This window comes from Novipirellula herctigrandis (assembly GCA_007859835.1).
Classification (GTDB): Bacteria; Planctomycetota; Planctomycetia; order Pirellulales; family Pirellulaceae; genus Novipirellula_A; species Novipirellula_A herctigrandis.
This window is the reverse complement of record SJPJ01000001.1, coordinates 8,218,000-8,333,342: the sequence shown is the minus strand read 5'-3', so window position 1 is coordinate 8,333,342 and position 115,343 is coordinate 8,218,000. Positions and strand designations below refer to the sequence as shown.

At 53.4% G+C, this 115,343-nt stretch carries 77 protein-coding genes, 1 tRNA gene and 1 pseudogene (2 of these 79 only partly in view); 45 read left to right on the top strand and 34 right to left on the bottom strand.

Annotated features, from left to right (window positions below; translation table 11 throughout):
• The 4 genes from CA13_RS30120 to CA13_RS30105 form a co-directional block, all read left to right on the top strand.
• Window positions 1–1,426, top strand: the 3' portion of a protein-coding gene (locus CA13_RS30120) for an arylsulfatase (RefSeq protein ID WP_419195021.1). It extends 263 nt beyond the left edge of the window; the window shows 1,426 of its 1,689 coding nt (coding positions 264–1,689); its start codon lies off the left edge, out of view; it ends in the stop codon at window positions 1,424–1,426.
• Window positions 1,427–1,432: 6 nt separating this feature from the next.
• Entirely contained in the window at window positions 1,433–2,836 is a 1,404-nt protein-coding gene (locus CA13_RS30115; RefSeq protein WP_146402969.1) for a sulfatase-like hydrolase/transferase, read from the top strand.
• 304 nt (window positions 2,837–3,140) lie between these two features.
• A complete protein-coding gene (locus tag CA13_RS30110) occupies window positions 3,141–3,569 on the top strand; it encodes a hypothetical protein (RefSeq protein ID WP_146402967.1) in 429 nt (142 codons plus the stop codon).
• On the top strand, window positions 3,566–6,964 hold the full coding sequence (locus tag CA13_RS30105) for an SUMF1/EgtB/PvdO family nonheme iron enzyme (protein ID WP_146402965.1): 3,399 nt from the start codon (window positions 3,566–3,568) through the stop codon (window positions 6,962–6,964). The genes CA13_RS30110 and CA13_RS30105 overlap by 4 nt, the downstream gene beginning before the upstream one ends.
• Here the strand turns inward: CA13_RS30105 and CA13_RS30100 are convergent.
• Window positions 6,961–7,377: a hypothetical protein gene (locus CA13_RS30100; RefSeq protein ID WP_146402963.1), complete on the bottom strand. Its 417-nt coding sequence runs from the start codon at window positions 7,375–7,377 to the stop codon at window positions 6,961–6,963. The genes CA13_RS30105 and CA13_RS30100 overlap by 4 nt on opposite strands.
• A gap of 120 nt (window positions 7,378–7,497) precedes the next feature.
• On the opposite strand from CA13_RS30100, the gene CA13_RS30095 reads away from it, so the two are divergent.
• The 5 genes from CA13_RS30095 (at window position 7,498) to CA13_RS30075 (ending at window position 18,014) form a co-directional block, all read left to right on the top strand.
• Entirely contained in the window at window positions 7,498–9,483 is a 1,986-nt protein-coding gene (locus CA13_RS30095; protein ID WP_146402961.1) for a sulfatase, read from the top strand.
• Window positions 9,484–9,763: 280 nt separating this feature from the next.
• The gene (locus CA13_RS30090; protein ID WP_146402959.1) at window positions 9,764–11,686 is read left to right on the top strand and encodes a hypothetical protein; all 1,923 of its coding nucleotides are present in this window, start codon (window positions 9,764–9,766) and stop codon (window positions 11,684–11,686) included.
• Window positions 11,687–12,152: 466 nt separating this feature from the next.
• Entirely contained in the window at window positions 12,153–13,508 is a 1,356-nt protein-coding gene (locus tag CA13_RS30085) for an FAD-dependent oxidoreductase (RefSeq protein WP_146402957.1), read from the top strand.
• Window positions 13,505–14,878, top strand: a complete 1,374-nt coding sequence (locus CA13_RS30080) for a 4Fe-4S dicluster domain-containing protein (RefSeq protein ID WP_146402955.1) — start codon at window positions 13,505–13,507, stop codon at window positions 14,876–14,878. Before CA13_RS30085 ends, CA13_RS30080 begins: the two co-directional genes overlap by 4 nt.
• A gap of 7 nt (window positions 14,879–14,885) precedes the next feature.
• Window positions 14,886–18,014: a LamG-like jellyroll fold domain-containing protein gene (locus CA13_RS30075; protein WP_146402953.1), complete on the top strand. Its 3,129-nt coding sequence runs from the start codon at window positions 14,886–14,888 to the stop codon at window positions 18,012–18,014.
• Window positions 18,015–18,421: 407 nt separating this feature from the next.
• On the opposite strand, the gene CA13_RS30070 is transcribed toward CA13_RS30075, so the two are convergent.
• A complete protein-coding gene (locus tag CA13_RS30070; protein ID WP_146402952.1) occupies window positions 18,422–19,855 on the bottom strand; it encodes a glycoside hydrolase family protein in 1,434 nt (477 codons plus the stop codon).
• A 502-nt stretch (window positions 19,856–20,357) separates the two neighbouring features.
• On the opposite strand from CA13_RS30070, the gene CA13_RS30065 reads away from it, so the two are divergent.
• The 3 genes from CA13_RS30065 to CA13_RS30055 all read left to right on the top strand — a co-directional run bounded on the left by CA13_RS30065 (window position 20,358) and on the right by CA13_RS30055 (window position 23,395).
• Window positions 20,358–21,935 (top strand): TolB family protein, encoded by a 1,578-nt coding sequence (locus CA13_RS30065; protein WP_419195020.1) that lies wholly within the window; start codon window positions 20,358–20,360, stop codon window positions 21,933–21,935.
• A gap of 145 nt (window positions 21,936–22,080) precedes the next feature.
• Complete coding sequence (locus tag CA13_RS30060) at window positions 22,081–22,299, top strand: RND transporter (protein ID WP_146402950.1); 219 nt, start codon at window positions 22,081–22,083, stop codon at window positions 22,297–22,299.
• Between the two features lie 148 nt (window positions 22,300–22,447).
• The gene (locus CA13_RS30055) at window positions 22,448–23,395 is read left to right on the top strand and encodes an endonuclease/exonuclease/phosphatase family protein (protein WP_146402948.1); all 948 of its coding nucleotides are present in this window, start codon (window positions 22,448–22,450) and stop codon (window positions 23,393–23,395) included.
• Between the two features lie 120 nt (window positions 23,396–23,515).
• On the opposite strand, the gene CA13_RS30050 is transcribed toward CA13_RS30055, so the two are convergent.
• The gene (locus tag CA13_RS30050; protein ID WP_419195019.1) at window positions 23,516–27,028 is read right to left on the bottom strand and encodes a hypothetical protein; all 3,513 of its coding nucleotides are present in this window, start codon (window positions 27,026–27,028) and stop codon (window positions 23,516–23,518) included.
• A 63-nt stretch (window positions 27,029–27,091) separates the two neighbouring features.
• Window positions 27,092–28,879, bottom strand: coding sequence for an MFS transporter (locus CA13_RS30045; RefSeq protein ID WP_419195018.1), 1,788 nt, complete (start codon window positions 28,877–28,879; stop codon window positions 27,092–27,094).
• A 258-nt stretch (window positions 28,880–29,137) separates the two neighbouring features.
• Here CA13_RS30045 and CA13_RS30040 point away from each other — a divergent pair, with 258 nt between their 5' ends.
• The 4 genes from CA13_RS30040 (at window position 29,138) to CA13_RS30025 (ending at window position 35,076) form a co-directional block, all read left to right on the top strand.
• Complete coding sequence (locus tag CA13_RS30040) at window positions 29,138–30,139, top strand: LacI family DNA-binding transcriptional regulator (protein ID WP_146402945.1); 1,002 nt, start codon at window positions 29,138–29,140, stop codon at window positions 30,137–30,139.
• A gap of 245 nt (window positions 30,140–30,384) precedes the next feature.
• Complete coding sequence (locus CA13_RS30035) at window positions 30,385–31,596, top strand: DUF1559 family PulG-like putative transporter (RefSeq protein WP_419195175.1); 1,212 nt, start codon at window positions 30,385–30,387, stop codon at window positions 31,594–31,596.
• Between the two features lie 112 nt (window positions 31,597–31,708).
• Window positions 31,709–31,900 carry a hypothetical protein gene (locus tag CA13_RS30030; protein ID WP_146402941.1) on the top strand — a complete coding sequence of 64 codons (192 nt, stop codon included), beginning with the start codon at window positions 31,709–31,711 and terminating at the stop codon, window positions 31,898–31,900.
• A 170-nt stretch (window positions 31,901–32,070) separates the two neighbouring features.
• On the top strand, window positions 32,071–35,076 hold the full coding sequence (locus CA13_RS30025; RefSeq protein ID WP_146402939.1) for a CRTAC1 family protein: 3,006 nt from the start codon (window positions 32,071–32,073) through the stop codon (window positions 35,074–35,076).
• 59 nt (window positions 35,077–35,135) lie between these two features.
• On the opposite strand, the gene CA13_RS30020 is transcribed toward CA13_RS30025, so the two are convergent.
• The 3 genes from CA13_RS30020 to CA13_RS30010 all read right to left on the bottom strand — a co-directional run bounded on the left by CA13_RS30020 (window position 35,136) and on the right by CA13_RS30010 (window position 40,222).
• A complete protein-coding gene (locus CA13_RS30020; protein ID WP_146402937.1) occupies window positions 35,136–38,297 on the bottom strand; it encodes an FG-GAP-like repeat-containing protein in 3,162 nt (1,053 codons plus the stop codon).
• Between the two features lie 68 nt (window positions 38,298–38,365).
• A complete protein-coding gene (locus CA13_RS30015) occupies window positions 38,366–38,878 on the bottom strand; it encodes a beta-glucanase precursor (protein ID WP_146402935.1) in 513 nt (170 codons plus the stop codon).
• A 252-nt stretch (window positions 38,879–39,130) separates the two neighbouring features.
• Window positions 39,131–40,222 carry a LacI family DNA-binding transcriptional regulator gene (locus CA13_RS30010; protein WP_146402933.1) on the bottom strand — a complete coding sequence of 364 codons (1,092 nt, stop codon included), beginning with the start codon at window positions 40,220–40,222 and terminating at the stop codon, window positions 39,131–39,133.
• A 101-nt stretch (window positions 40,223–40,323) separates the two neighbouring features.
• On the opposite strand from CA13_RS30010, the gene CA13_RS30005 reads away from it, so the two are divergent.
• Both CA13_RS30005 and CA13_RS30000 read left to right on the top strand, forming a co-directional pair.
• Window positions 40,324–41,646 (top strand): glycoside hydrolase family 2 TIM barrel-domain containing protein, encoded by a 1,323-nt coding sequence (locus CA13_RS30005; protein WP_419195017.1) that lies wholly within the window; start codon window positions 40,324–40,326, stop codon window positions 41,644–41,646.
• Window positions 41,647–41,681: 35 nt separating this feature from the next.
• Window positions 41,682–44,717: an FG-GAP-like repeat-containing protein gene (locus CA13_RS30000; RefSeq protein ID WP_419195016.1), complete on the top strand. Its 3,036-nt coding sequence runs from the start codon at window positions 41,682–41,684 to the stop codon at window positions 44,715–44,717.
• Between the two features lie 169 nt (window positions 44,718–44,886).
• Here the strand turns inward: CA13_RS30000 and CA13_RS29995 are convergent, their stop codons facing one another.
• A complete protein-coding gene (locus CA13_RS29995; protein WP_146402929.1) occupies window positions 44,887–45,180 on the bottom strand; it encodes an acylphosphatase in 294 nt (97 codons plus the stop codon).
• 24 nt (window positions 45,181–45,204) lie between these two features.
• Window positions 45,205–45,798 (bottom strand): peroxiredoxin, encoded by a 594-nt coding sequence (locus CA13_RS29990; protein ID WP_146402927.1) that lies wholly within the window; start codon window positions 45,796–45,798, stop codon window positions 45,205–45,207.
• A gap of 288 nt (window positions 45,799–46,086) precedes the next feature.
• Between CA13_RS29990 and rbsK the strand changes: the two genes are divergently transcribed.
• Genes rbsK through CA13_RS29970 form a run of 4 tightly spaced genes read left to right on the top strand, consistent with a single transcriptional unit; the run spans window position 46,087 to window position 50,513 of the window.
• A complete protein-coding gene (gene rbsK / locus CA13_RS29985; protein ID WP_146402925.1) occupies window positions 46,087–46,995 on the top strand; it encodes a ribokinase in 909 nt (302 codons plus the stop codon).
• 37 nt (window positions 46,996–47,032) lie between these two features.
• Window positions 47,033–48,013 (top strand): sugar ABC transporter substrate-binding protein, encoded by a 981-nt coding sequence (locus tag CA13_RS29980; protein ID WP_146402923.1) that lies wholly within the window; start codon window positions 47,033–47,035, stop codon window positions 48,011–48,013.
• Complete coding sequence (locus tag CA13_RS29975) at window positions 48,010–49,548, top strand: sugar ABC transporter ATP-binding protein (RefSeq protein ID WP_419195015.1); 1,539 nt, start codon at window positions 48,010–48,012, stop codon at window positions 49,546–49,548. The genes CA13_RS29980 and CA13_RS29975 overlap by 4 nt, the downstream gene beginning before the upstream one ends.
• Window positions 49,545–50,513, top strand: a complete 969-nt coding sequence (locus CA13_RS29970; RefSeq protein WP_146402921.1) for an ABC transporter permease — start codon at window positions 49,545–49,547, stop codon at window positions 50,511–50,513. Before CA13_RS29975 ends, CA13_RS29970 begins: the two co-directional genes overlap by 4 nt.
• On the opposite strand, the gene CA13_RS29965 is transcribed toward CA13_RS29970, so the two are convergent.
• Complete coding sequence (locus CA13_RS29965; RefSeq protein ID WP_146402919.1) at window positions 50,496–51,305, bottom strand: tetratricopeptide repeat protein; 810 nt, start codon at window positions 51,303–51,305, stop codon at window positions 50,496–50,498. The genes CA13_RS29970 and CA13_RS29965 overlap by 18 nt on opposite strands.
• A 42-nt stretch (window positions 51,306–51,347) precedes the next feature.
• Here CA13_RS29965 and CA13_RS29960 point away from each other — a divergent pair, with 42 nt between their 5' ends.
• Entirely contained in the window at window positions 51,348–51,593 is a 246-nt protein-coding gene (locus CA13_RS29960; RefSeq protein ID WP_146402917.1) for a hypothetical protein, read from the top strand.
• Window positions 51,594–51,784: 191 nt separating this feature from the next.
• Window positions 51,785–53,254: an arylsulfatase gene (locus tag CA13_RS29955; RefSeq protein ID WP_146402915.1), complete on the top strand. Its 1,470-nt coding sequence runs from the start codon at window positions 51,785–51,787 to the stop codon at window positions 53,252–53,254.
• Between the two features lie 220 nt (window positions 53,255–53,474).
• On the opposite strand, the gene CA13_RS29950 is transcribed toward CA13_RS29955, so the two are convergent.
• Together CA13_RS29950 and radC are read right to left on the bottom strand one after the other, a co-directional pair.
• Window positions 53,475–54,014, bottom strand: a complete 540-nt coding sequence (locus CA13_RS29950; protein ID WP_419195014.1) for a hypothetical protein — start codon at window positions 54,012–54,014, stop codon at window positions 53,475–53,477.
• Between the two features lie 19 nt (window positions 54,015–54,033).
• Window positions 54,034–54,975, bottom strand: a complete 942-nt coding sequence (gene radC, locus CA13_RS29945) for a RadC family protein (protein WP_146403977.1) — start codon at window positions 54,973–54,975, stop codon at window positions 54,034–54,036.
• Between the two features lie 214 nt (window positions 54,976–55,189).
• On the opposite strand from radC, the gene CA13_RS29940 reads away from it, so the two are divergent.
• From CA13_RS29940 to CA13_RS29910, 7 genes are all read left to right on the top strand, one after another.
• The gene (locus tag CA13_RS29940) at window positions 55,190–56,098 is read left to right on the top strand and encodes a polysaccharide deacetylase family protein (RefSeq protein WP_419195013.1); all 909 of its coding nucleotides are present in this window, start codon (window positions 55,190–55,192) and stop codon (window positions 56,096–56,098) included.
• 49 nt (window positions 56,099–56,147) lie between these two features.
• Complete coding sequence (locus tag CA13_RS29935) at window positions 56,148–57,401, top strand: glycosyltransferase family 4 protein (protein ID WP_146402912.1); 1,254 nt, start codon at window positions 56,148–56,150, stop codon at window positions 57,399–57,401.
• Between the two features lie 10 nt (window positions 57,402–57,411).
• Complete coding sequence (locus tag CA13_RS29930) at window positions 57,412–58,020, top strand: lysophospholipid acyltransferase family protein (RefSeq protein WP_146402910.1); 609 nt, start codon at window positions 57,412–57,414, stop codon at window positions 58,018–58,020.
• A gap of 149 nt (window positions 58,021–58,169) precedes the next feature.
• Window positions 58,170–58,718, top strand: coding sequence for a rhomboid family intramembrane serine protease (locus CA13_RS29925; protein WP_419195012.1), 549 nt, complete (start codon window positions 58,170–58,172; stop codon window positions 58,716–58,718).
• Between the two features lie 137 nt (window positions 58,719–58,855).
• Window positions 58,856–62,200 (top strand): translocation/assembly module TamB domain-containing protein, encoded by a 3,345-nt coding sequence (locus tag CA13_RS29920; protein ID WP_146402908.1) that lies wholly within the window; start codon window positions 58,856–58,858, stop codon window positions 62,198–62,200.
• 201 nt (window positions 62,201–62,401) lie between these two features.
• The gene (locus CA13_RS29915; protein ID WP_419195011.1) at window positions 62,402–63,346 is read left to right on the top strand and encodes a serine/threonine-protein kinase; all 945 of its coding nucleotides are present in this window, start codon (window positions 62,402–62,404) and stop codon (window positions 63,344–63,346) included.
• 131 nt (window positions 63,347–63,477) lie between these two features.
• Window positions 63,478–64,242, top strand: a complete 765-nt coding sequence (locus CA13_RS29910; RefSeq protein ID WP_419195010.1) for a PP2C family protein-serine/threonine phosphatase — start codon at window positions 63,478–63,480, stop codon at window positions 64,240–64,242.
• A gap of 88 nt (window positions 64,243–64,330) precedes the next feature.
• Here the strand turns inward: CA13_RS29910 and CA13_RS29905 are convergent, their stop codons facing one another.
• Window positions 64,331–65,506: a hypothetical protein gene (locus CA13_RS29905; RefSeq protein WP_146402904.1), complete on the bottom strand. Its 1,176-nt coding sequence runs from the start codon at window positions 65,504–65,506 to the stop codon at window positions 64,331–64,333.
• A 357-nt stretch (window positions 65,507–65,863) separates the two neighbouring features.
• On the opposite strand from CA13_RS29905, the gene CA13_RS29900 reads away from it, so the two are divergent.
• From CA13_RS29900 to CA13_RS29890, 3 genes are all read left to right on the top strand, one after another.
• Window positions 65,864–67,723, top strand: coding sequence for a sigma 54-interacting transcriptional regulator (locus CA13_RS29900; RefSeq protein ID WP_146402902.1), 1,860 nt, complete (start codon window positions 65,864–65,866; stop codon window positions 67,721–67,723).
• Window positions 67,724–67,879: 156 nt separating this feature from the next.
• Window positions 67,880–68,236, top strand: coding sequence for a hypothetical protein (locus CA13_RS29895; protein WP_146402900.1), 357 nt, complete (start codon window positions 67,880–67,882; stop codon window positions 68,234–68,236).
• 66 nt (window positions 68,237–68,302) lie between these two features.
• Window positions 68,303–68,376 (top strand) — tRNA-Pro (locus CA13_RS29890).
• Window positions 68,377–68,695: 319 nt separating this feature from the next.
• Here CA13_RS29890 and CA13_RS29885 read toward each other — a convergent pair.
• The 16 genes from CA13_RS29885 to CA13_RS29810 all read right to left on the bottom strand — a co-directional run bounded on the left by CA13_RS29885 (window position 68,696) and on the right by CA13_RS29810 (window position 92,963).
• Window positions 68,696–70,183: a sulfatase family protein gene (locus CA13_RS29885; RefSeq protein WP_146402898.1), complete on the bottom strand. Its 1,488-nt coding sequence runs from the start codon at window positions 70,181–70,183 to the stop codon at window positions 68,696–68,698.
• The gene (locus CA13_RS29880; RefSeq protein ID WP_146402896.1) at window positions 70,180–71,715 is read right to left on the bottom strand and encodes an arylsulfatase; all 1,536 of its coding nucleotides are present in this window, start codon (window positions 71,713–71,715) and stop codon (window positions 70,180–70,182) included. Before CA13_RS29880 ends, CA13_RS29885 begins: the two co-directional genes overlap by 4 nt.
• A gap of 49 nt (window positions 71,716–71,764) precedes the next feature.
• Entirely contained in the window at window positions 71,765–73,159 is a 1,395-nt protein-coding gene (locus CA13_RS29875; protein ID WP_419195009.1) for a hypothetical protein, read from the bottom strand.
• 61 nt (window positions 73,160–73,220) lie between these two features.
• Entirely contained in the window at window positions 73,221–74,543 is a 1,323-nt protein-coding gene (locus CA13_RS29870; RefSeq protein WP_146402895.1) for a sulfatase family protein, read from the bottom strand.
• Window positions 74,544–74,725: 182 nt separating this feature from the next.
• Window positions 74,726–75,760 carry a hypothetical protein gene (locus CA13_RS29865; protein ID WP_419195008.1) on the bottom strand — a complete coding sequence of 345 codons (1,035 nt, stop codon included), beginning with the start codon at window positions 75,758–75,760 and terminating at the stop codon, window positions 74,726–74,728.
• A gap of 170 nt (window positions 75,761–75,930) precedes the next feature.
• Window positions 75,931–78,396 (bottom strand): DUF1592 domain-containing protein, encoded by a 2,466-nt coding sequence (locus CA13_RS29860; RefSeq protein WP_146402891.1) that lies wholly within the window; start codon window positions 78,394–78,396, stop codon window positions 75,931–75,933.
• 41 nt (window positions 78,397–78,437) lie between these two features.
• Entirely contained in the window at window positions 78,438–78,800 is a 363-nt protein-coding gene (locus CA13_RS29855; RefSeq protein WP_146402889.1) for a four helix bundle protein, read from the bottom strand.
• A 51-nt stretch (window positions 78,801–78,851) separates the two neighbouring features.
• Window positions 78,852–80,102 (bottom strand): DUF1552 domain-containing protein, encoded by a 1,251-nt coding sequence (locus tag CA13_RS29850; RefSeq protein ID WP_419195007.1) that lies wholly within the window; start codon window positions 80,100–80,102, stop codon window positions 78,852–78,854.
• A 10-nt stretch (window positions 80,103–80,112) separates the two neighbouring features.
• The gene (locus tag CA13_RS29845) at window positions 80,113–81,510 is read right to left on the bottom strand and encodes a FecR domain-containing protein (RefSeq protein ID WP_146402885.1); all 1,398 of its coding nucleotides are present in this window, start codon (window positions 81,508–81,510) and stop codon (window positions 80,113–80,115) included.
• On the bottom strand, window positions 81,507–82,067 hold the full coding sequence (locus CA13_RS29840; RefSeq protein WP_146402883.1) for an RNA polymerase sigma factor: 561 nt from the start codon (window positions 82,065–82,067) through the stop codon (window positions 81,507–81,509). Before CA13_RS29840 ends, CA13_RS29845 begins: the two co-directional genes overlap by 4 nt.
• Window positions 82,068–83,085: 1,018 nt before the next feature.
• Entirely contained in the window at window positions 83,086–84,477 is a 1,392-nt protein-coding gene (locus tag CA13_RS29835) for a hypothetical protein (RefSeq protein ID WP_146402881.1), read from the bottom strand.
• 149 nt (window positions 84,478–84,626) lie between these two features.
• The gene (locus CA13_RS29830) at window positions 84,627–87,251 is read right to left on the bottom strand and encodes an FAD-dependent oxidoreductase (RefSeq protein WP_146402879.1); all 2,625 of its coding nucleotides are present in this window, start codon (window positions 87,249–87,251) and stop codon (window positions 84,627–84,629) included.
• Window positions 87,252–87,437: 186 nt separating this feature from the next.
• Window positions 87,438–89,129, bottom strand: a complete 1,692-nt coding sequence (locus CA13_RS29825; protein WP_419195006.1) for a sulfatase-like hydrolase/transferase — start codon at window positions 89,127–89,129, stop codon at window positions 87,438–87,440.
• 82 nt (window positions 89,130–89,211) lie between these two features.
• Complete coding sequence (locus tag CA13_RS29820; RefSeq protein ID WP_146402875.1) at window positions 89,212–90,798, bottom strand: sulfatase family protein; 1,587 nt, start codon at window positions 90,796–90,798, stop codon at window positions 89,212–89,214.
• Window positions 90,799–90,868: 70 nt separating this feature from the next.
• Window positions 90,869–92,074: a sialate O-acetylesterase gene (locus tag CA13_RS29815; RefSeq protein WP_146402873.1), complete on the bottom strand. Its 1,206-nt coding sequence runs from the start codon at window positions 92,072–92,074 to the stop codon at window positions 90,869–90,871.
• Window positions 92,075–92,258: 184 nt separating this feature from the next.
• Window positions 92,259–92,963 carry a GntR family transcriptional regulator gene (locus CA13_RS29810; RefSeq protein ID WP_419195005.1) on the bottom strand — a complete coding sequence of 235 codons (705 nt, stop codon included), beginning with the start codon at window positions 92,961–92,963 and terminating at the stop codon, window positions 92,259–92,261.
• 1,043 nt (window positions 92,964–94,006) lie between these two features.
• Here CA13_RS29810 and CA13_RS35870 point away from each other — a divergent pair.
• Both CA13_RS35870 and CA13_RS29800 read left to right on the top strand, forming a co-directional pair.
• On the top strand, window positions 94,007–94,321 hold the full coding sequence (locus CA13_RS35870; protein WP_419195004.1) for a TMEM14 family protein: 315 nt from the start codon (window positions 94,007–94,009) through the stop codon (window positions 94,319–94,321).
• Window positions 94,322–94,818: 497 nt separating this feature from the next.
• Entirely contained in the window at window positions 94,819–95,103 is a 285-nt protein-coding gene (locus tag CA13_RS29800) for a hypothetical protein (protein ID WP_146402867.1), read from the top strand.
• 3 nt (window positions 95,104–95,106) lie between these two features.
• Here CA13_RS29800 and CA13_RS29795 read toward each other — a convergent pair whose 3' ends face one another.
• Both CA13_RS29795 and CA13_RS29790 read right to left on the bottom strand, forming a co-directional pair.
• Complete coding sequence (locus CA13_RS29795; RefSeq protein WP_146402865.1) at window positions 95,107–98,661, bottom strand: hypothetical protein; 3,555 nt, start codon at window positions 98,659–98,661, stop codon at window positions 95,107–95,109.
• Window positions 98,654–100,504: a hypothetical protein gene (locus tag CA13_RS29790; protein WP_146402863.1), complete on the bottom strand. Its 1,851-nt coding sequence runs from the start codon at window positions 100,502–100,504 to the stop codon at window positions 98,654–98,656. Before CA13_RS29790 ends, CA13_RS29795 begins: the two co-directional genes overlap by 8 nt.
• Before the next feature lie 1,371 nt (window positions 100,505–101,875).
• On the opposite strand from CA13_RS29790, the gene CA13_RS29785 reads away from it, so the two are divergent.
• From CA13_RS29785 to CA13_RS29755, 8 genes and pseudogenes are all read left to right on the top strand, one after another.
• Window positions 101,876–102,943 carry a carbon-nitrogen hydrolase family protein gene (locus tag CA13_RS29785; protein WP_146402861.1) on the top strand — a complete coding sequence of 356 codons (1,068 nt, stop codon included), beginning with the start codon at window positions 101,876–101,878 and terminating at the stop codon, window positions 102,941–102,943.
• Between the two features lie 18 nt (window positions 102,944–102,961).
• Window positions 102,962–103,366 carry a hypothetical protein gene (locus CA13_RS29780; RefSeq protein ID WP_146402859.1) on the top strand — a complete coding sequence of 135 codons (405 nt, stop codon included), beginning with the start codon at window positions 102,962–102,964 and terminating at the stop codon, window positions 103,364–103,366.
• Between the two features lie 68 nt (window positions 103,367–103,434).
• Window positions 103,435–104,148, top strand: a complete 714-nt coding sequence (locus tag CA13_RS29775; protein WP_146402857.1) for a hypothetical protein — start codon at window positions 103,435–103,437, stop codon at window positions 104,146–104,148.
• Between the two features lie 72 nt (window positions 104,149–104,220).
• The gene (locus CA13_RS29770) at window positions 104,221–105,672 is read left to right on the top strand and encodes an IS1380 family transposase (RefSeq protein WP_146395205.1); all 1,452 of its coding nucleotides are present in this window, start codon (window positions 104,221–104,223) and stop codon (window positions 105,670–105,672) included.
• A gap of 162 nt (window positions 105,673–105,834) precedes the next feature.
• The gene (locus CA13_RS29765) at window positions 105,835–107,658 is read left to right on the top strand and encodes an alpha/beta hydrolase family protein (protein ID WP_146402855.1); all 1,824 of its coding nucleotides are present in this window, start codon (window positions 105,835–105,837) and stop codon (window positions 107,656–107,658) included.
• Between the two features lie 141 nt (window positions 107,659–107,799).
• Window positions 107,800–108,126, top strand: a complete 327-nt coding sequence (locus CA13_RS29760) for an ArsR/SmtB family transcription factor (protein WP_146402853.1) — start codon at window positions 107,800–107,802, stop codon at window positions 108,124–108,126.
• A 68-nt stretch (window positions 108,127–108,194) separates the two neighbouring features.
• Window positions 108,195–108,458: a hypothetical protein gene (locus CA13_RS36210; RefSeq protein ID WP_473087504.1), complete on the top strand. Its 264-nt coding sequence runs from the start codon at window positions 108,195–108,197 to the stop codon at window positions 108,456–108,458.
• A pseudogene (locus CA13_RS29755) lies at window positions 108,386–108,877 on the top strand (arsenic resistance protein); the annotation flags it as partial. The gene CA13_RS36210 and the pseudogene CA13_RS29755, both read left to right, overlap by 73 nt.
• Window positions 108,878–109,731: 854 nt before the next feature.
• Here the strand turns inward: CA13_RS29755 and CA13_RS29750 are convergent.
• The 3 genes from CA13_RS29750 to CA13_RS29735 all read right to left on the bottom strand — a co-directional run bounded on the left by CA13_RS29750 (window position 109,732) and on the right by CA13_RS29735 (window position 113,964).
• Window positions 109,732–111,291 carry a nuclear transport factor 2 family protein gene (locus tag CA13_RS29750; protein ID WP_146402851.1) on the bottom strand — a complete coding sequence of 520 codons (1,560 nt, stop codon included), beginning with the start codon at window positions 111,289–111,291 and terminating at the stop codon, window positions 109,732–109,734.
• Window positions 111,292–112,354: 1,063 nt separating this feature from the next.
• The gene (locus CA13_RS29740) at window positions 112,355–112,993 is read right to left on the bottom strand and encodes a hypothetical protein (protein WP_146402847.1); all 639 of its coding nucleotides are present in this window, start codon (window positions 112,991–112,993) and stop codon (window positions 112,355–112,357) included.
• A gap of 197 nt (window positions 112,994–113,190) precedes the next feature.
• Complete coding sequence (locus CA13_RS29735) at window positions 113,191–113,964, bottom strand: alpha/beta hydrolase (protein ID WP_146402845.1); 774 nt, start codon at window positions 113,962–113,964, stop codon at window positions 113,191–113,193.
• A 588-nt stretch (window positions 113,965–114,552) separates the two neighbouring features.
• Here CA13_RS29735 and CA13_RS29725 point away from each other — a divergent pair.
• A protein-coding gene (locus CA13_RS29725) for a serpin family protein (protein ID WP_146402843.1) crosses the window boundary here: on the top strand, window positions 114,553–115,343 show its 5' portion. 532 nt of this gene lie beyond the right edge of the window; only the first 791 of its 1,323 coding nucleotides appear in the window; it begins with the start codon at window positions 114,553–114,555; the stop codon falls past the right edge of the window.

Genomic DNA, 115,343 nt, shown 5'->3' with positions numbered 1-115,343 from the left:
TCCACACCAAGTTGGCGTCGGCCATATGGTCGTCAAGGCCAAGCCGTATGGCGAACGATGGGAAGGCAAGCGTGGCGCCCCTTATGTACAAACCACGAAGGACCGCGAAGGCATTCCTTATCCGTACCAAGGCTGGCTGGATACGTCGATTCCCACGCTACCGGAGATACTGAAGGCGGCAGGCTACGGCACTTACATGACGGGCAAGTGGCATCTTGCTAACGAGAAACAGGAAACCTGGCCAACCCAACGAGGCTTTGATCGTTTTTTTGGTCACCTCGCAGGTGGTTCCGATTTCTGGAAACCCAACGGATTGTTTAGGGACAACGATCCGGTGGAAGCCGAAGGCGAGCGATTCTATTTGACCGACACAGTATCGGAAGAGGCTATCGAATTGCTTGCTGAACATGACCAGCAGAACGATGAGCAACCTTTTTTCCTCTACCTGGCCTACAACGCACCACATTTCCCGATTCAGTGCATGCCGGAAGAATTCAATAAATACCGTGGCCGGTTTAAAAAGGGATGGGACAAACTGAGAGAAGAAAAGCTAGTCCGACAAAAAGCGATGGGGCTAGTTCCCGAAAATACGAAGCTGTCTCCTCGTCCCCAACCGATCCCTGATTGGGAATCACTCAAGTCAAAAAAACAGGACGAGATGGACGCCATCATGGCGACTTACTGTGGGATGATTGACCGAGTGGACCAGTACATCGGGAAACTGGTAGAGCATCTGCGATCGACCGGGGAAATGCAAAACACGGTCATCTTCTTTCTTTCAGACAACGGAGCGGAAGCAGAAAGCGGACCGTTCGGGCAATTTGAGTTCAAAAAACTCGGCAAGTACGGTGGTGGCGGAACCAAGTACGGCAGGGGATGGGCCACGCTCTCCAATTCACCCTGCCGCGACTACAAGCACTTCACTCACCAGGGCGGCGTGCAGACTCCGCTGATTGTGCACTGGCCTGCAGGTATCCCTGGAAATCGGAATGGTCAGATCCTAAACCAAAACGGTTATTTGCCTGACCTCGTGGAGACCTGTCTTGATTTGGGCGGAGGACAGCGTCCAAAGATGCTCAAGGGTAAGGCGGTTCCCACGGCCGACGGCGTCAGCCTAGTTGCAGCCATGAAGGGAAGCGATGCTCCGCTGCACAGCACACCAGTCATGATCGAGCACGAGGGAAAATGCGTTGCTCGTTTGGGAAGTTGGAAGCTTGTTAAACATTACAACCAACCGTGGGAACTCTATGACATCGATCATGATTTCAGCGAATTAAACGACCTGGTCGCAGACTACCCCGAAAAAGCGGCGGAGCTTGAAAAGGCCTACAATGAGTGGGCGGAGCGTTGCGGCGTCGTTGATTGGGACCACGCCAAGGACTGGTCCGTCTACAGTAACAAGAAGCCGAAATCGAATACCAAGTAGGTTGTTATGAAATTGTTTTTAACACTTCTATGCGCGACGTTTTCTCTTCAGGCATGGGCCTCAAATCAGCCAAATATCGTGATCATGTTGGCCGATGATCTCGGCTGGAACGCGGTGAGCTACCATGGTGATTTTTGCGATACCCCCAATATTGATTCGATTGCAGCGGAAGGGCTTGAGCTTGATCGATTTTACGTGGCACCGATGTGTTCTCCGACACGTGCGGGTCTTTTGACGGGGCGTTACCCGATTCGCTTCGGCATGGCCCGTGCCGTCATCCCTCCGTATCGCGATTATGGATTACCGCCCAAGGAACGTACGCTGCCCGAAGCGTTGGGCGAAGTTGGATATAAACATCGCGGAATTTTTGGTAAATGGCATTTGGGCCACCATCGCCGGAAATGGCATCCGCTCCATCAAGGCTTCACGCATTTTGAAGGGCACTACAACGGAGCGATCGACTTTTTTGAGTTGACTCGCGAAGACGTGCGTGATTGGCACGTGAACTTCGAGCCTTCAGATAAACAGGGATACTCCACCGATATTATCGGTGATGCGGCTGCAGCCTTCATTCGTGAATCCGCAAAAGATCACTCGCCGTACTTCTGCTATATCCCGTGGAATGCACCCCATTCTCCGTTTCAAGCCAAGCAAGCAGACATCGCCCGCTATGCCAAAGGAAAGACAACAAGCGCGCAGCAAATCTACCAAGCCATGGTCTGGAGCATGGACCAAAATATCGGCAAGGTGCTCAAGGCAATTGAAGAGAGCGGCGAAGCCGATAACACCCAGGTCTGGTTTCTCAGCGATAATGGCGGCGTAAAAAAGTTTCAGCCTAACAACATGCCGCTCAGGGGCGACAAACTGACGACCTTCGAAGGGGGGACGCGCGTGGTCGCTTGTGTCCGATGGCCCGCAGCTTGGATGGGTGGACGCAAGATTGAAACACATATCGGTTACATCGATGTACTGCCAACCGTGCTCGCTTCTGCCGGAGTGGATCCCAAGGCAGGAGAAGTTGCGGATCGACCGTTGGATGGGATGAATGTGAGCGGCATTCTGGCAGGAACGACGAACAAATTGGAGACACGCGACTGGTATTCCTATCACGGTCAGGGGAGCGTCGAAGCCGAAACGATTTCCATCCATTCAGGCGAATGGAAGTTACAGATATCAGGTCCCGACATCCGTAGCGGGTTATCGAACAAGAACTCGATTAACCTTTTCCACCTTTGGGTGGATCCGTTAGAGCAGAACAACCTCGCCAACGAGTATCCAGAGAAGGTCGAGAAACTGTTTGCCAAGCTGGTAACCCACCGCAAACTACAACTGGAAGATGCGGTACCGCATTATGGGGCCGGCGCAAAGGGCTTTGTTCCTTGGGAAGACTGGAAGATTCCAACGGAATAAGACGACCTTCAACGCCATTTTTATCGGAGCGTAGCTTCGCGGCAAGCGTGTTTGTGGTGTGGCTTTTATCGCGGCCAATTCTAGCCATGCTCTTTCAATTCATTCGCTGGATAGGGGCGCCGCAAACTCTTTTTTATCCGATCAACGGTTAATCACGCTTCCGTTGCTAAAACGACTCGGCGTCTCTATTCCAACTCAACGGAGTCCAATAGAGAGGTTTCACCAGCATGACTGGATATTTTGTCGCAGCGTCGGTCGACGTTCGTTAGGCCTGCTAAGCTAGGAAGAACGCTTGGGGATTACGATGATAAAACACTTTCGCATTTTAACAATTGCGTTGTTCGTTTTACCTGCCATACGTTTGCTAACAGCCCAAGACTTACCCAATGGCAGCGAGGGAATCGACCAACGACGTGTCTTCTTGATGGTTAGCTTGCTTGATGTTGAAGCCAACTTGAACGCGGTTGACGAGGCGAATGCCAAAAGCAAAGGTCGTGCATGCGCTGCGACAATTCAGGCAATTCGTATTCAACCGCACAATCATCGAATGAACCAACGCCCCCAAAGTTCGACTATGTGTGCCGAGCGAATGAAGCCGCAAAGTTCCGAGCGTGATGGTCACCGCTTTCGAACCCAACTTTCCTACCAGCGGCCGATCGATTCTGCCAATGTTTGGGAGCCAACGTATCCCTACGCCGGTGCGCCAAAGCCAACCAATAAGAAAATGCAATGAGACAACGAAATTTTCCGCTACGGCACTACGCGATACTTCACTTGGTGGCAATTATGTTCGTCGCCGTCCCAAGTATCGGTTTGTCCGCCGACAAAAGCGACCATCATACAGAGTGCGATAAGCTACGACTCGCCATCCAGGATCTGGCGGACACGTTTGCAGAAACATACTCCGACGCGGATTCTTTTCTGAGCAGGCTGGCGAAGATTGAAAGCGAGTTACAAATTGGTGCTCCAAATGCTTCGAACGATCTGGAACGATTGCGTAGTGAAGCCTTGCTGGCCAATCCGCTGGTCACACAGTTGCCAGGTCTTATCGTGGTAAAACGAAAACCAAAAAACCTTAATCGTGAAGTTCTAACCGACCGCGATCAACAAATTGGTTTTTCAGCCGGCTCGGGGCGAGAGATCGCCATGCCCTCGAATCATGAATGCAATGCGTCGCTTGAGCGTGACGGGTACGACAACGAAATCTGTGTACTTTCCCCGCTGCATCCAAATGGGCGATTGAAGGCACTTCTTCGGCCTGACGACGGACGCTATGTGGGCGAGCTCGATCTTCACTTCGACGGCGACCGTTTTTTATTCACACAGTCTACACAAGAAAACTGGAAAATTTTCGAGATGCGTGTCGACGGCACAGGGATCCGCCAAGTTTCGACAATGCCCGACGATGTCGACGCCATGGACGCATGCTATCTTCCCGATGGTCGAATCATTTTCGGTTCGACAGCTTCCTATCAATCCGTTCCGTGTTGGCATGGACGTCAACGCGTCAACAACCTTTACATCATGGATCGTGACGGGGCAAACGTTCGGCAGCTTTGTTTCGACCAGGATCACAACTTCCATCCAGTCGTTCTGCCGAGTGGTCAAGTGATGTACCATCGCTGGGACTACACTGGCATTTGCCATATCTTCCTGCGGCAACTGATGACCATGAACACGGATGGCACGAAGCAGCGGGCCGCCTATGGCAGTAACTCATGGTATCCCAATTCCCTATTCTTCCCTCGTCCTATTCCCGGATCAGACAATCGGCTGTTGTGCATTCTTTCCGGATACCATGGCGTTCATCGCATGGGGCAACTGGTCATTGTCGACCCAAGCATCGGCTGGGAAGAAGACAGCGGCATCGTCCAGAGAATTTCCGGACGAAATGATCCTGTGGAGCCAAAGATTCGCGATGCGTTGGTCAATGGCGACTGGCCGATGTTCTTGCACCCCTTTCCACTGAGCGAAAAATACTTTCTCGTCAGTTGCTGGAAAGAAGCGAAAGGATCTTGGGGCATCTATCTTGCCGACGTGTTCGACAACCTTGTTCTGGTCCACGAAACGCCCGGCCATGCATTGCTCGAACCAACGCCGCTGGGGGCGCGGCCGGTTCCACCATCGATTCCGGACCAAATCGATCTTGCTAAAGACGATGCCACTGTCTTTATCCATGACGTTTATGCAGGCCCCGGCTTGACCGGCGTACCGCGTGGAACGATCAAAGAGCTGCGACTGGTTGCTTATCACTTCGGATATCGCGGATTGGCTGGTTCCGACAAGATCGGCTTGGGGGGCCCATGGGAGGCGATGCGGATTCTCGGCACCGTTCCGGTGGAGGAAGACGGTTCGGCAAATTTTCGCGTACCAGCCAATACGCCGATCTCGATTCAGACACTCGATGGGGAGGGCAAGGCGGTGCAATTGATGCGTAGTTGGTTTACAGCCATGCCGGGTGAACGGGTTTCTTGCGTTGGATGTCACGAAACGCCCAAAGAGGCTGTTGCAACGGGCTACGCCCGCGCGGCGATGAGAGCGCCGGACAACCTCAATCGATGGCACGGCCCGGCTCGCGGATTCGATTTTGAGCGAGAAGTGCAACCGGTGCTGGACCGCTACTGCGTGTCCTGTCACCACGAAACGAACGACGGTATCGCGGACTTCCGGTCCGAACAAGACGGCGGTCATGCCAAACCGACACCAATCGGCTACGCCCCGCGACTGCACTCCGACATGCTGGCGGCTACCGGCGGCAAGCTTCGCTACAGCCCCGCTTACGATACGCTGATCCACTACATACGCCGCGTGGGTGTCGAAGACGATGTTAGTTTGCTCACCCCCGGCGAATACCACGCTGACACAAGCCCATTGGTCCAGATGTTGATGAAAGGGCATCATGGCGTGTCGCTGGACGACGAAGCATGGGATCGAATCGTCACATGGATTGACCTAAACGGCCCTTGTCATGGAACCTGGGGCGACGTGTTTCCAATACCCGATCACGCTCATGAGCGCCGGCAAGAATTACGAGGATTGTATGGTGGACCTCGCGACGACCCTGAGGCAATCCACCCAACATCGATTGAGATGCCCGAGCCCGTCACCTCGAACGCACCCAACAAACCGACGCCCGTTTCACTAGACAATTGGCCGCTGACAAGGGCAGACGCCAATCGCAAACAAGAAACGCTCGGGCCCACTCGGGCCGTGTTTGACCTGGGCGCCGGTGTTACCATCACGTTCATCCGCGTTCCTGCGGGACAATTCGTCGTGGGCGATTCCGACGGCGAGACAGACGAGCATCCTCAGCAGGTCGCCACGATCGATCAACCGTTCTGGATTGGGCAATGCGAAGTGACCAACGCACAATTTCGCCGTTTCGACGCCTCGCACGACAGTCGGTACTACGTGAAACGTCGAGACAGAGCCGACGGCAAAGGGCTATCCCTGAATGAAGAGACGCAGCCTGCGGTGCATGTCTCATGGGAGCAAGCAGACGCGTTTTGCCAGTGGCTAGAAGAACGAACGGGAACGTCCATCTCCCTGCCTTCGGAAATCCAATGGGAGTATGCGTGTCGAGCAGGCACCGCCGAGTCGATGCACTACGGAACGGTGGACGATGATTTTTCAAAATGGGCCAATATGGCCGATCTCCGTTTCAGCACGGGCGTGATGAATAGCAAAGGACGCATGATGCCCGAAGGGGGTGTAACGCAGGTGACCGGTGGCGTTCCCCATCTGCTTCTTGAGGGCGCTAAACAAGCCGATACGAGATTCGATGACCGGCACCGCGTGACTGCCGAAGTCGGTTCCTTTCGGCCAAACGTGTGGGGCCTGCACGATATGCATGGCAATGCGTCCGAGTGGACACGGTCACGTTACAAACCTTATCCTTATCTCGACGATGGCGAACACGATAACCCAAATTCATCAGATGCTTTGGATCGACGCGTGGTTCGTGGCGGATCGTTCACGGATCCCCCCAAGCGTTCGCGCAGTTCGTACCGACAAGGCTATCACCCCTGGCACCGAGTTTTCAACGTTGGTTTTCGAGTCGTTTGCAACGACATCCGGCTTGATGCCAATGGGTTTGACGATGTGACCGTCGGTCGGTCAAGTGACTAGCCGTGGGACGGTCGATCTTTTTGTCTGAGGATCGATTGTGGCCGCTCGACGATTTTTCCGTATCGCACGACGACCACGCGGACTAACGTGGCGACCTTGGGCGAATCGTCGGTGATGTGGCTGTTGAAAGACTCCGGTACCACGCATGAAGTTTCGCGGAAATGAGCCGCCGACGTGCCGGGCGCAAAAGGCTTCGTTTCGAACCTCTGCCCATGTCCCCAACCATGCGGATCAATCGGACGCCCGAATTCCGATCGACGCAATTCTGGGGAATCGTCATGTTCGGCCGTAACCTTCATTTGCCAATCAAGATGGAACTTCCACAGTGAAACGCCATCTTGTTCGTAAATGATCTGGTAATTGCAGGCACGGCGTGCAATGGAACGGCAACCACGCGAAAGCGGCTTTCTCATTCGTTAGAATACCATTGTGGATATTACGTTGCGAGAATCCCGATCGATCAGCAATTTACTGGTATCATCGGTTCCTGCCGTAATCTAAACCGGTCCCCACCTCACCCGATTCACCTACCGATGACCAACATGTCTCAAATTCGTCGCCGTGCTATGCGTCCTGATTCCTTCGTTGCCTCGACCTTTCTCGCCTTGGCCCTTATCTCTTTATTCGGGGCCTCAGCACCCGCCGTGGCGGAATCGAAGCCTAACGTGGTTCTCATCTTGGCCGACGATCTTGGTTGGAGCGATACGTCGTTGTTCGGAACCACTAAGTTCTACCGGACACCGAACATCGAACGATTGGCGGAACGTGGGATGACCTTTACTCGCGCGTACTCGGCCAGCCCGCTTTGCTCGCCGACCCGCGCCAGTATTCTCACCGGTCTGAACCCAGCCCGCACCGGAATCACCACGCCCAACTGTCATCTGCCACAAGTAACGATGCAGGCGAAATCAACCGCGAGCGGTGCGCCCAGCCAAAAATCCACGATTCCCAGTTCCGTATCGCGACTCGACACCAGCTACTACACGTTGGCAGAGATGTTCAAGGATAACGGTTACGTGACCGGTCACTTCGGGAAATGGCATCTCGGCCCAGAACCTTACTCGCCGCTTGAGCATGGGTTCGATGTCGACCTTCCGCATCACGCGGGTCCAGGGCCGGCTGGTAGCTACGTAGCACCTTGGAAGTTCCGAGACTTTGATCACGATCCGGACGTCCCCGACCAACACATCGAAGATCGGATGGCCGAAGAAGCCGTTGCGTTCTTAGAGAAGCACAAGAGCGAGCCGTTCTTTCTTAACTATTGGATGTTCAGTGTTCACGCGCCCTTCGATGCCAAGCAATCATTGATTGAACAGTATCGCAACCAAGTGGATCCCTCTGATCCACAACGCAGTCCAACCTACGCCGCAATGATCGAAAGCATGGATGATGCAGTCGGAACATTGCTGGACAAGCTTGATGAAATGGGCGTTGCAAACAATACGATCATCGTCTTCGCCTCGGACAATGGCGGCAACATGTACAACGAAGTGGACGGCACGACAGCCACCAGCAACGCACCACTGCGAGGTGGAAAAGCGACCATGTACGAGGGCGGTGTTCGCGGTCCGGCGATCGTTGCGTTTCCTGGCCATGTGCAAGCCGGTTCGCGCAGCAACCAAATCATCCAAAGTTGCGACTTTTACCCAAGCCTTTTGAATTTGCTTCGTATCGAACCACAGCCAGCACAGCATTTTGATGGAATCAGCTTTGTGCCCGCACTGAAGGGACAGCCGTTGGATCGCGAGGCCATCTTCACTTACTTTCCACATAGCCCGGGTGTTCCCGATTGGTTGCCGCCCTCGGTCAGCGTTCATCGTGGCGATTGGAAACTAATTCGCATCTTTCACGGTGGCGAGAACGGCCAACACCGCTGGAAACTATTTAACGTCGGTGACGATCTTGGTGAGCAACAGAATCTCGCCAGCCGCTATCCCGAACGAGTGCAAAGTATGGATGCGATGATCGAGGCGTTTCTTGTTGATACGCAAGCCGTGCTGCCGTTGCCCAACCCCAACTTCGATCCTGCGAAGTATGATCCACAGGCCGAAGGCAAGGGGAGACTCAAAGGGAGTAGTAAACCTGCAGCGAAAAAGCCCGTTGCTTCGATGAAGCCTGTTGCCGGTTGGATACCCGCCGGCACATGTGAACTTGAGATCGAGAACGGTTCGATGCTGATTAACAGCACCGGTGGCGATCCGTATTTGAGCTACAAACTGCCGGAATCTGTCTCGACAGAACCGCTCATTTTGCGTTTCTCATTGACGTCCAACTCGTCTGGGCACGGCCAAGTGTTTTGGCAGGAACAGGATGTCGCCCCCGCTTTCTTCCGCGATCGAAGTGTCCGTTTTGATGTTCGACATGACCAGGAAAGTCATGACTATGTGGTTGAATTCTCACCAGCCAATCCTGTTGTAGCGGTTCGGATCGATCCGTCGAGAGGGCCCGGCAAGATGTGGCTGTCGAAGATCAAACTGACGGATGCCAACGGCATGCTTCTTCATCAGTGGGACTTTTAGACTAATTCTTGAATTGATGGAGGCCCGCATTAACCGGGGGGCGTACGTGAAGAACGAATACGCTCTAGAGAAGCAGAACGCATCCGATCCGCCAACAACCGAAGGGTTCCGCCAATCGCTGTCTCGCAAATGGCGCCAGTCTCAACAACGTAAGCGGCGAGAAAAGATTAGCGCAACATCACGGGACAAGCGAGTTGGGGCTCCTACATGCCAGTACCTCATCAGGAAAACGGCACTCGAATTCCTGACCAACCGTTTTCTAACAAAATCGAATTTCGCAATGACAAGACTTCTTCTATGCACTGCGGCTTTTTCTCTACTTATGGGCTCAACATTTGGTAGCGAGCACACGTCGCGCAACTTGAGCGAAGATGATTTGATTTCCATTCGCAATGGCTTTGATGATCGAGTCGCTGAGACATTTCAAACGCATACAGGACAGCCTTTACAAAGAGCGAAAATCAAGCCACCCCTTGGTCCTGGGCGTCCCCTGTTTTCAAGGGACTATTCCTGGTCGTTATTGACATACGCGGCCCGTTGCTTTTGGAATAACGAAAGTATCGCATCGGCAAATATTGCCCTGATCGAAAACGCCGACTTCTATCTCGGCCACCTTCCTGAACTTTGCGATCGCGACAATACGCATTGGCACTCTGAGATGCTTTTACGGTTGATTGAACAGTATGGAAAAAACGGCTCGAAACGCCCCGGCGTGCTCAGCACCGAATCTGAAAACAAGATTCTTGAGTCGCTCTGGCTTTACTGCAAACGCAAAGAACCCAACCCAGATGCCGCGCATATTTCGATTGCCGACCATGAAAACACGGAAACTTGGGCAGTGATGGAATCAGAGAACCACCATGTGCAAAGTTTCTGTACGTTGTGGCATTTTGCGAAACTGGCGAAGCATCGCCCCAGATTCAAAGACCGTCTGTACGATGATGGACGCAGTTCAGCAGAGCATTACGCATCATGGAACGAATACATCGATCTGTATCTGACCGAGCGGGCCAAAAAGGGGCTGTTCGTCGAAATGATGAGCCTCAGTTACAATACGGACCTTCTAAAAGGCATCTTCAATATTTGTGATTTCGCCGAGGATCAAACGCTGCAGTATAAAGCCACTATGTACCTTGATCTATACTTTTCCTATTGGGGACAGGAACAAATCAATGGCATCTCAGGCGGTGGCAAATCGCGCATCTACACCGATATCAATCCGGGTACATCTGGATATGGTTACTTCTTCTTTGGTGTTGGAGAAGATCCTGGCCTTAGAGGACAATTATTGACGGCAATGACAACCTCCTATCGGCCCTCTTTGGTCGTGGTCGATATTGTTTGCGATATCCAAGGCCGTGGCGTCTATGAAGTGAGCCAACGGCCACAAGGAATGGTTGATACATCCTTACTAAATCGCCCCGCCTACAACCTGCGAACCGACGGAGGCGGGATTCTTCGATATTCATTTTGTACGCCGAGTTTCATCTTGGGCACTGCAATGCTTCCTTCACGCCCCAATGACGACTGGGCAAAGATCAGCTCTCAGAACCGGTCGCATGGCGCTTTGCTTTCTGGAAAACCAATTTCATTTATTCTTCCTCAGTGTGAAAAGACGAACGGAAGAACGGCGTACAACACTCAATGGTCGGTCCAAAAAAAGGGGACCCTGATATGCCAAAAGCTCCGAAGCAGCGCCGGAGCAGGCAGATCAATGGTTTGGTTTTCAAAGAATGGACTCACAAAACCACTGCTGGAAAACGGATGGCTGTTTGCCGAGGCGAATAGCGCGTACGCCGCTGTACGCGTGGTCGATGGTGGTTTCACTTGGGAGACAAAAAAGAACGCGAATCTTGGCAAGTGGCTGATTTGCGAGAATGACTATTCGCCGATCATTCTTGAAGTCGCTGAGAAAGCAACGTTCGACTCGTTTGAAACATTCCGTGAGACAGTAGCCAACCAGGCGTGGGAGTTTCAAGACAATATCTTGCAATACACCGGGCTCGATGGCGACTCATTCACGTTCTTCGCCGACCATTCGAAGCCACCGGAAATCAATGGCGAGACAATCAATTACGCTCCCTCCGACGTGTTCGACAGTCCATTCCTTCAGTCACAATGGAATAGTGGCGTAGTGACCATCAAGAAAGGAGTTCGAGAACGAGTACTCGATTTCAACAAACCAACCGAAGCCGCTAAGTAGCGACCAAATAAGGGGGGACGTTCGGGAATTAAATCGCTGTTAGTGATCGTTCGGCGGCAGAGTTCGAATCGAGGCGAAAGCGTCCAAAACCAGCCTCGGTTGCACAACGAAAAAATCTCAAACTGAAAAACCATAGGGAAAACCATAGGGAAAACCAAGGATCAATCGACTTCTACCTCATGAGTTCAACCGAAATCTCCCGCCCTGGGGGGACGAAATGAGCCCAGCGGTACGAATCGTCCCACTGCTGCTAAATCGACTACAATAGCAGGGGAATGGTATGGGACGATCGGTAGTTGAGGATTAACCTATGCTTACCCGCCCCACCCTCCCTGCGCACGCCCCCCCACCCCGCATGATCCTCAACGGAAGTTGGTCAGGCATGCATATTCTCGATACGAATTCGTGCCTCCGAAGGCATACCTTCCTTAGAGATTCCTTCCTTTGTTTCTAGGAGCCCCCTGATATGACATCAAGATTATCGCGTCGTGAATGGATGCAACTCTATGGCGGTGCAACCATCGGTGGTTTGGCCGCGGGATCGGTGTCGGGAGTTGCACGTGCCGATTTGGCCTCTCGCAACGATGCACCTGCTGGTGTTCAGGCCGACGTTACCGGGGTTCAACCGTGTTCGCTAGTCAACGGTCAAGTGATCCAGCCACAGAAGGTCATTCCATCGATCCACAATACCGAGGTGTTGGTCGTGGGGGCGGGACCGGCCGGAACCTGCGCGGCAATCGCTGCGGCGCGGGGAGGTGCGAAGGTGACGATCGTTGAACGTTACAACCACTTTGGTGGCTTATCGACCGGCGGGTTAGTATTGGTGATTCTGGGCCATTGGGTCACGGGGAAGAAACAGGTTACCCAGGGCATCGGCGAAGAGATCATGCAGCGACTCGACAAGCTGGATCGTGGCATCGTCAATCGCCGCGATGGCGTCAACCCAACGGTGGATGCCGAAGCACTCAAGCACGTCACGGGCGAAATGGTATTGGAAGAAGGCATCGACGTTTTCCTGCATTCTTGGGCCGCTGAGGCAATCATGGACGACAACGTGGTCCGTGGCATCGTATTCCAAAGCAAGTCCGGTCGGCAAGCGATCTTGGCCGATCAGGTCATCGACACCACTGGCGACGGCGACATCTTTGCTGCGGCAGGGGCCGATCACGAACGACGCAAGTACCACATCGGTTTGCCTTATCGCATTGGCAACTTGGATCGCGTGGACAGGTCGAAATCGAATGGCCAACGCCCCCCTCGACATATCGGCAGTGTGACGCCGATTCCCGGCGTGAATTGGGTCAACATGCACGGCCCCGACGCAGACGGTTTAGATGTTCGCGAGTTGTCTCGATTGGAACTTAATCACCGACGCCAAATTTGGAAGCAAGTGGAACAGTTGCGATCGACTCCGGGTTATGAAGAGGTCTACTTAATGGAAACGGCCCCTCAGATGGGCGTGCGGATTTCTCGCGCGCTCAAGGGGACGGAAAATTTGACGCTGGACGGCGTGAAGAAAGGGCAAAGGTTCGTGGACTGCGTCGGCGTGGGCGGTGCCTGGAACGGAGACCACCAAGAATGGGACATCCCGTACGGATCATTGTTGCCAACGAAGATCGACAACCTGTTGACGGCCGGTCGAAGTCTCTCACACGAACCAAAGATGAGCGATCTGATTCGAGTGATTCCCAATTGCTGGGTTAGCGGTCAGGCAGCCGGAGCTGCGGCCGCAGTCGCCGTCCGTGACAACGTGTTGGCACGCGAGGTATCGATTCCGAAGGTTCGTGAACTTTTGTTAGAGCAGAAGGCTTATCTGGGATGAAAGCGGCCGACCAACGACGGGCACGTAGCGAAAACGGGTTGAGCGAAAATCGGTCGGACTCCAACAATGCGAAGCACCGTTCGGACCATTTGCATTTTTGGGTCCGCGCCCTCTTCGCAACACGTCGGCAAAGAGAGCGAGTACGCTGGGGCATGCTGGCCGTTTCGCTTGCGTTGTGCTTGCCGCTGGTTCCCTGGACCAAGGCGACAACAGTGTTGCCCGCGTTAAGTCCGTTTGTCGCCATCGGTTCGTTGTTGGCTGGGGCTGGGGGGACGCTCTCGCTGTTTGGAGCTGCAAGCTGCGTTGCTTTGGTTTGTGCGTTCCGCCGCCGATTTCTCTGCCGTTTCGTCTGTCCGTTGGGCCTGTTGCAAGATTGTGCTGCGTCCGCATCGTTTCGCTCTTTATCGTTTCGCAGGGTGAGCGTCCACCGAGTTCCACGAATCGGTCATTGGTTGGTCTTGATGACATGGTGTGGCGCCGCATGTGGCTTTCCACTGTTCTTGTGGCTCGATCCGTTTAGTCTATTCTCGGCTTTGTTCGGAGGCGTCTATCGCGATTGGCTTTGGGTAGTTCCCACCGTCGTGATAGCCATGTCGCTCGTCCTGCCGCAGTTGTGGTGTACCAAGCTTTGTCCGTTGGGAGCCACGCAAGACATGCTGCATTGGCCCGTGACGTGGCGGCGCAGACAGACGTGTTCCAAGAAGCGGTCGCCTCTGCGGCCAACACCACTGCATGACCGTGTAGCAGTGCCACGCCGGGCCGCAATGTCTTCTGCAGGGTTCGTGCTCGCCGGTGGATTGGGAGGGCTGCTGGGAAGTCGGTTTCGTCGGTTGAGTGGACAGGAGTCGCCGCCTCCCCTGCGTCCTCCCGGGGCCGTCGATGAGGATCAATTTGCCGCGTTGTGCATTCGCTGTGGTAATTGCCTGCAAGCGTGTCCGCCGAAGATTCTGCGACCCGATTTCGCTCCCAATCGGTTTGCTGGGCTGGCGGCGCCGCTGGTCCATTTCGATACCGACTACTGTCGTGAAGATTGCCACGCTTGTACGCAAGTCTGTCCCAGCGGTGCCATCGACCGATTGACTTTGGAACAGAAGCTCAAGCACCCGATCGGGCTGGCACAGATTGAGTTTAATTTGTGCCTATTAGCGTACGACAAGGAATGCGAGATCTGTGAACGCGTTTGCCCGATGGAGGCCATCTCGTTTGCATGGTCCGAACAAGAATACACCGTGATCCCCCAACTCGACGTGGACCGCTGCAACGGCTGTGGTGCCTGCGTCGTGGCATGTCCGGGCGACAACAAATGGGAACGAAAGGGCAACCCCAACATCCCACGTCGAAAGGCAATCACCATCAACCAACGGAATTGAACAAACGATGAAGAACGTCACCACTTATTTTTTGACCTTAGTGATTGTCGCATTGATAGTTTCCGATTCTCGCGCTGCAGAGACGCCAAATCTGCGGCGAGCAGGTGTCTTGCCGGTAATCAACCGCGGCAAAGCTTTGCTTGCTGGCCGCACACTTGAATATGCGGACCGGCCGGAAGTGCGTTTGCGACCGGGGTTAGAAATCCGTTGCCGGTTTCGACTCGACGAGTTGCTAAACGGCGCTCAGGTCTTGGCGACGAAAGAAAACGAATACCTGCTGCGCATTGACGGGCACGAAGGCGGGCATCTCTCGTTCTTCGTTCAGGTCGAAGGCAAATGGGAATCGCGACTACGCGGCCCCGTCGTCAACGCGGACACTTGGTACGAGGTGCATGTGGCGTGGTCGGGGCTGACTATGACGATGAACGTCAACGGCGAGCATTTCCAAACGGCGCGCCTGGGACGGATCACGCCTGGGACGGAACCGTTGAGCGTCGGCCCGGTTGCCGGTGTCATCGACTCGATGGACATCCGCAATCCTAGCCTCGACCGTTTGGCGTTTTTGAAAACAGCATCCACGGTCACTCCGGCACTGCACGAGAAACCACATTTTTCAGGGCAAACTGTGCTCGGCGATCGTTCCAACTGGAAAGATTGGCAGGCTGAAAATGGATCGACCTGCGAAGTCAAAGATGGAATCTTCACGGGGACCTTCCCCACGGCGAACGCGATGTTGATAAGCCCGGCTTTGTCAACGGAGGTTGCAGCAACTCCCTTTGTTTGTCTTGACTTTGAAGCCGTCTCATCCGATTGCGTCGGCTACCTCGATTTTCTAACCGATACCGGTTCGGGTACGCTCTGTTTCCAGCCGCAGTCCGGTGGACGCCCAACGGTTGTTTCCGGAGCGTCCGCTGATGCCTGGACGGGAACCCTGCGGCGCATGGCGTTGAGTTTCAGTGGGGGCACCGGTCCGGTCCGACTTCGTAAACTGGTGTTGTCAGACCGCCCCGTTGGAACACCGTCGTTCTATATCCGCTCGTTTGCCGCCGGTCGAGCCAAGCTTCGTCCTGATAGGGAGGAGACTGTCGTCGTCGGCATTCAAAACGTCGGCGGCGAAGCCGAAGAAATCACGGTTCGGCTGTCGGTTCCCGCAGCTGTTGAACTGCTTGATCAAACAGAGCAGTCGATTCCTTACCTGGGGATGGACGACTTCGACATGGCACGTTGGCGCATCCGAGCCGCTCGACCTGGTGAGTACACGGTTCAGGTTGCCGTTTCGTCGAACGACGCCACGACAACCACCAAGAATCTTACCCTTAATGTCGAGCCCTTGCCGGATCTTTCCGATACCGCGTATGTCCCCAAGCCGCGTCCCGCGAAGACTGATTACATCAACTTGATGCACTACTGCGCGCTTTGGAAAGAGGGCACGCATTACGGGTGGAAGATGATCGAACCTTGGCCCGAGCGCCGCCCCGCGATCGGTTGGTACGACGAAGGCACGCCCGAGGTCGCCGATTGGCACATCAAGTATGCGATCGAGCATGGCGTTAACGGCTTCATCTACTGCTGGTACCGAGCCCACCAAGAGCCACAAATCGAACATAAGCTCGGCCATGCCATTCACGACGGCCTTATGAACGCCAAGTATCGCGACATGTTCACGTTTACGCTGATGTGGGAAAACGGTTGCGCCGAAGGTGTGAAGGACGAAGCCGACTTGCTGGAGAACCTGCTGCCGTTTTGGATCAAGAACTATTTCACAAACCCGTCCTACCTGAAGATCGACAATCAACCCGTCCTGTTCGTATGGCAGCCGCGCCAGTTGATTCGCCAACTCGGTGGTGCGAACGGAACGAAGCAAGCCTTCGCAAAGATGCGCGAGCAATGCCGCCAAGCCGGTTTTGACGGTCTGCGTTTGATCGCCTGCATGGATTCGCTGGACGATGCGTTAGCCAAACAGATCGCCGAGAGTGGCTGGGACGCCGTGTCGGGCTACAACCTCAGCACCGATGCCAAGCCCGTTGGTTTGGACCGGGCCGGACTGGCCTACCGTGACCATGCGGATGTCTTGAGGCGGTATAAACAAATTTGGATCGATCGCGACGCCTCGACCGGTAAACTTCCGGATATTCCCAACGTTGTCATGGGCCGAGACGACCGCGGTTGGCAGCGGATCAAGCCGGGCAAGGGCTCGTATATCGCCGACCCGGACGCCGAGAACTTCGAAGCCGCCTGTCGCGATGCCAAACAATTGGTCGATGCCAAGCCGGCCGACCGCTGGGACAGCCGAATCGTCGTTTTCGACAACTGGACCGAATTCGGTGAGGGGCACTTCATCGAGCCGACCACCGGTACCGGGTTCACGTTTGTTAACGCCATCAAGCGAGTCTTCTGTGACGATTGGGCTCCGGAATCCGTGACCGACATTATCCCCGAAGACTTAGGCATGCAGCCGCCGCAACGGCGCTACGAGCAGGTCCGCGCCGGGTACGGCGACCGAATGCCCTGGCAACCGATCCGCATCACCGGCGACTTGTTGGCCCATTGGGATTTTGAAGCCGATGAGCATCAATACTTCGCCGATTCTTCGCCAAACGACTGCCGGCTCAGGTGCGAAGGTGTCTCTGTCGAAGCAGGACGCGGTGGCAAGGTCCTGCGCTGTGGCAACGGAGGCGCCGAAGCGTCCGTCCCCAGCCCCTTCTTCCACCCTGGCGGCGTAACCGTGTCACTCTGGTGCAAGCCGTCGGAAGCATTGCAAAGTGACCGTTGGATGCTCAACACAGTTGGTGGAAGTACCGAGGGATACCGACTTGGTTTGGGCGGAGGTTATCCGGTTTGGCAAATCCCGCAGAGCGCGTGGAGCCATGCATTGCAGGGACCGGAGCCGCTGCCGGTTGACGAATGGTCGCACCTCACCGCCACCTATGACAACCGGATGATGCGTCTGTATGTCAATGGCGAAGAAGTCGCCGCCATGCAGCGCGACGGTTTCATCCATCCGGGCGACTCCCTCACAATCGGCGCCTTTAGCGCCGACATGGACCGGGCCCAGTTCCGGGGTTGGCTCGACAACGTCCGAGTCTACCGACGCGTACTTTCCCCCAAAGAAATCGTAGCACTGGACAGGGAATAGGACGCTGTTTGCTGCCTGCCGAGACTCCGCTACGAGACCCTTAGATTGACATCAAAACGAACGGCAATGGCCGGATGAAAAGTATCGGCTTTGCTTGTGATCATCGCCATGCTGGTTAGCCACACTGACACCGCACCAGCGGTGGCGAAGGTGCGAGAAATCGGTAGCGGAGATACCGCGTCCTGGGACTGGATGAAGGAACCGGAGCGTCTGTTCAGTAAACGGTGTCACGAATTCGGCATTCGGGCGCGAGCAGCCTGCGTGTGGAGTATGCCTCGGCAGGCGAGATCACTGTGAACGCCACCGACACACCCCTACAGGCAATGCGAAAGTCGAACGGTAAATCGAGGCAGGTCGAATTGTTCCCGTCCGAAATGAATTTGCTTCCTCGGTAACGATCTGCCCAGCTACCTAGTTGCTTCCTTGCGAAATTCGATCTGAGCACGTTCGACGAGCATCATCGGGCTGTCCCACACCGGTAGCTGAGTGCACGTTGTATTTCCACCCTCGCTATTCCAAGCATTTTGGTCGAGTTCAAAGACCTTGCCCGTGATCATTTCCACATACACCGGGTCTTGGAATGCAACTCCTTTGACCGTGACATCGACATTGTCCCAGGCAAGTTCATCACTGGGGATTTCACCGCTGTACCACATCAACGCGACCGATGTCCCAGCCTTCTGGAAACCCGCGACCGTCAACTTGCGAGGAGATGTCGATTCGCAATCCAAAATACCCACGGGTATGACCGCATCGTCGAAGAAGCTCATCATGTGTTGCACCGCGTAAAAGGTGGGCCGCTTGTAAATGAACTCGTGCAGGAGATTCGATCGGATCAGGCCGAATGATTGCAGCATGTTCGGGTACTTGAGGTCGATTATGGTGAACACACTGGACCGAATGCCGCGGACCCGATCACCCGCCATGCGACGCAGATTCCATTTCGCCTGGCTGTATTCGGTCCACGGATAGTGTGCCAACGCATGAGTCCATTCCAAGATCGCCGGGCACCCGACTTCACCCTGGTACAGTTTGTATTTGGGGCTGTACGAGGCAAGTTGCCTTTGTGTCTTCTCAACCCACTGGTAGGATGCGTCGGGGTTTTGTGCATAAGGGTGGTAGGCCCAATAGTCGACAAGATCGAGTTTGCCCGCAGCCTTGAGCGCGTCCAGCACGATCGTGCGATCCGAATCCCTGATGTGTGTAACCAGGATGACGGCATCTGGTTGGATCTTCTTAATGAGTTCAGCGGTTGCCAAAACCATGACGGCGTAGTCTTCGCCCTGACCAAACGGTTCGTTCCATATCTCCCACTCTCTGACCACGTCTTTGTACCTCGCTACGGTGACCTCGACATACCTCAGCCACGCGGCCATCGCCTCCTCCGAGTTCACAACCGGTCCAAGCGATGACCCCAGTTGGATGCTCGATTTGTAGATCGGGTTACCGTAACACAGGCACATCCAAGGCTCCACGCCCTGTTCGTCCAGGCCGTAGACGCATTGATCCAGCCACGCGAAATCGTAGACGCCCTTTTCCTTCTCGCACTTGGCCCAGCCGCTCTGCAGCCGCCCGTACTTGGCTCCCAATTCGCCCACGTAGTCCTTGTAGACACTAAAGTTGGCCTGATCACGATCAAGCGTCTCGCAACCGACCGACCAGTCCGACGACTTGATGTCCTTCGCATGACGCGTTGCGACCCAACCGATTTGTTTCAATTCCGGTCCAGATGCATTGAACTTGTCCCACGAGATGCTGCGGTACGTTTTACCTTGGTCGGCCCCCATGGTGACGCAGCAGATCGTGAGCCCAATCAAGACGCTTAATGTCCGAACTTTCATGTTTGCTATTCTCCTGTGTCGCGATGGCTTGATGTCTTCATCCCCATTCGGTGAACGACCATGATAGCAGCCCGCGCTTGCACGCGGAGAACCGCAAACGTCCCGGCGCTAAAAATCAGTAGCGCGAGCGATGTCTCTTTGGAATCGGCTAGGCAGTTCATGGCTGCAGCCGGCGTGGATTACATGCCTGAAACGGCTGTTGGCGTCGACTTAATTCCCTCTATCAACAGCGAGTGGAAATAAGCTCCGCACGAACATCTCTTCTTTCGCTGAACCGCTGGGGACTATTCGCAGGCTGCCATTCGAAACTGCTCATTGGAAATAGTCACACGTGTAAGGAGATGCGCAATACAATGAACACGATTCAAATCTGGCAACAAAAAGGGTGACTTTTGCGTCTCCGCCAAACAAAGCTCGGTTTGCCGACGGCTCTCAACGGAGAGCTGAGTGATTTTGGATCACCGTTTCCACATCGAAATCAATCGGCATAAAAATCGATATCATGACAAAGGATAGTGGCCCCATTATGAACGTGACCAGCTCAACGAGTGCACGAGAAAGACTTGTCACCGGGTTGGCTCGCACAGTGTTACTCGTAGCATTTCTTGTCGCATTTCTCGCAGCGGTGACCAATGCGGCAGAGCACCAAGCATTGCCAATGGGCGAGTTCGTATCGCACATTGATGTGGGCAATCCGGCACAGAAGGGTTCGGTGGTTTACGATTCTCAAACGCAGTCGTATACCGTATCCGGTGCGGGAACCAACATCTGGTTCGACAAGGATGAGTTTCACTTTGTCTATCGGCAGATGAAAGGCGATTTCATTCTACGGACGCGAGCAGACTTTATCGGACAAGGGACCGATCCGCATCGCAAACTGGGATGGATGGTACGTTCCACGCTCGACACCGACTCACCGCACATCAATGCGGTCGTGCATGGCGATGGACTCACCTCGCTACAACTTCGCCGCAGCACCGGCGCCATGACGGAAGAGATCCGCTCCGAGTTGACCGCTTCCGACGTCATTCAACTCGAACGTCGGGGCGATCGCTATACCATGTCTGTCGCGCGGTTCGGCCAACTTTTCGAAGTTTCTCGCTGTGACGAGATCAAACTTGGGGACGAAGTGCTGGTAGGGCTATTCGTCTGCTCGCACAATCCCGACGTGATCGAGACGGCGACATTCAACAACGTACGAATCACGGTCCCCGCAGCAGAGCATTTCGCACCCTATCGTGACTACATCGGTAGCCGCTTGGAAACGCTGGACGTCGATAGTGGCGATCGCCGAGTCCTGTTCCGTACGACGGACGCAATCGAAGCTCCGAATTGGATGCCGAATAGCGACACACTGATCTACAACTCGGGAGGAAAACTGTTTCAGTTCTCACTTTCCGAACGCAAGCCACTGTTGCTAAACATCGGTACCGCAGAACGCTGCAACAACGATCATGTGCTGTCGTTCGATGGACAGAGGCTGGGAATTAGCTATCACGCGGCCGATGCCGGTGGTGATTCGGTGATTTCGACTCTGCCAAGCACAGGTGGCGAGCCGGAACGTGTGACAATGAAATCCCCTTCCTATTTACACGGTTGGTCACCCGATGGGAAACATTTAACCTTCACGGGCCAGCGCAACGATCAATTCGACATCTATCGGATCCCGGTGGATGGTGGTGAAGAAGTCCGCCTGACCACCGCCGAAGGTCTCGACGATGGTTCGGAATATAGCCCAGACGGACAGTACATCTATTTCAATTCGTCACGCACCGGAACGATGCAGATTTGGCGCATGAAGCCCGATGGCACGCAGCAGGTCCAAATCACTCATGATGAGCTGAACGATTGGTTTCCGCATCTGTCGCCTGATGGAAAACGCATGGTGTTTTTGTCCTTTTCAAAGGATATCCCATCGGAAGAGCATCCGTTCTACAAAACCGTTTACTTGCGTTCGATGCCAATTGGTGGGGGCGAGCCACACGTGGTCGCTTACGTCTATGGCGGGCAGGGCACTAACAACGTCCCATCATGGTCCGCCGACAGCCAGCACTTGGCATTCGTTAGCCATACGGATTAGCCACCCTTTGTTTTGCATTATAGATTTGCGAGTCAACGCACCCGAGTGCCTTCGGCACACAATCATTTGGATGGAAACTTCAAAGGTAGTGGTTGGCGTACACTGCACAAGGATAACACAAGAGACATTTCGTAAGGAAAGCAACATGAATTGGATAGACCGAACGCCGATGATTTTGTTTGTCGTGGCAGCGTTGACATTGGGATTGGCTCCTTTTTTTCCCGAACCACATATTTGGGAAAAACTTAAAATGCTCGTAGCAGGAACGCTCCGCAAGCCGATCGACATCTTCGATTTAGTGCTTCATGCGACGCCGTGGCTGTTTCTGATTGCCAAAGTGATTCGCATGATCATGAAGCCGTAGAGAAACGGGATGCGACATACGTGAATGCGGTGGTACCTCCGCGTGATTCTCTGTATTCTCGGCGAGGCATCGCCATCCTACAAGGTCTCTCACAGTGGTAGATAGCTTGGAAACGACTGCGAAGAACAAGTCACATCGAAGAGCCAACATGGTCCTCTGGGACATTACGCGATTTTCATCGATCGTGCTTTTAACAATCGCGTTTGTGACCCTGTTCGCAGCGCATCATTGGTTTGCGGATCTATTGGCGAATTTGCGTGTGCAACAATGCCTTGCACTGGCGATATTGCTGGGGCTGTGCATTGTTTTTCGTCGTTGGGTTTGGGCAATCGCGATGCTGGTTTGTGTACTTAACCATACCGCATGGCTTTGCGGCGAAAACTCAAATGCGGTTGATAGAGAGACAACTGCGGATACTCTAACAATCACCCTGGCAAACGTGCTGACGCAAAATGATCGGCACGACGAAATTGTTGCGGATTTACATAGTGGCGATCCAGACGTGTTTGCCATTTTAGAATTGAGTTCACCATTGTCCTACCGGCTAAGGAACGATTTTGGGACGTCGCATCCCTACTCGATTACGCGACCACAAGATGCTGGAAACTTTGGAATTGGGTTGTATTCGCGTTTCCCCATCGAGGACGCGGCAACGTTCACCCTGAATTCGTCAATCGAGTCGATCACAGCGACAATCAAGACGCCGACCGGTGCGCGTCGCATCTTTGTCACACACACTTTTCCACCAATCGGGGCTCGCGGATTCGCACGTCGGAACGATCATCTGATGCAACTAGCCAACATGATTCGAAAGTCAAAACGACAAACCCCGGAATTGCCGATCATTCTGGTGGGCGACCTGAACGTGACTCCTTGGTCACCTCATTTCAATGAGTTCCAATCCCTTAGCGAATTGCGGCGAACGAGTGGTCGATGGGATGTCACTCCTACTTGGTATCGTTTCCCACTGTTTCCCTTCGGATTAGTACTCGATCATGTCATGACGAGCGGAGAACTGGCGTACGTAGAACGCAAAGTTGGTCCTGAGATTGGGTCCGATCATCGCAGCGTTACGGTTACAGTAGCTGATCGCTAAGCGGCAGGCGTGTCAAAAAGGTTGCGTGCATCTCGAAAAGCGTCCCACCATTTTCGCGACCATTATCGGTCGCAACATTGCGTAAAGACAATGTATTGGGCGGCCACTTGCGATCCAACTTTAAACGCAATTCGCAGGATCAAAGTGAACATCAATCCTCGTGATCTGACCTTTTCGCAGAAAAATGCTTGCGGATTCCTCGGCGTTCAGGCTGAGGCTTTCACGAGTGGTCGATTCGGACGTCGCAAAGTGAACGGTCAATTGTCGTTCACTACTGCGGCGGTAGACGACCGGAATTTGGCAAAGTGTAAACGCAAACTCCTCCGCTGAAACGACGATTTCGGTTCGATGCCCGTGCTGGTTATAAAACTGCAATTCCGAATCGGCACTCAGGAACTCTTGCGTCTCTAGTAACACGGGGTCAAACGAAAGTATTCCGCCATCAATACGCACTCCGATTTCAGTCAATCGGCACAAGATATCTTCCTTGACTTGTCCAGTCATGCCTGGCTGCTGAACGCCTGCGTGTTTAGGTGTGTGTGAATACGGATCCGATGGAAATGCCCCGTATTGATCGGGCGATTTGTTCAATCCAAGTCCATCACGAATTTCTCGGTAGTGTTGATGCAAGCGGTCAATGATGGAGGTGTCACACGACGCGTTCTTTGCAGAAACCACATTTTCGATCGTCGCATGCGCTAGTTTTGAGACCATGTGCCAATAGATCGACCCCAAGCCTTCATAGGCAAAGAAAGTTCCCGAACGCCCTGTGAAGTCCGAATGGCTAAAGGTTTGCTCAAAGATCTCATAGAGTCGTTGGCGTTGTTGACAGATCAGCTCGGCATATTTCTCGTCCTTCGACAAGATCGATAATGCTTCTGCTAATTGACAAGCGTTGCGGAAATCGCCGTTAAAATGGACCTCTCCATCAACGTCCGCTCTTACCACCGACGTGTCGCCATCGGCGATCAACCGTTGGATAAGCTCAGACCGTGCAACCGAGGTAGCGGCAATGACATTTTTCTCAAGGAAAGTCGGCAATTCACGATCCGGATAGAGCATGTAGCTCCGCTGGTCCTCGCGATAAATCTTGCTCGCCCGCAATGCGTCCAAAACTTCAACCGCCTCGGACGCAGAAAGTATTCCGCTGCTTAACACAGCGACTTGCCCTTCCAACATCTCGTAAAGAGGTTGGATGCATGCACCGTTATCGTCAAGTGAAAGCAGATTATAGGAGTGGTAGAGCCCGTCGGAACGTCGATTTGAACGAATCGTATGATCCAACATCACCAAACATTGACGAAAGAACTCTTGGCAATCACTAACGACAATCGCTTCTTTCCCTTCCGACAAGCCATTGTTGTATAGATGCTGACGATAGTCGGAACCGGCGGTTGAAAGAGCATCGACCATCTGTTTTCGAATTTGATCGGACATCGGTTGATTAAATGCGTTGCTATATTGGTTTACGATCGCAGCAACTTGCTTCAACAGACCAGCGACGTCATTCGAAACCAAACACGACTCGGGCACTCCATCGATCGACAACCACTGGACCATGAACGCCAAGAAACGGCGCATGTAACACACGGTTACCATCGAAAGTCCCCGTCCGACCAACGCGTTGTTGGCATCATTCCATTCAGGCCGTTGCGTGTTAAGCCAAACACCTCCTTCCGGGACGAAATTCGTAATCTTGACCAATGCTGGAACCAGCAATTTCTCTAGCAGAGTGACGTGACATGGGCCGCCACCAGGGCCTTGCAACAGTTTCCCATCCGCGCCAATTGCTTCCACTCGTTTCTCGATCTGGCTTGCCAAAACATGGTCATAATCAATTGTGTTATGAGGGTCTCGGCAAATGTCTTGGAAAGGTCGAATGCGATACGGAACTTGAGCATAAGCACCTACTTCAGCGTCCAGCCATTGAGTAAGTCGCGAAGGATCGAAACGGCGGGACCACTCCAGCAGTTTCAGTAGATAGATGATCTGGTGGTCACCCCAATAGCCAATGTTTGCCCAAGGGTCATTCGGATCGGGGGATTCCCAATCGAACCCATGTTTGGTTAGCCGATAAGGATTGTAACCATCGGCGGTGGATGCATTCACAAACCGCAGAACGACCCCTCCAATAAAATCTGGATAGGAAAGAGAAAGCGCCTCCCAATTTTGAAAAATATCTCGCCAATTGCCTTGATAGCTCAGGTTTTGCGATCCATCGGCTGCAAGTAAGTCGATCGAAAAGGAGTTCCAAGGGCGTGTCGGATCGCCATGCCGCCGACTGAACGTGAACGGCAAATACTCTGCAACAATACGAATCAAATCGGGGTCGTTGGTTTGGTTAACTAAGCGTTGAACTTCACGGAACTCACAAGGGCCCGTAAGCCCATTGAGCAGCGGAAGATTTCTTTGGAACGCGGATTTACTGAAATTGCGAATATGCGAAAGCAGGTCAACAGGATCGATCAAGTATCCATCCGAGGGAATCCCTCCACGCATCACGTTGAACAACACGTTTGATTGATGACGATGGACACGCAAACGATCCTCGCCAAGTTGGCGACCGTCCGCTGCAGATACGATCGCTAAGAGTTGATCGGAGTTGTCGGCAATGTCTTGGTCGATTTCGCTTGCAATGCTCGGCGAGTCAGTAATCTGGCGACGTAAATTAATGACGTCTGTTTGATCTTGATTGACGTCGGAGAGGATCCGCCAATCCGCTTCACCATTGCCGACCAAATCCATTTCAGCCGACACAAAGTAGGCTCCGCGACGGGCTCGGATGTTGGTTTCCGTGCTAAGTGGTTGCCCCCGTTCAAACCGCTCTAGTTGATGGGAACTGAGCAACACAACGGGTTGATCAAGCCCCTGCTGCCAAACGGTCGTCGCACGAAGTCCTTCGCTTGGTTCGGCACGATCCGTTGGAATTGAACTCAGGTAATAGATCCCCAAGGTGGATCCGTCGACGAGCTCGTTCTTTTTATAGGCGTCCCCCAAGTTGCTAAACCGCAATTGAAAATTTCGGCCCAACCCATACGGCATTACGTTTTGAATTCCATCAATAAACGACACTGTCCGGCTTGACGAGCTTAGGTTGCTAAGCCGGGATGACCGAATAAAACCAAATCGGTTGCCGAACGACCATTGGTAACGAAACGCCAGTTGAAAAGAACCATGGATCTCCTCAAGAATGAGTTTGTTGCCGAGTTCGTTCTTGTAGAGGTTTCGACGAATGGACGCATCGCCAGTCACGCTATCGGCAAACGGATGCCAAAACGTATGTTGATGGTTGGGCAATGGGATTCGGATAATTGTTTTCGCCCCCGTACTGCCCGCCATGTCCAACAGCTTATCCGCACAATAATAGGGAAAGATCGCTGAATCAGGATTCTTCCGACCGGCCGAAAGAGCACCTCGGCTTGAAATGAACATCCAATGATCACTGGCACTAACTTGACTGACAAAGAAGTCCGGCATCAGATGACTGTTTGCAATTTTGTACCAACTCTCTCCTTGCGACTGAATGTAATATCCTTGCACGGAATTCAGGCCTTCCACCACGTTGGCGTCCAGATCCGTACTTCGAGCTTGGTCAGCTTTGGAGTAGGCGTTGATGTCGAGAGCGTGAGTCATGGTAAAAGATTGCTGATCTGGGTGGCTAGATGCGGTATGGCTAACTTCATTCAAACGATGCGTCTATGACGGTTCGGGAACAACGTTTGACTCTTGTCGTCTCCTCTCCTGCAATTCGGATTCGATCTGCCGCTGCTTTGGTTCACTGATGTTGTAGAACACTAAACATGCGGCCGCTAAAACGTAAAAAACGGCTGGAATCAAACTCATCATCATGCACAAGCCAAATTTCGTATGATCGGATTGCGTCACGTCCATGCCATCGATTGGCGGCGCGTAGTCATAGAAGTCCAACGCAAAACCCGTCATCGCTGCCCCAATTGCACAGCCCAGCTTTTGAGAGAATGTGGCGGCGGAAAATAACAAGCCCGTCGCGCGACGATGATTCTTCCATTCCGAATAATCCGCGGCATCAGCGTACATCGCCCACAGCAACACCGGACTGGGCCCACCGATGAACGATGCGGCGATATGAAACGCAAACATCCAAACGATTTGCTCGGGACCCAATAAAATGAACACGGCTGTCGTTACGGCGACGCCGATGTTCATCAAGATCATCAGTTTTTTTTTGCCAAAAATACTGGTCAACCGCTTGGTCAACAGCATGCCGGCGATTGCGGCAAAGCTTCCCGACACCCAAAAAGCCGGTGCGTATCCGGCATCACCACAGTAGTACTTGAAGTAGTAAAGAATGGCACCGCCACGAACAAACGCTCCCATCAACTGCATCAGGCCGAATCCGAACAACACCATCCAAGGCCGATTCGTTAGCAAGTCATTGAAATCTTGCTCAAATGTTGAATGATGGTTGTCATTGCCCGCCACAGTCAAAGCGACGAATCGCACAACCAATGCGAGTACGCTAAGCGATAGATAGCCGGCAAGAATCCAGTACAGCGTATCGGGACTGAGTGCCGTCGCCAGCAGCGCTAGCGAAGTCAATCCGATCAACATGATCTGATGAAATTTAAAACTGGTGAGGACGAAATGAAGGTCCGCGCGAAAAGTGGACTCCGCCTCGGATTCCGGTTGGACTCGCTCCTTTGTCGTGGCGAATGTGATCAGAAATAGAATCACAGCGGCCATCGAAAAGATGACCATCGTCCAGAAAAACCCAGCTTGTTCGTTAACAACCTTTCCTTTTTCAACACCATCCACCACCATCGTGTCGATACCGCCACCAAAAATCGCGACCAAGTCCAACGTAAAATATTGGACAACGATTCCACCAATGAATGCGGCCACAAACCGATAAGTCGATACGCTCGTCCGTTCCAATGAACTTGATGAGATCACACCCATCAACGCTCCATAGGGAATGTTGATCGCTGTGTATGCAATCATCACAAGCGTGTAGGTAACGTAGGCGTAGGCCAGCTTGCCCGATGGACTGAGGTCGGGGGTGTAGAAGGTAAGGCAACCGGTAATCGCAAGCGGAACGGACATCCAAACGAGATACGGGCGAAACCTTCCCCAAGCCGTACGCGTGCGGTCAGCCAAGTATCCGACAATGGGATCGTTGATCGCGTCCCATATCCGAGTGATCAGCATCATCCCGCCCGCGGATTTCGCGGTCAGGCCGAAAACATCGGTGTAGAAGTACATCAAAAAGAATTCAAACGTCTTCCAATAGAGATTCGAGGCGGTGTCCCCCAATCCGTAGCCCACCTTTTCGCCAACGCTCAGGGCGTTACTGCTCAGGGCACTACTGCCCAGGGCGTTACTGCTCAGGGCGTTACTGCTCAGGGCGTTACTGCTCAGGGCGTTATCGAGGCTCTCCTTATCGAGGCTCTCCTTCAGCGTCTTGTCTGCTGACGATCCTGCCTCTGGAATTTCTGAAGAGGACACGGTTATAGCCTTCATCGCTGGGAAATTTAGAAATGGGCACCAAGAAGCAAGCACCCGGTTCCTTTGCAAAGCCGGCGACTCCCCCTTGTGCACCCCATTAAAGTACACCAACCTGCAACCGGTTTCAATAAAACATGGCCCCAACAGCTATTTTTATCGTATTTCATGAAAACCGAAAAGAAACCGGTTGCAAACCTTGGGCAATTCGCCTACTATTAATGAAACCGGTTGCAAGAGCCCTTTCGCCGACGTAAATCCATGAAAGTTAACGACACCACCATCAACGACATCGCCGAGCGAGCCAATGTCTCGAAGAGCACGGTTTCGCGGGTGCTCAACGATAAGTCGGTCGTTAACCACAAGACGCGAAGCAACGTTCTCGAAGCGATGAAGTCGCTGGGTTACCAGCCCAATGCCTTTGCTCGCAGTCTTGCGAGTGGTCGTTCGATGACCGTTGGCGTTGTCACTCAAAACATTGGTAGCCCATTTTACGACATGATCATGCAGGGCGTGATTAAGGGTTTTTCCGGAACCGGTTATTCGCCAATCTTTGCGGATGGTCAGTGGGAAGAACGCACCGAGTTGGATGTCATCCGAACACTGCTTGGCCGAAAAGTAGACGGTCTTCTTCTTCTCGGTGGCTTTCCTGGAAAGGAGCTGGCCGAGTTAAAAGAACGCTCGCCGACGATTATCGTGGGCAGAGATTTGAGCGGATGGGAAGGCCAGTGCGTCTACATTGACAACGTTGCGGCAGCTTTTGAAGCAACGAAGCACTTAATCGACTTCGGTCATCGGAACATCGCACTGATCCGCGGTATCGAACATCATCAAGATGCGAATCGCAGGTTCGACGGGTATTCCGAAGCACTCTCGGATGCCGGGATTAAGCTCGACCCTGAACTCGTAGTCGAGGGCGATTTTTCAGCTCAGTCTGGAATTTTAGCGATCAACTCGTTACTGATGCGAGGAAAGTCATTCACTGCGGTTTTTTGTGCCAACGATATGGTCGCCTATGGTGCGAGGTTAGCTTTGCACCGGCAAGGAATTCGTGTTCCAGAAGACGTCTCCCTCGTCGGCTTTGACGACCAAGCCGAGTCAGCGTTTATGACTCCCCCACTGACTACAGTTAGACAGCCTGGTATTGAGATGGGTGAGGCAGCCGCATTGGGATTAGTGGAGCTTATGCAAGGTAGATCGTGCAAGCTTCCGGTTCTAAGAGCGGAACTACAGCGTCGTGAGTCGGTTGCAAGGCGTCTTTAAGAGTTTAATGGCTGTTCCCCGTACTTTTTCAAATCGTGATTGTCTCGTTGGTTTTTCTTTAGGAGTTCATTGAAAAGATGCTTTGATTGCGTTTCCCATCTCTGCTTTACGCGTTTCTTACTGCTGCAAATAGGTGTGCGATTGGTAGTAAACGGCTTCCGATTCGATACGCACCCTACTTCGTCTCTTCGTCTCTTCGTCTCTTTCGTTTGATTTCTTCCCTTCTCATTTAGGTAATATTCATGATGTATCGTGCAAAGAATCCCAAACTTGGGTTTACGCTTGTCGAGCTATTGGTGGTCATCGCGATCATTGGTGTTCTCGTTGGTCTCCTTTTGCCAGCGGTTCAGGCCGCACGCGAAGCAGCTCGCCGAATGAGCTGTAGCAATAACTTCAAGCAGATCGGGCTTGCAGTTCACAATTATCATTCCGCCTACAATCAATTGCCTAAACAAAAAACGGGTACGGGAATGGACCCAAACACGGGTGCTTGGTGGGATGGTAGTGCCGTCACCAATCAGAGCCAATTGAGTTGGCTCGTGCCAATCACTCCTTTCATCGAGCAACAAGCGATTTGGGAACAAATTTCCAATCCGCTCGGCTCCGAGGTTGGCGCATCCGGAGGCTTGACTCCAAGAACACCGCCTTATACCGCTTTCGGTCCGAAAGCCGGAACGGACTTCGCATATCCTCCCGCGATGACGGAACTGCCAAGCTTCCGATGCCCTTCGGATCCGGGTCGCGGTCTACCAGGCCAAGGACGCACAAACTACGCATGCTGTCTTGGTGATTCATTCTCTAAAGCAGAAACCGGAGCGGTGGACCAACGTTTGGTCGTCCAAACAGCTGACGCTGAATGGAGTCGTGCCGGTCAACGCGGTGCATTCGTAGTGCACCAAAAAATGGCTTTCCGAGATATCCTAGACGGACTTTCCAATACCATCATCGCGGGAGAGATCAACACCGACCTTGGCGACCGTGACGTCACAACGGATGCTGCGATTTTTAAGGGTTCCAAAGCGAATCCATCGATCTGTAGCACCGATGGTTCGGTAGACCCACTACGACCTCGTTTCTGGGCTGCCGGCACCGATACCATCATCAAGTCTCACGGTTCTAGCTTTGGGCGTGGTTACCAATGGATGACTGGAGAGCACCTCTACACCGGGATGATGACCGTGATTCCGCCGAATGGTACATTGTGCTACCAAGGTGAATGGCCCGGCCAAGAAGGTATCGTTCCCCCAAGTAGCCGCCATCAAGGTGGTTGCCACATCCTGATGGGTGACGGGGCGGTGAAGTTTGTCACCGACTCAATCGAAGCGGGTAACCAAACAACCCACATGGTTGAATTCTCGCGAACCGGCACAGCATCGCCTGGTTCAAAGAGCCCGTATGGCTTGTGGGGATCACTTGGTACCCGTGCCAGCAAAGAAACAATCAGCGAAGAATTCTAGTCTAAGCTGAAAGCGAACGCTCCCCCCGTGCAACAATCCGTTGCACGGGGAGGCGGCTTTCCCTGCATTGCCCTTTAAATCCAATAGATCTCAATTCTGCGAATACATTAAGATGAATCGAATATCACTGTTTGGCAGCCTGACCTTGGCTCTTTCACTCGTTTGTCTTTCGGGATGTGGTAGCTCGGATGAACCAACCATTGTCGGAGGACCTACTGCTGAAATCCAAGCACAGCTTGATGCGAGAAACACTGACTATGCAAAGTCGATGTCAGCGTCACAGAAAAGCAACCCGAATCAATAAATCCTGTTGATTGCGTTCCCATTGATGTAGCTCGTCAATCGGAATCTTCGTCAACCGATATCTATCGAAGCTTGCAAGAGCTTCCAGCCGACCCCGCGTAGCCGAAATATTTCTGGGCTGCGCGGGGTTGTGCATATCGCGAAAAGCCTCTCAGTCACCGAGTCGGTTTTATGTCATTGCTCGTCCGATGCTTTCTCCTGACGTCCATTCTATTGGTCGCGGGGTGTGAGAAAGCCGCGGATCTTTCCACTCGTGAGACTCCGCCTGCAACTTTAGAACCGCTTCAAGAGATGCGTTTGGCGATGCGTCGCAAAGAGTGGCAAGAAGCTTGGACGCTGTCCAATGCGGTTTTAACTCAACACTCCAACGATCCCACAGCAATCGCTACGGTTGCTGAAGTCGCGTACGAGAATGAAAAGCTTGAAATAGCGGGCGACCTGATGCTTGACGCATGCCGTGCTGAGTCATTTGAGAACTCGTCTCGAGTGCAACAAGCGATGGGAATCATGCTCGCAGCTGGGCGAATGCACGATTGCATCGAGATGTTTGAAGAGGTCCTAGTCCACCAACCAATGCAACACGATATCCGCCGCCGTTTACACGACATGTATTGGGGGACCGAAGACCGCGTTCGCAGTTTGCCCCACGGGCGTTTTTTGGTTCGCAACCGTCAATTCGACCGTGCCCTGTTATTGGCACTCAATGATTCCGAGGTTCGAACGGAAAGCGCAGAGCCACTTGTGGAGATGGCAAAACGCAATCCGAACGACCAGCGTCCGTTGATCGCCGAAGCAAAAATTCTGTTTGACCGCGGCGATAGGGTAGCAGCAGTTGGCTTACTACGCGGGATCCTCAACCGCTACCCAAACCATGCTCCTTCACTCGCGCTATTGGGCCGAGCGTTTGTAGCGTCGGGCCGATTCGACGAGTTCATATCGCTGGCACGAAGTGCCGACACCGATGTCGGACATTATCCAGCCTACTGGATCGCCCTAGGCGATTGGTCGCGTTCGCGACAACTTCAACTCGAATCGACCCGCGCCTATTGGGAAGCGACTCGTCGCAATGCCAATTCACGAGCGGCGTGGACTCGGTTGAGTACGTCATTGAGGCAATTCGAAGAGGGGCAAAGCAGCCTAGACTCCGACACGATGAAAGCGATTGAAACACGCGTTTTGCTTCTCAGTCAAATCAGTGAATTGATGTCACGCCTCTCGACATCCGGTGTCACCGCACGAGCCGATGCAATCGAAATGGCCACAGCACTACGCGGCCTTGGTCGCCTATGGGAAGCCGAAGCGTGGGCTTCCATCGCCATGACGCTTCCCGAGGATGATTCGGTGCCCGTGGTTGAAATTCGCGAATCGATCCTCAAAACACTTCGTAAAGATACACCTTGGCAAGACACGAAATCGCGTTTAGAGCTTGAGCTAGATTTGACCCGCTTTCCATTGCCCCCTCTTGAACCGAAACTTCATTCCGTGGCCCCACGGAACGATCATCCAATCATTGCAGCTAATTCAACAAGGAAACCGCATAAGATCAAACTGGTGAACGAAGCCACTGAACGTGCACTGCATTTTTTTGGTCGCACCGGAGAGCACTTGGAAAAACCGGGTGTCATGCTCTACCAGACGGTTGGTTGTGGCGGTGGAGCGATCGACTTCGATCTTGATGGTTGGTGTGATTTGTACTTAGCGGCCGCGGGTGGAATCCCCCCTTATCGCAATTCCGAAACCAATGGGTTGATGCGAAATATCGAAGGCGTGTTCTTGGATGTGACCGAGCCCTCGCGGACGGGTGACACCGGCTTCGGCCAGGGCGTTGCGATTGGTGATGTCAACGAAGATGGCTTCGCAGACATTTTGGTGCTGAACTATGGCCCAAATACGCTGCTAGTCAATAACGGGGACGGAACGTTTTGCGATGCAAGTCATCGACTTCACGAGAGTGAGGGCCAGTCGAGTTGGTCTACTAGCGGTGCAGTTGCGGATCTGGATAGCGATGGTTTGGCGGACCTAACGATCCTCAACTACTGCATCGGGCTTGAACCGGTGACACAAGACTGTCCCCAAAAAGGCATTGAGATTGCAAGAGCCTGCGCACCACTTGTGTTTCCTGGATGCCCTGATCGCTTTTTGCATAATGGTGGTGAAGGGGACTTTGTTGATCGCACCTCGCAGTGGAACGCCACGCCGATGGTGATTGGTCGTGGCTTAGGAGTGGTTGCAGGATCGTTTGACCAAGAACGAGGCGTTGACGTATTTATCGCTAACGATATGACAAGCAACCATTTTTGGACCCGTTCGAACACGTCTGAGACGCGAACGGGCTTCGATTTCCAGCTAAACGAATCTGCGATCTTGCGCGGACTGGGATCGAATGAGCGCTCGCCGGCCCAGGGTTCCATGGGGATTGCTACCGGTGACTTGGATCGAGATGGCGACTTGGATTTCTACGTCACTAATTTTGTTAATGAGAGTAACACCTACCACAATCAACACGGTCCAGGACTTTGGCGAGACCAAACCACTCTCCATCAACTTGATATTTCGACATTGCCGCTCGTTGGATTTGGCACTCAGGCCGTGGACTTCGACAACGATACGAAACTCGAATTGGTCGTATCAAATGGCCATGTCGATTCCTATCCAAGCGGTGAACGAGCAACACCCTACTCTCAACCGATGCAAGTATTCAAACGCACCGAGAGAAACGAGTATACGTCGATCGAAGATGCCATTGGCGGTGAGTATCTCGACCAACCGCACATCGGCCGTGCATTATGGACCCTTGATGCCAACCGCGATGGCCTTACGGATCTTGCCGTCACGCACCAAACCGAACCCGTCGCCCTTTTGGTGAACCGAACCGATCACTCAGGTCACTGGATCGACCTGCAACTTTGTGGACGTCACTGCTCGCGAGACGCCGTCGGAGCGATCGTTGAAGTTCAATCGGAAGAGCAACGGTGGACCGCAGCACAGACATCCGGCGACGGTTTTCTCTGTAGCAATGAACGAGTTGTCCATATCGGGACCGGCGATTCGTCCCACGCCTGCGACGTCACCGTCACATGGCCCGATGGCCGAAAACAGACCTACGCTCAATTGGCGTCCCGGTCTCGGTGGTTGTTAGTGCAGGAAGACGTGGAGCCATTTGAATTATCGCATTGAGTCTTCGACGTGACAATTCAACACATAGTCTCGCTAACAAGATTGACCTTTTCCGCGACCTAAAACATTGCAGAAGGGAGAACAAAACTTTCTGGCTCACCTTCGATTAATAAAATGGATTCGTCCACGGAAATCGTCTCGTAGGTTTGTTCTTTTCCGCTTGGCCAAGTAACAACCGCGCGTTGAATACTTGTGTCGGTCCCCAATCCAAAGTGGACGCTTGATTCGTTTTTGCATAGAAATCCATCGCCCGCAGTGACCCAAGCGGTCCAAACTTGATCATTGCTTTCCAACTTGATCTTTGCGCCAATCGCATCGCGTTCACTTGATGTTCCTATCAGACGAAATGCGACCCAATGATTTACCGATGGCGATTCGTTTAGCATTAGCACAGTAGGATCGAGAAAGTCACTCAAGATAAAATCTAACTTCCCATCGCGATCAATGTCCAATCGAGCAAGGGCTCTGCCCAAATGCGGCTTGGACCAATATGCGGATTTTGCGACATCGACCAATTCGAAACGAGTTCCAAGATTCGCGAACAGTTGAATGGGTTGCCGAAACGCTTGACCTTTGCTTTCCAGATCTTCGATGTGACCGTTGGTCACGACCAGATCAGGCCATCCATTGTTTGAGTAATCGATGGCCTGTGTGCCAAACCCGAGCATCGGGGTGCTTCCGTTAGTCAAATTGAATCGGTAGTGGAGGTCGCGAAAAAGTCCATTTCCGTTAATAAAAAAACTGACCGGCTCGTTGATAAAATTGGTCACATGGAGATCAATCGTTCCCGTTCGATCAAAGTCGGCTGCTGTAACTCCCATTGCCGCTGTCGCAGAACCGAGCGATCCATACGCGCAGCCATACGGTACAGCGAGGTCAACAAACGTGCCCTCGTCGCCACGGGTCCAGAGCTGATTATTTCGGACGTCATTCGCAACAAATACTTGATTTCCAGTTTGATCTTCAAGAAGGTTCGTCATGATGACGCCAAGTCCGGTGCATGCGACTGACTCATCCGCTCCCACAAAACCCGATTGAACTCGGCCATCGCCAGCGTTGACGTAGAGTTGGTCGCGAAATGGTTTGACGCTTAAAGGCGCAATCGCATCGAGCGGATCACCCATCGAGTCGAGTTCCGGATGCTTTGCAATTTTTGGGTCGCGAAGATAGTTGCACACAAACAGGTCAGGCAGATGGTCGCCCGTCACATCCCCCATTGCAAGCGATGTACTGAGTCTTGTGAAGTCAGGTTGATCATCAAGTGCCTGGCTGACAAAGGTGCCGTCCCCTTGATTGACCAGCAACCGATTGACACCGATATTTGTCACGGCCAAGTCAGGAAATCCATCCTGATTCCAATCACCTGAGGTCACACCAACGGTATAGGCTCGCTCCTTTAGATTGGCGAACTCCGTGACGTCAACGAACCGTTGTGAACCGGCTTTGGCAATCGTGCGATACAACATGTCGGACTCTTCGGCAACAAATTCATCGGGATCCGCTGCGCCTTGTGCTAAATAGATATCCTGCTGACCATCGAGATCAAAATCGGTCACAGCAATGCCACCGCCAAAGGTTTGATAAATGGCAAACGCCTTTTCAATCGGATCTTTGGCAATTCGGAAATTGTGGTGCAGGCCCATTTCTTTCGAAATGTCGCGAAAGGAGGCTGGATCGACACTCTTCAAACCTTCGATGCGAGATGGCTCCTTCGTTCCATTGTTTGCAAACGACTGAATCTGTGATGGCAACGAAGGTAATGGGGCACTGCCCAAGTCCATTCCGCACCATCGTTGATCGCGTGTGGGAAATGCCCTGTTGAGTGCCAAGGTTTGTTTCATCTGTTGTCGAAGATCGGCAAGTGCTTTGTCATTGGAAATTCGCGTTGCAGCGATCGAACGCCAAAGAGTGGCCTCAAGATTGCGACCAACCGATTCAAGGTCACTAGCCATGGTCTGGAAGGTTTTGTCCGATGGCGAGGGTGAGCTGGCAATAGTGACACTTGCTCGCAAGATGCGATTCATCAGGGCGTAGTGCGCAATCCAAACCTCCGCCTTGTCGGGCTGCTCCATCGACCTTAGTCCTTGAAAAAGTCGTCGCATCGAGCGCAGGTCCGTTGGATCAAGTCGCAGCGCCTCGGCAAGTGCTCGAACCGCCTCTGGGTACTGTGCCTCTCGAATCAAGTGAGTTCCAATCGCGGCCCAGTACTCCGGATACTCCCTAATTGCATCATTTACATGAGGGAGCCAAAGCGAGAATTTTTCATCGTCCTGAGCTTCCACGGCAACGCGGCCAAAAAAAGCAACAACCGAAGCAGGTGCGTCGCCCGATTCAACGATCGGCTGCACCAGCTCGGCCGCCTCGAGGTATTTCTTTTCCGTAAAGAGGAAACGAGCCTGGCCCATGTCACCGATCGGCCAATAGGCACGCGTCCCTTCCGCAGGAGGCTGTCCCGGCGGATCATACATCGCATCGGATTCGACGATCAACGAATGCAATTCATCCTGCATCACGTCGCCCGCCATGCAGAGTTGACGGATCAACACACCCGCCTCATGACGCCGCCCTTGTCGATTGAGCATGTGCGCCAATGCTCGACGTGCGAAGTGAATCGAAGGATCAATCTCGAGAATCTTCCGATAACGCAGTTCGGCATCTCCATATCGCTCGATCTCGACACACCAGCCTGCTGAAACACCGAGCGCCGGAAGTCCTGCTTCCGGGTGGTCAAGGGGAATCTCGCTCAAAAGATCGATCGCAAGACCTTTGTTTTGCTGAGCCGCCTCCGTGTTGGCGAGATGAAACAGTACTTCGAAGTCCTTTGGATTCTCTAAAAGTTGCTCGCGAAACAATCCGGCTGCTTCGCGAAACGCTCCCTTTGCTTGGTAAGCTAGCGCCTTATCAACCCGCTCTTCTCGGAGCGAACCATCCCGACCCGATCGACTCGAACTCTCGGCCGGTTTATCGACCACCGGTTCAACCTGAGAAACTTCGCGTGGGTCTTTTGAGCGAGTTGGCTCAAGCGACTGATTTCCCCTTGGCTGTTCCCCGCACCCGCAGAGACTCATTGCAACAATCAGCATAAGAGTTTGGAATCTCAACAACTCGTAGCTAAGTCGAAACATCAACCGTCGCCCCAACCGAAACCATGCGATCGAAGTCAACTGCACCGATGCCAATTGTCGCAAACCTACTCGCATATATTCGAGGGAACCTTCCATTTCAACATCGCATTTGTTTTCTACTTGTGGCTACTTGTTCCTGTGAAATCCAAACTTGAATCAGGGCTCTATTGACTCTTTTTCACGTCATCGCTATCGAGGGCTTCAAATTCAAGTTTCTTGATTTGTTTCTTCGCTGCATCAACAGGTTTCCAGAACCATCCTTGCGGGTCCCAGCACTGCGCAAACGGAACCGTCTTGACCAGTTTCTTATACGCCTTCATCGCTTCGGGTCCTTTGTCTTGCGCTTCCAAGGCTTGCCCCAGAACGAAGTAGCAGGTTCCCACATCGTTCAATGCCCATTTACTCGAAACCGCATCGCGATCACTAGAGTCGACTGGCTCCTTCAAACTCTTCTGCATTTCGATGGCTTCTTTTTCAAACATCTTGATACAGGTTTTCGCAAACGTGATGGCGTCATCATATTTCTTTGCATTGTAGGACTCCCAAGCTTTCCCGGTGATCGTTTCGGATGTGTAGTCGCCGAAGTCGAGTTTCTTCTCTGTATTGATTTCGTCTCCATGAGAAGCGGGGCAAGCGAAACATGAACAGAGCAGTGTCAGTAGAAATAGGTTTTTCATTGTTGTTTTTGAAATTGGAGATTGGAGGTAACGAGTAAGTTAGATTGAGAGTTTCTGTTCTATGCGACACTCTCGGATCAATCAATCAACAAATGCAACTTTATGCACATCTTTTCCATATTGTTGCATTTTGATCAAATTCCAGGCTATTCGACGCCACATGGAGTGACGTTGGGTTTGATTTCCGATCTGTGGAAATCGTCATTGAAATGGGGGGGCGGAACCGATCGGGTATTGGGAACGCGAGGACTCTCAATTGATGGCAGCAGGCCCACTGGTAGCCGATCCACTGGTAGCTGGCCCAACCGTCTCGCCTTCGCGAAGGGTACAATCGAGCATGACGTGCTGTGCTGATCCAAAACGTTTCTGTGCAAGGTCTTCCAATCGCCTGCCGCCGATCTGGCCAATCTCGTAGTAGGGGATCACGGCGGTCGTCAATTCCGGCGCCCAATCGGGTTTTTCGATGCCATCAAACCCGGTTACCGAAACATCCGCTGGCGTTTTGACCCCGTGCTGCTGAAAAAATGAGATCAAGCCGTATGCTTGATGGTCTGCGGCACAAACCCAAGCTGTCACTCCGTATCGGGTGCGTTCAAGGGCCTTGGCGTACGCCTCCTCGGGCACAAGCCGATCGGTCGGTCGAACATTCAAAACATTAGCAGGATCGACCATCAACCCAAGGCGAGTCATTTCTTCGACGTAAGCCGAATGACGACGCAGTGCCCAATTCGCATCGAATCCATAGCGATGCGTCATGAACCCGATTCGTTTGTGCCCCAAATCCGACAAACGCCGTAAAATCAAAGCGATTCCCCGGTGGTGGTCAACGTCAACACAGTTAACCGGGGTGCCGCTGTATTGCTCGACCAACGAGACGACGGGAACCTGCAAATTCAATTCATCAACGATCGTTTCGGGAAAAGGATAGACGAGAACAACACCGTCCCATTCGCGTCTTCCAAGCGTTTCGATCTTGGCATAAGAGGGATCTGTCAACGTCTTTTCAGAGGGATCCACACAATGAATTTCCATCAACAGATTGTTGAGCTGAGAAAATTCACTCAGGCCAGCAATCAGGTTTTCGCCAGGACTTTGGTAATCGGTACTCTCATAACTCTCTACATCCGTACAGATCAGCACGCCGTAGCGGTTGGGCGAAGATTTGCGGCGACCTTTCCCGGTTCGCGGTTCCAAATGGTTGTACCCGAGCGCGGCAGCAAGCTTAAACACCTTTCCGCGCGTTTCCGGATTGATTCCCGGATGATTCGTAAAGCATCGCGAAACCGTAGCACGAGAAACCTGGAGCTTGTCGGCGATCAATTGTTGATTGACTCGTTTGGCCATTTTAAGGTTTCGCCATTTCTAGGTTTCTTTGACAAAATCGGTGACGACGATTGCTTTTATGCAACTTTATGCACACAATACCTCCAGGAGACTAAACTGTCATGAGAGAACTTATAAAAATTCGCGTATTTTCTACTGTTTTGCTGTTCGTTGCGGGGCTAACGATAGCCACCAATGGGTTGGCTAAAGACGTTTCGCTCATGAAAGATGAGCAAGGTCATGCTGTACTTTTGCGAGATGGGAAACCGTACTTCATTCGAGGCGCCGGAGGTTGGAGCCATCTTGCTGAATTGGTTGAGCACGGCGGAAACTCGATCCGCACATGGGGAATCGATGCACTGGAGGCACAGGTCGATGGCAAACCATTATTGGACCGATGTACGGAGCTAGGAATCACCGTTTCCGCAGGCATTTGGGTGGCCCACGAACGCCATGGCTTCGACTACTCCGATCCGGAACAAATTCGCAAACAGCGAGAAGATGTTCGACAAGCGGTGCGCAAGTACAAGGACGCTCCTGCATTATTGGTGTGGGGGCTCGGAAACGAGATGGAAGGCCCTAATTCAGATGGAGAGTCACCTCACGTTTGGAAAGAACTCAACGAGCTAGCCGCGATCATCAAAGCCGAAGACCCGAATCATCCGGTGATGACGGTCATTGCTGGGGCATCTGCGAACAAAGTGCGAGGCATTTTAGAGCACTACCCGAACATCGACATCCTCGGTGTTAACTCCTATGCAGCAGCCTCCTCGGCCGCCAGCGAAGTCAAAGCCGCCGGATGGAAGAAACCCTTTGTGCTGACTGAATTTGGCCCGTCGGGTCACTGGGAAGTCAGCAAAACACCATGGAACGCACCTATCGAACCTTCGAGTCGCGACAAGGCTTCAAGTTACTACGTCACTTACGAGATGATGAGTGAAGACGCAGCGGACATTTGCATTGGCAGCTACTGCTTCCTTTGGGGACAGAAACAGGAAACGACTTCGACGTGGTACGGCATGTTCTTGCCATCGGGTGAGAAGCTTCCTCAGGTCGATGCAATGTGCCGCGCCTGGACGGGCAAGTGGCCCGAAAATCGCTGCCCACGAGTCAGTCGTCTTGAATCAGACTTAAAAGATTCCGTGGTGAAACCGGGATCATCATCAAAGGTAAAAATGATCGCGGCTGACCCAGATGATGATCCATTGCAGTTCAGTTGGGTTGTGGTTGCCGAGAGCACCGACATCAAGTCCGGAGGCGATGCAGAGTCCGTTCCGCCTTCGATTCCGAACTGCGTCGTCGACGCAACAAACGGTGAGGCAGTCATTGTTGCCCCCGAAAAACCAAGCAACTATCGGTTGTTCGTTTTTGTCAAAGATGGCCAGGGAGCGGCTAGCGCCGACAATATCTGCTTTCAAGTGAAAGCTGATTCATCTGAGAAATGATCCTCTCAGAAATGATTCGCAGCGGGAGCCTTCGGATGCGGTTGCTCTTCCCCAATTCTTTCACGCCATGGCAGGCTGCGATTCTGATCATCGCATTATTCGTCGGCTGTGGCAAAGAGAGCACGCCAACGCAAGACGACAAACAGCAACCACCGATTCAGGCGACTTCGCCGCTCGCACCCGAAACTCGAGATCAGCGGTTGCAAACGGCGGCTCGACTCGTCGAAACAGGGGCGATAGACCAAGCGGAACGGAAGATCCGCAGACTGCTGATTGAGAGCCCTGATGATTTGCAGGTCAATACGTTGATGTTGCGAGTCATGACTCAGCGCGAGGAGTTTGCCGAGGCAGTCCGAATTCTCGACCATATGGCGCAACTTGATCCCGATCGCGATGACGACATTCAGGCTCACGCTGCAAATCTACTGTACCAAGAAGGTGAATTCGACCAAGCGATCATTCGACTTGAATCCGTGCTTCAGCGTTCTCCTGAATTTGACGAAGCGCGTCGCAGGTTAGCTCAAATGCTAAACCAACAAGGATATATGTTTGATGCGAATGAACACATCCGCAAACTGCTCGCCAACACATCGATGTCGCGTGACGAGCTGATTAGTCTGATTTTTCCGTCGCGATCTTGGATATCGGATGGGGACATTGAAAGGGCCGACGATGAGCAGAAAATAGGTCGGTTGGGGGTCCTGAACATCGCGACGCTGTATCGAATCAATGGAAACCCTCGCAAGTCGCTTCAATATCTTGACAACAGCGATCTTGTCACCAAGCAGAAGCACCCTGCTGCGATTGCGTTATACGCACACCTGCTGGCGGATGCTCAGATGCACAAAGAACTTCACGCCTGGGTTGCCGCCGCACCGAGTCAGTGCGAACGATATCCGGACTACTGGATTGCTTGCGGCAACGTGGCACTCGATAACAACGACGAAGCGGCGATCGATTGCTTTGTCGAGGCGATCAAACGTGAGCCGAATAGCATGGACGCACACTATGGCATCATTACATCGCTTGAAAAGTTTGCCCAATCGGAGATTGCAGAGCGGTTTCGGCAACGTTCGTATGCGCTTGACTCAATTAACCGTGATGCGATAAAGATCCGACAATCGCCGAGTCCTGAGGCTCAAAACTACATCGATTTGGCCACTCAACTGATGAATATTGGGCGACCGCTCGAAGCGATCGCATGGCAAGAGTTAGCCTTGAACCGGTTTTCGCCTAGCTCCAATCAGGCCGGCCTGATTCCGACGTACAAGGCACGCGTGCTGAGCGAGTTCCCCTCAGGTCGAGACGAGAGCCTTTTACTGTGTGAACTTGATCGCAAATCATTGAGGTCGGCACATGATTGGTTAACCGAATTAAGGATTGCCGCCCCTGATCGGCCAGTGGAAAACGATACTTCGGAAGGATTGGCGCGAACCGAATCACCATTGATCGCTCCGGTTTTTCAAAATGTTGCAGAGCAAGTTGGCATCGCGTTTCGTTATCAGAACGCACCTTTGCCTGTCGAACGAGAATTCCAGATTTTCCAGGCCTTTGGTGGCGGCGTGGCTTGCCTCGATTTTGACCGTGACGGCAGCGTCGACTTCTATTTTGGACAAGCCGCTACCACTCCACCCGAAGGGAAATCAACTGAGCCGAACGGCTTGTTCCGCAATCAGAGTCTCCATTTCGTCAACGTGATCGACGAATCAGCCGCCGACGATCGCGGTTACACCGTCGGGGTCACAGCGGGAGACTGGAATCAGGATGGGTTTGAGGATCTTTTGTTTGGAAACCTCGGACGCAATCGGTTGTTGATCAATCAGGGAGACGGGACATTCCGCACTGATACCAATGCGCCACTTGGCGAAAATTCAAGTTACACCAGTAGCGTAGCAATGGCAGACGTGACCGGGGACATGCTGCCTGATATCGTCGAGGTCAACTACTTGGATGATGATTCTATCTTTGAACCGATTCAATATGGTGCTGATGGCAAGCCGGTGGCGCTGCCTGGGCCATTGCAGTTCCAACCTGCGATGGATCGGGTCTTGGTTTCGCTTGGCGATGGCTCGATGGCGGCTCAACCGTTGGGCGGTCAAGATGAGCCGGCCTATAGCACTGGATTGGCGCTTTTGATCACAGACATTGATTGGGCACCGGGGAATGAGGTGTTTGTCGCCAATGACCTTCGAGCCAATCAATTGTGGGTCCGCAATCAGAAAGACAAATCACCATCGGAGTGGTCCGATGCGGCGGTAAGTCGTGGTGTAGCGTATGGAAATTCAGGACAACCCAAGGCATGCATGGGGGTTGCCGCAGCCGATTTTGACGGCAATGGTCGGCTTGATCTCCATATCTCAAATTTTGAGGACGAGTGGTCCAATCACTACATGCAAAACAAGTCGGGGGTGTTTGTCGATGCGACGGTTCCCTACAAGCTCGATACGATTTCGCGAAAGATGCTCGGCTTTGGCACTCAGGCAATTGACTACGACAACAACAACCAATGGGATCTCATCGTCGGCAATGGACACATTGAGGACTTAACCGCAAAAGGCAGTCTGTTTGCGATGCCAACCCAGTTATTAGTGGGGCGACGCGATGGTTTCATCGAGCACACCGTCGCAGGTGACGACGAATACTGGAACGCGATGCATTTCTCAAGAGCAATGGCTAAATGCGACTACAATCGTGACGGACGAGTCGACGTTGTTGTAAGTGATTTAAAGCGTGATGCGGTGTTACTTGAAAACCAAACAATTACCGCAAATCATTGGCTGCAACTTGAACTTGTTGGCACCATCTCGGAACGCGAAGCGATCGGCGCTCATGTAACCGCTGATTTTGATTCGACATCCCTATACCAAACCGTTCAGACAGGCGATGGATATTTAGCAAAGAACGAGTCAGTTGTCTTCTTCGGATTGGGAGCGTCACGGTCTGTTGCGCGACTGCACGTCCGATGGCCAAGCGGATTGGAACAGGTTTTCGAGAACCTTAACGCTGACACACGATGGATGTTGGTAGAAGGAACTTCCACTGCATGGCGAGTTTCCGATCCCGCGTGGTAAAGAAAGCACTTCCTATGTCGGCAACTCAGTCTAGAAAACCGAGTGATCGAGGCGAGCCCGTTCAAAATGCCAGCGTGGGCTTCGCCCGTGGATGATCAAAAGGGCGATAACCCTCATCATGAACATTGAGTTTTCGCACCAAACCGCGCCGCTCCCTCGTCCAAAATCCTTACCGAATCCGAAGCCCTTTGGGCCGGACGCCCGCTTCCAGCGTTTCCGTTTCCCGCTTTTCAATCTCCACATCATCGATGTTTTGTCGCATCGACGATTGGATCCGACGAATCAATTCATCAATATCAGGTTGGAGTCCGACAATATCCATCGTGACCGAACCATTAGGTTCATTGCGGACAAAGCCCGCAATATCCAACCCCGCCGATTCGTACATGGCGTTCGCCCGAAAGCCAACGCCTTGAACATTGCCATGAAAATGAACGACACAGCGAATTTTTTTCTCGTTCATCAATGAGCCAAAACCTTCGCCGAATTACGACTTGTATTCCGCGTTAAAGAACTCTTTGCTCTCTTCGACTCCTGGCTTGATCGTCGCGCTGCCTTCTTGCCAATTAGCTGGGCAAACTTCGCCATGCTCTTCGAAGTGCTGTAGAGCTTGAACGATACGAAGTGCCTCGTCGACATTGCGTCCCAACGGCAAATCGTTGACAACCTGGTGCCGCACGACACCCTCTTTGTCGATCAAGAACAAGCCGCGAAGAGCGATTCCGGCGTCGATTAAGACATCATAGTCGCGTGCGATTTGTTTGTTCAGGTCCGCGATCAATGGGTAATCGGTCTTACCGATACCGCCTTGATTTCGCGGAGTGCTAGTCCATGCAAAATGGGTATAGTGACTATCGACCGAGACGCCAAGTATTTGAACGCCCCGCTTTTCAAAATCAGCTGCACGGTCGCTGAAAGCGATGATCTCCGTCGGGCAAACGAATGTGAAATCCAAAGGCCAAAAAAACAACAAAACATACTTGCCGCGGTAATCGGACAAAGAAACTTCTTTGAATTGCCCATCGGGCATCACGGCTTGTGCGGTAAACTCAGGAGCTTGTTGTTGTACCAATACACTCATGGAAATTGCTTCTCTTTGCAAGAGTTAGGAAAGTTAATCAGTGCAGTTTTCACCTGCAGATATCGTTAATGAGCGGCAAGACTCTGGCCACCCATTTAGTGAACAGACTGCAATTTAAACTTTTTCGAGGCTGCTCGAAAGGCGTTCATTCTCCGTTTCACGCCGTGTTCACTGCACACCGGCTGTCTTGTTACGTAGTGGCGTTGATTGTAGCATTGTGAATAGTCGGTCGCGTCCCTTGACCGCCGGTTCTCCCCACACCCCCCCCCTTTCCAAAACCTCACCACGATGCCACGAATTGTCGTTTGCGGTTCCATCAACATGGACTTGGTTGTGCGCTGCACGGTGTTACCCGCCCGCGGAGAAACGATCATTGCAAATCAATCTTCGGAAATTTGCGGCGGCAAAGGTGCCAACCAAGCCATTGCAGCGGCAAAGGTCGGCGGCGACGTTTCCTTCATCGGTCGAGTCGGTGATGACGTATTTTCATCCCGGCTGGTCGAGAACCTCAACCAACACCGGATCGATTGCACTCACGTGACAACCACGGTTGGTTCGAGCAGTGGTGTCGCCGTCGTGGCAGTCGAACAGAGTGGTGAAAATTCGATCATGGTTGTCCCCGGTGCAAATGGCCGAGTCACGCGAACCGATGTTGAAGCGGCCGCAGCCACAATCCAGACGAGTGACGTGCTTTTGCTACAGCTTGAAATCCCGTCGGATGCCGTTGTCACAGCTCTTCAAATCGCTAAACATGCCGGCGTTCGCGTGATCTTAGATCCCGCACCTGCGCCGAAGGTTTTCCCCAACGAATTCTTTGAAGCCGATGCATTGGTTCCGAACCAATCCGAAGCGGCTGCGATACTTGGCATTCCCGTTGAAACGGTCGCCGATGGCATGGCCGCTGTAGAACAATTAGCACTTCGTGGCGTCGCGTTTCCCGTCATCACGATGGGATCGCAAGGAGCCGTGTTTGGCGACGGTGAGACAATACGTTCGATCGAACCCTTCGGCGTCACGGCGGTTGACACCACCGCTGCGGGTGACGCTTTCGCCGGTGCTTTGGCGGTCGCATGGGCAGAAGGGCAAACTCTGGCCGACAGCATGCGAATGGCCTGTGCCAGCGGAGCCATTGCCTCAACACGCCTTGGTGCTCAACCGAGCATGCCAACTCGTGCGGAAGTCAACGCGTTCCTTTAAATCATTTCCAGTCATTGTCCCCCCCCAACAGGTCATCATGAATAAGACGTTCCTTCTCAGCATGATGGTTTTCGCAGTTGCGTTAGGATGCAAGTCCGATGCGCCCGATTCCTCGGACGACTCAGCGAAAACCAAAAATGATAAACCGCGAGTCGCCTTGATCATGAAGTCGCTTGCCAATGAGTTCTTCTCAACCATGGCTGCCGGTGCCGAATCTCACCAAACACAAAACGCTGAAAAGTATGAGTTGACCGTTAACGGCATTAAGGACGAACGGGACCTGAGTCGGCAAGCCGCGATCGTTGGCGAAATGGTCGCGGCCGGCGTCGACGCAATCGTCATCGCACCGGCTGATTCCAAGGCCCTTGTCCCAGCACTTCGCAAAGCGATTAAGGCGGGAGTCATTGTCGTCAACATTGACAATCGGCTCGACGTTGAGGTCTTGAAACAAGAGAACATCACGATTCCATTCGTCGGGCCTGATAACAGAGCAGGCGCAAAGAAAGTGGGTAAACGATTGGCGAAAGAGCTCGCCGAGGGTGACAAGGTTGCCATTTTGGAAGGCATCCGAACTTCGTTCAACGGTCAACAACGCCTGCTTGGTTTCAAAGAAGCAATGAAAGAGGCTGGCATCGAGGTCGTCGACAGCCAATCGGCCGAGTGGGAAACAAGCAAAGCGAACACGATTGCTTCGTCGATGCTAAGCGAGCACCCCGAGATCAAGGCGATTTTGGCCGCCAACGACTCGATGGCGCTCGGGGCGATCGCAGCGATTCGGAGTGCCGCCCGAACGAAGGATGTAAAAGTGGTCGGCTTTGACAACATATCAGCAGTCCAAGAAGCGATCCGTGAAGCCAAGGTGCTGGCCACCGCGGACCAACATGGCGACCAACTGGCCGTCTACGGAATCGAAGCCGCACTAAAAATGCTTGATGACCCGTCACTTGCGCCCGAGGACGTCGAGACGCCAGTCGATTTGATTACCGCCGCGTCCATGAATGGAGAATCATTGGAGTGAGCTTGGATGCCCAGCCGCTTTTTGCCGCGACCGGTTTGACCAAGCGATACGCGGTCACCGTTTTGGACAGCGTCGACTTTGATCTTCGCCAAGGTGAAATCCATGCACTCATCGGTGCCAACGGTGCAGGCAAAACGACGCTGAGCAAAATCATTGCGGGACTCACGCCCAAATCGAGCGGTACGATGAAGTTCGATGGACAAGCCTATTGTCCCAAGACCAAAAAATCGGCGGAGGCGGTCGGGATTCAGATCGTCCAACAAGAACTTAATCTGGTCGCGAGCCTTTCCGTAGCCGAAAATTTGATGCTCTCGCGGATGCCCCATCGCTTCGGAGTCATCAACCGCAGTCAATTGCACCAACAAGCTCGTGTTGCACTGGATCGCTTCGGACTAAAGGACATTCAAACCGACACGGTCACGCGATCTCTCGGGGTCGGGCAACGGCAAATGGTTGAGATCGCAGCTGCATTGGATCGGCAATGCAGGATCCTCATTCTTGACGAGCCGACGGCGGCCCTCAGTGCCAACGAGACGCAAGCTTTGTTTAATTGGCTTGGTCGATTGCGAACGCAGGGAGTTGGAATGATCTACATCAGTCACCGGCTCGACGAAGTATCTCAAATGGCAGATCGCATCACGGTTTTGCGAGACGGAAAGAAAGTCGCAACACATGACGCTGCCGATTTGACAACCGATGCGATGGTTGATTTGATGAGCTCCGAAGCAAGCTTGACGCGTGAATTCAACACAAAAAAAACGCGTAAATCAAGACAGGAAAACCAAGCCGCCTTGAAAGTGGACGCGCTTTCGCGAGGAAGATTCGTCCGCGATGTTAGCTTCACATTAAAAAAGGGCGAACGATTGGGAGTCGCGGGCGTGGTCGGTTCGGGTCGCACCGAATTATTGCGTTGCCTGTTCGGCGCTGACATCGCTGATTCCGGTTCGGTCCAATTGGCTGGTTCAGACGTCACCACCCCACCGCGGCATCCGTACGAAGCAGTCGCTCGTCGCATGGCAATGGTGACCGAAGATCGCAAAGAGAGTGGGTTGCTTCTTTCACAACCGGTCCGCGTGAATGCGACATTGGCGTCGATGCGAGAGAAACTCTCTGCTGCGGGAATCATTCTTTTTGGTAAGGAGCGACGGCTTGCGGCGGAGCAATGTGAAGCGATGGAGACACGCTACACCAGCATCGAACAATCGGTCGGAACGTTAAGCGGTGGGAACCAACAAAAGGTGGTCATTGCCAAATGGTTGATGCGCGATGCGGACGTCTTTTTGTTTGACGAACCGACGCGTGGAATCGACGTGGCGGCGCGAATCCGAATCTATCGCTTGTTCGACGCCTTAACCGATGCGGGCAAATCCCTCATCATTGTTAGCAGCGATTTGGAAGAGCTATACGAAGTGTGCGATCGCATCGCGGTGATGTCCAATGGCCAAATGGTCACCAGCTATGAACGAAATGAATGGTCGGAAGATAAGATCATGCAAGCCGCATTTTCCGAGTATGTTAAGAAGGAAGCGACATGAGAGACTCTCAATTGGCGAGAGCGGTTTTGGAATACGCGGGCTTGGGTGCTGTCCTAGTGGCGCTCATCGCTGTCTTTAGTTTACGCAGCGATCATTTCTTTCAGATGGCGACGGCCATTTCGATCGCCAACCAGATCCCCGACTTGACTTTGTTGGCGGTTGGGATGACGTTTGTGTTGGTTGTCGGCGGGATCGACTTGTCGGTTGGTAGTGTTTTGGCGCTCTCCTCCGCAGTCCTTGGCGTTCTGATGGTCGATTATGGTTGGCCCCTATTTCTAGCGATACTTGCCGGCATTGTGATCGGACAACTATGTGGCTTATGCAGCGGGTTCATTTCGGTTCGGTTTGGAATCCCATCCTTTATCGTCACTCTCGGAATGCTCGAAATCGCCCGCGGATGTGCAAAACGTGTCACCGGATCTCAAACGCGTTACATCGGTTCGAGTGTGGAATGGATTGGCGAACCTATTGCCGGGCTAATGCTTTCCCCCGCGTTTCTGGTGGCGATCGTGGCGGTGATCTTGGGACAATTCGTTTTGACTCGCACAGTGTTTGGTCGGTACTGTGTCGCCATCGGAACGAACCCCGAAACCGTTCGGATGTCGGGAATATCATCGAAACCCTATACGATCACCGTGTTCGCGATGAGCGGGGTGATGTGTGCTTTGGCGGGTCTAGCGCAAACGTCGCGATTATCGACCGCAGATCCGAATGCCGCGATCGGGATGGAGTTGTCTGCGATTGCTGCATGCGTGATCGGTGGCACCAGTTTGATGGGAGGACGCGGCAGTGTGATCAGCTCGTTTTTCGGCGTGCTGATCATTGCCGTCCTGCAAACCGGTCTGGCGCAACTAGGTGTCTCCGATGCGACAAAGCAAATCATCACCGGGATTGTGATTGTCGTTGCCGTCTTGCTCGACGCCGCGCGAAGTCGCATGGGCGAGCGATCAACGAGTGGCGTTTAACGCGAGTCGTCTCGCGTAGACCCGTGCAATGTCACCCATGTAGTTGTGCGGAGCATGTTGCGACGCACGCGTCACCAAGGTCTCCGCAAGAATCGAATCGCCGCGAGCATCCGCATAGATTCCCTGATACAAATCACCGTAGAAGGCTGCCTCTTTCCGCTCGTCCGACCCCGCCGCTAACGATGTGACTTTCGCATCCACCGACGCGATGTCATCGCTGGAAAACATCGCCAATATTTCGGCCATCGGAACCCGGCGATCACCCGGTGCTGGCAAAACATTCTTCTTCGCGTCATCGAATGATTTTAACTTCGCGATACAAAGGAAATGCCACGCTGCGTTTTCAACATCGTTTGGGTTCACATTCCGGTGTGCCTCGAATTGTTCGGCAGCCTGTTCGTAGTCGCCGGCAAAACAAAGTGCGATCCCTCTTTGCCAGAGTTCGGGACGTTGTTCCGGTTCGGCCTTCAAATACCGGTCGAACATCCGAACGGCCCAGGTAACTTTTCCGCTACGCAAATAGATGTCCGCCGCTAATCGGATCGACCGCGGCTCGTCGCCATGTTGGCGAACAATCGCATCGGCCGCTAATACAGCTCGCGCAGAATCCCCCTCTTGAAGTGCTCTGAGTGCTTCCGCACGTAGCGAGCTAGCTGATACCGAGGGCATGCTCGGCGGCAACGGCGCATTGTCAGCAAACTCCTCTTGTGCGCGAACCGACGTGCCTATCACAATGCCGAGGACCAAACTGAAACAAGAGGCAGACAAATAAACAATCGAACGCGATTTCATTTTGGGTTCTCGCTGATGCGGGCGGAGTGGCAATGAAGCTAAATGGCAATGAAGCTAAATGGCAATGAAGCAAATCTACAAAAGAAACTCGAACGAATACCATCGGAGGTTCTCTCGCAAACGACTCCCATCGTATCAGAACTAGCTGTCGCGATGCAATTTCAAACCCATCACGTCGCCAAGCGAGTCCAATTTTCAATCGGCGGAAAGAAGTTCCGTGCCGCCAAACGAAAAGTCACCGCGGAGTCCGTCATGCTTCCAACACTCGTGCTTCCAGAGCAACTCTAATCCATTTTGATATTTGCAATATGTGCGTTGCACTGGGATTAGAACCAGTCGTTGTAGCTTTTGCTCTTTGGACGTCATACAATATCGAGTGTCGCCGATCGTTAGGTGTAAATTCGTTCTGAATTACACTTTGACTGCCCCAACGCGATAAAGAGCCAACCCCATGACTATCTCACCTTAATACGATCACCATGCGAATCATTTACGTCTTTTCGTTTCTATCGTTGGTTATGTTTCCTTGCCTCGCTGAAACGTCTCGCCAGCCAAACATTATCTTTATCCTCGCAGACGACCTTGGTTACGGAGACCTTGGGTGCTACGGTCAACAACGGATCAAGACACCTCGTTTGGACCAGATGGCAGCCGAAGGGATGCGGTTTACTGACTTCTATGCAGGCAACACCGTTTGCGCTCCTTCGCGAAGCGTTCTAATGACCGGACTTCACATGGGGCATACGCACGTTCGCGGCAACGCGCCGGGTCCCGACATGTCCAAGCAATCATTGCGTGACGAAGACATCACCGTCCCAGAGGTTCTTCAAAGTGCCGGTTATACGACTGCATTGACGGGGAAATGGGGCTTGGGCGATGAGGCCCCCGGCGGAACCACAGGCTTGCCGCGTCGGCAAGGGTTCGATTTCGCCTACGGTTACCTAAATCAAGTTCATGCTCACAATTACTATCCCGAGTTTTTGTGGCGCAACGAAACTCAGGAAAAGCTCCGCAATGTCGTTCAGAAGCGCGAGAGAGCCTATGGAGGATTCATTGGCGGTTGGGCCACGACAAAAATCGACTACAGCCATGACTTAGTTGCCGAAGAAGCAATCAATTTCATTCGGCAATCTGCCGCTACGAACCAACCTGCTACGTTGAACCAGAAAAACAAGCCGTTCTTTTTGTACATGGCATTCACGATTCCTCACGCAAACAACGAAGCGACCAAAGGGGTTGGTGACGGACAAGAAGTTCCCGATTATGGCCAATACGCTTCGAAGGATTGGAGCAATCCGAACAAGGGACAAGCCGCCATGATCTCGCGGATGGATGCTGACGTTGGCCGAGTTTTAGATCTACTCGATGAATTGAACATTGCCAACGATACCGTCGTGATGTTCAGTAGCGACAACGGGCCTCATAACGAAGGCGGACACAATCCGGAAATGTTTGATCCCAATGGACCGCTTCGCGGCATGAAACGCGATCTATACGAAGGAGGCGTCCGAGTGCCAATGATCGCGCGTTGGCCCGGAACGATACCAGCCGGAAAAACATCCAACCATGTCGGATACTTTGGCGACTTCATGGCCACTGCTGCGGAACTTGCCGGAGCCAAATGCCCCGTCGATCGAGACTCGATCAGTTTCGTACCGACGATGACGGGCAACAACGGTGCGCAGCTTGCCCACGAATATTTGTACTGGGAATTCTACGAACAAGGTGGAAAGCAAGCCGTGAGGGCGGGTAAGTGGAAAGCGATTCGCATGCCTTGGGGCACTGGACCGACACAACTCTACGATTTGACGGCTGACATAGGCGAGCAAACGAATGTCGCCGAAAACAATCCGGATGTCGTCAAACGACTCGAAACGATGATGGCAGACGCTCACCTTGAGCATCCTAATTGGCAACCGCACGGAAAGATGCCGCAACAAAAGCAGTAGCGTCTCGATTCCATAAAATAGCCGCATGGCCATTGCCTTTTTTCGATTGGACTAAATGAATCAAACAGAAACAGTTCAAACGAAAAATCGATCCATTGTTACGTTGAAGCGGATGGCTACCGCGGGACCACGAAAATCGAATCGTTTGATGGATCCGTGACCACGATCATCGACAGCCGACTCGACAACATCGGCTTCGCATTTCCATCGGCGCAGCAGCCTACGGCGAGACGATCTCTAGCAACTCGATCGCGGGGTCACCATCACAATAGATCATTGCGGTCCGACCATAGCGAAGTACACCAACGTCGGTGTTCATCAGTTCGGCTAGTCGCGGTCCCATCGTGACACGCCAAAGGCCACACAATTCGACTTCGCATAGTAGGCCATGTTCAATCAGCACACGGCCGAGCGGCGTTTGTTGGCTCTCGATTCGCCGCCACGCTTCTTCGCTCAACAAGTCCACGTTCAACCGGACCATGCCGTACAACACTTTTTTACCGCTTCGCTCCGTCAGCAACGTGATCTCGCGTGCGTACCACTTTTCGTCTCGGTTGGCACGATCGACGACCACATCGACCTTCTCGCGGTGGAACGCTTCGACCGTCACCGTCATGTGGTTATGATGGTTTAGAAGTTGGTTGTAGGGCTCCGGCACCGAATCCACGGATTCAAATTGGCCCACTTCCACCGAATCGGCTGGCCAATCATAAAATTGGTTGAACAATCTATCAATTTCAATTTCTGCGTGATTCGACAACGTCTTTCCTCTCGATTTTTCAGGCCTGTTCGCGGATGCTGACGCACTGCTCTCGTGCAACCACAATGTGATCCAAGACCGTAATCCCCAACAATTTGCCTGCTTCGGTCAACTGGTTGGTCACTTGATGGTCTTCGCGACTCGGTGCCGGATCGCCACTGGGGTGATTGTGTACCAATAATATCGCTGAAGCGGAATCACGGATCGCCGGACGAAATACTTCTCTCGGATGCACCAAACTGGCGTCGAGCGTCCCCACGGTGATTCGATGTGTGCGAATTGGCTTGTGTTTCGTATCGAGGGAAACGATGTGAAATTCTTCCTGAACCGCATCGCTGGCCAACCTTGCGAACTCTTGGGAACAATACTCAATCGCTGCTTGCGTACTCGTGATCTTTGTTGCTGCTCGGACCCGATCGCGCTCGGCGGAAGCAACTCGGCGTCCCAATTCAATGCCGGCCATGATTTGAGCGTAGCTGACCTTTGTCACCGTGGGACTAATATCTCGCAAATCATCTTTGTAGCATTTGGGAAGATCTTGTAGTCGGTCGGCGAACCGATTGGCGAGTAATCGCCCACCGACAACCGCCGATTCTTTTCTCACGCCAACCCGAATCAAAATTGCCAACAAGTCGGCATTACTAAGTCCCACAGCACCGTCGCGGAGCAGCCTCTCGCGTGGCCGATCTTGTTCGGGCGTCTGCGTGATCTGGCCGCCATGAATTTGTTGGTCAATCCATCGATCGGGTTCGAAGTTGTCGGATTCTTTCCAACGATAAACGTTTTCGTCATCGGCAATAGCAGGCTCGAGAAACCCTTCGCGAACCAACTCCTTGATTGTCGATGTCACGTAGCTTGGCGATGAATCGCAGACTGCTTTTGCATGTTCGACGGAGAATTCAGCAAGCGTTACCAATGGCTTCAGTACACGTTCAAGTCGGTTTCGACGGGTTTCAGACATCGGAATCGCTCGGTCGATGGAAGGAGTAGCATGATCAATGACCACGTCCATCGTATCACGCATGGCAACCGTCACAACCGTCACGGTTAACCCATGCGGGGGTCCCCACAGGCGATGAACCGAGGTTTCCTTTGGGATCGCAGTTTCTTCGTGGGCTACGGTTGAGCAGGAAGTCTGTTTCGCCCGACGTGCCCGCGATTACCCCAAAATGCACATGAATCCGTTGAAGTCTGCTGCTTTAAGTGCTCGCGTTCTGCTGACATCGCCGGCGCGTCACATTCGCAACCACTGCCTGAGCAAGCAGATGGCTGCGCCGATGTTCGTCCCATTCTATCACCGGGTCGCGGACACCCATCCGAACGATTGGACAATATCAAGAACCGAATTCGAGCGTCATGTTGATTATTGCCAATCGCGGTTCGACATGATCGGGCTCGATGAATTGCAGCGCCGAGTGGACCGAAAAGATTCGCCGTGTCCAAGCGTGACGTTCTCGTTTGATGACGGCTATGCAGAAAACGGTGAGTTTGCGATCCCATTGTTGATCGAGCGCGGCATCCCATGCGTCTACTTTGTTGCCATTGAGCACATTCGTTCACAAACACCCTTTTCGCATGACGTTGATGCAGGCGTCCCCTTGCCCGTTAACACGTTGGCCCAAATTCGCGACATGGCGGACCGTGGAATCGAAATCGGGCTGCACACTCGCAACCACGTTGATTTCTCGAAAGTGACGGACTTACAAACGGTTCATCACGAGATCACAAACGCAACCGAAGAACTTCAAAACATGATCGGACAACGCGTTCGCTATTTCGCGTTTCCCTACGGATTGCCAAAGCACCTAACGCGCGTTGCCATCGACGCTGTCGACGAAGCGGGAATGGATGGTTTTTGCAGTGCCTTTGGTGCCTATAACACGGTCGGCCGCGATTCGTTCCACATTCGCCGTTTCCATGGTGACCCCTGTTTTGCTCGATTCCAAAATTGGCTTTCGTTCGACCCCTCGAAACTGCGCAGCGAACCGATGATCCCGTATACGATTGGGCATGGTGAGTCAAAGCAGGACTATGGGAACGAAGAAGTGGAAGCGAAACTCACATGCGAAGCCCTAATCCGATAAGCTCGCCCGACAAATTTGCGACGCACACACAATCCCCACTTGCATTTCGATGTTTAAAAAACTCCCATCACGCTCCGATCGCAAACCGCTTCGGTGCCTTTTCGTCATCACCAGCATGCCAGTCGGCGGAGCAGAAACGTTGCTCGTCAACTTGATGCGCCGGATGGACCCAGCCGTGATGGTTCCCGAAGTTGCCTGCTTGAAAGAAGCCGGACCACTCGGGGAACAGATCGCCGATGAATTTTCGCTGCATACGGATCTATTAAGCGGGAAATACGATTTGCGAATTTTACCACGTTTGATTCGTTTGATGCGAAAGCGGCAGATCGACGTCGTTGTTACCGTCGGCGCGGGCGACAAAATGTTCTGGGGCCGGATGGCGGCGAAATTGGCGGGAGTGCCCGTGATCGCTTCGGCACTTCATTCCACAGGTTGGCCCGACGGCGTTGGAAGGCTGAATCGAACCTTGACGCGTGTCACCGATGCGTTCATTGCGGTAGCCGATTCGCATGGTGAATTTCTACGAGACTTCGAACACTTTCCTGCCGAAAAAGTCCATGTGATTCGTAATGGCATCGATTGCGATCGTTTTAAACCAAACGACCAAGCACGATCGACTCTGCTCAGCGAACTCGGGCTAGCACCCGACACGGCGATCATTGGTATCGTCGCAGCGTTGAGAAGCGAAAAAAACCACGAAATGTTCGTCCGAGCTGCCGGGAAAACGAGCCAGCGAAACCCCAATGCACACTGGGTCATCATCGGCGACGGGCCGGAGCGATCAACGATCGAGCGAGTTCGTGACGAGTTGAACTTGAATGACCGCGTTCACCTGCTCGGCACGCGCCATGACACGCCTGAGCTAGTCGCGGCGATGGACGTTTTCGCATTGTCGTCACTAAACGAAGCGTCACCCGTTTCCATTCTCGAGGCGCTGGCATGTGGCGTTCCCGTGGTGGCGACCGATGTTGGATCGGTTTCCGAATCAGTGGTAAACGGTGAAACAGGTTACTTGGTTCCGTCGAAAGATGTCGACGCCATGGCCGAAGTCATTTCCCGCTTGCTAGAGTGTACCGATCAGGCAAAACGAATGGGTAAACAGGGACGCGAACGAGTACTCGAAACCGGGTCCCTAACTGCCATGGTCCGCGGATACGAGACGCTCGCGACCGATTTGTACGATGCAAAAGTGGAAGCATGTCTTGCTAAGAATCCGGCAACGACCAGGCAATCCGAATTGACGATGTTCGCCGGACAGGGTTCTCGTCCGTTGCCGCTTCGCAAAACGTCGCTGGGCAAGTAGACTTTCTGGAATGACAATCACGAGTCATTTCATCGTACTGCTGGCCAAAATGTTCAGTGGGTTCACCGTTCGCTGGGTCGATTGCCAGCCGGATACCTGTCAACGCATCTATTTTGCCAATCACACTAGCCACCTCGACGCCGTCGTGTTGTGGTCGGCTCTCCCACGCGAAGTCCGAGCGGTCACACGTCCTGTCGCGGCCAAAGACTATTGGTCATCGGGGTGGCTCAAGCCTCACCTCGCTCGCAGTTTCAACGCGATGTTGATTGATCGCAAAGAGATCAAAGTGCATCGCAGTCCGATCGATTCAATGTTGCAACAAATGGGCGACGTTTACTCCTTGATCGTGTTTCCCGAAGGAGGCCGTTCGTCGAGCGATACGGAGATGGCAGAGTTCAAGAGCGGGCTCTATTATATGGGAAAGAAACGACCCGATCTTGAATTGGTGCCGGTCTACATCGACAACGTCAACCGGATATTGCCGCGGGGTGAAGTGTTGCCGGTACCGCTGCTGAGCTGTATCACAATCGGCCCCCCCATTTTCCTCGAAGCCGGAGAGCCCAAAACCGCATTTCTGAAACGAGCAAGGGATGCCGTGAAACGGCTGAAGGATAAGTAAATTTTTGGTGTCCTCTTGTCGTTGCTAAGGATTCGTCGTTGCTCAAAACTGGTTGCTCACATCATGCAAGCTCCCGGCGTGTTGGGCGACTTAAGCCCGGACACCAACATGCACCGTTGTGCTTCCAACCGAACCTATAGGAAGAATTTGTGAAAAAAGATGCCTATCCAATCGTAGTTCTGTTGTTGGTAATGTGGTTGGTTCGAATCGTTGATGTGATCATTCCCGCGGACTTGAACCATTTTGGGCTACAACCACGGACGCTGCACGGTGTCTTCGGCGTCGGCCTGATGCCCTTTTTGCACGCAGGCTTTGGGCATCTGATTTCGAATACCATTCCGCTGGCAATTCTACTCGGTTTGACAGTCGCTTCACGGCACCGCGCGTGGCCCATCATCGTCACCATCGTGATTGGTGGCGGATTGTTGCTATGGTGTTTTGGCCGCACAGCGAACCACATCGGAGCCAGCGGATTAGTGTTCGGGTTGATCGCTTACCTTATCACCGTCGGCATCAGGGAAAAGCAATTTGTGTCGATGGGAGTGGCACTGTTGGTCGGATTTCTATTTGGATCGACGCTTATTTTTGGCGTCATCCCTAGTTTCGGCTCCACGGTATCCTGGGACGGCCACCTTTTCGGAGCGATCAGCGGCATCTTGGTGGGAATTTGGACCTCGCGAACTGGAATTCAGCAATAGAACGGCAGTTCGATCTTGGGTTGTTAGCGGAATAACGCTAAAATCCAACCTTGAGATGGTTGGAAGTTCTCGATTTCGCTTGCGCCGCCGCAAGCTGAAGGCTGAACTCCAATTTGATTATGCACAAGGATGTGCTCTTGACCGAGAACCGATTCTCACCGCTTGACGTTCCACGCCGCGTTCACAAAACGCTGCGTCGGTATTGGCTCGCCATCACGATTTCGGCGGCGTTTGTCGTCTTATTCGTCGGCACATTGTTCGCGATCACGCCAAAGGTCATCAGCCGTTCGTCGCTCGGGCCTGCACTCCTTTCACGCGTGCTCGCTCGGCATGGGCTTTCCATTGAGTCACAGTATTTTCGAATCGGTTGGACAACGCCGCTTCGTTTGTCTGGCGTTCGATTAACAGGCAACTCGGGCGAAAACAAATACTTCATCGGACAAATCGATTCCGACCTGACGCTCGCCCATCTGATCGGATTGTCGAGTCACTCCATCGGCGCGGTAACCATTCATAGTGTGGACGTTCATTGCAAAATACGCCACGACAAATGCACATTGGAAGACGACTTCGGGACAATACTCAACACAAACAAATCGAGCCTTCAACGGCCAAGCGGCCATGTCAAAATCCAACGCATTCGCATCCATGTCATGGACGAGACAACGGGATCGACATGGCAAATTGCTAAATCGAAACTCGACATTACATTTGCCGGCGATAAGATCGTCGCGAATGCATCGGGAGAGTTGTCCAATCCATCGACGGACGACCGCGTCATCGGATCCTTTGAAGGTTCCCTCACGATCACAGACGGCACAATCAATGCGAAAGCGATTCGAATCAATACCGATATAGGCTCGGTCGCCTTCGACGGTTCGTTCGATCGGACGCTAACGTTTGCTGGTTTGTATTCCGATCCAATCAATACGCTCGAAACACTTGATGGCGTTTTGGCATTGAACGTCGACCTGCCGATGCTAGATGCGGCGATCCCCAAACGATTCCCATCGCTATTCCATTTACCCGCTGATTCGAAAATCAAATCCGGTCATCTCTTTGCCACGATCAAATCCAACGCCTCGCAACAAAAGGAAGTCACGCTAGGAACAAGTCCCATCATCATCCGGAGCTTCGATGCCGATGTCGCTATCGAGCCGCTCGACATACAAGCGACCGTCGTCCATGACGAGCATGCATGGACTTGTGACCAATTCCGTTTGGAGAGCCAATTTGTCAATGCGACTGGCGCAGGGTCGCCGACCCACGGCTCAGCGAAACTTCAATTGAACCTGGACCGGATCGCGACGATGCTACGCCCGATCACGCGGTTGTCAAACAATAGTCTGTCCGGCGCCATCGACGGGAATTTCGCCTGGCATGAAACGGGCCAAGACCAATGGCAATGGACGGGCGAAGCAACCGCAACGAACTTTCATCTCCAATTGGACGACGAACAGCCGATCAATCAAAAGCAGGCCAAATGGAACGTCGATCTTTGTGGCCGGTTCCGAGACCAAGTGATGGTGGAACTGCGAGATGCCAATGTGACATTTCGTGGCGACGATTTGAATTTGCAGGCCCAATTAGTTCGACCCGTTTCCCATCCGACGCAAGTCTCACATTTCCCGTTGCAGATCGAAGCATCCGGTGGACTCGAACCCTTGGAGCATCTGCTAAAGAGGACGGTCTTGGAACAATCGATTCTGTCTGAACTGCATGACGCAACAGGCACATTCACAGCGGTCGTTCAAGGTGAGTTTGGTCGCAGCAGTGGGCGATTGGACAAAGCGACGATCGAGCTAGCCGATGTTGGCATTGTGTATAAAGATCGTAGCTTGAGCGATCCGAACATCAAGATCGCTTTTGACGGCAATTTCACGTGGCCCTCAGGCGATTGGAAGGCCACAGGTTGCACCATTCGCGGGGATTCGATTTCTGCGTCGATACGAGGACAAGCCGATCAGCAGGATCTTGACTTGGTGGTCGATTGGCAATGCAAATTGGATGGCGATCAGCTTAAACCTACTGAGCCCAAGCATGAAGCAACGACTAAGTCTTGGCAATCGCAGCAACCTACTCGATGGTACCGCCCGGTTGGCTATCGATTTACTCAAAAACATGCAATTCACAATCAACACATCGAAGGTGACTTTGGCGGAAAGGTCAAAGTCAAACGCATTGGAAACAAGATTGTCTACGACACGGAAATATCCGGCCGCGATGTTTCTCTGGTCGAATCTTCACACGGTCGCTCGGACGCCGCAGTGGCTACGTCCATCGCATCACATCACCGCGAACCAACGCCCGGCCGTATCATCGCCCGCGCCGTCAGTGATTCGCCCAAAGAGCGGATTGTTTGGTCCGAACCGGTTCTGAAGATCGAGGGTGTCATTCAGTATGACCCGACCACTCACTGTGCGATTGCAAAGAAGGTTCAAATCGCTGGGCACTGGTTTTCTTCGACACTCACCGGCAAAGCCAACTGGAAAAACCAAGACGCCAATATGGAGCTCAACGGACCAGCGCGACTCGACATGCATCAACTAGGCCAACGGTTAAGTCGGCTTGCGGGCACACCAATCGAGATTACCGGAATTCATCAGGCGCCGATCACGCTCAACCTCCAACGTACCGCCGGCGGATCGGTCGGATTTGACTTGAGTGGCGAATTAAAATGGGAAGCAATCACCAGTTCAGGGATAAAGATCGGCGCGGCTGCGATTCCGTTTCGCATGAGCGAGTCTCGCATAAAAATCGCGTCCACCAAACTTCAAGTGGATGACAGTCAATTCACGATTGGCGCCGAGGTTTGTTACCGGCCAGGACCAGTCATCGTTCGTCTCGATCCAGGGGTTGTTTCGGAGTCAATGAAGTTAAGCGACGAGACAAGCCAACGCTTGCTAAAGTTCATCGCGCCACCCGTGTCGCGGGTCGACAGCGTCGACGGTTGCTTTGGCTTCGAGCTTGATGAGGCGACGATCAACCTGGACAAACCCGAACGGAGCCGAGTCGTAGGTCGATTAGTGATTGAAAGAGCCAATATTTCTCTAAGCCCAATGGCAAAACAGATCATGGAGGTTGCCAAGAAAGTCCAAGCAATCGCACGGGACCACGAACTTCCCACAACAGGTCTTTCACAAGATCTCGTAACATTGCCGAAACAGATGGTCGAGTTCGATCTCGATTTCGCTGTACTGCATAACCAAGGGGTAAAAATCAACATCGGTGACACCAGTGTGGTGACGCGAGGCGGCGTGAGATTGGATGGTCAATTGAATATGATTGCCAAAGTGCCGCGAACCGCGTTGGCTTTGAGCCGAAACGTGGATGCCCACGAAAGAGAGCATGCCCACGCAAGCGATTTCATTTATTTGCCGATCTCCGGCACGATTTACAATCCAGTCATTTCGCCAACGGGGGTCAGCAATGTCGCGGCAATTCTGAGCAATCGAGCCCTCTTCGAAGCGACGGAGCATTAGCTGTTTTATTCGTTGAGGAATACCAAGTTACGCCACACAGTAGGCTGCCGACGCATTCAAGGACATCGCTGGAACACGACAAACATTCCAGTTCCCAACGCGACTTGTTGACGACGACAAGGCCTCCTCTCTTAGCTGGACGCGATAATCAACGCCACGTTGGCAAGTGATCCAGAAAACTGCTGAAAAAGTCTTCCCGTTTTGAATTCGGTAATCAATAATGTCAAACGGTCGAAATCGGGCTTTCGCATTCACAAATGCGTTGGTGTTTCGCCCCTTGGTCCTGATGGCAATCCCATTCTCGGTTTCGTTCCCAACTTAATGCACTCTAAACGGAAAACCTCTCTCCGCGTCGGTTCGCGGCTTGGTAAATATCGTATCGAACGACGCTTGGGCGTCGGCGGGTTTGCGACCGTCTATGCGGCCTTCGATACAGTACTTGGGATTAAAGTGGCGTTAAAGATTCCCACACCCGAATTGGTCTCCGAGGCACTCTTAGAAGAGTTCCGTCGCGAGGCACGATTGACGATTCAATTCGATCACCCAAACATCTTACCGATCCGCGACGCCACCTTCATTGATGACCACTTTGTCATTATCACCCCACTCGCCGAGCGTACCCTCGATGACCGGCTAAAAAAACGAATGGGGTTCGAGTTGGCGTTTGACCTCCTGAGACAGCTTCTTGATGGTGTCGCCTATGCTCATGAACATGCCGTGATCCACTGTGACATTAAGCCCGAAAACGTGCTGATGTTTGACGACAACCATATCCGCTTGGCTGATTTCGGGATTGCCAAAGCAGCCCAAAAAACGATCTCGGGTTCAGGGACGGGGACAATTGGCTACATGGCTCCGGAACAAGCGATGGGCAAACCGTCCACTCGGAGTGATGTTTTTTCAATCGGATTGATCGCGTATCGCTTTTTCTCAAGCAAATGGCCTGAATATCCGTTTGAGTGGCCGCTTGCAGGGAATGCAACACTGCGGCGGCGTGCGCATGGCGATCTAATCGCTGTAATACGCAAATCGCTTGCAATCAAACCCCGCCAACGGTACCGGGATGCAGGCCAAATGCTTTCTGCATTCGAGCGAACTCGCACGAAAGCGATTCGCTACGCTCGCCGGCATCGTGCGACAAGCTAGAATTAATGGACCTAAGATTCCGACGGGATTTTTCGTTCAAGAATTGCCTCTAAACTTTACGTTTGTACATACACGAAGCCATGCTGACCACGATCTCCAAAACAGAGTGCGAGTTCTTCGTTGAAAGCGACATGCAAAAGTCGCAATCGCTGGAAATATCATCGGGCCGGATCATCGCATTGGCAAAGCGTTGTCCTGGAAAAGAAGAGCCGAATGATGATAGCGCCGTTGTGGTCCAAACAATTGGCGGCGCGATCATCATGGCCGTTGCGGATGGAGTCGGCGGATGTCCGCTCGGTTACAAAGCATCCGCGATCGCGGTTCACTGTGTCGCCGAATCGGTCCTTGAAGCCGAACCGGGTGCCGACTTACGCCCCGCGATTTTGGATGGGATTGAAAAGGCCAACCACGACATTTTGGATCTTGGTGTCGGAGCGGCAACAACCCTGTCGGTAGTCGAAATTGTTGACCAGAGAGCTCGCGTCTATACCGTCGGCGATTCGATGGCCATGATCGTCGGCCAACGCGGTGTCTTGAAATGGAAATCGACATCGCATTCACCGGTCGGTTACTTAGTCGAATCTGGACTACTCGACGAAGAATCCGCCATGACACATGACGAGCGCCACATCGTCTCCAACTTGGTTGGCTCTGCTACCATGCACATCGGCGTCGGCCCCTCGCGGCCACTCTCACGACGCGACCGCGTCATTTTGGCCAGCGACGGATTGTTCGACAATCTGCACATTTCCGAAGTGGTCGAAACGATCAAAAACGGCGATCCCAACAAGCGAATGGAAAACCTCGCCGCATTGTCGAGCAGTAGGATGGATGGCCAAGACCCGCAATTGCCTGGCAAGCCCGACGACCTCACCGTGCTTCTGTTCACGCAGTGAGTAGATGCCCCGGCATGCGAAACCTATGCATGTCGTTGCCCGTGCGCCGCCCACTTTCGCTACCCTCATTGGCGAGCGGCCCCTGCGCCTAAGATTGATCCAACTCGCCCGCCCTGCGTTTTCGCTCCGCATCGACCAATTCATCGATTCGCTTTCGGATCGCTTTACGATCATCCGGATTGGCTTTGGAATAACCGATTTCTTCAAGAATAAACCCTTGCAAAGGATGTTTCTCGTCGCTGGGGAAACCCATTTCCGTAATCGGACCGTTGTATAGCAAGCGCGCGATCGTAATCATCGCAGCGTCCCCAATCATCGTCTCGCTGATATCGCCCGCGACAATCGATTGCGAAGCGATTAGACGAGTATCATCAAGGAAATGGGCAACCAATTCGGTGTCATCGCGATCTCCGTATTGCGAAATCGCTTGCAAGGCGGTCGCGATCGTATTGGCAGCGGTCGATTCAACCAGCGTTTTTTCCGCAATTGGCAACACCGAGGGTAATTGCCAATTCATCGCAAAGAAAATCATCTCTTCGCGATTCGCTAGACTCGATCGATTGACCCAAATTCCGACCAACTCGTCGATCGGCCCGCTCAATTGCATATCGCGGTGAAGTCTCGATCCCTCCGATTGTCTCAGGATCGACAACAGCAAACTCTCGTTACTTTCACTGACAGGCACAGCGGCATCGATCGCTGGCAAAAGTAACGCAACAATATCTGCACGCGTGGCCGGTTGAAATTGCTCATACATCCGCGACGACACTCGCCCGACCGCCACTTCCATCGCGACATAGCGATCGCGACTCGCACCCGCCAACGACTTCGTCACTTCCGGATGAGCCAACATTATCTCGACAAACAATTCGCGCACACCAATCGAATCCCCCATCAACATCGCAACCCGATTCCAACCGTCGAAGGAAACATCTTTCCCCGCCAGAAACGCTTCGATGTGCGCTCGCATATCGCCTTCGGTTAGTTGACGAATCAATTTTCCAGCACGTAACCGAACTTCCGCATCCGCCGTTTGCTCGGACGCCTCTTGAAGCACTGGAATCGCGTCAAGGCCGAGATCGGCCAAATGGGCCGCCGCGCTTTCTCGTTCTGCAAATTTATTGGCACCAAGTTGCTTCACCCACAGAGCGATTTGCGCGGTATCGATTTTCTGTTCCCCGATGTCCTCTGCCAAAGCAGGAAGTGGAAAACATGCGAATACCGCAAACAGACTTACCGCCGCACACACATGTACAGTAGGCAAGAAGAGGTTAGGTTTGAAAGTGACCATGAATAACACGGGTTCTCGAGAGCGGACATTCAACGCAAATGACTTTCTAACACGAAACAAACAGAATTCACGCACATTCTAGCAACCTAACGCATAGAGATCCCTCGGGCGATAGGAAATTCAATTGTCGGACCGACCGAGCCCGTTTTGCCGGTAAACGCACCAACCGATTGGCTCAGGGCAAATATTTTTTTTTATGAAACACCACAGAGGCCTGCTTTTGTCTTATTATGAGACAACCAGGGCAGACATTGAGACGCCTGTACCTTGCATTAACCGTATCTCAATTGGAGCGTTGAAACCAACGCCCGTGGAAGCGACGACGACGCGATGACAGCTTACTTAACGGTGCGGACCGGCCCCGAAAAGGGACGCCAATTCACCCTCGATCCCGACCGGCCGATGCACATCGGCCGCGGCAAAAACTGCGAAATCATGCTGACGGATCCGATCAGCAGCCGATTCCATGCGGTCATTTATCGGGAAGAAGGTGGATGGCAACTGCGGGATACGAGTAGCCGAAACGGGACGCTCGTTAACGGCCAAAAAACGGATCATGCTCGCTTGGTGCATCAAAACACTCTCAAAATCGGATCGACGGAATTGGAATTGGTCGAAACCGAAAAAGACACAGCCGACGAAATGTCCCTGACGGACACTTACAATCCCGACGACTTAAAATTTGAAAAGAGCTGGCTTCCCGACGATGAAGACCCTCTCGCTCAGGTCGCCGCGACGGGATGTCTGATTGACCTCTACTCGCTCAGCCTCAGTCTACTGCGGTCTCGCGACGCCGATGAGGTCATTGACACCCTGATCAAACTTCTCAAGGACCGAACCGAATCGGATGTGGTTGGATTGACCTTTGACTCGGGTGACGGTCAATTGAAACCGCGCCGCGTAGAACCTCCTGATTCAGAGGACGCCGTCGTCATCGAAAAATCTCTGATGCGACGGCTTGCCCGCGACGGAGAAGCAATCTGGATCAATGATGCATCGCGAAGTGATCCGGAACTCGAGTCTCACGCAACCCCCAAAGAAAATTCCAAACGAGCCAGCGGCAAGCATTGGGCCGACATCATCTATGCGCCGTTGGTCTGTGATGGATCAAGCCTGGGTGTGCTGCAATTGTATCGTCGCAAGCCCAAATACACTCCGGAACACTTTGAACTTGTTGTCGCGGCCGCTCGGTTATTGGCCATCGGCCTGAGTCAAGCCTTTGAACGCGACTCTCTTAAAGCGGAACGCAACCGCATCGCCGATCGCAATGCCGATTCCGATGAACTGATTGGTTCGAGCCCTGTGATGGTGAAATTGAAGGAACGAATCTCTCGCGTCGGCACTGCAAGCGGCTCGGTATTGATCCGAGGCGAAAGTGGAGTAGGGAAAGAATTGGTGGCCCGCGCCGTCCATCGGGCCAGCCGCCGAGCGAAACGCCCGATGTTGACAGTCAATTGCGCCGCGATTCCCCATGATTTGATTGAAAGCCAATTGTTCGGGCATCGCAAAGGATCGTTTACCGGTGCGGACAACGATCACGATGGATGGTTCCAACAAGCCGATACAGGTACGTTGTTTCTCGACGAAATCGGCGAATTGACACTCGAAGGACAAGCCAAGCTGCTAAGGATTCTCGAAGGCCACCCGTTCCTGCCGGTGGGTGCTACGAAAGAGGTGTTGGTGGATGTGCGTGTGATCGCGGCGACCAACCGCGACTTGGCAGAATTCGTTCGTGAGAAACGGTTTCGCGAAGACCTGTTTTATCGGCTGAGCGTGTTTGAATTGGTGGTGCCGCCGCTTCGTGAACGCGGCAAAGACATCAAATTGTTGATGGAACATTTTCTCGATCATTTTTGCCGCCAACATGGTCGTCCCGCGCTGACAATTAGTGACGAAGCCCGGGACCGTCTGCTGGAATATGCGTGGCCCGGTAACGTCCGGCAACTTCGCAATGTGATCGATAGTGCCGTCGTCATGGCGGACGATCCAACGATTGAAAGCGGTGATCTTGGACTACGGGACGCTGGACTCAGTCGTCTCGATACATTGCGACTAGACGAATGGGAACAGCGTTTGATTCGCAAAGCCATCGAACGAACGGGCGGCAGTGTACCCGAGGCGGCGAAATTATTGGGGATCAGCCGAGCGACGGCCTATCGGAAAATGACCGAATACGAAATTGACCGCTAACTGGGGGCTGACACCCTTACAGAGTGGTTTCCGACTGCGAGAACCGTTATCCTAGGAGTTACAAGTCCCCGTTCAGCGAGTATTTCGATGATGGAGTATATGCGCTGACAACGATTTCTACTGGTTTTTCATAGTCACCTATGCGGAGCGTCAACGATGCGAGACGAGTATCATGGCTGGGACGAGGAAGACGAACAGAAGGGAACCTGGAAATTTGCCAACGTCCATGGTTACAAGAAAGAGGAAGATTGCTTCGTTATCGACCACTTTGGTGATCGACCAAAAGTAAGAGAAGTCATTTCCGCGATGATGGCGGCGACGAAGCAATTTAAGTGCAAGCTACACGTCTTGAAATCCGATTCAACCACACCGACGCTGGATAAGCTTTCCGATGCTTCGATGTTAAAGATGGCGCCTGTTCGCGGCAGTGAACACGTGGACGAAGTTGGGATTTTGTCCATCCGAGCCACACCACCGCCAAAACCCAAACCATGGTGGAAAATTTGGAGCTAGAGTCCTCACCTACTGTTGACGAGTTCACCACAAAATCCGACGATAACAGCAACAAATCACACATATCGGGGTGTGGCTCAGCCTGGTAGAGCGCTGCGTTCGGGACGCAGAGGTCGCAAGTTCAAATCTTGTCGCCCCGACTTGAATTCAAAACAGCTCGTCGCGTTCGTTCGCCGCGAGCTGTTTTTCGTTTGGTGCGAGTGAGTTACGCAAACCATGAAGCCCAAATCAGTCAGTTCAAACGGGTGACAGTTTTCAGGGTGCGACGAAGGGCAATTGCTCGAACCTACTGGCAGGTCCGAAGTTACGGAGTTCAAATCCAGTCGCCACTCTCGGCGTTCGTCAGTCTGGTTCGAGTCCTATCCGGGGAGCTCTCCTGTCTCAATCCGAACCAAACCCTCGGTCACAAATGTCTTGTGGCCGAGGGTTTGTTGTTTTTCTGAGTTCGATGCGTGAATCTCACTTCGTATTCTGCAGCGCATGCGTCGGTAGTGGCAGAAAATCGTGCTCGCGAATCATCCAGCTTTCAAGCTCTTCACGCAGAGTTTGTTCCATGTCGGCGACTGACTTCTTTCCCGCCAGATTGTTGAGTTCCAGCGGATCGTTTCGCAGATCGTACAACTCGACGACTGGCCGAGGGTTCTGAAAGTAGAGTCGCTGGTGCAATGGCGAGAGCTTATCAGCTGCGTTTGCCGACTGAATCGCCTTCCAAGCATCCTTGTTTGGCATGTCGACCGGCGTGTAGCTGCGGTTCGGCAGTGCGTTGTAGATGTAGCGGTAATGCGTCGACGTGATTGAACGCGAAAGGTCCAGACCATCGGTTCGGGTGATCGGTCCCCAGTGCCAGCCACGTTCGGCGAATACGTATCGCCGGTCTTCAGCCTTCTCGCCGAGAAGTTGCCGAAAAAGACTGACGCCCGTCATTTCCTTTAGCGGTTTCATTCCACATGCGGAGAGAATCGTCGGGCCAAGGTCTGTGCCACACACAAGCGCGGAAGAATTCGACCCCGGTTCGACTCGGCCCGGCCAGCGGATCATCAGCGGAACATGAGTGCCGCGATCCAGCAGAGTGCCTTTGCCTCGTAGCAGCGCTTCGCCGTTGTCGCCCATGAAGATAACGAGCGTGTTGTCTTCGATGCCGCGGGTCTTCAGAAGATGCATGATCAGTCCGAATCCATGATCCAGTTCGCGGACCGACGCAAGATACCTGGCGTAGTCGACGCGGACTTCAGGGAGATCGGGCCAGTCAGCCGGAAGTTTCAATTCGCTCGGATCGATACCGTCGTACTTCAGCGCGAACTTTCGATGCGGCTGATTAAAACCAAAGTAAAGGAAGAACGGTTTTTCGTCGGGCACTTTGTCCAGAGCCGCTGCAACGCGATCGGCGACACGCAACAAATTGTCACCCTTGGTCCCCGCAGATCGCACGAAATGATCAAACCGCTCGTCGAGACTCTGCATGCCGGCTTCCCGCAGCGCCCTGTCAATGTGCTCGGCTTCGCGGACACGGCCGTCGAGATGCTGATGGCGTCCGTCCAGTCCCACCCAGTAACCGTTTGCGCGAAGCACGTCTGTAAAAAAACGAACATCACCGCGTGGTGGCTGCGCGAATCGAGTGACGCCCAAGCCGACGGGAGATCGACACGCAAAAATCGAAATCCGTGACGGAGCACATTGCGGGGCGGACGTGTATGCCTGATCAAACCGCATTCCTTGCTCGGCGAACTTCCGAAGGTTCGGTGTAATCTTGAACCGCTTCGTGTTTTCGTCGTCGTAACAGCTGACATGCGGGACACTGTGATCATCCGAGAGAATGAGAAGGATGTTCGGTTTATCGGCCGCGTGGACAAAGGTGGTGAGAACAATTGTCACCAATCCAAGGAGCCCGATGTTCTGTAGAATCCGGAACGGCGGCATGCCGTAGCTGCCAGGTTTTTCCTGCATCATTTGTTCTCCGATTTCGTCTTCGCCTTGAACTCACTCCCGGTGCACTCCATCCACCAGGCGTTCCAGGCTTCGTCGAGGGCTCCCACCAATTCCGGCATCTCCCCCGCAAGATCGTTCAACTCGGTACGATCTTTTGCGAGATCGTAGAGTTCCCAGTCGCCGCCGTTGTGACGGACGAGTTTCATATCTCCCTTGCGAATGGCGTTACCGCCACCCCATTGCCAGTAGAGATTTCCTTCGCGCTGCAGTGGTTTGTTTTGGAACGCGTTGTTGATGTTGATTCCCTGACCAGTTGCCGGATTTTTCGCTCCAGCGAGAGCAGCCACCGTAGGCGGGATATCGACCAGGTGAACTGGCTCTCGACAGATTCGACCGGGCGACTCGATGCCTTCAGCCCAGTGCACGATCATGGGTGTGCAGACGCCGCCTTCGTGACTTTTGGTTTTAAAACGACGCAGGGGCGTGTTGCTGACACAGGCCCAGCCCTGGTGATAGGCTTCGTAACTATCCACCCCGCCGATCGGCACATCTTTCCGATAGTTCCCGACCCGATTGGCAGGATCGGTCGCGCAGGCACCGTTGTCGATGAGAAAGAAGATAATAGTGTTCTCCATGCGCCCCTGTCGATCGAGGAGATCAATGACCCGGCCAATATTTTCGTCCATCCGCTCGATCATTGCGGCGTAGACTTCCATCTGTCCGATTCGTCTCTCTTTAAGTTCCGCGGATAAAGATTCCCAAGGCTGATCATATTCGGGCGGCGAAAGGGGCGCGATCTTCGGGTTAATCAAACCCGTTTCAACCTGGCGCTGGTAGCGTGCGTTGCGAACAAAATCGTAACCGGCATCGTATCTGCCTCGACACGCTTCGATACTTTCTTCAGGTGCATGCAGTGGCCAGTGCGGCGCATTGTAGGCCAGGTAGAGAAAGAACGGCTTTTCATCGCCAGCGGTCTCTCCCAGCCACTCAATACTCTTGTCGGTGAAGACATCGGTGGCATACCAATCGGCACGATCCGGAACGAAAGGCTCGGTTATCTCATCTTCATCGAGAATCCACTGGTAGTGCTCAATCCTCGCCGGATCCGGAGCGCCTATCGCGGGGGCATTTCCCGGGTTCCAGCAATTGATCGCTCCACCGAGAAATCCATAGAAACGATCAAAACCGCGAGTTCGCGGATCGAAGGTGGCATGATGTTTGCCGGACCAGAGTGTGTGATAGTCAGCCGGCTGGAGAACCTCGCCGAGAGTCGTGGTATTCGTGAAATCACGATCCGTTTGCTGGAACCATGTCCCGGTCAGCAAGCTGGCGCGCGTAGGGAAACACTTTGCGGTATTGTAGGCTTGGGTGAAAAGGACACCGTCACGTGCGAGGCGGTCGAGATGGGGCGTCTTGATCTCCGAACCCATGCACCCCAGATCCGAGTAGCCCATGTCATCAGCGAGGATAATCAGGACGTTCGGCTGAGGTTCGGCGAAAACGTTTGCAGCAAAAAGCAGCGCAAAGGAAACGATCGAAAAAGTGTTCTTCATAGTTGAGTTTTGGTTTGCCAATTGGAGACGAGATCAGCAGCATCAGCGACTAGAGCTCTATCCGTGTGTATGGGCTGGAGATGTAAGTTCGGAGTTCTTTTTCGCGATACTTGATCGTCTTGCGGTGGTTGCTGAAGAGATCGATTCGTGACGCGTTGGGATCGATTTTGATCTCCACAGTCCACACTCCGCTGTCGGAGTCCTGAGCCATTTCTTTGGTGTTCTTGTCGGGTATCGGTTCCTTTAGGTATCGTGGACTTCCGTCGGCACCCCGATCGTTCATCCACCAGATGCGTCCCGATTCTTCACCGGAATCAGGCGCGAAACGGACGGTCACTTTTAGGGTGCTCTTGGTGAGGTTCGTCTCAATTGTCGGAGAGGTCAGAAGCGGCTGGCGAACATCGTCTGGGAAAAAATGACGAAGCAAAAATGCAGACTTGTTCTGCTGATCTTGCTCGATATTGGAGTGCCCTTTTTTTCCGTGACCACTGTTCGCTCCGAGATACAGGGGAATCGACGGATGATGCGCTCCGCCCCAAGCCATGTCGTACGCGACCATGTCATGTGTTCCAGGGTGAAACAGCATCTCGACTCCACGATCGCGAAGTCCTTGGAGATTTCGCGAAACGAATACCTGATCAGAAATGTCATTGGCAAAGGTCTGTAGATTTTCCCAAGTGTTGCCGGCATCTAGAACGCGTTGATTGAAGTTTGGACCGAAATGCCCCCCCGAAAAACCTCGTTGCTGACCTCCCTCTGCGAGATGCCGATCCCATGCCTCCCGATCACAGAGCCGGAGCGGCGAGTCCCAGATTGGTGAAACAGAAGCGTGGAGCGCGGTCATGCGGTCGTCGTGGATGATCGCCATCGAAGGAGAGGCTCCGTTTTTCGATGAGCCGGTTACGGCGACCTTGCCTTTGTCGAAGTGGTCCGTTTCGGCATAGGCCGTTGTGATCGCTCGCATCAGCGTTGCAGGCCAAGCCCAGTATTGGATTTTGTGATGGGGATCCAACGACTTCGCAAAGCGGGCTTCCGAGCGTCCTCCCAGCTCAGGCTTGCCATAAGATCCGGGCTCTTGAACCACGGTCATGACCAGTCCCACGCCACCCTGGAGCAATAGAAGATCAATGCCTCTGGGTCGTGTTTCTCGCTCCAATTTCGTGGGTGAATTTCCCCCAGTGAGATGAAAGCCACGAGCTTTACGATCTGCAGGAACTACCATCCGAACAGGCAGTCGATAATCCTGGCCCTGCCAGATTTCGCCGACGTTGATTGTGACCAGTTTCTGTCGCGTCATGACGGGACCTGGGACCGTTCGCCAATCTTGGACGACTTCAATCTCCAGTGTGGACGAGTCACGTATCGCATCCATGTCAAAAACGTCCGTAGCCTGAGCAGTGGCTGACAGGATCAGGAGTAGTCCGAGAAAACGAATGGAGTTCATTGGATGAGTTCTATTAAATGAGTAATTGACAATCTGCGATCCTAGTGCGGGCATTAAACTGCTAACGTTTATTCTGTTTCGCTGTCTGCTTTGTGCCGTTGGCATTCCGGCCGGCATCGGGATAGGAGTCCAGCGCCTGCTGAAGCTCTTTGCGTGCTGACTCACCAGCAGATCCAGCCTTGCCGATTGCGATCGGGCGTTTCTCGAGGACATCCTCAATCGTGTCAAACATTCCGCCGTTGTCGTACAGCTTGTAGCGTTCGTTTCGTGCGAACCTGACTTCAAAATGGCTGTATTTGTCGTTGTATTTTGCGGATGACGGTCGAGGAAAGTAGTAACAGTAAATCCACTCACGTTTGTGTCCTGCTTTGCCCTTGCACTGCGGCCAGAAACTCCAACCGTCTCCGTCGGTGATCTTTTTCGGAGGCAGTCCCGCCGCTTCGACCATCGTCGGGAACAGATCGGAAAAGCAAACAAGATCGTCGATCACTTTTCCGGCTGGCACAGTTCCCGGCCAGTTGACGATCAAAGGCACGTGAGTCCCGTAGTCGTGCGTGAAACCTTTCCCGCCTCGAATCTGACGCCCATTCAGTTCGGATGTCAGTACGGCATTGGTGCCGTTGTCACCGGTAAAGATAATCAGCGTGTTCTCACGCAGTCCGAGATCCTTCAACGTGTCTTCGAGCCGACCGACGTTCTTGTCGATGTACTGCACCATGTCGATGAAGTTCCGTTTCGCGTCCTTCGACTTCGGGTCGGCGCTGTCCGGAGTCACCGGAAACGGATTGTGAGGAAGAATCATCGGGAAGTAGGCGAGGAACGGCTTTTCGCGATTTGTCTTAATAAAGTCGATCAGAAAGTCAGTGGTGATGTCAGGGCCATAACTTTCGTCCGGCAGATCGAGCAGTTTCCCGTTCTGTACCAGCGACGGATTCCAGTATCGCTCTCGCCCGCCGCCAGGAATGTTCCATAGGCAGTGCGTGTCGAAGCCCGCTTCTTCCGGGGAGACCCCGCCTTTGGTTGTCAGTAACTGCCATTTGCCGGCCACGGCTGTCGCGTAGCCATGCTCTTTGAAGTAGTTACCGAAAGTCGGTTCGCCCCTCGGATAAACGCCAAAGTCGAAATAGTTAAACACGTTCGACTTGCCCGACATCAGGTTGACGCGACTTGGTGTACACAACGGTGTCGAGTGACAGTTTTCGAAGCGGATCCCGCTGGCTGCCAGCGCGTCGAGTCGCGGCGTTGAATACTCACGGCTCCCATAAGCGCTGAAGCATTCGAAGCCGACGTCATCGCAAAGAATCATGATGATGTTGGGCCTGTCGGCAGCCGAAAGCGGCAGAGTGACAAGGCAAAGAAAGAAGGCGGTCAGAAAACGAGTCATGTTTTTTATCCGGGGTTACGGCACTGCGAAAAGGCAAAGGACACTTAGCGATTCAGGCAAAGAATCCGGCAACAATACTTATCGCTGGCTGAAAATCAGCGGGAATTCCTTACCTTGGACATCAGGTTCCTTGCTCGACGGATTCGCCGGGGGACATCGATTCGTTATTTCGGGGCCAGGAGCTACGGCAGCCACGTAAGTCTCCCCCAGTCTTTATTGCGAGGTACGACTTCCAGCTCCTCTTCCCCGAATCTGGTTTCAATCATGACCTTGGGACCGCCCCTTTCTCGATCCGGAAAAGCCCTCGTAACGAATCCATCGGGGGACCACGTAGGATCATCACCCCGTCCGACTTTTCGCCGCTGTTTGCCATCGCTGCTGACAACCCAGACATTGAAAGTTGCTGAGATCTGCTGATCCCGCTTGGGGTTTTTGATTCCAGTAAACTGGCTCATGTGAATCATCTCCACGCCTTCCCAGTGGGCAATCCATTTTCCATCGGGTGACCAAATAGGAACTTTTTGCTCGATGGGCAGTTTGAGGTTCTCGTCCTGCTCTGTGGGCGGTGCCGATATAAGTTTGGCATCACTCCCGTCGAAATTGCTCACCCAAACTCGAAAGGTGCCACTACGGTTGGATACAAATGCGACCTTATTCCCATCGGAAGAGACCGAGGGCATCGCATTGCTGAACTTGATTTGCTCCGGATCAATGAATAGCCGGCGCGATTCACCCGTTTCTGTGTTCATCAGGTAGATCTGGCTATTGCTGGCGGGATCCTGTTTTTTTTGCCCGGGCTGAACCTTCATCCAGACGACATGGCGGGTCTCCGGAATCCAGGACGGCAGCAGGTTCATGCCCTTGCTGATGAGCGTTCGAGGGTTCTTGCCATCAATGTCCGAAAGCTGGAGCGACAGGCTATGATTCACGATTTCCGCATAGACCAGCTTCTTGCCGTCGGGCGAAACGGCAGGCATGCGGCAGCCATGCTCAGAATGAGTCAGCTGAACGCTACCCGTCCCGTCCTCCTTCATGCGGTAGAGTTGGAGGATATCGTTCTCATCGGTGTGACTGACAATGACATCACGCAGTGGCGCCGAAATCAACTCGGCTGAAGTCGACTCAACTGAAGTCGGCTCTCCCCGGAACCTGGCGCCCGACGAGTTGTCCTGCGCGCGCAGTGATGTTTCCCCGATCAAAAGGAACAATAGCGCCAAGAACGTGATCGTCCATTCGGTTGTTCTGTAAAGCATCATGAATAATCCACTATTCCTGCTCTTTTTTCCCGCTTGGATTCGGCTTGTTTTTTTTGAATGATCCTTCGGCCCATCACTGTCAGAATAACAAATGACTATTCTCAAATAACTAATGACAGGGGCCTCGTCGCTTAATTGTTCAGGAACGGCTTGCTCAGGACAACCAGACGGATAAGGTCGCGCAGGCCGCCTTCCTTGTTGTTGAGTTCAGCGAGAATCTCATCGACACTGGGGCGGTCACCGATCTCCAACTCGCGGCCGAGCGCGTAGGTCATCAGCTTCTCGGTGAGGCTGCGGGTGAACGACTCATGCCGCTCGATCAGCAGCGTGCGGAGCTGACGAATGTCGTCGAATTTCTTACCGCTGGGCAGCTGGCCGGACGCATCAACGGGCAGTTTCTTACCGTACTCGGTCCGCCAGGCGCCGATGGGGTCGAAATTCTCCAGGGCGAATCCCAGCGGGTCAATCTTGCGGTGGCACTCGGCGCACGTGGCGATGCTGCGGTGCTTAGCCAGCTCCTCACGCACAGTCAGGGCACCGCGGATGTCGGGCTCAATTTCCGGCACGTCATCCGGCGGAGGTGGCGGGGTGTACCCCATCACTTTCTCCAGGGCGTAGATGCCGCGCACCACCGGCGAGGTATCGACACCGTTGGCCGAGGCCGTTAGGAAGCTACCATGGGTCATCAGCCCACCGCGCACTGTACCCTCGGTCGAAACCTGGCGCAGTTGGTTGCCCTCGATCGCCGGCAGACCATAGTGCGCTGCCAGCTCTCGATTGACGAAGGTGTAGTCCGCATCGAGGAAGCGTTTGGGGGGCAGGTTTTGATCGAGGATGTGGCGGAACAACGTGGTCGTCTCCCCCGCCATCGCGGTTTCAAGGTTGTCGCGGTAATACACACGAAATTCACCTGACACCGGCATCTCGCCGATATTGTCCCAATCGAGCCAGCGCCGGACGAACTGATTGACGAACCGCTCGCTACGTGGATCTTTGAGCATACGATCGACCTCGGCGGCGAGTACGTTCGCATCGGACAGGCGTTCGGCTTTGGCATGTTGAAGCAAGACCACATCCGGCTGTGAAGACCAGAGGAAGTACGACAAACGCGACGCCAGATTGTAACCGTCGAGCGTGCCCTCCCCCTCCTGCATATAGATGAACGACGGTGAACAAAGAATCGTCTGGAACCCCAACTGCAGCGCGGCCAGCGGCTCCATGCCACCATCAAGCTTCCCCATCACCATCCGCTCGATCGGTTTCAGTTCACCGCTGTTCAACGGGCGACGGAAAGCGCCGGCGGCAAACGCACGCAGACGCTCGGTGATCGTGCTCCGGTTCAGGTCATCGGATTGCAGATCCCCATACATCAGCGTGTGACCGGCGGGCGGCCACTGGTCGATGTGCGGACCCTCGACCCGGATGTCGAAGATGCGGAGCTTCGGGCCGCGGTAAACCTTGAGCAGACCGTGGGATTTCTCCATCCCGCCTTTCATGTTGGCAAACGGGGCGATCTCTGGGTGCTCCGACGCCTTACTGCTGATGATACGCACCAGACGCTTGGTGGCGGTCGTGCCGTTGCGGAAGCGGACCTCCGGCTCGAAGCCCTGATCGATGTGGATGGTCCACTCGAACCACGCAGGCTCCTCGCTGGTCAGCTCGGCCAGGCCTTCCGAACGCTCAGTCGTGATGCTGCCGGTGCTCTCGACACTGCCCTCCCGATCGACCGTGGCCACCTCTAGTACCAGTGGGTCGCCGTTGCGGAAGTCGTCGAGAGCATTACCGTAGGGGTGGTCGCGATCAATCGCGGCGGCCTTCACACGGATGGTGTACATGCCGCTGTGAGCCACGCCACCGTACAAGGGCCGAAAACCGATGTGCCCGCCGCGGTAGTGCCGGCCATACATATCGGTGTAGGGCGTGTCGGGAATGAAGCGGAAGCGATCAACTTGGAACAGCTTGGGCAGATTCGCCTTGTTCTTGCCATCGAAGTAATACGGTGTCTGCTGGGCGTACTGCTTCGATTCCGGCCGGGGACCGAACTGCGTGGCACGTGTGACGGCTTTCTCGGCTGCACCGAGGTAATGATCCAGCAACATGCCCGACGTGACCAGCTCACGGCCGTTGTTGTCGAAACCCTGCACTTTCACATCCGGCGGGAAGTCCGCGGCCGGGTTCCACGCCTGCACATTCAGGGAAAGCAGATCACCGATCGTCTGCTGATACTCGAACCGGTTGAGCCGTCGCATGACGGTGTGGCGCCCGCCCGACGCCAGCTCGGTCCGTGCCGACGCAATCTGCCGTGTCAGATCGGCAATCGCTTTTGCCCGTTCTTCTGCCGTCGGCTGAGGCTCCCCTTCTGGTGGCATGCTTTGCAAATTGAGCTGATCAACGATTTCCTGGTAGCGTTCCAGGTCATCGAGTTCTTTGATCTGCATGGGCAGCGTGTCAAATCGGCGATCGGCTTTTTGTTTGGCGTTGCCGTGACATCGGATGCAGTGATTCTGCAGGAATGCGGAAGTTGGTTCGTCAGCTTGAGTTGTTGCCGCGAAGCAGACGGCAAAGACGAGGGCGAAGAAGGACGAGGGATTTGTCATTAGTTATTTTTCATTTGTCATCGGTTGGATGTTTGCTCTCGCTACTTCTGTTTGGCTGTCTTGACCGATGCGTTGAGGATTCGGCAGAGTTGCTGATTCTCATCAATTAGGTCTTCTAGCAGCTCAACTTTCATCAGGCCCGCTCGACAGATCATTCGTAACCACACGCTGCTTTCGTTCAGTTCTTTCAGCGCGATCTTTAGCTTGTGCACAAAGTCAGCATTGCTTTCCGCTCCGCGAGCTTCAGCGTAATTCGGGGCCGGTGACGTTCCCGAACGCAGAAGCTGGCCAGCAATATGCTTCCCTGCCGGCGACTTCGGCAACGCATCGGCAACCTTGATGATGCGCACTGCGAAGTCGATCAAACGCTCTTCAATTTCAGTTGCTTTGTCAGCTTTTGGCATCGTGTTTTCAATGACATATGAGAAATGACAAATAACTAATGACAAATCTCTTCAACCCACCTCCATGGGCGAGAAGGTGCCCGTGCTCTTACCAAATCGATCCGACTCGACGCCGAACCACTGCAGTGTCGACAGCCACAGGTTCGACAGCGGCACGCGTTTGTGGTCCTCGGCCGGACAGACCACGTGGCCCTGGTGGTTCATCCCACCGCCGGCGAGGATCACCGGCAAGTTACGGTTGCTGTGGCTCGAGCCGTTGCCCATCCCGCTGCCCCACACGACGGCGGTGTGGTCGAAGACCTGCGCCTCCTTCATCTTCCCCAGGAAGTAGCCAAACTGCGTCATCAGGTAGGCGTCGACAATCTGGAGCTGCCCGAGCCGCTCTTCGGATTTACTGTGGTGTGACAGGCCGTGGTAGCTGCCAACCTCCAGCTCGGCGGTGCGAAACCCCATCGGGATCTCAAATGTGGCCACGCGCGTCGAGTCGGTCTGCAGTGCCAGTGTCATCAGGTCGTAGAACAGCGGGATCTCTTCGAGGTGCATGCGCTCTTGGTCCGCGACCGGGTCGATCGCTGAGGCGGGCTTGGGCTTGTCGAGCCATGCTTGCGATATCTGCAACTGCTTCTCCACCTCCCGCACACTCGTCAGGTACTGGTCAAGCTTCTGGCGGTCGGCGGCACTGAGTTGACTCTCAAGTTCGCCGGCGGATTCACGCAGCGCATCAAGCACGCTAGCCCGGTGCGTCAGTCGGGTGCGCTGACTGCTAAGTGATACGGCATCGGACTGGACGAACAACGCCTCGAACAAACGCGCGGGGTTGTTGACCGGCGGGATGCGCACACCCGAACGGGTCCAGCACAGGTCCGTGCCGTTTTCCAGACCCGCTGTGATCGAGGGAAACCGCGTGGCGGCACCCACGTGCTCAGCGGCGACCTGATCGATGGTCATGTTCTTATCGGGGAACCCGCTCGCCTCGTCCTTGCCGATACCGGAGAGGAACGCCTTCACGCCCGTGTGCCCGCCAGTCATCCCGTCGTCAAGGTTGGAGAAGACGGTAAAGTCATCCCGGTGGGCGTCGATGTTCTTAAGCGTCCGGCTGGTCTTGTAGTTCTTGCCGGACGTCTCGGGGAAGAAGTTGCCGGGGTAGTACCCCAGGTGGTTCCCGATGCAGACGAGACGCCGCAGATTGGCATCCAGTTTTTCCTCTGCCCGGCTCAACCGGCTCTCCATCAACGGTAGAGCCAGAGCGATGCCGGTGCCCTGGAGGAATTTTCGGCGGTTCAGGTGTGACATTTCGTTCATAATCGCTAACTCACTGGTCATCAAAATTGTTATCGGAAGCAACGAGTACGCGGATCTGGTCCACGCCATTTTTAACATTCAAAGCAACGTGAAGGACACGACGATCAGCGCTCAACGTAATCACATCAGCATCGTTGATTCCCCGGCGAAAGATTTTGCGGAAGTCGGTTGCAGGCAGAGCCAGCTGCGCGTCGGAAGAATCCAACAGATCTTTTTGTAGGATCAGGGCGACGATCGGGCGATCAAAATGCAGTTCGCCCTGAAACTTCTGATTCATGGGCACATCGTCATCGTGGACCGGATTGTATTGTAGCAGGAAGCTGTCGACTCGAACGTCTTCCGTCAGCTCCACGGTGTGTTTTCGGAACGGACGACGGTAGGTGCCCGGCTCCATTGCATCGACCACGTAACCATGCTTCAGGAGGGCATCTTCGCGTTCGGGAAACAGCAGTAGCGAATCGCTGTCTCGGGCCAGTCCCGGTGAATGTCGCTCACCCGGTGATGCGACACGGACATCGCCGATGAGCTGCTCGACTCCGAAGGAAACCCGCCACGTGTCCAGGAACTGGTTGATTGCGTAAGGGATCTCGTGGGGCGATTTTTCAGTAGCCGTGAGTGCGACCGCCTGACCGCCAACGAGACGCCGATGGTCTTCGAGTTCGATCTCGCCTTCGAACACGGAGATCGCCGTGTCGCCCGTACTATTCACATCGACGCCGAACGATGTTCCCAAATCTGTTACTCGCTGGTGTGGAGTAACCAGAACGAATCCTTTGACCTCGCCTGGAACTCGCACCGTCGCCACGCCGTGATGAAGCTGCGCCGAATTTGGTCCAAGCAGCTTCAATTCCGCCGGTGCCTGAATCGCAAGTCTGGCGCCGGATTGAAAGTTGATTTTAATTCGCCCATCGACAAGCTTCAAAACCTGCCCGGATCGAAGTTGGTCGCCCGCTGAAAAATCTTGTACGTTGCGAGCATTCTGAACCGCCGCGACGACATCACCGTCATTGATGTCGGGTTGCCTCGGCAGAACGACAGACAACGCAACCGAAGCAGCCACAGCGACCGTTGCGATCCACCACGGCGCCCACTTGCGGAGTGGCGGATTCGATCGCTCGACATCAGGGGGCAACGTCTGAGTGCGGCTTTCGATGCGCTGACGCACGTTGCTCGCGATGTCGATCGCAACGTCGCCTCGTTGAAGGCTGTCTTTGACAGCCAGCGGAATACGATCGGACTCCATCACATGCAGTGCCGCCAACGTGTTGCCGACTCGCAGTTCATCGATAAACGCTGACACGCGTGACTCGTCCTCGTCGAACCACTCCATGAGTTCGCGGCACTCGGCCTCATTCAGTGCGTCGTCCTGAAAGTCTTCGAGTAATCTTTGCAGTCGTGCTTCGTTCATGTTGTCCCCTCCTCACCAAGACGACTCTCGATGCACGCGCGAAGAGCTCTGCGGGATCGGCTCAGCGTGCTGGTGACCCACGTCACGGTCCGATCGAGCGATTCTGCAATGCTCCGACACGACTGCCGCTCTTCGTAACGGAGCCGCACGGCCAAGGCCGCTTGAGACTGCAGAGTCTTTACGCACTCGCGCATTGCCGAAAGCAACTCCCGCTGACCATCGTCGCAGGCGCCGGCCATCTGCTCGCCCACACGAAGCCGAAGGGCGTAACTGAATTTATCCAGATTTCTGGATTCTCTCCGCTGACGTTCGAGTTCGGTCAGAATGAAGTGCTTGCAGATCACACACAGCCAGACTCCGAACTCACGTTCCGGTTGATACTCGTTCAACTGCTCATACGCCCGAATGAACGTCAGCTGAACGACTTCCTGCGCGGCATCTATATCGAGTAACCGATTAGCCGCGTACCCCAGCAGCATTCCCTGGTATTGCCGGACGACCGCTTCGTACGCGTCGAGGTCTCCACTGAGTATATTTTCAATCGTTTCCTGCTGCATTCGGCCATCTTCCGAGAATTGAGTCGTTTTCGAAAGTAGGGTCGAATCCGGAGATTGTCACAACCATTCTGAATTTTTCTTTCAGGATCCCCAAGGAAACTCGGCGACACTTGCCATATGTCGTGCGGGTTTGCAATCCTACCGATGCACAGATTCAGGAACCGACTTGAGCCCGTTAAGCACTTGCGTGACTCTTGCCCTGCTCACACCGAGAAAGCGAGCTAATTCTGCCATCGTTTCGACCTGACCGGAATCGAGCAAAGCATGGTAGTGGTCGCATGCGATCGCGCTTCAGCTTCGCGGACTCCGATTCTGCCCGAATTTGGTCCGAAATGGAGTTCCATTTGAACATTTCGATGTGAGGCAATCGCCGTAACCTCCTGGTACGAAAGGCACCTAGCTCGACGAATCCCCGGTTCGGATCGAGACCGCCTCTGGGAGCCCTCCGTCGTAACTTTCCCGGTTAACCGTCATGCCACTTCCAGTGTTGACTGGGCAATTTGGGCTGGCCAGCCGTCGAATTCAGAGCCAAAAAGTTCTAACCGTGTCTGGTTGCCCCGACTTGATTTCAAAACAGCTCGTCGCGTTGATTCGCGGCGAGCTGTTTTTCGTTTGTTGCCAACGCTTTGCGTTCTATTGAAGTTCTGTCTGTGTAGTTCAAACAGTCATTCGATCTCGGACCGTTCATTTGGTCGTCTGCGATATCTTGTTGCTGCGTAAAGAGATGGTGAGTTCAAATCCTGTCGCCACTCTCGTTTCGATTACGAATGGCGATGGCACGCGAAAACATCCCCAGGCCGCGCACGTGACCGTGGCGACGGCCATTCATGAATGGAGCATGGAGTATGACTCGGGGAGCTTTCATACGAACATCAGGACCGTCACCCTCAGTGGTGGCGGTCCCGTTTCGCGTTGACGGTAGGGGACTGACGCCATGCAATCCGAGTTACCGTCGTCCCAACATCCGATCCAAGAGCAGAAAAGCCAAGGCCCCTCTTAGAAAGAAAGCTCTTTGTCGTCATCTCTTTTTTTCGACGTCTTTTGGCTTGTCCTTTGGGGGATACTTCCAAGCCGCCAGCGCCTCGGCCACTTCATCGAGCCATTGCGTCTCAGGTTCGTACTCGGGCGACTTGCCCATGGTCGGGCAAATGCCGCCGCCCCCGGAGTGTTCATTCCATGAATACATGATCACAGTCTGCGCCTCGCAGTCCTCGGGGTGGCTTGCCACGAAATCAAGAACGGCTTCGACTCGGGCCTCAAGGTCGCCTTCCCTGGGCCACTGGCAGTGATGCAATTCTTCTATGGCTTGTCCCTTGCGATCGAAGGCGTGGGGCCACCGATAATGCATGCTGGGGCAGGGAGGAAGAAACGGGAGACCACGGTTCAGATACTCTTGCTCGCAGGTCTTGAGGATTTCCTCGGTGGCCGATGCATAGGTTGGCGCTTCGTCTCTTTTGGCAACCGCTCCCCCGTAGGCTCCCTCGTAGTCCATGAATGCATCGTAGCCCTCCTCCTTCAGTGTTTCGGCATGCATGAAACTATCTCTCGGCTCCATGCAACCAACGATGTAAGGGGGCTTCAGGCCCGCGGCGTCCACCCGCGTCCTGATATACTCCACGAATCCGGCGCCGGTCATATGCTCTTTGCCCTGGGCGACCTGTAGGGCCGCTCGGAATCTTTCGGGATGGTAAACGACGATTAAGGGGCGACCGTCCATCACTGTCTGCCAGTTCGGCATCGTGATGTACTCAATCGTCTCATCCATCATGGTGGCCACTTTGCTTCGTGTGTAGCGAATGGCTCGGTGCGCATACAAAGCCCAAGTGAAGTTTAGTTTTTTGGCTTCTGGTATCTTGCTGGAGAGGTGGCAATCGAAATTGTTCCTGAGCTCCCAGCCGTTAGCGTAAAGCTTGCGTGCCGGTCCGTGATAAACGAAGAAATCAATTCCGGCATTGCAGGCATAGCGGAGTTCCTGGTCCATGGTCTCCTGCAGCAGTTGCTGGCTGAAGGGATGGTTGAACCACAGGGGACCGGCATTGGCGGGATGCTCGATCCAGTCGACGTCCTTTATCAGCCGACAAAAGAAAGACGCCCGGTCATGCCATTGGGAGTCTTTTAGGAAGCCCTGTTTTCCTGGCAGATAACCGAGTTCCTGTTGTTGTGTGGCTCCCTTGCCGGAGAACATATCCCAGCGTTGTACGCCGAGAAGCGGTCTGCCCCGTTTGCCACTCGTGGTGATTTCACTGTCTGCTTCGTAAGTCTTCGTTTCCGCCGACTTGGGGAATCTTTTGATGACTTGGCCCGTCTGCTTCTCGCTGAGCTTCGACTCCTGAGCTGTCGCCACTTGAGTGACTGCCAAAGGGACACCAGCGGCGAACACCACTAGTACCAACATCAAGGTCTTACGCATTATCATTTCCCTATTTAGGGTTTCGAGCCAAAGTGAGATCGTCGATACAGATCATCAGAACGTTGGATTTGTCAGACTGTTCGGCAGAAGTGCCAGTTGCAGCAAACTGAAACGACAACGCGATAATCACTACGAATGAAGTGCCGGGCCTATTCATTCGATTTCGACTCCTGCTTGATGGGCAGCAGTTGCAGAGCGTCAAGGATCACAAACCCAATCGTATCTGCGTTTGTGATTTGAACGACGGTTTCAACGTTCGCTTGGAGATCGACCGTGCCGATCGCGCGGAAAGGTTTGCCGCATGGGTTTGGGACGGTTTGATCAACCGCGATGGTTTTGCTGTGAGTTCCTGACGTCACAGTCACGGGGACGTTCTTGGCGCGAGTCTCGTGAGAGGAATATGCCATGAGCAATTGGTAACGTCCAGCTTTCGGCGCTTTGAAGGTGAACGTTGCGGTTGCTGTGCCGTCGCCTTTTGTCCTGTCGTCTTTCTTTCCGCTGAAGATGTACCCGTGCCCGATGTGAGGTTTGAAACTGGTTGAGTGCGACCAGTCGCCTTTCAGTTTGGCATTCGCGTCGTCGAGGACGATGCCTGGAAGCGTCTTTGGATTGACCGCCTCAGTAGTAGAGGCCTCGCCCACGCTTGGGATGACTCGCGCCGCCGGAGCTTCAGGCAAATCGGGCAAGTCTCCTGGTTCACGATATTGATACACGAGCTGCGCCGCTTCACCCCGCGTAAGGTTTGCATCTGGCTTGGAAGGCGCGGGAACTTTCTTCTTAAGCAGCCCGGAAAGGATTCTTACTGCCTGTGCACCGCTTAGCTTCTCGTCCGGATGAGCGAGGGCGGTCCTAAAATCCTTGCTCGGTTCAAAGTCAAAGAACGGCCATTTGGATTGCGTCGAGTAATCGTAGAGTGTTTCGATGTATTTGAAGGCGGGATGCCCGCGCGGTACGTCGGTGAAGTGTGAGGCGGTAATACTGAGTGGAACCTGAAGGCCGTTCACAGCCATTTGTGAAAACTCGCCCATGGTGACCGGTTCATTGGGGCGGAAGCGGTAGGCTGTCAATTCGAGCGAGCCCAAACCTTTGGACTTCGCGGCTGTGTTGTAATCATCGATATCAGGTCCGGCCACGGCACCGAGCAGACTTAGCTTCTGCGCCGCTGTGAAAGCGGGCGCGTCTGCGGGGAGGTCGGTGTAGAGAATTAGAATGCATCGCTGTCTTAAAAGTTCATCCTGGATTCGCTTAACGGGGACGTCTTTGAGTTCCTGCTTGTTGTCGATCGACAAGGCGGCGGCGACGCCCGCAGCCTGTCCCAGTGCCGACCAAACGGGCTCCATCCGCACGCTGCACATGGCAACGTGCGTGCAGGAAATGCCCACTGGAAACAGAATGCCGTTGTGCTGTGTGGGCACCAGCGTGCCGTAGGGTATCTGGTACGGCCCTGTTGCATCATGCAGGTGAAGCGTGCCTTCCGCGGCGCCTTTTCCGTAAGGTGGTTCGTTTCGGCCGTCGGGGCCTTGCACACGGTGTGCATCGATTCCATAGACTCCAATGGCAACCGAATCCGGAAGCAGCGGTCCGCGAAATCCGTCTCCGCGAAGATCCTTGTGCAGATCGCTTTCCGTTAAGGTGTAGAGTCCTTCGATGCGTCGGCCCTGGCGAACATAGAGTCGATACGGGAAGTTGCCGTTGTCCTGGAATTCATCGTCCGGAAGACCGATGTTGGGCGAGCCTCCTTTGGTTTGAATGTAGTAGAGGTAGCCAAGGTCATGGTTGCGGTAGATCTTTTCGATTCTGGCGCGTTCCTCCCAGTCGGCCAGGACCCAACGAGTGCCGTGTCCTACCAGGTCGCCTCCCCAGTTGATGCCCAGCAGGTCAAATTTTCCGTTCGGGATGATCGGCTTGCTGGTTGCGTTCCAGTTGTACTTGCCAGCGTCGTAGCCGGGAGGCGGTTCCTGCATGCGATAGGGATGGTCGGGCCGGCCGTAATCCTTGGCAGTGATTCTGTAGGTGAATGCTTGTGACCTGTGGTCGGCTACACCGGTGCTCTCAGGAAGGATCGTGGCGGGCAGTGTTCCCTTCACCCTGCGGAAATAGTTTGTGTAGATGTGGCCTGCGTGAGGCTCTTCTTTGGAACGTGCTTCGCGTCCGATGCGGTAAGGTATGTCCGCATATTCCGCCAGGTCGGCTTCATAAGTGGCATCGATGATCACTTTGCCGGTATAGGTATGCCGCGCGCCGAGGTTTCCCTGATTGTCACGTTCCCGCGTGACGACCCCTGTGACCCGCTGGCCTTCCATCAGCACATCCACGGCCACTTCGTTATAGCGCGTCGCGATGCTCTTATGCTCGGCGGTCATTTCCGCATAAACACGAGCGGCCGTATGCGGTTCCCATGCTCGCCCCTCAGCGATATTCCAAACTTTACGCGGGTCTTGTTTCATGTGCGCCTGCACCAAAGGATCATCTGCCATCTCTGTGCGGTGATAGGCTTTGACGCGTTGGCGAAATTCCTCCATCACTCCGCTATTTGATTCAACATACTTGTCATCAAGTCTCAGCACGCCCGAAGATAACACTCCTCCGAGGCCAGGTGTCTGCTCGATAATGATCACCGATTTATCGGCACGGGCAGCGGCGATGGCCGCGGCGACTCCCGCAGGCGTACCGCCGATGACAACGACGTCGGCGCGATCGGGCTCCGCGGCCGAAGCGATGGTCGCTGTGAGCAACACGAGAACGGGGAGCATTTTCAATTGTTTGTAAATCATGGAGTACTTTATTTCTTAGGTTCATTGCCCCGCTGGGGAACGTTTGATTTCGGAAGGTGTCTTTTCAGTCGCGTGATCACCTCGGCGTGCGAAGGAGTAAGCTCCTCTACCGCGAGATTGTTTCACTGTTCGTATGCTCTCCGAGCTCGCTACGAAGATGTGATGGTGACCGAGAGGAGTGCTGGTTCATTTTGTTTGCTCGTTCAATTCGTCCAGGTGCAGCTTGCCGTCGCCGTTGGAATCCATGTTCTTGAATCGCTTGGTTAGGGCGGGCACGTTACGCCCCTCTGGATTACCAATGAATTCGTCCAGCGTGATCGCTCCGTCACCATCCCGATCCCGACTCTTGAAAAATTGTTCCTGCGAGCGGCGTTTCGTAGTCGGAGTGGTAGTCGTCTTCGGGGGCTTGGAATTCTCTTTATTCAGAACTTTCAGACTTCCACCGCCGGGATACTCCGTGTTGATATTGGAAAGATGGTCGATGAGTTCCGTCTTGAGTGAGGTGTAAACGTCAGGAAGTTCGGTTCGCAGATCCGTCTTTTCGGCGACGTCTTTGCCAAGGTCGAAAAGGGCGAGATCAGTTTGCCTCAATTCGGCGACAAGGGCGGCCCAATTTGGGGAGTGCTCCCTCCCGATTTGGCTCCATAGTTTGTGGTCACCCTTTCGCAGCCCGATGTTGCCCCACAGCTCAAAGATCATGGTTCGTTCTGGAATGGTTTCCTTCCCAGCCGAAAGCATGTGCGACATCAGAGACATGCCGCGAACCGGGTTCTTGCCGTTCATTTGTGGAACGGGAATCCTGGCAGCGTCCAACAAGGTGGCAAAGATGTCGCAGTGCATTACCTGATCACCTGACACCATGCCCGCCGGCAGTCGACCTTTCCAATTCATCAGCAGCGGCACGTTCAACCCGCCCTGATACGTTGTGGCCTTGCCTCCTGTCAGCGGGCCATTGTTGCCGGGGAATCTGCCACCCGCGGCGTTTTCTTCCATAGTGCAGCCACCGTTGTCACTGACGAAGACGATGAGAGTATTTTCGGCGACGTTTAGTTCATCTAGCAGGTCGATCAGCCGGCCGATGTTGTGATCCATGTGTTCCAGAATCGCGACATAGTCGCTGCGTAAGAAGCTGACGCCACGATCGAGGGCCTTATTTACCCAAGCCTCGGGTGCGGAGGCTGGCTTTGACTTGTCAACGCGAAGCGGACCGTGCACGGCGTTGTAGGCGAGGTAACAAAAGAACGGGTCATCCTTGGCAGCGTTCTCTCGAATGAACTTTTCGGCCCACCCGGTGAACAGCTCGGTCGCGTGCCCTTTCGAGGTGCGATCCGGCTCGCGATTGTGCATAAACTTTGATCTTGCCTCGGTAATCCAATAAGGATGCGCTCCTTTCAGAAACCCACGGAATTCGTCGAACCCACGGTCATTCGGGACTTCCCCATCGTGCTCGCCCATATGCCATTTGCCGAAGGCTCCGGTCTGGTAGCCAGCTTCTGAGAGATGTTCTGACAGCATTTTCACATCGCGTTTGATACCACGATATCCCGGTGATCCGAGCGACTGCTGGCCCGGGCCGCGCCACATTCCGTTTTCCGTCGAAAACTGACCGGTAAAAATGCAGGCCCGCGACGGTCCACAGAGCGGAACGGTATGGTAATTCGGAAACCGAACACCTTTCGAGGCCAGCGCTTCCAACGTCGGAAGTTGCACCTCGGTTTTGTCCCAGTTCGACGGCAAGTCTCCCCAGCCATGATCGTCGGAAACGATGAACAGAATGTTGGGGCGAGAAGGTGACGATTCGTCACCACACGTTTTTTTGGCGAAGGTGATGCTGGCTATCAGCAAGATCACTACGGTAACTGTTGGTGGACGTTTCATCTGGTTGGTGTTTCTAAAGTAAAGTGGGCACACATACATTCTGGAAGCTAAACAGTGGCGGAGGGGCGAAGAATCGAATCGCTTACTCTCCGGCTTTTGAACGATGAGAGTTCTCGCGCAATCCCCATTGTCTTTCAGCGAATTCATAGAGACTGGAATGGAATCCGCCAGAGTAATGGGGAACGGGCAGGGTCTTTGTAAAGGATTTTAATTCCTTCCTGAGCTCGGCGGCTTTCTCCGGCATTTCTTCAATCAAGTTGACCGCCTCATGAAAATCCTTGTCGGGGTTGTAAGCTGCCGGCTTTTCCATAGTGACGTCAAACAGGAGTTCCTCGCCGTTCTCGTGCCGCATGTATTTGAGTTTCCCTTCGATGATGGACGCCGTGTTCATGTAGCGCTGATACAGATATCGATGCGGGACGCCTTTATCCTTGCCGGTGAGGTGCGGGAGCAGGTTCACCCCGTCGAGCATGGGGTCCGAATCAGGGTCGCCGCCGGCAACAGCTACCGCGGTGGCGCCGGCATCCAGTGTATTGACACCCTTGTCAAACACCTGACTTGGGATAACGCTTTTCCAGTGGACGATGTAGGGAATCCGGGAACCTCCTTCGAAGATGATTCCTTTGGCCCCATGCCAGGGATCGTTCACGGAGCCGTCCCAGGATCGGACGCTCAAGGGGGCGCCGTTGTCGCTCATGAAGAAGATCAGAGTGTTTTCCAACTTGCCCTTTTCTTCCAGCAACCGATAGATGTCTCCGACGCCGTTATCGATGCCCTTCAGGAGAGCCAGACCCTGCTGCCGAACCTCGGCTTCGGTGTAGTCTTTGCCATAGTTGGCACTCTTTTTGATCATCACGCTGGAGTGATCGTAGCCCTTCTGCTGAAGTTTCGAGAGCGAAAGGACCTGATCAGTCAACGAGGTAGGTGCATCCAAAGGAACATGCGGACCGTAGTATCCGAGGTACAGGAAAAACGGATCCGGTTCGACCATGTGCCGATTGATGAAAGCCAGAGCAAGATCGGTCTGCAACTGGATGCGGTACTTTTCTTTGTGCGAATTGCCTTCATAAGTGCGATAGTTCACCTCTCTGGCAGGGAAGCTTTTTCCTGTGACATCGAAGTTGGACCAGACGCGAGTTGCTGTGCCCTCGGCAAATTCATCGTAACCAAACCCTTGCGGTTTGAATGAGTTCACGACCGACGGTGGAATGTCCGCCTCACTCTTGTAGCCATTCTTTGCCATCCATCCCTTGGTACCCCTGTTGATATCGAGATGCCACTTCCCGACGTGTCCGGTCGTGTATCCCAATCCTTTCAAACGCGAGGCAATGGATTTCTGTGTCGTGGGAAGCGGCCCCTCCTTGTTTGCTTCAACGCGAAATCGCTGCTGATATCGTCCCGTGACAATCCCCGCCCGCGACGGCACACATTGCGGCGCGGTGCAGTAAGCCTGGGTCATCAGCGCGCCGCCGGTCGACAGTCGATGCACGTTCGGCATGCTGACTTCATCGCGCAGATCGGTCGCTTCCAGGTCGTTGTAACCATGGTCATCAGTCACGATGAAGATGATGTTCGGCCGCTGAGCACCAAACACCGTCGCTACCGAAATCAGCGGGAACAACGTGCTGAGGCATATCGCCAGTATCATCCGCCGCACAAGTTTCTTCATGTTTCGTCTCAATCCGCAATGGTCTGCATTTGTTTCGTTTCGGAGCAACTTCGTGAATCGAATGCCGTGATCAATTCTCTCGTTCACTGACGTACTTTTCGACTGCTGAAGCCGTGAACTTTCCGAGCGTGATGTAGCCGCCGGAGCTGTAATGCACTCCGTCGGCTCCTTTGGGCAACGTGCCGGGATAAATCGTGGTCACGCCCTGGAGGTCGCGACCCGCTCGGTTCTGCGCCGCGATGACAGGGATAACGTAAGGGCGTTTGCCAGCAGCCTTTCTCCTTTCGGAAATACTTGCCTCGTTCACGAGCGCCAACACGCCTCGGAGCAGATCATCCGTTTTCACCAAGGGTGTCCCCGCCGGATTCTTGACTTTGCGCAACTCCTCGTCATTCATTTGGGCCATCGCCGTTTTGAGCAGTCCCTCGTCATTCAAATACGACGGTATAAAAACCGGCAGGTCTGGGGTGCCCAGATCAGAGCGCAGGTCCGAGACGAGCAGCTTGAATGTGTCGTAGTACCCATCGGCGAGCACCTTCTTCGTTCCGTCCGCGGCCGCCTGTTTCCAGATAAAGCCCGAAAACTCGGGCTTTGAAATTCGCTTTGCTTCGGCAACCGCGTTCATCAGGTCTTTGTACAGCGATCCCTTCTTTCCATCGAAAGTAAGATTCGCCCGTTCAAAGGACCATTTCTTCTCGAAGGCGCGTATGCCGGTTCCACCGCTCGCAACCTTGATGATGCCGATCGTGTCTTCTGGCCAGAAAGCGGCAAGCTGATGCGCGAACGAAACGCCCGGCCCAAATCGATGGGTCGGCACAAAGTATTCCCATCTTCCGTTGGCCCAGATTCGGATGCGATCGTGCTTTTCCGTGTAGGGCGACTGCAACTCGTTCGCCCGCCCGGCGCCCTGCATGTTGGATTGTCCCATCAATACGAACACGCGGAACTTCCCCCCGTTCGGGATCGCCGCTTCACCGCCGCCCATGGTGTTCGCCTGCTGCAAGCCGACCGTCTTCCACTTGTCGGCAATCGTATTCGCTTGCGGCTTGCCACTGGAAGCAGGCGCTGAACTGGCATTTTTTCGCCTCGCTTGGAAGACGGCTTGCAAGGCGCGTAACTCGGTGTCGTCTAGCTCACCATCCTTATTGGCGTCGGATTTAGGGAATCGTTTGATGAGCTGGGCCTTTCGCTTCTCGCTGAGCTTCGACTCCTGAGCGAATGCGAAAGGGGCACCAGCGCAGAACATCACGATTGCCAACACCAATGTCGTACGCATTATCTTTTCCTTATCCAGGGGTTTGAGCCAACGGTCTGTCGAATTTGAAGTGGGATAGGCTTCCAGCCTGTCAATTGCCAAATCGATGACAGGCTGGAAGCCTATCCCACCTCTGCAGCGTCACTAAATCGACAAGCTTCATAATTCGAAATAGCTGCAGTAGGTCTTGAACTTGACTGGCTTGTCAGCCCCGACTTGGCGATGAGGTAGTTTTCTTCGTTGTCGGTTTGCCCGCGAGTTGCTCTCGCTCGGCAGCTTCAGTACGCAGGTAGTCGACCAAATGACCTGAGTGCGAATGGAGCGATTGACTTGCCCGCTGCGCGTCTCCGGCGTCCAAGGCGTCGACAATGGACTCATGCTCACGAGCGATAGCGACAAAATCAACAGTCTTGAGAAACTCCAAGGCGAAACGGGTGCGAACCTCGAAGGCCAGAGACTCCCAGACACGCAGCAGCACACCGTTCTCCGACGCTTGTACGATCGCGCGATGAAACGCGTGATTCTCACGCTGATAGGCGTCGAAATCGCGTCGCCGGGCTGCCGCCACAATCGCTTTGCAGACCTTTCGAAGCTCGCCACAATTTCCGCGCAGCGCGTTCGCGGCCGTCATCGCCGCAAGAGACTCCAGAGCAGCGCGGACCTGGAACGCCTCGATGGTCTCGGTCGCCGACACTTCCCGGACCCAGGCTCCTTTGTGGGCGGCGGAATCGAGGACTCCTATGGCGACGAGTGCGCGGATCGCCTCGCGCACCGGGATAGCGCTGACCGCAAATTCCTCTGTCAATCTGCCTTCGACGATGCGTTCCCCGGGCGCGATTTCGCCGCACCCTATTCGCTGCAAAAGGACCTCGCGGATTTGCTCAGGTACCGAAAGACGGGCCAGATTCATGAGACTGGGCTCCTCGATCGTGAAAGAATAACAGAAAGTCGAGATGACTCCATAGATCATGAATGATATATGATCTGTCGTCAAGTGATACTCAACTGGCGAGATCACATGAATCTTCACACGACGAACCCGACCACGGGAGGTGCTTGGGAATTGCGCCAGGTGGCGGACCGCCCAAGTAACTTCGCCAACCGATGTTGCACGCATCGGTGTTTCGACCGATGCGCGAAGCCGAACGTGCCAATTGAGCATGTTGATTCTGCAAACAGATTACGGAAATACCGCCGCAACATGACTGCACACAAAAGGTTGCGATGTTTGCAGCTCGACAATACCGCGACAAAAAAGTTCTAACCGTGTCTGGTTGCCCCGACTTGAATTCAAAACAGCCAGCTACGTCGATTCGTGGCTGGCTGTTTCTCCTTGAGTAGCAACCGTTTACGCTGTTCTTTCATCTCTTCTTGCCGGTTCAAACGAATGCGAGGGTCTCGGCGTCTTAGACCATCGCGTTCCGTAGCGTCTTGATTGGGAACCGTTTAGCAGTGTTCCAATCCTATCGCCCCTTTCAGGCGATGCAACGGCATCACGCTTCAGTTTCCTGGCGTGCATCGACGCGATTGACTCAGCGCGATCTATAACTGCAGATGTTGAATTCACCGATGCGAGGTTCGGTCGAACGCGAGCTGCTGAGGACGATGCACCCGCTGTCACGAAAACAACAGCGTATCTGAGCGGCTGAGGGTGGATCGTAGACCTTTCGCGGTCAAAAACTTGCGATCGCCAGTGATTGGGACAAGTGGCGTTTCCAAGGCAAACAACGGCGGCTAGAACCTGACTCTGTTTCAGCAGGTTCCCTCCATCCGGACGCAGCTTTGAGTCCTGCGTGGGAGTCGTACGAAATACTCGGAGGTGCCATTCGTGGCTGGCACATTGGGGGCGACTCATTACAATTCGGCGAAAGGCGGCTTGAGTGGATGGATCTGTGTTCGAATCCGCTGAATCATTTCTGCCAGAACTTGGCGATCCAAATTAGAGAGACTTGTGTGGACTTTCCGGTAATCGTGACAGCAATCTTTGGAGCTTTTGTCGTCTTTGGAGGAGTCATGGGCTATGTCAAAGCTGCCAGCAAGGCTTCTTTGATCGCAGGCAGCATCACTGGCGGACTCCTTCTGCTCTCGGCGTTTCTGATGGCGAGAGGCATCACAGCAGGGGCGATTCTAGGGATGGTTGTTTCGCTACTGTTGATTGGCCAGTTTGGCCCCTCGTTGCTGAAGAAGTTCAAGATCATGCCAAACCTGCTGGTGGTCATCCTGGGGTTCATCACCGTCGGCACGCTCCTTTTCAGTTTTCTCAAATAGGTTCCGAGAATCAAAGCGGACAGCGGGCGTTGCCGGTTCCATGCGTCCCTTCAAGACCCACGTCTCTTTTGGTCGACCTTCAATGGCTGGCACCAATCGGAGAGTTGATCAAATCGGAAACTCGCGTCGGTGTTTCCTGTTTGAGATCGCCGTGGGCTCCGGTGTCGGCCACCGGAGCGCGCAGCGTTTGTTAGCCGACTACCTCCGTGAAGCCGAAATATTTCCTCCGTCCCATTTTCGCACTCGTCCGATTTTCGGCACTCAATTGGGGCGGAAAATTGAATCCCCGCGTCGACGAAGTCGCCAGGCACTGGACGAACATTATCCAAAATCGGGAGGGTTAGGCTTGGGTCGCCATGCAACCCGACTCGAAGAATCAAACCCATCGAGTCCGAATGCCGCGATAGCGAAAAAATCGAAGAATGGCCTGGACGTGGCTCTTGGCGATCGTCTATTTACCAATAGGTTTCCAACTAATTCTGGGGAGTACGGTCACAATGCGGCAGCAAGATACTGAATCAACTGAATACTCAGGATTCTGTGATTACCGCGACGCGATTCTCGCTGAATTGCCGGCAAAATCGGACGTTTTGAAGGAAAGCCTCTTAGTTTCCGATGGCGAACTCGATGCTGCACTGGCGAGACTTCCAGAGGATCGAAGGCACATTTGGCAAAATCGCTTTGACACGGGGTATGCTTGCGTCGCGGATTCTCAGCGAACGCAACTAGCAGTAGCACTTTGTGGCAATCAGTTTCTGAATGTCAGCCAAAGAGCCGCGTAGGCGTCAATCGTTGCGCAAGCTTTGAGCGGAGATCTCGGCGCTGTCACTGGGCATCGCATGTTGGCGCAGCCAAAGCAGCAATTCATCCGGTGGATTCTCATCTTCGCCAGTCACCAGGGCCACAAACCGGTCAAATTCAGACGGTATTAGCCGCAGTTCGAGCGACTCGAACGCCAACAGGCGACTAGCAATTTGCCATAAGACGATTCCGCACATTGGAATGTCTCGTAGCTCTCTTCCAATCGCATGAAGGATCGTGCCAACTTCCTGATGAAGCAGACTCCGTTCCGAATGACTCGCGTTCGGCTTCAGCATGGCGGCTAAATCAGACGCTTCCAAAATCGGTTGAATTCGGTTCGCGACGCGATCGGCTTGTTCCGACGTCAAGCCAAGTTCCATTTCTCCAAAAAGTTTGACCACTTGATCAAAAATGGCCGATTGCCTCGTTGTTGCTAAAGGACGATCTGGATACGCGGACTGGCCGTGGAATTGAACTGCGGTTCCTTTCCAAGAACTGGACTGGACGATCCCAATCAATATCTCCGAGGTCGGACGACCAGCGATTTCAAGACGCACTTCTCTGCTCTCGCGATGAAACCCAAGCTTGCCCGATAGGTCCACGGCGACCCCGCCCCATGAGTATTTTTCGGACTGGTCGTAGCGGTGCTTTCGCCACAAAGTCATTGCGCCGCTGATTTTGGTGCCATCTTCCAAGACAAAAAGACCGTCTACCAAGTCGATTTCCCCCTCTTCATGCGACCACGGTTCAGGCCACTTTGCCGTGGTTTGTTTCCACTGTTTTTCGAGTTGTTTTTTGGCTCGTTTGAGTATGTTTCTTGCACCAATCGACAGCGATGATGATTCAACAAACTGTTTGATCTGCGTTAGCGTTGCGTCATCACCAAGTTTCGCGATTGCCCTCGCAAGCCGTAGTGCTTCGCCAACATCGAACGATTCACTTCGGCAAAACGAAAAGAGCTTCTCCGTATAACTTTCGGTCCATTGTCTCTGTCGCCGACGAAGCAGTACGCCATCAAAAGCGTCTCGCACGGCTGGTTCTCGGTGCCCCTGAAACTCCATTGAGCGAAGCACGTCATCCGAGAATAGAGTTGTGGGGAGCCACTCCGTTGACTCGGCTGAGCGCCGTTCCCACTCGCGATCTTCGCTGCCAGCCCACAACCGACATGACGTAAAAAGTTGTTCGTGATCAATCCGTGATAGTACGCGGTACGCTGATCGACGAACCTGGAACGATGAGTCTTTAATGAAGGGGAGCATCCATACTAGCGTGTCACGAGGCCGCACCTGACGTAGAACTGTCTCTGCGGCTTCGCACAATGCAGCCCTGCCTTCGACCCTCCAGTCCTGCCAGCTTGCGGAGTCAATGAAATCCAATAAAAGATCGGGCGACAGTTCCGCCAACACTGAAAATAAACCTGTGTCGGTCGAGTATGAAGTGTTAAGCGACACAATTCTCGACGCCAAAGCGGTGATAACTTTCGCCGGATTGGTATCGCCGACTCGTCGCACTGGACGGATGAGTTGATAAAAAACATCCGCTCTTGCCTGAAGGAACACGGACGAGACTGCGGTGGCAAATCGCTCGACATCCCGTTGGTAAAGAACACCGAGCAAGTAAGCCTGCCAACCCATCAGCGATTCCGGTTCGGCAACATTGAGCTGATCATCAGTGAACGCCAACTGGAGTCGATCCAACAACAACCGCTCTGACTTCTCGTCCAGCCAATCCTTCATGATAAAAACCTCGAAGGCCCGCCAACGGAGAGTCTCGTCGGTCGAATCTGTCAATGACCAGAGTTGCGTTTTGCTTGTTTCAGAAACCTCGAACTTAGTTCGTGCAATCGCTTGGAGAACTTCGCTTCGGATATACGCCTCGATCCCTTCATCTTGAGCAAGTCGAACCAAAACACTTAACTGGATGCCGTGTACATACCCGCTCCAGCAAAGCCGACAAAACACAGAGATAGCGGTCTCACGATGGTTTCTGTCGCCACCATGTCGTGCGATTTCCAGCAGGACTTCTGCAACGTCATCATCACCTTCTTCGATCCTCGCAATTGCCAATTCACAGAGCGCTTCAATGGTCACCATCAGCACCCGACCTTCATAGGTGAAGCGGAACTCCAGCATCGCTTCAAATGCGTTGCGACTACGACAAGACTGGGTGAGTTCGATTAAGCCCAACTGCTTGCAAAAGTGCTCGTTATCCTCAGCGCTATCGGCAGCGGTGTCGTCGCTTTGGACTTCGACATTGACAACAGGACGTTCGCTAACAAGGTCGAGAATCTCGCGAGGTAGTTCACTGATGCGACTACAGGCGAGCAGCTTAGCCACTTCCTGTGAAACGAAACCGCTAGACTCACGGGCAACCGCGTTCGCAATAAACGCCTGATCCGGTTGGAAGCCCAATTCCAGCAACGCCGCCATCGCTAAGGGTTTAAGTTCAGAGCTAGTCGTCGTGAACTGCCCATGGTGACCTGTGTCACGACCTGCGATTTTCTCCAACCATTCGGATACCTCCTGATTCTTGAATTTTCGCGCCCCTCGCAGATGAGCTGGCTTTACCAACTCTTGCAACCGCGACAGGTAGATGTAGTTGAGATGACCACGCTCCGCATTGTCTTGTTGCATTTCGGCGGCAAAGCTAACGAAATAGTCATTGACGACTTGCGCTGAGTTGCACCGGAAGCCGTACTCGCCGGATTGAGAGACCTCCTCTCCACGTTTGCTAAGCAACGACCAAACTTCATCATGGGTTTTGGCGTCGTCGTCACATCGGTCGACTGCCCGCGTTACGACGCTGATGGCCAAACCTTGTCCCAAGCGTCGCTTGCTCTCCTTTTGGCGAAATACGTGATCGAGGAAATGCATGGCAATCTCCATTCGCTTTGGGCCCACTAGTTCCTGGATCGCCAACTCGGTTAGTTCTACGAATCGCAGCTTTCCCAACTTGGATTGGACTCGATCGAGAATCAGATCACGCTCCGCTTCGTCGAGTCCGGTCGCGATCAGCGTTCTCGCTGCGATCGCCGCATGTTGACCATTGCCGTTAGCCATCTTCCAAAGTAATGTTGCGATTGATGAACTTCGGTAACCAATCCGGGAGATGCACCAGAAAAAACAATCTTGAGGCTTGGTTCGCAGTTTCTCCTCTAATACGGTCAACACTGACGCACGAACCAGACACATCTCGTCATAGGAGTATTGGTAAATCCATTGGCTGATGTTCTTTCGCAAATAGTCTTGGTCGATCGAAAACCGCAACGACTTATCATCCGAGTCATTTCTTAACTCAACAAACGGTAAAACTAGCCGGTCGATCAACTCGCTGACGACTTCGGGATGGGTACGAGTCGCACTGGCTGCCGCAGAGCAAAGCGAGTTGGCATAGTCGATGGCGTAACCACCCCCGACAGCATCTCGTGCCTCGAAAACATCAAGAAATAGTTGTCGGACTTCGTCCAATGTATTCGCGGATTCCAATCGTTGATCGAAAGGATGTTGCGCTTCCAGCATTTCGGGGCTTTGCTCAGCCATTGATATTCTCCCTTGCAAAATACTCGCAAAGCCAAGGACGATTCCACCGCCACTTTCGATTGTTACCGCCACTTTCATGCTCAATTAGACCGGCGGACACTGCTTCATCAAAGATCGGCATCTGGTGGGTCGGAGGACACTTGACTGCATCGCAGGGAACAAGCCAGTCGTCATTCAAATCAGCTTCCCGAGATGGGTTGCCAGCAAGAAAGCGTTTAGCCGATTCCTTCATCGCAACTTGAGCTGCGTTGAGCGGTAGATCTCCAATGCGATCGGTTACTTTTTGGAAGAACCAACGAACGTACGACAGTGCAATCGCGTCTCGTGATTCGGCTGTGCCGTCCAAGAATGAGTGTTGCTCGGGAACGCTCAATAGGGTGAAGCATCGCCAAAATACGGGGTGGCGAATGATGTCAATCCGATCTAAATGAACCGGTTTTTCGGTTGAGGGAGCTACGCCGCGTCTCGTCTGTCGTGTGGCGAGGTGGTCCCTGATCCGGCGTCCAGCACGGGGACAACTTTTGAGCTCACTTGCGAGTCTGGACAGATCACCGTTAGTAAACTCCGAGACCGAGAAGGGGAATGGCTTTTCCGAAAATGGAAAACCGCCGCCACCAAGACCGCTCAACTCGCTCTCGCTACGACAGCTAAGAACAACACTGAAGGTCGGCATTCCGTTACGGCTCGACTCTGTCGCTGCAAATATCAGTTCGCATAGAAAGTTGCGAGCCTTGGTTGGCAACCCTTGTCGACCATGCCGTTCATCGACTCCGTCAATGTACAGTGTCAAAACTGGCCGCTGCGAATTGGCCTTCTCCAATCGCTTCATCGTCTCATCCCACGCAAGTTGATCCGGGTTCTCGTTCTGGTTGCGCCACCTTCGTACCGCATCTTGCACGGACGTTTGATTGAGTTGGTAGGCTTTGACAATCAAAACGAAACCAGGCGGAACACCTCTCGTTCCCAAATTTTCGATGGCCGAATCACAAACCGTCACGGTTTTGCCACAGCCTCCTTCACCTTTAACAACAATGAATGGGTGCAGCGCAGCCGCTTTCGCAATCTCTGATACAATGCCTCGATGAAGAGTGGTTTCGGCTGCACCTTGCATCTTTTTGAAAGAGAGAACTGCTTTCTTCTGAATCTCGGCTGACCGATCGCAGGTCAAACTCAGGGGATCTGTGCGGCCAACGAGAGCTTCAATCAGTTGCTGACGATTTAAGTCTCGTGTGGTGGAGGAAGCGATTCCGGTTAGCAGTCCGATCAGGTTGTTGATGCCAATCGCTAACTCGTGTTCCTTCATCCCGTGGCTGTTGGCCACTGACTCGATTTCGGACTTGGCTGCATTTAGGTCGCGTCGATCGTATTTCAAGCAATCAAATACAGTGTGAAATTTGGTGAACGGAAGCGTTTTTTTGGTCTTGGCTTCGATTCCATCGTGCAAAAGATCCCTGAATTGGTGCCCTGTCATTTTCTTCGCAGAGTTTCCATCGAACCACTTCTTCGTCGCTTCGCTCAAAGGTCGGTTCGTCGTCAAATAGCAGTCGATGTCGGCTGGCTGCACCTTGGCAGCCAAAGTGCTACGGCGGAAAGCAATCAAAATATCTCGGAGATCAGTCGGCTCCAGATGTTTTCCGGTACTTGAGTACTTGTACTGAATCATCCGCAAGCGATGGTTGTTGGGATACGAGATGATTCCATCCTGGCCAAGTTTTTCCAAGGTGAAGATTGCGGACAATTCATTCGGATCTGTATTCGTGAAATACAGCTTCAGAGCATCATCCGCTGAAGCGAGCAACTGGAAAAAGAATCCAGCAATCGAATAGTGTCCAGATTCCTGCAATGCGTGTCGCCTCACGAAAGTTGAGAAAACGAAAAAGTTGATGCGAAAATTTGTTGGCCTAGAAGACAATGGACTGTGCAAGTCGCCTCCAGGCTTGGGCAGCTCGCTGTATTCTAGCGTTTCCGTTCGGTCGTGACATCTACGGCCCAACAACCATAGGGAATCTGGCTACGGCATCGGGTGGACGCTCCGGGCAACGATAGTTAACGGGCAGCGAACGTAGAATTAGCTGAGGATTTCCTTAGCCAATCGTTTGCCACTCTCCTCGCGAAGTGCGTATGAATAAGCTAGTTTCAGGATCCGCAGTTTGCTGTAGGTCGTGGAGACCAAAGCAATTTCTGGCGACTAGTTTGTGCGCACCGGAGGCCGACGCCGGTGCAAACTTTTCATTGTTCTTGCTCGCTCCGGTTTCATCAGGCTGGAGTCTGCATGGCGTGGCCGCCAACCTGCTCCGGTTCCGCCCACCGATGTGCGGTGCACATCGTCGCCAAACGCCGCTGGGTAGTACCAGGGTTGTTGATGACGACGAAAGCTACGACTGACCAGTGGGAACACTGACCAGTGGGAGCCCACTTCATGAGGTCAGAAGAAAGTTGGTGCAAGTCAGCGTTCACTCTTTGAGTGGCACTGAGTCGCTTTCTTGATTGAATGCAATTTGGTTAGATGCGAACTACCCTGACGAGTTGCTGAATCCACCTGGACCTCTGACCCGAATACGGACCGTTCGCCGTCTTAGCAAACGTAAGCAAAAGCGGGAAAAGAAGTTACATAGTTGTCTCGCCTCTATTCGGGACGCAGTGGTCGCAGTTTCAAATCTTGTCGCCCCGATTGTTTCTAAGTTTCGCCGAATCAAGAATTTACGATACCTTCGACCGACAACCAACCGATCGACAACCAACCGATCGACAACCAACCGATCGACAACCAACCGATCGACAACCAACCGATCGACAACCAACCGATCGGCCAGTTGATCGGCCAGTTGATCGGAGCGAGTCCAATTCCTAAGTTCGCGACGCTGATTCATGCGACGGCAAGTCAAAGCAAGATGAACGTGAACTGATCGATCCTTGATGGCACAATCATACACGAGCTGACATTGATGAGCCAAGAATGAACGCATTGCCTCCTGAATCAACGGAGACACCATGAAAAGCTGCGGCGTAGAACCGCGATGACCAAATCGAATTCGTGATGGTCAAAACCTGTTTCTCCGTTAACCCTAGCGTTCTTGCGTAACCAAACACGACACGGAGGGGTTAAGATACAGTTGCACTAAGATTTCGCTTGCACCTAAACTTCGTGTGCAAATCGATTTCGTGCGCACTTATATTTCGTGCCCCTCCCCAATTCAATTCTCAGGTTAGCAGCATGTCCGATTCGTCAAACAAAAGTGGACGGCGCCAGTTCCTGACAATGTCAGGCGCCGCAGCAGTCGCAGGCACCGCAGCAGCGGCAGGCAGTTTGGCATTGCCTGACGCGGTCCACAGCGATGAAGTGAACTTTCCAACAAATCGCCTTCCTCGCGAGGTTCGAATCGCAACGGTTTGCCAACAGGACCTCAAGGCGAGTTCTCCGACAGCGATGGTAGCGAAGATCGTTGATCTGATGGGGCAAACGGTGACGTCCAAGCCGGACCTCATCTGCTTGCCTGAAGTGTTTCCCGTTGCCAACCTTTCGACCAATAGACCGAGCGCCGAAGCGATTGCCACCGCCCCGCTTGCGTCGTTGTGTCGTCCGATAGCCGAGTTTGCCGCAAAAAATCGTTGCTATGTAGTCTGCCCCACGTATGTCACCGAGGGCGGACGTTGCTTCAACGCGGCAATTTTGATTGATCGTGACGGCAAGGATGTTGGTACTTACAAAAAGATTCGCCTTACGGAAGGGGAGCTTGCCAAGGGCTTGGCCCCAGGGCCGATCGATCCTCCGGTGTTTGAGACCGACTTCGGAAAAGTCGGCATGCAGATCTGTTTCGATGTCTTTTGGCCCGACGGATGGAAGCGGTTGGCGGAAAAAAAAGCGGAGATCGTTGTTTGGCCGAGTGCCTTTGGCGGTGGCCGGCAAATCAAGATGGCGGCTGCGACGAATCGTCTGGTCATAGCGACGAGCACACGAAAAGACACCAGCCAGATTTGTGATGTAACGGGCGAAGCCATCGCGACGACGTCACGCTGGAACCCGTGGGCAGTCGCCACGGTTAATCTTGAGAAGACGGTCGTGCACACTTGGCCCATCATGAAGGTGTTCCCAGAGATCTTTGCCAGGTACGGAGATAAGATTCGTATTCGCACGTTCGCGGAGGAGGAATGGTCGATCGTCGAGAGCCGCTCACCCGAGGTGCGTATCGCCGACATCGCAAAGAAATTCGGATTGGTTCCGATCGACGAAATGTTGCGTCAAGTCGAAGCGAAGCAAATCCTTGCGAGAAAGGCTGTCTAAGTTGAAAAGCGAGACGCCATGAAAAGCGACATCGATTCTGCCGTCTTCGTGCTGTCGATGCTGGCAATAGGCATCTCCACTATCGCGTACTCCGACGATCCGGTGACGCTGAACCAATACGCAAACGGTTATCGGCCATTGAGTACATCAACCAGCCGTCTGGCAATGAATACGTTCTGCAAATACAGTGGTGCGCATGACAACCCAGTCATTTTGTGGACAGAAACGGACGCATTTGGATCTTCTCGAGATCACACGGGAGAGCACTCCCCTCGACCATTCACCACAGCAAACGCGCTTACGATATCGACGAATTTAGACGAGTGTCCGAAACGCACGGCGATCCGATTCGGTCGACTCAAATCGTTGACCGCGACGATCACCACACCGACTTTTACTGAAACAATGCTGCATTCCGAGTGAGTGCATTCGCGCGTGTGTATTCGCGTGGTAGCTCGCGCGGCGACTCTCGTGGTTAGGGAACGCGTCTTATGAAATCAGATCGTCTCGTCGAAGCGACTCAGGCCGATTGGTCACTGTATCGATGTCCAAGTCTGTTCTTGGCGCTGTTGTTGTGCACCAACTGTCTCCTGTTCGTCCGACCGCTGCCTGCTCAAACATGGGAGGAACCACCCGAGATTCTGGCAGGGACAGAACGATTGATGTGGGACGATAAACTCGATGTGCGGTTGATGGACGGTGCTCACAGGTACATCGAACGAAAGATCTCGCAGTCGGCCACCAATCGTCAACAATATTGGAGCCGAGACCTGTCTTCCCGGATCGCGTATGAGCAATCCGTATCACCAAACCGCGAAAGACTGCGGACCATCATTGGAGCCGTGGATCGCGGCCACGAGCGAAACCACAACATTGGCCTGCCGGCGGTGGAAGTACCCGTTCGCATGGAGCGAGTAGGCGACGATGATCGCCCGGCCATGATATACGCGAATGATTCGTATCAGATTTGGCGTGTACGCTGGCCGGTGCTGACGGGAGTTTGTGCCGAGGGACTGCTATTGGAACCATGCGGCAAGCCAACAGCCCACGTTGTTTTGCTGCCGGATGCGGAGGAGTTTCCGGAACAGATGGCGGGTCTTGTGAAGGGCATTCCCGCTGATCGACATGTCGCGTTGCGACTTGTGAAGCGCGGTGTTCGTGTCCTAGCCCGAACATTGCATCCGCGGATTCAGCTTGCCCACTAGCGCGAAAGCCTTAGTCCTGATAGTCATTGGAGTTACCACACCTCAATTTCCACAGGCCCAAGGCTTTCTGCAATGACAGATCGTAAACGAAAACGTCCTGCTCTGAAACGCCTACGTCGGCAAGCTGTTGATGCTGACTTCGACGGTGGAACGCTCACCTCCGATGGCGGCTTGGTGCTCCTTCGCGAAGTTGATCGGCGGCTCGATCTGATCCGAAGGGTCGATCAAGCCATCCCCGATCCGCGTGATCCGATCTACACCGCGCATCAGCAAGACGAGATCCTCATCAGCCGAATCTTCGGCATCGCCGCCGGTTACCAAGACGCCAACGATCACGACGCCTTGCGGCACGATCCCGCTTTTCAAGTGGCTGCCGGAAGGACGCCAGCAGAAAACGATTACAGCGAAGGCGCCTATCCGCTTGCCAGTCCCTCGACGCACTGCCGGTTTGAAAACCGAATCGACTCCAAGGCCATCTTCAAGCTTCACGAAGTCCTCGTCGATACCTTCCTGGATAGCTTCGACGAGCCGCCTGAAGAAATCATCCTGGACTACGACGCGACCGATGACACCGTCCATGGCAACCAAGAGCGTCGGTTCTTCAACGGTTACTACGACAGCTACTGCTTCCTTCCGCTTTACGTTTTCTGCGGCGATCAGATTTTGGTTTCGTATCTGCGGCCCAGTAGTGTCGGAGCGGCTCATCATGCTCGGCCGGTTACCAAGTTACTGGTCCAGAAGATTCGTTCGCGTTGGCCTGACGTGAAGATCATCCTTCGCGGCGACGGCGGCTATGCAGACGAACCGCTGATGCGATGGTGCGACAAGAACGATGTCGGCTACATCTTCGGCTTACCCAAAAACAAGGTTTTGGTGCGGGAAATCGCTTGCGAAATGACTCGGGCGAGGATTCAGCAATCGTATCTCGGTGGCAAGCGAGCGTGCTTCAAATGGTTTCGCTATCGAACGTCCAGGACTTGGGATCGTCATCGCTGGGTTGTCGGCAAGGCACAGTACACCGGCAAGGGAGCCAACCCGCGTTTCGTGGTCACCAACCTGCCCAGCGACGCGGGCATTGTTGATACGACAAGGCACCGGCCGATGGTCGACGGCAAGCGACAACCTTGGGAAGTCAAGGAAGCCGGGACACAGTGTAGCGTCGCTTGGAATCCGGAAGACTTCTATCGCACGATGTACTGCATGCGTGGTGAGATGGAGAACCGGATCAAGGAACAGCAGTTGTGTCTGTTCGCCGACCGAACCAGTTGCACGCGATTCATGGCGAATCAATTTCGACTGATGCTCTCATCGCTGGCCTATGTGTTGGTTGATGGCCTGAGGCGACTGGCACTTTCGGGCACCGAGCATTCACGCCTGCGTGTGGACAGCATTCGCCTGCGACTGTTGAAGATTGCCGCTCGGGTCCAAGTGACTTCTCGCCGGGTGGTGTTTCATCTTTGCAGCCATTGTCCATCGGCGGCGCTATGGGACGACGTGATGCTGCGACTTTGCCGTAGCGATTAGCCTTGCCCATCGCCAGAGATAATTCGCAACCCGCGAGCCGATGGTCAACGTGGGGGAAGGGGGAACTCCGCGCCGCCAACAAAAAAGACGATCAAATCGATGCTCCAAAGTGGCCCATGCCATCCCAGCTAAACTCAAAAGCGTCTACCACAGGCGGATGCAATGTTCGGGCTAGTGCCGGTACTGATCGACCGGACTTCTCTCTTTGAAGGCCAAAATACGCAGTCCCATCGGGAGTGGATCTATCGCCAAGCATTTCATATGGGACGGCACATCATTGGGTATGAGGTGCAGAAAGTGCAGGCGGCAGTGGATTGGTTGGAATCGACGGCCGACTCGGACGCATCGATCGGAGTTGCCGGTTACGGAGAAGGCGGCATGATCGCGTTGTACAGCGCCGCCGTGGATACGCGAATCGACGCAGCCATGGTCAGCGGATACTTCGGTCCAAGAGAGGCTATCTGGAAGGAACCGATCTACAGGAATGTCTGGGCACTATTGCGCGAGTTCGGGGACGCAGAAATTGCCTCCCTGATTGCACCTCGGCCGTTGGTCATCGAACACAGCCCGGTCCCTGATGTGACCGACCAGAAGGGTAACCTCACGACGCCTTCCTCAACGGATGTCCGCCGTGAGGTCGCCCGAATCGATGCGCTCACGCAGGCGGGATTCCAGGATCGCCGGCTCGTCATCGGGGCCGATGAGACGACGATTGGCCCGTGGTCCGATCGAGCCGTCAAAGACTTTGCAGGAATGCTAGATATAGACAATGGCTTGGCGCACGCCAGTGACTCCCCCCCAGCTGCCGACGTAGCAAACGACGTAGCAAACGACGTAGCAAACGACGTAGCAAACGACGTAGCAAACCACGTAGCAAACCACGTAGCAAACCACGTAGCAAACGACGTTGCTGCGAGACAGCTACGACAGGTGTGGGAGCTGGATGACTATACGCAACGCCTGGTACGCGACTCAGACCACGTCCGCAATGATTTTTACCTCCACAAATTGCTCCCCGAATTCAAATCACCGCAGTGGACCACGAAGCCGGAATTCCCAACCACTGCGCCAGACGAATTCGTCAAGCAATCCCGATCGTACAGAAAGCTTTTGTGGGAAGAGATCCTGGGTAAACTCGACGAACCCCTGATGCCGTTTAATCCACGTACGCGTCTGATCGCTAACGAACCGAAATGGGCAGCTTACGATGTGGTGCTGGATGTCTGCCCGGACCTGATCGCGTGGGGCATTCTGATGGTCCCCAAAGACCTGCAAGCTGGTGAGCGGCGGCCGGTCGTGGTACTGCAGCACGGGCGGAATGGGCTGCCTGCGAATATCATGAACGGCGGATACAACAACACCGCAGGTCGCCTGCTGGAACGAGGCTTCATCGTCTTCGCGCCCCACAACCTGTACCGCGGCGAGGACCGCTATCGCTGGCTGGACCGCAAGGCGAACAGCATCAAGGCCACGCTGTTTTCCTTCATTCTCGCCCAACATGATCAGATCACACGGTGGCTAGCTTCGTTATCGTTTGTGGACGGCAACCGGATCGCGTTCTATGGAAACAGCTATGGCGGAGAGACGGCCGTGCGCGTACCGCCGATTCTGGAGCGCTACGCGCTGTCCATTTGCGCATCCGACTTCAACGACTGGACGCGGAAAGTAGCTGACACTCGTGACCGACACAGCTTTATGATCTCCATCGAATGGGAAATGCCCTATTTCAACATGGGCAGCACCTTCAGCTATGCGGAGATGGCCTATCTAATGGTACCCCGACCATTCATGGTCGAACGAGGGCATCATGATAAGGTCGCCCCTGATCAATGGGTGGCGTACGAATTCGCCAAAGTTCGTTGGCTCTATGACCAACTGGGATTTCCGAATCGCCGAAACATCGAGTTTTTCCAAGGGGGGCACACCATGAAAGGGAACGAGACATTCAAGTTTCTGCATCAGCACTTGCAATGGCCAGAGCCCTGAGAGAACTGCAGGTATTCAGCAGCGACTACCGCTGAGCTGGAATTGTTCGGTATTCCATTTGTTGAGGCAATGCGTGGATGACAAGCGACATTGACGTGGCTGAGACGATCGCCTATCGCAGATCAACGATAAAGGAACCCGATGTCAAAGCAATCCACCAAGAAACCCTGCGATTCGATGCCGGTGAAGCTAAATGCGGATCCGACGGAGGAAGCGTTTGCGAAGCTCGCTTGGGCGATCGCGCACCCGGCTCGCGTACAGATTATGCGGTTGCTGATCGGTCGCGAAGCTTGCGTTTGTGGCGAGATTGTGGATTGTCTGCCGCTGGCTCAATCGACCGTTTCACAGCACCTCAAAATTCTCAAAGAGTCGGGGCTGATCCAGGGCGAAGTCGATGGGCCGAAGATCTGTTACTGCATCAACCCCGACAAACTCGAACAACTCAAAACTCTCGTCGCGGGATTGTGACGAAGTTTTTTTGCCTGTAAATAGCGTACATCGGCGATGGACGATTGCCATTGTGAAGGAATTGAAAAGTGACTCAACCACAAGCCTGCCCGGCAGATGAACAGGGCATTGGATTCTTTGAGCGTTACCTGACTGTCTGGGTAGGGCTTTGCATCGTTGCGGGGATTGCTATGGGCAAAGTCGCTCCCGGAATTGCAAAGTCGCTCGATAATATGGCGATTTACGTGAACGATGCTCCGGTGATTTCAATCCCGATCGCTACCTATCACACAAGTGGCTCATCGCGACCAAGGGAGAAGTGTGGTTTCGTGACAAGTTCTTGCATTTCCTGACACCCGTCACGATCACGGCACTTCTGGCAACGCTGGTGCTGTTGTTTTCAATTAAAGGCGAAACGATTGTCGAGAATCCACTCACCATTTTGTGGATGGCAGTTCCGCTGACGATTCAGACGGTCGCGATTTTCGCACTCGGCTATGGAGCTTCCAAAGCGATGGGGTTCACCTACGAATCCGCCGCTCCGACAGCGATGGTAGGAGCGTCGAATCACTTCGAGGTGGCGATCGCGACGGCAACAATGTTGTACGGATTGTCATCCGGTGCGGCGCTCGCAACCGTCGTGGGCGTGTTGATCGAAGTTCCTTTAATGTTGGGGCTTGTGAAATTCTGTGTCAGAACGAAGGGTTGGTTCCCGGCTGAATCGAACGTCGACGCGGATGGAGCGGAAGAAGAAAACCAAGGATTGATGTAAGAGATTTTGGGTAAAGGACAATGTGATCGAGATCGAAAGTATCGACGCTTTCGCAGACACACCTGTGCATGACATCAAGAGTTGACACGAAATGGAACGGACAGAAATGCGAAATCAGATGAAGCGAATTCCAATGAGACTGTCAAACCTGTTGCCATCTGTCCGGTGTTGGGGCATGGTGCGTCTAGCCACTATCATTGTCACGTTTTTAACCCTTGAAAGCTGCTCCAGTATTCAGGCTGCTGACGACACTCAAGCTCTTCCTCCCATCGAATGCCCACTCAGCAAGGCCGGAATCGACAAGACGAAGCTGAAGCCGTTCGAAGAAGTCCAGGATTACATCAAGTTCCTTGAGCGTTCAGATCGAGCGGAATGGCAAAAGTCAGAAGCAGTTGTGCAGGCGTTGGAACTCAAGGGAACCGAAACGGTCGTGGATCGAGGGTCTGGTTCAGGCTACTTTACATTTCGGTTATCCAAGGCGGTGCCACAGGGTAAGGCGATCGCCATAAGCCCTGAGCTTACCTGCAATTTGCAAGCCATTGTGGCGACCCTACGGCTCGTCCATTTTTTCCCACGGCGGATTTTTTGGATCTCGATTTGCAAACCTCTTTCAAGCTGGCGTAGGTGAATCTGAAGTTATTTGGCTTCCATAAAGAAGAGCGACTATGGAATTCAGGGTCATTCAGGCTGAACTCTTGGACAACTCAGCTCGTTAGCCATTCGAGGCCGTTCCCTCATTGAGAAGGAAGCTCGAAGACGAGTCGATCCAAAGTCTCGCCTATGAGGCCATTGTGAGCATCACAGGCGAAGCGTTGTGGCGGAAGAGCACTTCCTTCGGATATGCCAAGCAGCACTTAATCGAGATCAATCACGGAGATTGTATGAGTTTCGTCAGCGATGTTAGGTCCAAGTGTGATGTCAACATTGGAGACATAGACTTTGTTTCCAAACCTAATGCACTCAGACGGGGCATCCAACTCTCCATTAACTCCATCGCAAGGAGCGTTCTTTGCTACCAAGCATGACTCCCCGCTCTTCACGCATACTTTGCCAACAGCACAACCATCAAAGTCGGCAAACCAAATTTCCCCCTTGCCATCATATTGCATCCCGCCAACACTCTCAGCGCAATCGACCTTAGCAAAGAGCGCCCCCTTTTGGGCTTTGCCTGCTTCAGAGAAAGCGACTTTCCAAATCTCGCAATCAGCAAAGTTCGAAACATACATGTTGCCTTCGCCGTCAAAACAAATTCCATTCGCTCCAATAGGATACTTACCCTCTGACTCCATTGTGAGAATAACATGTGGATCGTTTGCCGTGCCATCTACTCTAACGGGATCATCAGCCTTCAAATCAGATAAGTTGAACTGATAAGTTCCACTGATTGTTGGGACTGCCGCACCAAAGCTCGACTCATTAACAAAAAGGCTGTCGCCCTTTGCAGCAACACCATTGGCTTTGTTGACTCCAGTAGCCACGACTTCAACGCCAGTAGCTTTGCCATCTTCCATCACGACACGCAGTATTCGTGATTGCCCATGTTCCTTTTTGCCCTTGATATTCTGGTTATCTGAGACATACAAATGTCCGTCAGAGGCAAAAACCAAACATAGAGCACTGACTATCCCTGTATCTGGATTTACGGGAAGGTCAATGACCTTCTCTAGCTTATTGTCAGCCGTTATCTTCACGATACAACTTGGCGCATCTTGCACGCCATTGTTGACGACTAGCCAAATCAATCCATCCTGAATCGTCATGCCATCAGGATTCTTGTACTCGGCAGGAAGTTCAATGGCAAGTTGTGGTGTCTTGAGTGCAGCGCTCGGACAACACGCTTTCTCTTCACCCTTTACCGGCATACCCGAGTAATGGACGTGGACCAACCGCCAATCCCCCGCCACTTTGCGGAAGATTTGGGTTTCCCGGCCCTTGGTGTTCAGCGTCTTCCCGTCCTCCTCGAACTTGGCTTTGAAGTCCCAGTAGAACTCAGCCCAGGCAGTATCTCCGTAGACGTGAACGGACACGTCGCCAATGATCCGCAGTGTGCGTTCAGAGAAATTGCCTCCCATCGTCTGCTCATAGAAACTCCGCTTCACCTGCTTCCAGCCGTGCTGATGCCCCCGAGGCTGAATGAATGAAACCTCCGGGGAGCTCAGCCAAACCTCGGACGCCAACTGCGTGTCTGCGTCGTCAACCGAACGCAGATACTTAGCAATCTGCCCCTTGATTGCATCCACCTCGGCATCTTTTTCTGATTTGGTTGGAGCAGGAGCAGATGTGCCCAGCGACACCTCCGTTTCGTCTCCCTTCACCGTGTAAGTCACAAGGCAAAGGGCAGCGGCAAACGAAACGATTAGGATTCTGGCTAGTGGGCGATGTCTGCCCGTCTGATCAAGAAGCTGCTGATTCATTTTGGACCTTTGTGAAACTAAACGAGTTACGATTGCAGGTAAAAAACGTCCACGCTATTTCGATGTATGCATGTCAGCGAGAATATGGGTTACAGTAACCTTGTCCATCGTCATTTTCAACGCCGTCTCGAAATGCTCAACGTGTTCCTTCAGCAAGGTCTGGACGCAGCGGCCAACCGAGCAAAGCGGGTTCGGATCGTTTCGGGGTTCACCGCATAGGTTGCCCGGTTCCATCGCTCGGTACACGTCGCCAAGAGTGATTCATTTGGCGGATTGGGCGCGCGTTGTGCCGGCTCGCGTTGTGCCGGCTCACGCTCCCTCCGTGGATGAAACCACCCCCACCCTTCCAAGTGATGCAAGAATGCGGCGGATGTCGACGTGGTTTGTATTCACGTTACCGGCGATGTAGTCCGAGGTCATTGCCCGCTCGTCATGTATCCTAACATTTTAAAATACTGGGGGGGAGCGGTTGGTTTTGGCATCAGGCTGATCCCACGCGTACGTTAACGAATTACCAGCCGGCTCCTGCACCTCTTGCGCGTTGACACAATCTGGCCGCGGAACACCCGTCACTTCAAGAATGGTGGAGAAGATGTAGTCCGTGAAGAAAGGGGCATCCCTCAGGCCCTTCCAATTGTCGAGCCACTTGATCGCCTGAATGGCGTGATGAATACTGACTTCATCATTGGTTTCCGATTCGTGTTCATTCGTTTTACCTGCTTCGCAAAACTGTTCTAATAGATCGCACTACTTCGTTGGCAGTTTTTCAAACCGCGGCGTGTTCCATTATCGGTGATGCACACGGCGTCATTGCTTTCGATCTTCGACTTAACATCGGCTCGCAAAGCAGTTGGAACTCGTTAACCGTTTCTCCAATCCCACGGAGCAGACATTCGGCATGGCCGAAGACCCTTTGCTGGATACTAAAATCAACTCTCTGATCGCCGAGACGTATGCCATTGGTGATGCGACGCGAGTCCGCAATTTCAGGCCCACTGGATGACGAAGCTTTCTGACGCAATGGGATTATCTGACCAGGGATCACACCGGTTGTCGGTCCAACTCAGTCGAGACGAACGGCCCAGACGCGAAAGCTCGGGTCGTCCGATTTCGTTCCCTCTAGCACTCGTCCATTCGCCGATAATTGAACACGATCCGCAGGGATGCTTTTCCAGCGGAATTCGTAAGTGCTACTTTGCGGATTCACTGACCGCCAAGTTCCATTGCCGCTTGTACGCCCGCCTTGCAGGTTCGTGATATCGACCCCGTTGTTCCATCGCCATCGACCAAGGATGCCTTGGAGTGGTGACGACCGACTGGTGACGCGACCCGGGGCATGGTTTTCTTCGGATGCAGGCGGAATGATTTCCAAAGCTTCGGTCCTTCGAATTTGATCTCGCACCGCAATGGCTTGGTCTAGGCCACCTTTCTGGGTCGCCGCCTTAAGCTCTCGATTTAGCAATTTCACGAGCTCATCTCGCAGCTTCATTCTTCCTTTTGAATAATCTTCTTCCAGGCTCCGCATCGAATCCAAGAATCTTCGGTCGAGCGATCGGACATCGGTGGCGTGTTGATCAACAGCGGTCAATACCCGCGAATCCAGTGACTGCGGCTGATCCGGAATATCACCGCTTTTCGCTGAGCCCACAGAAACCAGTAGCACGCACGCCACCATGGCAATCGAGAATGATTTTGTCTTCATTTTTTATCCCGTTATCAAAAACTCGAAATCCGCATGATCAACTAGTCTAGACACTTCCAACAACGCTCGTTGACGAAAGAAAGGCGTCAGGTACGAATGGCGTTGTCCAACGCGTTTTTACTGGATTTCCGATAGTAACGCGATCGCTTTGAGTGGTTTTGGTCGGCAATGTCGTCGATCAAAACAAACGAAGTTGCTCATCGTTGAAGGCTTCGCGCAAAACTTCCAATCGCATCAACATATTGCTTCATGTTCCTTCCGAAGATCGTGTTGTGATTGCCAACCGGAAATCGCAACAGTTGCTTTTGCCTTGATCCACCCCATCTATAATTTCGCTCAGCGTGCGAAATGTCGATCAATCCATCATTCTCGGTGTGCATCACGAGCAATGGATTTTTATACTCAGCCAGCTTCTTTTTGTGATTGAAGTGTTTTTTGGTTTCGACACGGAGTTCGTCATCAGAAAAATTCGTTGATGAAAGATCGGCATTGACTAGAAACCGCTCATAGGGATCGGCTATGCCGCTTTCCAAAATCAGTCCCGCTATCTTCGGTTGGCGATGAGCTAGTTCAATGGCGTAAAGCGAACCAATTGATCTTCCAAAGACAATCGCCTTTTCAGGTGTGACCCCCGCTTCGTTGATCGCCGCTTCTCCGTCACCCAACATAGCGACCAGCTTGGACTCGCCCGTGGAAGCACCGTAGTCACGATACTCAACAAACAACGAGTTCAGCCCGAATTCCTCGAACAGATCCGCCATGTCGGGAACGTAGTCAGATACGGTTTCACCATTGCCGTGGAAGTGAACCAACGTGAAGTTGTTGAGATCGATGATTCTTCGGTAACACGCCAACTCAGCATCACCGGCATCAACCATGAACGGATCTTTGACAAAACGTGATTGCGGAAACAGGTAGTGACCACTGACCGCTACGTGGTCGAGGATGCTGCGTGTGGGGTCTTTGTTCATGATTCTGGATCCCGGTTGAAACAATTCTGTTGAGAACTGGTGTTCTGCTACAAGTGACGCAAGGCATTTTATCTGACGTGCCGAAATAGATCCGAGTTCTGTCCGTTGAAGTGCCGGTTGGGACGCAAAGATGTTCTTAACTTTGGTGTCGCTTGCTGTGACTCCATCGCAGGTGTCTTATTTAAACGACCACTTCGAGAACAAAGAACCGTGCAATTGACACCCAGCAGACGAGTAAAATTGATTCTAGTCAAAATCCTTGAGTATGCCGAGATCGGTGGGAAGGAGCCTAAGCATTGCCTAGTGGTAATACATGCGATGATGAACTGTTGCTCGATGTCGCCTCTGGGTACGGATTGAAGCCAGTCCAATCCGTCATCCTTGTCTGAGATGTACCCATCCAGGCTGGCAGCAATGAAGACAATGTTTGACATTGTGTTATGACTTTCAAAGTTTCGGCAAAAATCTGCGATCACTCACCGCTATAGCCGTCGAGCAGCAAGAGCTTCGGTAATCGGTTACCCATTTGCATTCCCACCCTCAAAGGCTGACAATGACGAAAAAGTTACTTTACAACAAGGAACGGCAATGCGTGCTTGGACCATCTGCATTTTGTTTACTGTGTGTTGCCTCGGCTGCAACCAAGCTGAAGAAGCTAGGCGGAAAGAAGCTGAGGCCCAAAAAAACGAAGCGCATCTCAAGTGGATCGAACTTGCACTGCAAAACTACCATTCGAACCCTTCCGGCAAGCCACTGTTTACTGTCGTGGCTGACCTGTCGGAAATTGTAGATGGTAGCAACCAATTCGCCTTGGATTTGTACCAACAACTGCGAACCAAAGAGGGAAATCTTTTCTTTTCACCCAGCAGCATCTCGACTGCTCTTGCGATGACTTACGCTGGGGCGGCTGGCGAAACGGAGGCAGAAATAGCGAGTACGCTTCGCATCCAAATGCCCAACGAACGACTGCATGAAGGGATGAAGACGCTACAAGACTTTTGGAAGTTGCCCGCCCCCAGCAAAGGCATCAAACTGAATTTGGCAAACCGCTTGTGGGGTCAAGAAAGCTTTGAGTTCTTGCCGGAGTTTTTGGGGGTCACTCGTGATCAGTACGATGCGGAACTTTCTCAGCTGGATTTCGCTCAAAGTGAGAACGCTCGTCAAACGATCAATGCATGGGTTGAAGATCAAACCGAAAACAAGATCACCGGTCTCATCCCAGCAGGGGCAATCACGTTGCATACCAAACTTGTTTTGACGAATGCCGTTTACTTCTATGGCACTTGGCGAGACCCGTTTAAAGAAAGACTCACCAAAGAGGAGGACTTCCACTTAGCGGCAACGGACACGATCAAAGCCCCGATGATGCGACGCACCGA

What these genes read in the sequence shown, in the direction of transcription:
- CA13_RS29835 (WP_146402881.1), bottom strand. Translation starts at nt 84,477, where the DNA reads ATGCGTAAGACCTTGATGTTGGTACTAGTGGTGTTCGCCGCTGGTGTC.
- CA13_RS29740 (WP_146402847.1), bottom strand. Translation starts at nt 112,993, where the DNA reads ATGAAGACAAAATCATTCTCGATTGCCATGGTGGCGTGCGTGCTACTG.
- CA13_RS29780 (WP_146402859.1), top strand. Translation starts at nt 102,962, where the DNA reads ATGAAAAGCGACATCGATTCTGCCGTCTTCGTGCTGTCGATGCTGGCA.
- CA13_RS29980 (WP_146402923.1), top strand. Translation starts at nt 47,033, where the DNA reads ATGAATAAGACGTTCCTTCTCAGCATGATGGTTTTCGCAGTTGCGTTA.
- CA13_RS29760 (WP_146402853.1), top strand. Translation starts at nt 107,800, where the DNA reads ATGTCAAAGCAATCCACCAAGAAACCCTGCGATTCGATGCCGGTGAAG.
- CA13_RS29870 (WP_146402895.1), bottom strand. Translation starts at nt 74,543, where the DNA reads ATGACTCGTTTTCTGACCGCCTTCTTTCTTTGCCTTGTCACTCTGCCG.
- CA13_RS29935 (WP_146402912.1), top strand. Translation starts at nt 56,148, where the DNA reads ATGTTTAAAAAACTCCCATCACGCTCCGATCGCAAACCGCTTCGGTGC.
- CA13_RS30110 (WP_146402967.1), top strand. Translation starts at nt 3,141, where the DNA reads ATGATAAAACACTTTCGCATTTTAACAATTGCGTTGTTCGTTTTACCT.
- CA13_RS29750 (WP_146402851.1), bottom strand. Translation starts at nt 111,291, where the DNA reads ATGAATCAGCAGCTTCTTGATCAGACGGGCAGACATCGCCCACTAGCC.
- CA13_RS30015 (WP_146402935.1), bottom strand. Translation starts at nt 38,878, where the DNA reads ATGAAAAACCTATTTCTACTGACACTGCTCTGTTCATGTTTCGCTTGC.
- CA13_RS29855 (WP_146402889.1), bottom strand. Translation starts at nt 78,800, where the DNA reads ATGCCAAAAGCTGACAAAGCAACTGAAATTGAAGAGCGTTTGATCGAC.
- CA13_RS29900 (WP_146402902.1), top strand. Translation starts at nt 65,864, where the DNA reads ATGACAGCTTACTTAACGGTGCGGACCGGCCCCGAAAAGGGACGCCAA.
- CA13_RS30000 (WP_419195016.1), top strand. Translation starts at nt 41,682, where the DNA reads ATGCGGTTGCTCTTCCCCAATTCTTTCACGCCATGGCAGGCTGCGATT.
- CA13_RS29770 (WP_146395205.1), top strand. Translation starts at nt 104,221, where the DNA reads ATGACAGATCGTAAACGAAAACGTCCTGCTCTGAAACGCCTACGTCGG.
- CA13_RS29885 (WP_146402898.1), bottom strand. Translation starts at nt 70,183, where the DNA reads ATGATGCAGGAAAAACCTGGCAGCTACGGCATGCCGCCGTTCCGGATT.
- CA13_RS30100 (WP_146402963.1), bottom strand. Translation starts at nt 7,377, where the DNA reads ATGAGAAAGCCGCTTTCGCGTGGTTGCCGTTCCATTGCACGCCGTGCC.
- CA13_RS29965 (WP_146402919.1), bottom strand. Translation starts at nt 51,305, where the DNA reads ATGAAATCGCGTTCGATTGTTTATTTGTCTGCCTCTTGTTTCAGTTTG.
- CA13_RS29930 (WP_146402910.1), top strand. Translation starts at nt 57,412, where the DNA reads ATGACAATCACGAGTCATTTCATCGTACTGCTGGCCAAAATGTTCAGT.
- CA13_RS29875 (WP_419195009.1), bottom strand. Translation starts at nt 73,159, where the DNA reads ATGAACTCCATTCGTTTTCTCGGACTACTCCTGATCCTGTCAGCCACT.
- CA13_RS30085 (WP_146402957.1), top strand. Translation starts at nt 12,153, where the DNA reads ATGACATCAAGATTATCGCGTCGTGAATGGATGCAACTCTATGGCGGT.
- CA13_RS29820 (WP_146402875.1), bottom strand. Translation starts at nt 90,798, where the DNA reads ATGAAGAAACTTGTGCGGCGGATGATACTGGCGATATGCCTCAGCACG.
- CA13_RS29910 (WP_419195010.1), top strand. Translation starts at nt 63,478, where the DNA reads ATGCAAAAGTCGCAATCGCTGGAAATATCATCGGGCCGGATCATCGCA.
- CA13_RS29735 (WP_146402845.1), bottom strand. Translation starts at nt 113,964, where the DNA reads ATGAACAAAGACCCCACACGCAGCATCCTCGACCACGTAGCGGTCAGT.
- CA13_RS30050 (WP_419195019.1), bottom strand. Translation starts at nt 27,028, where the DNA reads ATGACTCACGCTCTCGACATCAACGCCTACTCCAAAGCTGACCAAGCT.
- CA13_RS30090 (WP_146402959.1), top strand. Translation starts at nt 9,764, where the DNA reads ATGACAAGACTTCTTCTATGCACTGCGGCTTTTTCTCTACTTATGGGC.
- CA13_RS30115 (WP_146402969.1), top strand. Translation starts at nt 1,433, where the DNA reads ATGAAATTGTTTTTAACACTTCTATGCGCGACGTTTTCTCTTCAGGCA.
- CA13_RS30035 (WP_419195175.1), top strand. Translation starts at nt 30,385, where the DNA reads ATGTATCGTGCAAAGAATCCCAAACTTGGGTTTACGCTTGTCGAGCTA.
- CA13_RS29785 (WP_146402861.1), top strand. Translation starts at nt 101,876, where the DNA reads ATGTCCGATTCGTCAAACAAAAGTGGACGGCGCCAGTTCCTGACAATG.
- CA13_RS30070 (WP_146402952.1), bottom strand. Translation starts at nt 19,855, where the DNA reads ATGAAAGTTCGGACATTAAGCGTCTTGATTGGGCTCACGATCTGCTGC.
- CA13_RS29970 (WP_146402921.1), top strand. Translation starts at nt 49,545, where the DNA reads ATGAGAGACTCTCAATTGGCGAGAGCGGTTTTGGAATACGCGGGCTTG.
- CA13_RS29995 (WP_146402929.1), bottom strand. Translation starts at nt 45,180, where the DNA reads ATGAACGAGAAAAAAATTCGCTGTGTCGTTCATTTTCATGGCAATGTT.
- CA13_RS29850 (WP_419195007.1), bottom strand. Translation starts at nt 80,102, where the DNA reads ATGAACGAAATGTCACACCTGAACCGCCGAAAATTCCTCCAGGGCACC.
- CA13_RS30065 (WP_419195020.1), top strand. Translation starts at nt 20,358, where the DNA reads ATGACAAAGGATAGTGGCCCCATTATGAACGTGACCAGCTCAACGAGT.
- rbsK (WP_146402925.1), top strand. Translation starts at nt 46,087, where the DNA reads ATGCCACGAATTGTCGTTTGCGGTTCCATCAACATGGACTTGGTTGTG.
- CA13_RS29765 (WP_146402855.1), top strand. Translation starts at nt 105,835, where the DNA reads ATGTTCGGGCTAGTGCCGGTACTGATCGACCGGACTTCTCTCTTTGAA.
- CA13_RS30095 (WP_146402961.1), top strand. Translation starts at nt 7,498, where the DNA reads ATGACCAACATGTCTCAAATTCGTCGCCGTGCTATGCGTCCTGATTCC.
- CA13_RS29860 (WP_146402891.1), bottom strand. Translation starts at nt 78,396, where the DNA reads ATGACAAATCCCTCGTCCTTCTTCGCCCTCGTCTTTGCCGTCTGCTTC.
- CA13_RS29775 (WP_146402857.1), top strand. Translation starts at nt 103,435, where the DNA reads ATGAAATCAGATCGTCTCGTCGAAGCGACTCAGGCCGATTGGTCACTG.
- CA13_RS29845 (WP_146402885.1), bottom strand. Translation starts at nt 81,510, where the DNA reads ATGAACGAAGCACGACTGCAAAGATTACTCGAAGACTTTCAGGACGAC.
- CA13_RS29960 (WP_146402917.1), top strand. Translation starts at nt 51,348, where the DNA reads ATGGCAATGAAGCTAAATGGCAATGAAGCAAATCTACAAAAGAAACTC.
- CA13_RS29800 (WP_146402867.1), top strand. Translation starts at nt 94,819, where the DNA reads ATGCGGCAGCAAGATACTGAATCAACTGAATACTCAGGATTCTGTGAT.
- CA13_RS30020 (WP_146402937.1), bottom strand. Translation starts at nt 38,297, where the DNA reads ATGGAAGGTTCCCTCGAATATATGCGAGTAGGTTTGCGACAATTGGCA.
- CA13_RS30075 (WP_146402953.1), top strand. Translation starts at nt 14,886, where the DNA reads ATGAAGAACGTCACCACTTATTTTTTGACCTTAGTGATTGTCGCATTG.
- CA13_RS29880 (WP_146402896.1), bottom strand. Translation starts at nt 71,715, where the DNA reads ATGAAGAACACTTTTTCGATCGTTTCCTTTGCGCTGCTTTTTGCTGCA.
- CA13_RS29825 (WP_419195006.1), bottom strand. Translation starts at nt 89,129, where the DNA reads ATGAAACGTCCACCAACAGTTACCGTAGTGATCTTGCTGATAGCCAGC.
- CA13_RS29895 (WP_146402900.1), top strand. Translation starts at nt 67,880, where the DNA reads ATGCGAGACGAGTATCATGGCTGGGACGAGGAAGACGAACAGAAGGGA.
- radC (WP_146403977.1), bottom strand. Translation starts at nt 54,975, where the DNA reads ATGTCTGAAACCCGTCGAAACCGACTTGAACGTGTACTGAAGCCATTG.
- CA13_RS29810 (WP_419195005.1), bottom strand. Translation starts at nt 92,963, where the DNA reads ATGAATCTGGCCCGTCTTTCGGTACCTGAGCAAATCCGCGAGGTCCTT.
- CA13_RS30030 (WP_146402941.1), top strand. Translation starts at nt 31,709, where the DNA reads ATGAATCGAATATCACTGTTTGGCAGCCTGACCTTGGCTCTTTCACTC.
- CA13_RS30005 (WP_419195017.1), top strand. Translation starts at nt 40,324, where the DNA reads ATGAGAGAACTTATAAAAATTCGCGTATTTTCTACTGTTTTGCTGTTC.
- CA13_RS30025 (WP_146402939.1), top strand. Translation starts at nt 32,071, where the DNA reads ATGTCATTGCTCGTCCGATGCTTTCTCCTGACGTCCATTCTATTGGTC.
- CA13_RS30060 (WP_146402950.1), top strand. Translation starts at nt 22,081, where the DNA reads ATGAATTGGATAGACCGAACGCCGATGATTTTGTTTGTCGTGGCAGCG.
- CA13_RS30010 (WP_146402933.1), bottom strand. Translation starts at nt 40,222, where the DNA reads ATGGCCAAACGAGTCAATCAACAATTGATCGCCGACAAGCTCCAGGTT.
- CA13_RS29795 (WP_146402865.1), bottom strand. Translation starts at nt 98,661, where the DNA reads ATGGCTGAGCAAAGCCCCGAAATGCTGGAAGCGCAACATCCTTTCGAT.
- CA13_RS29815 (WP_146402873.1), bottom strand. Translation starts at nt 92,074, where the DNA reads ATGCGTACGACATTGGTGTTGGCAATCGTGATGTTCTGCGCTGGTGCC.
- CA13_RS29990 (WP_146402927.1), bottom strand. Translation starts at nt 45,798, where the DNA reads ATGAGTGTATTGGTACAACAACAAGCTCCTGAGTTTACCGCACAAGCC.
- CA13_RS29955 (WP_146402915.1), top strand. Translation starts at nt 51,785, where the DNA reads ATGCGAATCATTTACGTCTTTTCGTTTCTATCGTTGGTTATGTTTCCT.
- CA13_RS30080 (WP_146402955.1), top strand. Translation starts at nt 13,505, where the DNA reads ATGAAAGCGGCCGACCAACGACGGGCACGTAGCGAAAACGGGTTGAGC.
- CA13_RS30105 (WP_146402965.1), top strand. Translation starts at nt 3,566, where the DNA reads ATGAGACAACGAAATTTTCCGCTACGGCACTACGCGATACTTCACTTG.
- CA13_RS29840 (WP_146402883.1), bottom strand. Translation starts at nt 82,067, where the DNA reads ATGCAGCAGGAAACGATTGAAAATATACTCAGTGGAGACCTCGACGCG.
- CA13_RS30040 (WP_146402945.1), top strand. Translation starts at nt 29,138, where the DNA reads ATGAAAGTTAACGACACCACCATCAACGACATCGCCGAGCGAGCCAAT.
- CA13_RS29830 (WP_146402879.1), bottom strand. Translation starts at nt 87,251, where the DNA reads ATGATTTACAAACAATTGAAAATGCTCCCCGTTCTCGTGTTGCTCACA.
- CA13_RS30055 (WP_146402948.1), top strand. Translation starts at nt 22,448, where the DNA reads ATGGTCCTCTGGGACATTACGCGATTTTCATCGATCGTGCTTTTAACA.
- CA13_RS29940 (WP_419195013.1), top strand. Translation starts at nt 55,190, where the DNA reads ATGAATCCGTTGAAGTCTGCTGCTTTAAGTGCTCGCGTTCTGCTGACA.